115 protein-coding genes, 1 tRNA gene and 1 pseudogene (2 of these 117 running past the window's edge) are annotated in these 114,161 nt (G+C 45.9%); 64 read left to right on the forward strand and 53 right to left on the reverse strand.

Features of this window, described 5'->3' with window-relative positions; all coding sequences use genetic code 11:
* Both DOM22_RS16505 and DOM22_RS16510 read left to right on the forward strand, forming a co-directional pair.
* A protein-coding gene (locus DOM22_RS16505) for a glycosyltransferase family 4 protein (protein ID WP_246845711.1) crosses the window boundary here: on the forward strand, positions 1-1,152 show its 3' portion. It extends 15 nt beyond the left edge of the window; only the last 1,152 of its 1,167 coding nucleotides appear in the window; its start codon lies beyond the left edge, outside the window; it ends in the stop codon at positions 1,150-1,152.
* Positions 1,153-1,242: 90 nt separating this feature from the next.
* The gene (locus tag DOM22_RS16510; RefSeq protein ID WP_088616367.1) at positions 1,243-1,527 is read left to right on the forward strand and encodes an HU family DNA-binding protein; all 285 of its coding nucleotides are present in this window, start codon (positions 1,243-1,245) and stop codon (positions 1,525-1,527) included.
* A gap of 96 nt (positions 1,528-1,623) precedes the next feature.
* On the opposite strand, the gene epmA is transcribed toward DOM22_RS16510, so the two are convergent.
* Entirely contained in the window at positions 1,624-2,835 is a 1,212-nt protein-coding gene (gene epmA / locus DOM22_RS16515; protein WP_246845712.1) for an EF-P lysine aminoacylase EpmA, read from the reverse strand.
* Between the two features lie 49 nt (positions 2,836-2,884).
* Positions 2,885-3,685: a TIGR02147 family protein gene (locus DOM22_RS16520; RefSeq protein ID WP_142701424.1), complete on the reverse strand. Its 801-nt coding sequence runs from the start codon at positions 3,683-3,685 to the stop codon at positions 2,885-2,887.
* 144 nt (positions 3,686-3,829) lie between these two features.
* On the opposite strand from DOM22_RS16520, the gene DOM22_RS16525 reads away from it, so the two are divergent.
* Both DOM22_RS16525 and DOM22_RS16530 read left to right on the forward strand, forming a co-directional pair.
* On the forward strand, positions 3,830-4,498 hold the full coding sequence (locus tag DOM22_RS16525) for a hypothetical protein (protein ID WP_142701425.1): 669 nt from the start codon (positions 3,830-3,832) through the stop codon (positions 4,496-4,498).
* An 81-nt stretch (positions 4,499-4,579) separates the two neighbouring features.
* On the forward strand, positions 4,580-5,713 hold the full coding sequence (locus DOM22_RS16530; RefSeq protein ID WP_142701426.1) for a hypothetical protein: 1,134 nt from the start codon (positions 4,580-4,582) through the stop codon (positions 5,711-5,713).
* 42 nt (positions 5,714-5,755) lie between these two features.
* Here DOM22_RS16530 and DOM22_RS16535 read toward each other — a convergent pair whose 3' ends face one another.
* Positions 5,756-5,992, reverse strand: coding sequence for a hypothetical protein (locus tag DOM22_RS16535; protein ID WP_142701427.1), 237 nt, complete (start codon positions 5,990-5,992; stop codon positions 5,756-5,758).
* Between the two features lie 714 nt (positions 5,993-6,706).
* On the opposite strand from DOM22_RS16535, the gene DOM22_RS16540 reads away from it, so the two are divergent.
* The 11 genes from DOM22_RS16540 to DOM22_RS16590 all read left to right on the forward strand — a co-directional run bounded on the left by DOM22_RS16540 (position 6,707) and on the right by DOM22_RS16590 (position 23,146).
* Positions 6,707-6,997 carry a HigA family addiction module antitoxin gene (locus DOM22_RS16540; protein ID WP_142701428.1) on the forward strand — a complete coding sequence of 97 codons (291 nt, stop codon included), beginning with the start codon at positions 6,707-6,709 and terminating at the stop codon, positions 6,995-6,997.
* Between the two features lie 93 nt (positions 6,998-7,090).
* On the forward strand, positions 7,091-8,515 hold the full coding sequence (locus DOM22_RS16545; protein ID WP_142701429.1) for a TldD/PmbA family protein: 1,425 nt from the start codon (positions 7,091-7,093) through the stop codon (positions 8,513-8,515).
* A gap of 1 nt (position 8,516) precedes the next feature.
* A complete protein-coding gene (locus DOM22_RS16550) occupies positions 8,517-9,854 on the forward strand; it encodes a TldD/PmbA family protein (protein ID WP_142701430.1) in 1,338 nt (445 codons plus the stop codon).
* Between the two features lie 12 nt (positions 9,855-9,866).
* Positions 9,867-10,190, forward strand: a complete 324-nt coding sequence (locus tag DOM22_RS16555; RefSeq protein WP_142701431.1) for a DUF4286 family protein — start codon at positions 9,867-9,869, stop codon at positions 10,188-10,190.
* Between the two features lie 69 nt (positions 10,191-10,259).
* Positions 10,260-10,724, forward strand: a complete 465-nt coding sequence (locus DOM22_RS16560) for an actin-binding protein (RefSeq protein ID WP_142701432.1) — start codon at positions 10,260-10,262, stop codon at positions 10,722-10,724.
* Positions 10,725-10,980: 256 nt separating this feature from the next.
* Positions 10,981-16,524, forward strand: a complete 5,544-nt coding sequence (locus tag DOM22_RS16565; RefSeq protein WP_142701433.1) for a hypothetical protein — start codon at positions 10,981-10,983, stop codon at positions 16,522-16,524.
* A gap of 2 nt (positions 16,525-16,526) precedes the next feature.
* Entirely contained in the window at positions 16,527-17,453 is a 927-nt protein-coding gene (locus tag DOM22_RS16570; protein ID WP_142701434.1) for a LamG domain-containing protein, read from the forward strand.
* A 66-nt stretch (positions 17,454-17,519) separates the two neighbouring features.
* Entirely contained in the window at positions 17,520-18,179 is a 660-nt protein-coding gene (locus tag DOM22_RS16575; RefSeq protein WP_142701435.1) for a hypothetical protein, read from the forward strand.
* Positions 18,180-18,272: 93 nt separating this feature from the next.
* Positions 18,273-21,143 (forward strand): aminomethyl-transferring glycine dehydrogenase, encoded by a 2,871-nt coding sequence (gcvP, locus tag DOM22_RS16580; protein WP_142701436.1) that lies wholly within the window; start codon positions 18,273-18,275, stop codon positions 21,141-21,143.
* Positions 21,144-22,115 carry a glycosyltransferase family 9 protein gene (locus tag DOM22_RS16585; protein ID WP_142701437.1) on the forward strand — a complete coding sequence of 324 codons (972 nt, stop codon included), beginning with the start codon at positions 21,144-21,146 and terminating at the stop codon, positions 22,113-22,115.
* Positions 22,116-22,129: 14 nt separating this feature from the next.
* A complete protein-coding gene (locus DOM22_RS16590; RefSeq protein ID WP_142701438.1) occupies positions 22,130-23,146 on the forward strand; it encodes a small ribosomal subunit Rsm22 family protein in 1,017 nt (338 codons plus the stop codon).
* 42 nt (positions 23,147-23,188) lie between these two features.
* On the opposite strand, the gene DOM22_RS16595 is transcribed toward DOM22_RS16590, so the two are convergent.
* Positions 23,189-23,716, reverse strand: a complete 528-nt coding sequence (locus DOM22_RS16595; protein WP_142701439.1) for a hypothetical protein — start codon at positions 23,714-23,716, stop codon at positions 23,189-23,191.
* Positions 23,717-23,890: 174 nt separating this feature from the next.
* Here DOM22_RS16595 and DOM22_RS16600 point away from each other — a divergent pair, with 174 nt between their 5' ends.
* On the forward strand, positions 23,891-24,757 hold the full coding sequence (locus DOM22_RS16600) for a 50S ribosomal protein L11 methyltransferase (RefSeq protein ID WP_142701440.1): 867 nt from the start codon (positions 23,891-23,893) through the stop codon (positions 24,755-24,757).
* A 317-nt stretch (positions 24,758-25,074) separates the two neighbouring features.
* Here DOM22_RS16600 and DOM22_RS16605 read toward each other — a convergent pair.
* The 3 genes from DOM22_RS16605 to gcvT all read right to left on the reverse strand — a co-directional run bounded on the left by DOM22_RS16605 (position 25,075) and on the right by gcvT (position 26,699).
* Positions 25,075-25,157: transfer RNA gene (locus tag DOM22_RS16605), tRNA-Leu, on the reverse strand.
* 58 nt (positions 25,158-25,215) lie between these two features.
* Positions 25,216-25,605, reverse strand: a complete 390-nt coding sequence (gene gcvH, locus DOM22_RS16610) for a glycine cleavage system protein GcvH (RefSeq protein ID WP_142701441.1) — start codon at positions 25,603-25,605, stop codon at positions 25,216-25,218.
* An 11-nt stretch (positions 25,606-25,616) separates the two neighbouring features.
* Positions 25,617-26,699: a glycine cleavage system aminomethyltransferase GcvT gene (gcvT, locus tag DOM22_RS16615; RefSeq protein ID WP_142701442.1), complete on the reverse strand. Its 1,083-nt coding sequence runs from the start codon at positions 26,697-26,699 to the stop codon at positions 25,617-25,619.
* A gap of 36 nt (positions 26,700-26,735) precedes the next feature.
* Between gcvT and DOM22_RS16620 the strand changes: the two genes are divergently transcribed.
* Positions 26,736-27,269: an SAM-dependent methyltransferase gene (locus DOM22_RS16620; protein ID WP_246845714.1), complete on the forward strand. Its 534-nt coding sequence runs from the start codon at positions 26,736-26,738 to the stop codon at positions 27,267-27,269.
* A gap of 86 nt (positions 27,270-27,355) precedes the next feature.
* Entirely contained in the window at positions 27,356-27,838 is a 483-nt protein-coding gene (locus DOM22_RS16625) for a DUF4423 domain-containing protein (protein ID WP_142701443.1), read from the forward strand.
* A gap of 65 nt (positions 27,839-27,903) precedes the next feature.
* Here the strand turns inward: DOM22_RS16625 and DOM22_RS16630 are convergent, their stop codons facing one another.
* The 5 genes from DOM22_RS16630 to DOM22_RS16650 all read right to left on the reverse strand — a co-directional run bounded on the left by DOM22_RS16630 (position 27,904) and on the right by DOM22_RS16650 (position 32,296).
* The gene (locus DOM22_RS16630; protein ID WP_142701444.1) at positions 27,904-28,680 is read right to left on the reverse strand and encodes an ABC transporter substrate-binding protein; all 777 of its coding nucleotides are present in this window, start codon (positions 28,678-28,680) and stop codon (positions 27,904-27,906) included.
* A gap of 60 nt (positions 28,681-28,740) precedes the next feature.
* Positions 28,741-29,154: a hypothetical protein gene (locus DOM22_RS16635; RefSeq protein WP_142701445.1), complete on the reverse strand. Its 414-nt coding sequence runs from the start codon at positions 29,152-29,154 to the stop codon at positions 28,741-28,743.
* Positions 29,155-29,225: 71 nt separating this feature from the next.
* On the reverse strand, positions 29,226-29,870 hold the full coding sequence (locus DOM22_RS16640; protein WP_142701446.1) for an iron-containing redox enzyme family protein: 645 nt from the start codon (positions 29,868-29,870) through the stop codon (positions 29,226-29,228).
* A gap of 42 nt (positions 29,871-29,912) precedes the next feature.
* Positions 29,913-30,593: a hypothetical protein gene (locus tag DOM22_RS16645; RefSeq protein ID WP_246845715.1), complete on the reverse strand. Its 681-nt coding sequence runs from the start codon at positions 30,591-30,593 to the stop codon at positions 29,913-29,915.
* A 230-nt stretch (positions 30,594-30,823) separates the two neighbouring features.
* A complete protein-coding gene (locus DOM22_RS16650; RefSeq protein ID WP_142701447.1) occupies positions 30,824-32,296 on the reverse strand; it encodes a DUF1254 domain-containing protein in 1,473 nt (490 codons plus the stop codon).
* A 217-nt stretch (positions 32,297-32,513) separates the two neighbouring features.
* On the opposite strand from DOM22_RS16650, the gene DOM22_RS16655 reads away from it, so the two are divergent.
* Positions 32,514-34,019 carry a sensor histidine kinase KdpD gene (locus DOM22_RS16655; protein WP_168196685.1) on the forward strand — a complete coding sequence of 502 codons (1,506 nt, stop codon included), beginning with the start codon at positions 32,514-32,516 and terminating at the stop codon, positions 34,017-34,019.
* 109 nt (positions 34,020-34,128) lie between these two features.
* On the opposite strand, the pseudogene DOM22_RS20250 reads toward DOM22_RS16655, so the two are convergent.
* A pseudogene (locus tag DOM22_RS20250) lies at positions 34,129-34,302 on the reverse strand (helix-turn-helix domain-containing protein); the annotation flags it as partial.
* Between the two features lie 211 nt (positions 34,303-34,513).
* Between DOM22_RS20250 and DOM22_RS16665 the strand changes: the two are divergent.
* From DOM22_RS16665 to DOM22_RS16675, 3 genes are all read left to right on the forward strand, one after another.
* On the forward strand, positions 34,514-35,620 hold the full coding sequence (locus DOM22_RS16665; protein ID WP_142701450.1) for a PAS domain S-box protein: 1,107 nt from the start codon (positions 34,514-34,516) through the stop codon (positions 35,618-35,620).
* 90 nt (positions 35,621-35,710) lie between these two features.
* A complete protein-coding gene (locus DOM22_RS16670) occupies positions 35,711-36,241 on the forward strand; it encodes a hemerythrin domain-containing protein (RefSeq protein ID WP_142701451.1) in 531 nt (176 codons plus the stop codon).
* A 112-nt stretch (positions 36,242-36,353) separates the two neighbouring features.
* Entirely contained in the window at positions 36,354-37,094 is a 741-nt protein-coding gene (locus tag DOM22_RS16675; RefSeq protein ID WP_142701452.1) for a response regulator transcription factor, read from the forward strand.
* 1 nt (position 37,095) lies between these two features.
* Here DOM22_RS16675 and DOM22_RS16680 read toward each other — a convergent pair whose 3' ends face one another.
* A complete protein-coding gene (locus DOM22_RS16680) occupies positions 37,096-37,485 on the reverse strand; it encodes a hypothetical protein (protein WP_142701453.1) in 390 nt (129 codons plus the stop codon).
* A gap of 214 nt (positions 37,486-37,699) precedes the next feature.
* On the opposite strand from DOM22_RS16680, the gene DOM22_RS16685 reads away from it, so the two are divergent.
* Entirely contained in the window at positions 37,700-39,400 is a 1,701-nt protein-coding gene (locus tag DOM22_RS16685) for an ATP-binding protein (RefSeq protein ID WP_142701454.1), read from the forward strand.
* Between the two features lie 58 nt (positions 39,401-39,458).
* Positions 39,459-39,896: a D-aminoacyl-tRNA deacylase gene (gene dtd / locus DOM22_RS16690; protein ID WP_142701455.1), complete on the forward strand. Its 438-nt coding sequence runs from the start codon at positions 39,459-39,461 to the stop codon at positions 39,894-39,896.
* 1 nt (position 39,897) lies between these two features.
* Here the strand turns inward: dtd and DOM22_RS16695 are convergent, their stop codons facing one another.
* From DOM22_RS16695 to DOM22_RS16705, 3 genes are read right to left on the reverse strand one after another with little or no spacing between them, the layout of a single operon-like run.
* Positions 39,898-40,281: a VOC family protein gene (locus DOM22_RS16695; RefSeq protein ID WP_142701456.1), complete on the reverse strand. Its 384-nt coding sequence runs from the start codon at positions 40,279-40,281 to the stop codon at positions 39,898-39,900.
* 12 nt (positions 40,282-40,293) lie between these two features.
* A complete protein-coding gene (locus tag DOM22_RS16700) occupies positions 40,294-41,760 on the reverse strand; it encodes a hypothetical protein (RefSeq protein WP_142701457.1) in 1,467 nt (488 codons plus the stop codon).
* On the reverse strand, positions 41,760-42,125 hold the full coding sequence (locus DOM22_RS16705; RefSeq protein WP_142701458.1) for a hypothetical protein: 366 nt from the start codon (positions 42,123-42,125) through the stop codon (positions 41,760-41,762). The genes DOM22_RS16700 and DOM22_RS16705 overlap by 1 nt, the downstream gene beginning before the upstream one ends.
* A 179-nt stretch (positions 42,126-42,304) precedes the next feature.
* On the opposite strand from DOM22_RS16705, the gene DOM22_RS16710 reads away from it, so the two are divergent.
* The 4 genes from DOM22_RS16710 (at position 42,305) to DOM22_RS16720 (ending at position 44,974) form a co-directional block, all read left to right on the forward strand.
* Positions 42,305-42,664: a hypothetical protein gene (locus DOM22_RS16710; RefSeq protein WP_142701459.1), complete on the forward strand. Its 360-nt coding sequence runs from the start codon at positions 42,305-42,307 to the stop codon at positions 42,662-42,664.
* A gap of 19 nt (positions 42,665-42,683) precedes the next feature.
* Positions 42,684-42,812 carry a hypothetical protein gene (locus DOM22_RS20170; RefSeq protein ID WP_256373255.1) on the forward strand — a complete coding sequence of 43 codons (129 nt, stop codon included), beginning with the start codon at positions 42,684-42,686 and terminating at the stop codon, positions 42,810-42,812.
* A gap of 140 nt (positions 42,813-42,952) precedes the next feature.
* The gene (locus tag DOM22_RS16715) at positions 42,953-44,089 is read left to right on the forward strand and encodes a patatin-like phospholipase family protein (RefSeq protein ID WP_142701460.1); all 1,137 of its coding nucleotides are present in this window, start codon (positions 42,953-42,955) and stop codon (positions 44,087-44,089) included.
* Between the two features lie 12 nt (positions 44,090-44,101).
* The gene (locus DOM22_RS16720) at positions 44,102-44,974 is read left to right on the forward strand and encodes an AraC family transcriptional regulator (protein ID WP_142701461.1); all 873 of its coding nucleotides are present in this window, start codon (positions 44,102-44,104) and stop codon (positions 44,972-44,974) included.
* Here the strand turns inward: DOM22_RS16720 and DOM22_RS16725 are convergent.
* Positions 44,971-45,159, reverse strand: coding sequence for a hypothetical protein (locus DOM22_RS16725; RefSeq protein ID WP_142701462.1), 189 nt, complete (start codon positions 45,157-45,159; stop codon positions 44,971-44,973). The two genes, DOM22_RS16720 and DOM22_RS16725, sit on opposite strands and share 4 nt — an antisense overlap.
* 335 nt (positions 45,160-45,494) lie before the next feature.
* Here DOM22_RS16725 and DOM22_RS16730 point away from each other — a divergent pair, with 335 nt between their 5' ends.
* Positions 45,495-46,691, forward strand: a complete 1,197-nt coding sequence (locus tag DOM22_RS16730) for an exo-beta-N-acetylmuramidase NamZ domain-containing protein (RefSeq protein WP_142701463.1) — start codon at positions 45,495-45,497, stop codon at positions 46,689-46,691.
* Positions 46,692-46,879: 188 nt separating this feature from the next.
* On the opposite strand, the gene DOM22_RS19960 is transcribed toward DOM22_RS16730, so the two are convergent.
* Positions 46,880-47,047 (reverse strand): hypothetical protein, encoded by a 168-nt coding sequence (locus tag DOM22_RS19960; protein ID WP_168196686.1) that lies wholly within the window; start codon positions 47,045-47,047, stop codon positions 46,880-46,882.
* A gap of 202 nt (positions 47,048-47,249) precedes the next feature.
* On the opposite strand from DOM22_RS19960, the gene DOM22_RS16735 reads away from it, so the two are divergent.
* Positions 47,250-48,005 carry a hypothetical protein gene (locus tag DOM22_RS16735; protein WP_142701464.1) on the forward strand — a complete coding sequence of 252 codons (756 nt, stop codon included), beginning with the start codon at positions 47,250-47,252 and terminating at the stop codon, positions 48,003-48,005.
* 55 nt (positions 48,006-48,060) lie between these two features.
* Here DOM22_RS16735 and DOM22_RS16740 read toward each other — a convergent pair whose 3' ends face one another.
* From DOM22_RS16740 to DOM22_RS16760, 5 genes are all read right to left on the reverse strand, one after another.
* Positions 48,061-48,432 carry a hypothetical protein gene (locus tag DOM22_RS16740; protein WP_142701465.1) on the reverse strand — a complete coding sequence of 124 codons (372 nt, stop codon included), beginning with the start codon at positions 48,430-48,432 and terminating at the stop codon, positions 48,061-48,063.
* 1 nt (position 48,433) lies between these two features.
* Complete coding sequence (locus DOM22_RS16745) at positions 48,434-49,789, reverse strand: M4 family metallopeptidase (RefSeq protein WP_142701466.1); 1,356 nt, start codon at positions 49,787-49,789, stop codon at positions 48,434-48,436.
* 31 nt (positions 49,790-49,820) lie between these two features.
* Entirely contained in the window at positions 49,821-50,213 is a 393-nt protein-coding gene (locus DOM22_RS16750) for a hypothetical protein (RefSeq protein ID WP_142701467.1), read from the reverse strand.
* Between the two features lie 220 nt (positions 50,214-50,433).
* Positions 50,434-50,643, reverse strand: coding sequence for a hypothetical protein (locus DOM22_RS16755; RefSeq protein WP_142701468.1), 210 nt, complete (start codon positions 50,641-50,643; stop codon positions 50,434-50,436).
* A gap of 116 nt (positions 50,644-50,759) precedes the next feature.
* Positions 50,760-51,761: an LLM class flavin-dependent oxidoreductase gene (locus tag DOM22_RS16760; protein WP_142701469.1), complete on the reverse strand. Its 1,002-nt coding sequence runs from the start codon at positions 51,759-51,761 to the stop codon at positions 50,760-50,762.
* 85 nt (positions 51,762-51,846) lie between these two features.
* Here DOM22_RS16760 and DOM22_RS16765 point away from each other — a divergent pair, with 85 nt between their 5' ends.
* Complete coding sequence (locus DOM22_RS16765; protein WP_142701470.1) at positions 51,847-52,218, forward strand: hypothetical protein; 372 nt, start codon at positions 51,847-51,849, stop codon at positions 52,216-52,218.
* Here the strand turns inward: DOM22_RS16765 and DOM22_RS16770 are convergent.
* From DOM22_RS16770 to DOM22_RS16795, 6 genes are all read right to left on the reverse strand, one after another.
* Positions 52,171-52,917, reverse strand: coding sequence for a rhomboid family intramembrane serine protease (locus tag DOM22_RS16770; RefSeq protein WP_142701471.1), 747 nt, complete (start codon positions 52,915-52,917; stop codon positions 52,171-52,173). The genes DOM22_RS16765 and DOM22_RS16770 overlap by 48 nt on opposite strands.
* A 114-nt stretch (positions 52,918-53,031) precedes the next feature.
* A complete protein-coding gene (locus DOM22_RS16775; RefSeq protein WP_142701472.1) occupies positions 53,032-53,442 on the reverse strand; it encodes a hypothetical protein in 411 nt (136 codons plus the stop codon).
* A 17-nt stretch (positions 53,443-53,459) separates the two neighbouring features.
* Positions 53,460-53,954, reverse strand: coding sequence for a hypothetical protein (locus DOM22_RS16780; RefSeq protein WP_142701473.1), 495 nt, complete (start codon positions 53,952-53,954; stop codon positions 53,460-53,462).
* Positions 53,955-54,139: 185 nt separating this feature from the next.
* On the reverse strand, positions 54,140-54,796 hold the full coding sequence (locus tag DOM22_RS16785; protein ID WP_142701474.1) for an RsmD family RNA methyltransferase: 657 nt from the start codon (positions 54,794-54,796) through the stop codon (positions 54,140-54,142).
* A gap of 26 nt (positions 54,797-54,822) precedes the next feature.
* Positions 54,823-55,971: a CapA family protein gene (locus DOM22_RS16790; RefSeq protein WP_142701475.1), complete on the reverse strand. Its 1,149-nt coding sequence runs from the start codon at positions 55,969-55,971 to the stop codon at positions 54,823-54,825.
* A 6-nt stretch (positions 55,972-55,977) separates the two neighbouring features.
* Positions 55,978-56,517 (reverse strand): hypothetical protein, encoded by a 540-nt coding sequence (locus DOM22_RS16795; RefSeq protein ID WP_142701476.1) that lies wholly within the window; start codon positions 56,515-56,517, stop codon positions 55,978-55,980.
* Positions 56,518-56,631: 114 nt separating this feature from the next.
* Here DOM22_RS16795 and DOM22_RS16800 point away from each other — a divergent pair, with 114 nt between their 5' ends.
* The 5 genes from DOM22_RS16800 (at position 56,632) to DOM22_RS16820 (ending at position 61,894) form a co-directional block, all read left to right on the forward strand.
* Positions 56,632-57,174 (forward strand): TIGR00730 family Rossman fold protein, encoded by a 543-nt coding sequence (locus tag DOM22_RS16800; protein ID WP_142701477.1) that lies wholly within the window; start codon positions 56,632-56,634, stop codon positions 57,172-57,174.
* A gap of 122 nt (positions 57,175-57,296) precedes the next feature.
* Positions 57,297-57,941 (forward strand): hypothetical protein, encoded by a 645-nt coding sequence (locus DOM22_RS16805; protein ID WP_142701478.1) that lies wholly within the window; start codon positions 57,297-57,299, stop codon positions 57,939-57,941.
* 75 nt (positions 57,942-58,016) lie between these two features.
* Positions 58,017-59,411 carry a DEAD/DEAH box helicase gene (locus DOM22_RS16810; protein ID WP_142701479.1) on the forward strand — a complete coding sequence of 465 codons (1,395 nt, stop codon included), beginning with the start codon at positions 58,017-58,019 and terminating at the stop codon, positions 59,409-59,411.
* The gene (gene hflX, locus DOM22_RS16815) at positions 59,408-60,838 is read left to right on the forward strand and encodes a GTPase HflX (RefSeq protein WP_142701480.1); all 1,431 of its coding nucleotides are present in this window, start codon (positions 59,408-59,410) and stop codon (positions 60,836-60,838) included. The genes DOM22_RS16810 and hflX overlap by 4 nt, the downstream gene beginning before the upstream one ends.
* Before the next feature lie 63 nt (positions 60,839-60,901).
* Complete coding sequence (locus tag DOM22_RS16820; protein ID WP_142701481.1) at positions 60,902-61,894, forward strand: alpha/beta fold hydrolase; 993 nt, start codon at positions 60,902-60,904, stop codon at positions 61,892-61,894.
* On the opposite strand, the gene DOM22_RS16825 is transcribed toward DOM22_RS16820, so the two are convergent.
* A complete protein-coding gene (locus DOM22_RS16825) occupies positions 61,891-63,144 on the reverse strand; it encodes a TCR/Tet family MFS transporter (RefSeq protein ID WP_142701482.1) in 1,254 nt (417 codons plus the stop codon). The two genes, DOM22_RS16820 and DOM22_RS16825, sit on opposite strands and share 4 nt — an antisense overlap.
* 102 nt (positions 63,145-63,246) lie before the next feature.
* Between DOM22_RS16825 and DOM22_RS16830 the strand changes: the two genes are divergently transcribed.
* The 3 genes from DOM22_RS16830 to DOM22_RS16840 all read left to right on the forward strand — a co-directional run bounded on the left by DOM22_RS16830 (position 63,247) and on the right by DOM22_RS16840 (position 65,039).
* On the forward strand, positions 63,247-63,864 hold the full coding sequence (locus DOM22_RS16830) for a hemolysin III family protein (protein WP_142701483.1): 618 nt from the start codon (positions 63,247-63,249) through the stop codon (positions 63,862-63,864).
* Positions 63,865-63,960: 96 nt separating this feature from the next.
* A complete protein-coding gene (locus DOM22_RS16835; RefSeq protein ID WP_246845717.1) occupies positions 63,961-64,383 on the forward strand; it encodes a hypothetical protein in 423 nt (140 codons plus the stop codon).
* A 68-nt stretch (positions 64,384-64,451) separates the two neighbouring features.
* Positions 64,452-65,039 (forward strand): CoA pyrophosphatase, encoded by a 588-nt coding sequence (locus tag DOM22_RS16840; RefSeq protein WP_246845718.1) that lies wholly within the window; start codon positions 64,452-64,454, stop codon positions 65,037-65,039.
* 335 nt (positions 65,040-65,374) lie between these two features.
* On the opposite strand, the gene DOM22_RS16845 is transcribed toward DOM22_RS16840, so the two are convergent.
* A complete protein-coding gene (locus DOM22_RS16845) occupies positions 65,375-66,331 on the reverse strand; it encodes a hypothetical protein (RefSeq protein WP_142701485.1) in 957 nt (318 codons plus the stop codon).
* A gap of 393 nt (positions 66,332-66,724) precedes the next feature.
* Here DOM22_RS16845 and DOM22_RS16850 point away from each other — a divergent pair, with 393 nt between their 5' ends.
* On the forward strand, positions 66,725-67,813 hold the full coding sequence (locus DOM22_RS16850; RefSeq protein WP_210415646.1) for a phosphodiesterase: 1,089 nt from the start codon (positions 66,725-66,727) through the stop codon (positions 67,811-67,813).
* On the opposite strand, the gene DOM22_RS16855 is transcribed toward DOM22_RS16850, so the two are convergent.
* Positions 67,794-68,654, reverse strand: a complete 861-nt coding sequence (locus tag DOM22_RS16855) for an NAD(P)H-hydrate dehydratase (protein ID WP_142701487.1) — start codon at positions 68,652-68,654, stop codon at positions 67,794-67,796. The two genes, DOM22_RS16850 and DOM22_RS16855, sit on opposite strands and share 20 nt — an antisense overlap.
* 26 nt (positions 68,655-68,680) lie before the next feature.
* On the opposite strand from DOM22_RS16855, the gene map reads away from it, so the two are divergent.
* The 3 genes from map to DOM22_RS16870 all read left to right on the forward strand — a co-directional run bounded on the left by map (position 68,681) and on the right by DOM22_RS16870 (position 70,197).
* Positions 68,681-69,445, forward strand: a complete 765-nt coding sequence (map, locus tag DOM22_RS16860) for a type I methionyl aminopeptidase (RefSeq protein WP_142701488.1) — start codon at positions 68,681-68,683, stop codon at positions 69,443-69,445.
* 77 nt (positions 69,446-69,522) lie between these two features.
* Positions 69,523-69,750, forward strand: a complete 228-nt coding sequence (locus DOM22_RS16865) for a hypothetical protein (protein ID WP_142701489.1) — start codon at positions 69,523-69,525, stop codon at positions 69,748-69,750.
* A gap of 48 nt (positions 69,751-69,798) precedes the next feature.
* Positions 69,799-70,197 carry a hypothetical protein gene (locus DOM22_RS16870; protein WP_142701490.1) on the forward strand — a complete coding sequence of 133 codons (399 nt, stop codon included), beginning with the start codon at positions 69,799-69,801 and terminating at the stop codon, positions 70,195-70,197.
* Positions 70,198-70,253: 56 nt separating this feature from the next.
* On the opposite strand, the gene DOM22_RS16875 is transcribed toward DOM22_RS16870, so the two are convergent.
* From DOM22_RS16875 to DOM22_RS16890, 4 genes are all read right to left on the reverse strand, one after another.
* A complete protein-coding gene (locus DOM22_RS16875; RefSeq protein ID WP_142701491.1) occupies positions 70,254-72,494 on the reverse strand; it encodes an OmpL47-type beta-barrel domain-containing protein in 2,241 nt (746 codons plus the stop codon).
* Positions 72,495-72,639: 145 nt separating this feature from the next.
* A complete protein-coding gene (locus tag DOM22_RS16880; protein WP_142701492.1) occupies positions 72,640-74,190 on the reverse strand; it encodes a DHA2 family efflux MFS transporter permease subunit in 1,551 nt (516 codons plus the stop codon).
* 51 nt (positions 74,191-74,241) lie between these two features.
* A complete protein-coding gene (locus tag DOM22_RS16885) occupies positions 74,242-75,102 on the reverse strand; it encodes an HlyD family secretion protein (protein ID WP_142701493.1) in 861 nt (286 codons plus the stop codon).
* 4 nt (positions 75,103-75,106) lie between these two features.
* Positions 75,107-76,405 (reverse strand): TolC family protein, encoded by a 1,299-nt coding sequence (locus DOM22_RS16890; RefSeq protein WP_142701494.1) that lies wholly within the window; start codon positions 76,403-76,405, stop codon positions 75,107-75,109.
* A 123-nt stretch (positions 76,406-76,528) separates the two neighbouring features.
* On the opposite strand from DOM22_RS16890, the gene DOM22_RS16895 reads away from it, so the two are divergent.
* Complete coding sequence (locus DOM22_RS16895; RefSeq protein ID WP_142701495.1) at positions 76,529-77,044, forward strand: MarR family winged helix-turn-helix transcriptional regulator; 516 nt, start codon at positions 76,529-76,531, stop codon at positions 77,042-77,044.
* Between the two features lie 98 nt (positions 77,045-77,142).
* Here DOM22_RS16895 and DOM22_RS16900 read toward each other — a convergent pair whose 3' ends face one another.
* The gene (locus DOM22_RS16900; RefSeq protein ID WP_142701496.1) at positions 77,143-78,345 is read right to left on the reverse strand and encodes a hypothetical protein; all 1,203 of its coding nucleotides are present in this window, start codon (positions 78,343-78,345) and stop codon (positions 77,143-77,145) included.
* Between the two features lie 153 nt (positions 78,346-78,498).
* Here DOM22_RS16900 and DOM22_RS16905 point away from each other — a divergent pair, with 153 nt between their 5' ends.
* The 3 genes from DOM22_RS16905 to DOM22_RS16915 are packed head-to-tail and all read left to right on the forward strand — an operon-like array spanning position 78,499 to position 80,341.
* Positions 78,499-78,798 carry a hypothetical protein gene (locus DOM22_RS16905; RefSeq protein WP_142701497.1) on the forward strand — a complete coding sequence of 100 codons (300 nt, stop codon included), beginning with the start codon at positions 78,499-78,501 and terminating at the stop codon, positions 78,796-78,798.
* Entirely contained in the window at positions 78,795-79,697 is a 903-nt protein-coding gene (locus DOM22_RS16910) for an SAM-dependent methyltransferase (RefSeq protein WP_142701498.1), read from the forward strand. Before DOM22_RS16905 ends, DOM22_RS16910 begins: the two co-directional genes overlap by 4 nt.
* Positions 79,670-80,341: a flagellar brake protein gene (locus DOM22_RS16915; RefSeq protein ID WP_142701499.1), complete on the forward strand. Its 672-nt coding sequence runs from the start codon at positions 79,670-79,672 to the stop codon at positions 80,339-80,341. Before DOM22_RS16910 ends, DOM22_RS16915 begins: the two co-directional genes overlap by 28 nt.
* A 2-nt stretch (positions 80,342-80,343) precedes the next feature.
* On the opposite strand, the gene DOM22_RS16920 is transcribed toward DOM22_RS16915, so the two are convergent.
* On the reverse strand, positions 80,344-81,093 hold the full coding sequence (locus DOM22_RS16920; RefSeq protein ID WP_246845720.1) for a hypothetical protein: 750 nt from the start codon (positions 81,091-81,093) through the stop codon (positions 80,344-80,346).
* Positions 81,094-81,174: 81 nt separating this feature from the next.
* Between DOM22_RS16920 and DOM22_RS16925 the strand changes: the two genes are divergently transcribed.
* The 3 genes from DOM22_RS16925 (at position 81,175) to DOM22_RS16935 (ending at position 88,439) form a co-directional block, all read left to right on the forward strand.
* On the forward strand, positions 81,175-81,834 hold the full coding sequence (locus tag DOM22_RS16925) for a hypothetical protein (protein ID WP_142701500.1): 660 nt from the start codon (positions 81,175-81,177) through the stop codon (positions 81,832-81,834).
* A 222-nt stretch (positions 81,835-82,056) separates the two neighbouring features.
* Positions 82,057-83,235, forward strand: a complete 1,179-nt coding sequence (locus DOM22_RS16930) for a LysM domain-containing protein (protein WP_168196687.1) — start codon at positions 82,057-82,059, stop codon at positions 83,233-83,235.
* The gene (locus DOM22_RS16935) at positions 83,235-88,439 is read left to right on the forward strand and encodes an S-layer family protein (RefSeq protein WP_142701502.1); all 5,205 of its coding nucleotides are present in this window, start codon (positions 83,235-83,237) and stop codon (positions 88,437-88,439) included. The genes DOM22_RS16930 and DOM22_RS16935 overlap by 1 nt, the downstream gene beginning before the upstream one ends.
* Positions 88,440-88,635: 196 nt before the next feature.
* On the opposite strand, the gene smpB is transcribed toward DOM22_RS16935, so the two are convergent.
* Genes smpB through pal form a run of 6 tightly spaced genes read right to left on the reverse strand, consistent with a single transcriptional unit; the run spans position 88,636 to position 92,492 of the window.
* The gene (gene smpB / locus DOM22_RS16940; protein WP_142701503.1) at positions 88,636-89,094 is read right to left on the reverse strand and encodes an SsrA-binding protein SmpB; all 459 of its coding nucleotides are present in this window, start codon (positions 89,092-89,094) and stop codon (positions 88,636-88,638) included.
* 2 nt (positions 89,095-89,096) lie between these two features.
* On the reverse strand, positions 89,097-89,921 hold the full coding sequence (gene rsmA, locus DOM22_RS16945; RefSeq protein WP_142701504.1) for a 16S rRNA (adenine(1518)-N(6)/adenine(1519)-N(6))-dimethyltransferase RsmA: 825 nt from the start codon (positions 89,919-89,921) through the stop codon (positions 89,097-89,099).
* Complete coding sequence (gene tsaD / locus DOM22_RS16950) at positions 89,918-90,955, reverse strand: tRNA (adenosine(37)-N6)-threonylcarbamoyltransferase complex transferase subunit TsaD (RefSeq protein WP_142701505.1); 1,038 nt, start codon at positions 90,953-90,955, stop codon at positions 89,918-89,920. The genes rsmA and tsaD overlap by 4 nt, the downstream gene beginning before the upstream one ends.
* A 7-nt stretch (positions 90,956-90,962) precedes the next feature.
* Entirely contained in the window at positions 90,963-91,667 is a 705-nt protein-coding gene (locus tag DOM22_RS16955) for a tol-pal system YbgF family protein (RefSeq protein WP_142701506.1), read from the reverse strand.
* Complete coding sequence (locus DOM22_RS16960; protein WP_142701507.1) at positions 91,664-91,975, reverse strand: DUF4398 domain-containing protein; 312 nt, start codon at positions 91,973-91,975, stop codon at positions 91,664-91,666. The genes DOM22_RS16955 and DOM22_RS16960 overlap by 4 nt, the downstream gene beginning before the upstream one ends.
* A 16-nt stretch (positions 91,976-91,991) precedes the next feature.
* A complete protein-coding gene (gene pal, locus DOM22_RS16965) occupies positions 91,992-92,492 on the reverse strand; it encodes a peptidoglycan-associated lipoprotein Pal (RefSeq protein ID WP_142701508.1) in 501 nt (166 codons plus the stop codon).
* A gap of 133 nt (positions 92,493-92,625) precedes the next feature.
* On the opposite strand from pal, the gene DOM22_RS16970 reads away from it, so the two are divergent.
* The 8 genes from DOM22_RS16970 (at position 92,626) to DOM22_RS17005 (ending at position 100,359) form a co-directional block, all read left to right on the forward strand.
* Complete coding sequence (locus DOM22_RS16970) at positions 92,626-95,583, forward strand: PD40 domain-containing protein (protein WP_142701509.1); 2,958 nt, start codon at positions 92,626-92,628, stop codon at positions 95,581-95,583.
* A 51-nt stretch (positions 95,584-95,634) separates the two neighbouring features.
* Positions 95,635-96,477, forward strand: coding sequence for a hypothetical protein (locus DOM22_RS16975; protein ID WP_142701510.1), 843 nt, complete (start codon positions 95,635-95,637; stop codon positions 96,475-96,477).
* 394 nt (positions 96,478-96,871) lie between these two features.
* A complete protein-coding gene (locus tag DOM22_RS16980) occupies positions 96,872-97,378 on the forward strand; it encodes a hypothetical protein (RefSeq protein WP_142701511.1) in 507 nt (168 codons plus the stop codon).
* Positions 97,379-97,516: 138 nt separating this feature from the next.
* Positions 97,517-97,789 (forward strand): Flp family type IVb pilin, encoded by a 273-nt coding sequence (locus tag DOM22_RS16985; RefSeq protein WP_142701512.1) that lies wholly within the window; start codon positions 97,517-97,519, stop codon positions 97,787-97,789.
* Positions 97,755-98,123: a TadE family protein gene (locus DOM22_RS16990; RefSeq protein WP_142701513.1), complete on the forward strand. Its 369-nt coding sequence runs from the start codon at positions 97,755-97,757 to the stop codon at positions 98,121-98,123. Before DOM22_RS16985 ends, DOM22_RS16990 begins: the two co-directional genes overlap by 35 nt.
* Positions 98,120-98,833, forward strand: a complete 714-nt coding sequence (locus tag DOM22_RS16995) for a hypothetical protein (protein WP_142701514.1) — start codon at positions 98,120-98,122, stop codon at positions 98,831-98,833. Before DOM22_RS16990 ends, DOM22_RS16995 begins: the two co-directional genes overlap by 4 nt.
* 114 nt (positions 98,834-98,947) lie before the next feature.
* A complete protein-coding gene (locus DOM22_RS17000; RefSeq protein WP_246845721.1) occupies positions 98,948-99,478 on the forward strand; it encodes a hypothetical protein in 531 nt (176 codons plus the stop codon).
* Positions 99,479-99,486: 8 nt separating this feature from the next.
* Positions 99,487-100,359, forward strand: coding sequence for a hypothetical protein (locus DOM22_RS17005; protein WP_142701515.1), 873 nt, complete (start codon positions 99,487-99,489; stop codon positions 100,357-100,359).
* On the opposite strand, the gene DOM22_RS17010 is transcribed toward DOM22_RS17005, so the two are convergent.
* Both DOM22_RS17010 and DOM22_RS17015 read right to left on the reverse strand, forming a co-directional pair.
* Positions 100,356-101,624: an amidohydrolase gene (locus tag DOM22_RS17010; RefSeq protein WP_142701516.1), complete on the reverse strand. Its 1,269-nt coding sequence runs from the start codon at positions 101,622-101,624 to the stop codon at positions 100,356-100,358. The two genes, DOM22_RS17005 and DOM22_RS17010, sit on opposite strands and share 4 nt — an antisense overlap.
* 54 nt (positions 101,625-101,678) lie before the next feature.
* Complete coding sequence (locus tag DOM22_RS17015; RefSeq protein WP_142701517.1) at positions 101,679-103,730, reverse strand: hypothetical protein; 2,052 nt, start codon at positions 103,728-103,730, stop codon at positions 101,679-101,681.
* A gap of 195 nt (positions 103,731-103,925) precedes the next feature.
* Between DOM22_RS17015 and DOM22_RS17020 the strand changes: the two genes are divergently transcribed.
* The 3 genes from DOM22_RS17020 (at position 103,926) to DOM22_RS17030 (ending at position 107,560) form a co-directional block, all read left to right on the forward strand.
* The gene (locus DOM22_RS17020) at positions 103,926-105,035 is read left to right on the forward strand and encodes a hybrid sensor histidine kinase/response regulator (protein WP_142701518.1); all 1,110 of its coding nucleotides are present in this window, start codon (positions 103,926-103,928) and stop codon (positions 105,033-105,035) included.
* 75 nt (positions 105,036-105,110) lie between these two features.
* Positions 105,111-106,421, forward strand: coding sequence for a type II and III secretion system protein (locus tag DOM22_RS17025; RefSeq protein ID WP_142701519.1), 1,311 nt, complete (start codon positions 105,111-105,113; stop codon positions 106,419-106,421).
* Positions 106,418-107,560 (forward strand): CpaF family protein, encoded by a 1,143-nt coding sequence (locus DOM22_RS17030; protein ID WP_142701520.1) that lies wholly within the window; start codon positions 106,418-106,420, stop codon positions 107,558-107,560. Before DOM22_RS17025 ends, DOM22_RS17030 begins: the two co-directional genes overlap by 4 nt.
* On the opposite strand, the gene DOM22_RS17035 is transcribed toward DOM22_RS17030, so the two are convergent.
* Complete coding sequence (locus DOM22_RS17035) at positions 107,463-107,891, reverse strand: hypothetical protein (protein WP_246845722.1); 429 nt, start codon at positions 107,889-107,891, stop codon at positions 107,463-107,465. The genes DOM22_RS17030 and DOM22_RS17035 overlap by 98 nt on opposite strands.
* 118 nt (positions 107,892-108,009) lie before the next feature.
* On the reverse strand, positions 108,010-108,780 hold the full coding sequence (locus DOM22_RS17040) for a DUF1266 domain-containing protein (RefSeq protein ID WP_142701521.1): 771 nt from the start codon (positions 108,778-108,780) through the stop codon (positions 108,010-108,012).
* Between the two features lie 77 nt (positions 108,781-108,857).
* Here DOM22_RS17040 and DOM22_RS17045 point away from each other — a divergent pair, with 77 nt between their 5' ends.
* Entirely contained in the window at positions 108,858-109,511 is a 654-nt protein-coding gene (locus DOM22_RS17045) for a DUF4097 family beta strand repeat-containing protein (RefSeq protein ID WP_142701522.1), read from the forward strand.
* Positions 109,512-109,520: 9 nt separating this feature from the next.
* Here the strand turns inward: DOM22_RS17045 and aspS are convergent, their stop codons facing one another.
* Positions 109,521-111,359, reverse strand: coding sequence for an aspartate--tRNA ligase (aspS, locus tag DOM22_RS17050; protein WP_142701523.1), 1,839 nt, complete (start codon positions 111,357-111,359; stop codon positions 109,521-109,523).
* Positions 111,360-111,715: 356 nt separating this feature from the next.
* Here aspS and DOM22_RS17055 point away from each other — a divergent pair, with 356 nt between their 5' ends.
* Entirely contained in the window at positions 111,716-112,021 is a 306-nt protein-coding gene (locus DOM22_RS17055) for a polyhydroxyalkanoic acid system family protein (RefSeq protein ID WP_142701524.1), read from the forward strand.
* 49 nt (positions 112,022-112,070) lie between these two features.
* Positions 112,071-113,198, forward strand: a complete 1,128-nt coding sequence (locus DOM22_RS17060; RefSeq protein ID WP_142701525.1) for an RNA polymerase sigma factor RpoD/SigA — start codon at positions 112,071-112,073, stop codon at positions 113,196-113,198.
* Positions 113,199-113,201: 3 nt separating this feature from the next.
* On the opposite strand, the gene DOM22_RS17065 is transcribed toward DOM22_RS17060, so the two are convergent.
* The 3 genes from DOM22_RS17065 to DOM22_RS17075 all read right to left on the reverse strand — a co-directional run.
* Positions 113,202-113,468 carry a hypothetical protein gene (locus DOM22_RS17065; RefSeq protein ID WP_142701526.1) on the reverse strand — a complete coding sequence of 89 codons (267 nt, stop codon included), beginning with the start codon at positions 113,466-113,468 and terminating at the stop codon, positions 113,202-113,204.
* Positions 113,469-113,584: 116 nt separating this feature from the next.
* Complete coding sequence (locus DOM22_RS17070) at positions 113,585-113,920, reverse strand: hypothetical protein (RefSeq protein ID WP_142701527.1); 336 nt, start codon at positions 113,918-113,920, stop codon at positions 113,585-113,587.
* Positions 113,921-114,061: 141 nt separating this feature from the next.
* A protein-coding gene (locus tag DOM22_RS17075; protein ID WP_142701528.1) for a FliA/WhiG family RNA polymerase sigma factor crosses the window boundary here: on the reverse strand, positions 114,062-114,161 show its 3' portion. It continues 686 nt past the right edge of the window; 100 of the gene's 786 nt are visible here — the last part of the coding sequence; its start codon lies off the right edge, out of view; it ends in the stop codon at positions 114,062-114,064.

Here is a 114,161-nt window from a genome sequence, read left to right on the forward strand (position 1 = left end):
CGCGGCCTGGCTCGCGAAGGTCACAAGGTCACGGTTATTTCCGCGAACTCCCCTTTAAAAAAACCTGAAGTGACTCGCGATGGTGTTCGCGTGTTTTATCTGAATGAGGGCGAAAAAAATCTTGCTCACTTGCGCTTTCAAATGGCGGTTCGTCAGAAGTTCATGCAGCTTCACCGCGAAACTCCGTTTCACATTGTGCACTCGATTGATAAATCAGGTTATCGCATCGGCAATCGCAAAAAAGATCTGAATGTGGCTGTCGCTTACGACGTTGAAGCCACTCAGATGTCTCAGTTGTTTGCGATCCTGGCGATGAAGCAGGAAACTCTGCCCAGCATTCTGACGACGGGCCTTGCAACCGCTTATAAATTTTTGACGACTTATTATGGTGGAGACCGCCAGCTTCTTTCCACGGCGGATGGTATCTTTGTGACCAATCCTCAACAGAAAATCATCCTAGAAAGATATTATCTGTATCCGGATTTTCACACCTATACAGTGCCGTACGGAATTGATCTGGGGGATTTAACTCCCAAAGAACAATCTCTGGAGCTGCGAAATAAATTAAACCTGCCAGAAAATTCCCATATCGCAGTCACTATCAATGACATGACCGATGCCCATGAAATGCTGCCGTTATTGCAGGCTTTTGAAAAAGTCGCGATAAAAAAACCGAACAGCTATTTGATCGTGGTCGGTAACGGACCTAAATTTAAAGACGTGGAATACCAGGTTTTGAACTTGGCTTTGGGTAACCGTGTGATTTTGGCTGGCGCAGTACCAGCTTCCGAACTGGAAGACTATATTGTTTTGGGCGATGTTTTCATTAATATGGGTTCGCGCAGTACGGGTTTTGAGCCGTCAACTTTGGAAGCCATGGCACAAAAGAAAGTCGTCATGGGTTCTGAAGTTTCCCCGATCGCCAACATCATCGAAGATGGCCGCGACGGGTTCTTACTGCGCCCTGCTGACGTAGATTCGATCTCAAACCTTTTGGTGGAGATCTTTTCAGGAACAATGCCCGCAGATGAGATCGGCGAAAGAGCGCGTCAGCGCGTCATGGACCTGTTCGATACGGGTAAAATGGTCCAGGCCGTCATTGATGCCTACCGTAAAATCCTTCTCAATACCGGAATGTATAAGAAGCAATGAGTTAAATCATTGAAAAGTGGTAGTCAGCCCCCACACACCCTGTATAATCGGGAGTGTTATCAATACTTTATGTTCTAGAGGATCTGGACGATGACTAAAGCGGATTTGATTAATTTGATCTCTGAAAAAGCTGGTATCACTCGCGTGAAAGCAGAGACCGTTGTGAATACAATCTTCGATTCTATGGTTGAAGCGTTGATGCGTGATGACCGTATTGAGATCCGTGGTTTTGGTTCATTCGTGAATCGTCAATACGGTGCTTATAAAGGCCGCAATCCTCGCACAGGCGAAATCATCAACGTCGAAGAAAAGAAACTTCCATTCTTCAAAGTCGGTAAAGAACTTAAAGAAGACATCAACGGCGGCAAAGAGTAACTCACTCTGCCTACTGAATGAAAAAGGGACCACACGGTCCCTTTTTTTATGGTCTTTTTTAGATCCCTACAACGATGAAGTCGGAGTGCAGACCAGCTACTTTGGAAAAACGGAAATATCTGAGATATTTCTGATTCCGTGCAGGGCCATGAACAGACGTTCAACTCCCAAAGCAACCCCCCCACTGGGCGGCAAACCTGCATCCAGGCATTGGAAAAATTCTGGATCCAAAGCGATCATTTCCTTATGAGATTGCTGTTTCTTTTCCAGGTCTTCTTCAGAACGCTGTCTTTGAATTTGCGGATCGTTCAGTTCGTGGAACGCGTTGCAAAGTTCAAGGCCCTGCCAGTAGGCTTCGAATCTATCGCCCCAACCATCAGGCGTCAGTCGAGCAAGAGCCGCTTGGTAAGGTGGATACTTTTCGACAAAAATCAGGTCTTCGCCGTGCAATTGGGATTCGATTTTTTCCATAAAAATGAGGAAGAAAAAGTCGTCGATGCTTTCGGCACTGTGGACATCCACGTTTAGTTTTTGGGCGAGTGCTTTTAATTCTTCTTTTGTAGTTTCCGGTGTGAAATCAAATCCGCAATGGATTTTAAAAAGCTCCGCGACCGAATAGCTCAGAATCTTGCGAGGAGCTGGGAACTTTAAGACCTTCACCAGGTGCTGAACCAAATCAATCACGTCTTGCTTGATCGTTCCTAAGTTGTCGTAGGCGCGATACCACTCCAACATATTGAATTCCGGTTGATGACGTTCCGTCACTTCACCGTTACGAAAACAGGGGGCGATTTCAAAAATCTTTTCAGCGCCCAATGCGAGAGCTTTTTTCAGATGCAGTTCCGGGCTGGTCGGCAAATAAAGTTTTTCTTTGCGGGAACCAACTTTAAGTTCTGTCAAGAACACGTCCAAGGACGGCTCCGTTCCAGGACATACCACCAACGACGGTGTTTTTACTTCGACGAAATCTTTGCGACGGAAGAAATGGCGAACCTCTTCGACATAACGATTCCATTTTTCTAAAATGTCTTTGTTATAAGTGCGATTTGGCAGAGCGGCTTTATTGGGAGCAAGCAGAATTAATTCCGTCGCGGAAACTGCAGCAACAATGTCACCTTCGATCAGAAATTCCGACTGCGGCGGAGCTTTTTCAAAAGAGACGATCTGTTCTTTTCCATCGCGAATCAAAGTGATTTCCAGCTCACCCGCTTCGCGCACGATCTGATAAATACGACCTGCCGCCTTGGCATCAGCGGGCATCGCGGGATAAGACGTCCAATGTTGATTTAAAAAAGTATTTCTATCCAAAGTCCTTGCAGATTAGCGGTACGGCCTTACTTTGGGTAGCAAGAGTGCGTTAGACCTTAAAGAAATCCAAGCTAAAACAGAAAGCTTCTTCAGGATCAGAAGGGTCCGAGACCTTGTTAAATTCCTTAATGAAATTAGCAATCTTCTTTTTCAAAAGCTCAAAGTCATTTTCTGATATGGATTGGATCGCCGTATAGTGAATCGCCATTCTGTCATTCTTTTGCGTATTTTCAATAGACCGCAGACGCCAGTTTAAATGGTGATTCGAAACCCAAGAGCTATCATCAGAGAGATGAATATTCCCTGAACCCCACTTGTATCGACCGCCCTCTTTTGTGACGAACTCAAGACCTTCCAACTGATTCAAAAAATGCTGAACAACCGCCACCGACAATCCCAAACGCTTACCAATTTGTTCTGCGGTTTGAAACTTTGTGATGGAACTTAAGGTGTGGATGGCCGTCAGCATCCAATTCGAATAATAAGTTCCAACTCCCGAATCGACATCAGAAATGACATGACCTTCACGCTGTTGATTTTTCAACCTGTAAGCTTCCCTGGAAAGATCACGAATTTTATCTTCCAGTTTTTTACGAAGCTTTGGCGTATTGGCTTTTTCTTTTTCAACAAGCAGAAATAAATACTCCTGCTCGGTATCGGTCATCCCCAAATATTCTGACATCCCAAACACCTGATCCAGCGTCAGATGATTCTTTCCATTCAAACACGCCGACAGGTAAGACTTCTGGCACTCTCCAGCTTCGGCAAGCCTTGTGAGCAAGCCACGCTCAGAGCTGCAGATCTCCACCAGGAAAGTTTTATAGGATTTATAGTCGAATATGGTCTTCATGCTTATAAAGCTATCCATCACTTAGACATATGTAAAGTAAAACTGAACAAACAGGTAATTAAATAATAACATCTATATTTTTTCGAGGACTAAGGTCAGGTACTTTCTGCTGCAACGGAAACTAACTTTAACCAAGGAAACCATATGAAAACGATGATTCTGATTTTTACTTTATTTACTTCCATGAACGCTTTCGCAGGGGGCTCGATCGGTTTGGATCAGGCGATCCAAGAACTTACCTACGGCACTACAGGCAATGAGTGCGTTGGAGCAATCAAAGCAAATGCCGCCTTAGCTCACGCTTTACAAAAACTGAGCCTTGAGGAAGTTGGCACAGCTATTCGCATTGGACACATTCAAGAAAACTGCACTGGAACTCGCGTTATGCCTTATACATTCATGACCAAAGATAGAAAGCTGACAGTCGAAGTTACTGATGATGGCATTTTAGTACAGACAGCTGGCGCTGCTGAGTACGAAGTGGATCGTTCTATTGGTAAATCATTGGCATCTTTGACTATCGGTACAGTTCGCAAAGCTGATGCCTTGAAACAGGTTGCTTATGGTCACGCAGAACAATACTGCGGAAAAACAACTAAAGGCGATATCGCGTTAGCTCGTGCCCTAGCGACTTTGAATCTTTCAGATGTCGGAACAGGAGTTCGTATCACTCGCAAAAGCATCGTTGGCGTCTTGGCCCCGGCCTGCGCTGATCACAACTTCATGCCATATGCGTTTAAAACTAAAGACGGCAAGCTGTCTGTTGAAATTGACGAAAACACTTTCTATATAACTCCTACGACTCCCCAATAGGAATTCCACAGCTAAAAACCTGTGCCTGAGAAGCACAGGTTTTGCTCCTTATAGGAACCATAACGAAAGAACAGGCTCAGAATGAATTTATTGAATTTGACTGTTAAAAAGTTTTACACCGCACTAACAATCTTAGGCTGTATTGCGCAGACCTCAACCGCCTGCGCGACGTCGGTTCGCAATCCCGCGTCTCCAAATGAAAATCAAAATAAAATTACGATTAAGATCAAGCCTAATGCTGAGAAGGACAAGCAACCGAAGGCGCCGGCTTTGATTCTTGATACCAAAGAAGTCTTCGATAAATTAAGCCGCCCATCGGTCGAGGGCCCAAGAACTAGTGGCGGAGGTAACTCCTGTGCCCTTGCGATCACTCAAAACACGACGACTCTTGTTGAGCTTCTTAATGGTGAAGATTATGTCTATTTATTTAAATCAAAACAATTGGACCGCGTTCTATCAACCATAAAAAAGGCGCGCTTTTATTTGCAGGATAATTTGGTTGTAAATGGTCAATCCAAAGACGCCATGAACTTTCCGGCTCAAGGTGTGATCTACGTTTCGCCCAAACTTTGCGCGACAGAATTAATTGAGGTCTCAGGCCGCGCAATGAGTTTGTTACTTCACGAATATTTGGGGTTAGCGCAAATTGAAGATCGCAATTATCAGATTTCTGGAAAGTTTCTGTCAATTTATGCTGACGGAAAATCCGAAGATGCACAGGCAAAAGCTTGGCTGACGAATGAATTAAAAAGAGCTCTTCAAGGCAAGAAAAACTGCTTCGGCGATGCCGTCTCCAAAAAGGTTGCAGAAAAAGAAGAAGATAGAATTGTATTCACACCAGAGACCTTACGGATTGAAATACAGCCCATTGAATCCTATGGCCCCCTACTTAATGATAGGGAGTGTCGCGCCGTACTTGATAAAAATATGCGCGAAACAGAAGATGACGCAAAAGTGGTTTACCAAATCTGCCACGCTCCGCGCACCCGCACGTATTTTACAGCGATTCCGTTTGAGGGGCACAAGCACGGATGGTACGGGCGAGATGCACTTTACTATAAAGTAGAAAGACGTGAAGATACTACTACGATCAAGAAAGCTTCTGACGAATATGGTTACGGCGATCCGATTAAAGAGTCGACCAAGACCGAATACAAGTGCACACCTTTTGAGTTCGATTGGGAAAAAGTCGGAATTAAACCAAAAGACCAATAAAGACATAAAAAAAGCCTGATCAGAAACGACAGGCTTTTTTATTTAGCGGCAAAGACCTTGAGTACGTAGAGTTCCAAGTTCAGTGGAGATAGCTTCAAGGTCATCAGCTCCATAGACGACTTGCTCGCCGACCGTGATCCGATGTTTAACCCAAGCTCCATCAAAAATTCCTTCGCTGCTCAACGAACAAGATGGTTTTGCTTCCATTGTTGCAGCTGATGACCAGCTCGCAAGAAATGACAAAATAAGTGTAGTTCCGATTGCTAAAAGAATTCTCATGGTTTCCCCTTTCCCCTTGTGTCCTAATTGACTCCAGGTGATCTCTGCCTTCCTTCTAAAGCAATGTCCTTGCCAACTCTTTCTGGTCACTTTGACACCGAAGTCTTGGGAACGCATGGGAAGGAGTGGGGATTGCAGAGGGCCGCTACGCTCGGACAGTCCTCGCTCTTTTTTGTCAGCGTTTTTGAAGGCAGTTCAGGGGTTCGTCGATGTTTCACGGCTACGTTCGTTGCCACAAAGGCCTGCGGAACTCGCACGCGTCCCTCTGCAATCCCCACTCCTCCCCACGCGACACAATTTAGGTTTTCAAAATGACAGTGCAGATCTGCCTTCCTTCTTCAGAACTCGGGGTCAAGATGCACCAGAGACGAAAGTTGTCGGGGTTTTGGAAAAATTATGCTTCGGGAGGCGGTTGCTGACTTTGCTGATTGTCGCCGTAGCTCGTTTAAGGGTGAGAATGGGGGATGCATTTGTTGAATGTTATTGTGTAATTAATACCGTTGAAAGGTATACCGTTACTTGGTATATTAATTATGGCCATTCAGTCGTTTTCTTGCGATTTAACTTATCAGTTTTTTGTTAGTGGGAAGGTTTCTAAGAAGACTGGCTGGGTTTCGGTTCGGGATATTGCTCGGCGAAAATTGGATATGCTGCGCTTCGCCAAAAAACTTTTGGACCTTAGGTCGCCACCGGGCAATCGACTAGGAATTTTTTATGATTGAGATGAAACGACAACCGACGACTCCCGGGGAAATTTTGAATGAGGAGTTTTTGAAGCCTTTGAATCTGACTCAAAGGGCTTTCGCAGAGCACATTGGTGTAGAAGTTAAAACTATCAATCGCATTGTGAATGGTCGCCAGGGGTTGACTCCGGAAATTGCTCTCAGATTTGCTGCGGCCCTCGAGGTTTCTGTGGAATTTTGGTTGGATTTGCAGAAGGCTCAGGATCTGTGGCGCCTAAAAAATAGTAAAATTAAGCTGCCAAAACCATTAAAAGCCAGCTGAGTCCGTTTCCCCTCATTCTCCTCCCATAAGGGTTGAGTTTCTTGCCCTCTTCCGCTATCAGAACTATCGAATTCTACTGCGAAAAGAGGAAACATGCTCGACTTACATAAGACGCTGAATAGCCTGAAGGGGTCCGTTGAATGGGCTCAATTGAGATTGGTTAGTGAGAAGACTACTTGGCGTGTAATTCGTAATGAGCAATTCGAAACCAGTGACATTAGCTTTGATAATGGGTTGATGGTTGAGGTTCTTGTTAATGGTCATTTTGGTTATGCCGGAACCAGCGATCTAACGGCTGAGGGTGTGAAACGTGCTTTTGACAAAGCGACGTTGATGGCTCGTCAGGCATCTTCTTTTAAGGTTCATGACTTTTCTGTTTTGCAAAGACCGGTGGCTCAGGGCAAATATTCTTCTCCGGTTGTTCGTCCGATGGATTCTTACTCCGCGAAAGAGATCACAGATCTTTTCATCGATGCGACTCGTGCAATGAAAGTTTCTGATAAAATTATAAACCGTATAGCGATGGCGATGATTGTTGAATCAGAATTCTCTGTCGTCAGTACTCACGGTTCTGATGTTCATCAAAAGTTTTCTATCGTTAGTACAGACTTCAATGCGACGGCGGCTGATGCTGGTGAAGTCCAACAGCGCTCTCAAAGTGGTGGCTTGGCTCGATGCAATCAGATTGGTGCGGAAGTTTTTGATCGTGCAGCGATCTTAGACAGCGCCAAAATCATAGCAACTGAAGCTTTGGAATTGTTGACCGCCGAAAACTGTCCTTCAGAAACTTTGGATTTGCTAATTGCACCAGATCAAATGACTTTGCAAGTGCATGAGTCTATCGGGCACCCGCTGGAATACGATCGTATCTTGGGTGATGAAAGAAACTATGCGGGTTGGAGTTTTGTGAAGCCTGAAGATTTCGGGAAACTTCAATACGGTTCAAAGTTAATGAACGTGACTTTCGATCCGACGGTTCCAGATGCGATGGCTTCTTATGCTTTCGATGATGCTGGCGTTAAGGCGACAAAAGAATATTTGATCAAAGATGGCGTTTTGCTTCGTGGCCTAGGCAGCCTTGAATCTCAAGCACGCTTAAGCCTTCCAGGTGTTGCGAACTCTCGTTCATCCAGCTGGAATCGCGCTCCCATTGACCGTATGGCCAATATCAACCTAGAGCCCGGCACATCTAAGCTTTCAGATATGATCGCTTCTGTTGAGCGCGGTGTTTTCATGCATGCCAATAAATCCTGGTCGATCGATGACTACCGTAACAAGTTCCAATTCGGTTGCGAATACGCGCAAATGATTGAAAACGGCAAGATTACTAAAACTTTGAAAAATCCAAACTATCGCGGAACGACTGTGAAGTACTGGAACTCTTTGAAAGCCGTCAGCGAGAACCGTGAAACCTACGGCTCCCCATTCTGTGGCAAAGGTGAACCTAACCAAGTGATCCGCGTCGGTCACACAACTCCTTACTGCTTGTTCAGTGGTATCGAAGTGTTCGGAGCGTAATATGAACTTTATCGAAACAACGCAAAAAACATTTAATGCCATTGCTGACCAAATCTTTGCCAGACTTCAATCTGGCGAAGAAGCGAATATTAATTTGAATGCCGAAGACTCGGTCTTTGTTCGTATCAATAACAACAAAGTTCGTCAGAACACGCATGTTGAACAACGCACGATCAGCCTGCAATTTCAAAAAAATCAGCGCACAGCCCGCATCACTTTTGAAATTACGGGGGTTGCAGACCTCGACAAGGCTCGCGCTTTGGAAATTCTTGAGATGGCTCGCAAAGAGTGTGATTTGTTACCGGAAGATCCCAAGCAAGTTCCGATGCGCAACAACGGCACCAGCAGCAACTATATCAAAGGCAGTCTGCTGTCTCACGAAGAGATGTTTGAAAAACTGATTGCACCAGCAACAGGTTCTGACTTGGCAGGTATTTACTGCGCAGGTCCTCGCGTTTCTGCCAGCCGCAACTCTGCAGGACAAAACCATTTCTTTGCGACGGATTCATTCTTTATCGATTACTCTTTGTACATGGGCGAAAAGGCTGTGAAAGGCACTTACGCTGGGACTCAGTGGAATCAAAATGAATACGCAGCGAACCTGGCACAAAATAAAAATCAGCTGAAGCTGATGGATCGTCCTAAAAAAGTTTTGCCTCCAGGGCCTTACAAAGTTTATTTAGCTCCCGCTGCAGTCGCAGAAATGGCGTCCATGTTCTCATGGAGCGCGATGAGCTATAGCGCTTACAAGCAAGGCAGCAGCCCATTGCAAAAACTGGCGGATAAAGAAAAATCATTCTCGCCGCTTTTCTCGATGCGCGAAAATTTCTCGACGGGACTTACTCCCCCATTCAATTCCTTGGGTGAAGTTTCCCCAGAGAAAGTGGAATTGATCAATCAAGGTCAGCTTAAGACTTTCTTGATTTCTTCAGGCACAGCCAAAGAGTACGGCGTTGAAGGAAACTTGGCCAGCCCAAGTGAAGGGCCTCGCGCTCTGGAAATTATGCCAGGAACTTTGCCTAAGGAAAATATTTTGAAGGAATTGGGAACTGGCGTTTACCTTTCCAATCTTCACTACTTGAATTGGTCGGACCGTCCCAGCGCGCGCATCACGGGCATGACTCGTTATGCTTGTTTCTGGGTTGAGAACGGCGAAATCGTCGCGCCGATCGCAGATATGCGTTGGGATGAGAGCTTGTTTGATTGTCTGGGTGAAAACCTTTTGGCAGTGACGAACTTCCAGGAGATTGATCCTTCGGTCGACACTTACAACTCTCGCGCCTGGGGTGGAAAAAAACTGCCGGGACTTTTGATCAAAGATTTTAAATTTACTCTTTAGGAGAATTCACAAATGGTTACCTATATCGTGCAAACAACAGTTCAATACGAAGTCTACAATGAGTACGTAGAATGGTTGAAAAATGACTACATTCCTCAAGCCCTGAAAATCCCTGGATTTATCAGCGCTGATCTTTGCCTTCGCAAAGGCGGAGCGATGGAGTCTTCTGCCAAAGAACTTCGTATCGTGTTCAAAGTCGAGAGTGAAGACTCTATTAAATCCTATATTTCGGATCACGCAATGCCACTACGTGAAAAAGCGACTGAAAAATTCCCAGGCAGATTCTCTAACAATCGCGAAATTTGGCTAGATACCATTAATTTTGTGTCAAAATAACAGTTCGAGTCTTTTAAATCGGAAACCACGGGTGTAAAGTGGTTTCCGAGCTCTTGAAAGGAGAAGATCATGTCATCTGCATCATTTCAGAAACTTTTGAATAACCTCTCAAAGAACAAGAACGTACAAAGCCTTCTTGAGAACTTCCAAACTTTGAGCGACGAAATCAAAAAACGCGAAGGCGACCTTAAAGGTAAATTCGATAAATCCAAAGAACAGAAGATCGAGCAAGCTTGGCAAAAATACCAAGAGATCGTAAAAGTTTTGAGCGCCTCTGAAGAGAAGCTTGAAAAAGAAGTTACGACGACAATTGCGAAAATCAAAAAATCTGCGGACGCTCTAGAAAAGAACATCCAAGTCGCTAAGAAAAAAGCGATCGTTCAAAAAACGAAATTGGAAAAAGCATTGTTCAAAAAAACAATGACTGCGAAAAAAGGCGCTGCAAAAACTGCTAAGAAAGCTGCTGCAAAACGCCCCGTAAAAGCTGCTAAAAAGGCAGTTCGCAAGGCTACAAAAAAGGCTACTCGCAAGTAAAACTGTCTCAATAAGGCATAGACATAGGTCTGTTTTTGATACTTATGCTATGCCTTCCTCGCTTTTTCAAAAAACGAATCTTCGTATTATTCCTTCACCAAATCTTATTAATTGAATTTGGTATTACCTGAAGGTGTTCCGCAATAAAGTGATCTTTTTTTTGATTTCATTTTGGCAACAATGCTTAACTATTTGATTTGTCTTACCGAAGAGTCCTAAGGAACGTTTTTTAACGAATTCTTAACAGGGACGTCTCATGCGAATCGGTAAAAAAATCATAACTGTGTTTGCGCTGATACTGCTCGGGTTTATAGCATCTGTAGCAACAGCGTCTCCACAAAAACTCACATATCAGGGTCGTATCGTTGATTCCACCGGACATGCATTAAACTACAACGACGTCGCATTTAGATTCCAAATTACGTCCACCGATGGATTGTGTGTTCTTTATTATGAAGAGCGCCAACACATCAACATGCAAAACTCTGATGGTATCTTTGATATTGCGATCGGCGATGGCAATGTGATTTATGCTGCTGGCGGAGCGAATAAACTTTCTGATTCTTTCACAAATGGAATTACTCATAACTGTTACGGCGGTGGTACTTGGGCTGCCTCTTCGACTTCTGAACGTCTTTTGAAAGTAAGTTTCCATGACGGCACCGGTTGGCAGGCAGTGGATCCGGCTAACACGATTCGCTCCGTTCCGTTCGCAATGTCATCTTACTCCGCACAAACTTTGGCGGACAAAACTATTAATGACCTAGTATTGAAAGCTAGCTTAACTTCTTGTGCTGCCGGCCAAGCCTTAAGCTGGAATGGCACGACGTTCTCTTGCGTCGCAACTTCCACAGGTACACTGACAGGTGTGACAGCGGGCACAGGTCTTTCTGGTGGCGGCACATCTGGCACAGTGACTGTTTCTCTTGCGAACTCTGGTGTGACTGCTGGTACTTACGGTTCAGCAACTCAAGTTCCAGTGGTTGCCGTAGATGCCACAGGTCGCATTACTTCAGTAACTCCGACAACAATCACTGGTATCGCTCCGGGCGGTTCTGCTAGTGGTGATTTGAGCGGTTCATACCCTTCGCCAACAATTGCGAACAACGCTGTGACCAGTGCAAAAATTGCTGACGGCACTGTTGTCGCAGCCGACATGGATTTCACGGGTACGAACGTTGCTACATCAAGCATCGTGATCAAAGACTCCACAGGTAAATTTGCAGAGTTTGCATGTTCAACTGTTGGTCACGTTGCAACTTGGACTGCTGTGGGTTGGGGTTGCCAAGCTCCTTCAACAACAGATGCGACGAAGTTGCCTTTGGCTGGCGGTACAATGGCTGGCGCGATTGACATGAACAGTAACAACTTCACAAACATTGGTTTCATGACAATGTCTGCGAACAAGAGCCTTCATGTTTCAAACAATGCTGCAGACCCAAGCTTGGTTGCTGCTGATAAAGGTAAAATCTGGTTTAACTCGACAACGAATGAATTGAAATACTGGAACGGTACGACTGCCGTTGCTGTAGGTTCCACAGGTGCTGCAATCACAGACTTAACAGGTGATGTAACTGCAACAGGCCCGGGCTCAACGGCAGCAACTATTGCTAATAGCGCTGTAACTAATGCCAAAATGGCCAACATGGCTTCTTATACTTTGAAAGGAAATAACACGGGCTCTGCGGCAGCGCCGACAGATGTTACGATTACTTCTCTTCAAGGTACGACGGCCACAACATTTGCAGCAGGTAATGACTCCCGTATCACGGGCGCACTTCAATCGGGCGCATCTGCAGGTGGCGACCTGACGGGTACTTATCCAAACCCTACAGTCGCGTCTGGTGCAGTTACTTCTGCGAAAATCGCTTCTGGAACTATTCTTGGAACGAACATGGATTTCACGGGAGCAAACAGCGGAACAACTGGAATGGTTTTAAAAGATTCCACTGGGAAGTTCGCGAACTTTACATGCTCCACAGCGGGTGACGTACCGACTTGGACAGCTTCAGGTTTTTCTTGTCAGACGCCTTCACCACTTCTGCCTTCACTTGCTGACGGCAAAATGTGGGTGGGTGTAACAGGCACAGCAACAGCAGTGACGATGTCGGGTGATGCGACTTTGTCAAATGCAGGTGCTTTGACTCTGGCAAACGTTGTTTCCGCAGGAACTTATACAAAAGTAACTGTAGATACAAAAGGTCGTGTTACTACCGGCGCTAACTTAGCGGCTGGTGATATCACAACTGCTTTGACGTACACTCCTGTGAATAAAGCCGGTGACGTGATGACAGGATCTTTGGGTCTTGGCAACTTCACAAATGCAACGGAAGCAACTCTTATTACTGGTTGGACTGCTGCTGATAAAGGTAAAACTTGGTTCAATACTTCAACGAACCAAGTAAAATACTGGGATGGTTCTGCCGCTCAAGCTTTGGGAGTTTCTGGGGCGGGCTTAACGTCACTGAATGGTGAATCTGGTTCGGCGCAAACTTTTGCAACTCCAGGTACTTCTGGAACAGCTCCTGCTTGGTCTTCAGCTTCCAATGCTCATACATTGAATATCCCAATGGCTTCGGCCGCTGGTGTGACTGCGGGTCTTATCAGCAAAACTGATTACGATGCTTTCACGGCAAAACAAGCTGCAGGTAACTATGTTACTGCTTTGACTGGTGACGTAACAGCTTCAGGCCCAGGCTCTGCCGCTGCGACTATCGCTGCCAATGCCGTGACAAGTTCTAAAATTGCTGACGGCACTATCGTTGGCGCGGATATGGATTTCACTGGCGTAAATGCTGGTACTGCGAATCTTGTTATTAAAGATACATCCGGTAAATTCGCAAACTTTGGTTGTTCAACTGCAGGGCACGTTGCCACTTGGTCTGTGACCGGTTGGTCTTGTGCTGCCCCTACTCCACTTATGCCTTCACTAGCTAACGGAAAAATCTGGGTTGGGGATGGTTCGAATGCCGCAACGGCGGTGAGCGTAAGTGGCGATGCGACACTTGCTAATACAGGTGCTTTGACTCTGAAAAACACGGGTACTGCAGGTACATATTATAGTGTGACAACGGATGCTCAAGGCCGTGTGACAGCAGGTGCTGCTTCGTTGGTGGCTGCTGACATTCCAAATCTTGATTGGGCAAAAATCACTTCTGGCAAACCAACATCCCTTTCAGGTTATGGAATTACTGATGGCGTTCAAAATGCTGGTGGCACTCCAAGTGTTGCTACAGGTTTGGATGCAAGTAAACCAGCTGCTGGTACTGCCGGTCGCATTTACGTAGCGACAGATACGCAAAAAATCTATTCTGACTCTGGTGCTGTATGGACAGTTGTTGGTGCTTACACTTCACTGACTGGTGCAACTGGCGCCTTCGTTAACGGCGGTAACTCTTTCGGTACGGCCGCTTCCCTTGGAACAAACGACAGTAATCAATTAACTCTTAAAACAAACAACACAGATCGTATCACGATCGACACCGCTGGTAACGTAGGTATCGGTGGAGCGCCGGCTTATAAAGCTCATATCAGAAATGGTGTTCTTGCCGTTAAAGGTGACGCTGGTTCATCGAATGCTCCATCCACTGAATCCGTGGCTTCTTTCGATAGAGAAGCTGTTGGCGGTGTCGGTATGAACATGTACACAATGAACGCCCAACCTGCGACAATCTATTTCGGTAATACTTCGAGTGCGCAGCAAGGTTCTATCAAATACCAAGTTGATGCTTCCACTCCAGCGAATCAATATATGGCTTTCCGCGTGAACTCTGCTGAAAGAGCGCGAATCACTTCGACTGGAAACTTTGGTATCGGGACAACTACGCCAACTTCTCCTTTACATGTAGCTGGCACGATGACTAATACCAGTGGTGCACCAGCATTGAACTACTTCTACGGAACTGCAGATCCGACGGCGGCTTCCACGGCCGTATTCTATGGCAGCAATGGGTCTGTTGCTAAATTTGACAATGCCAACATGTCGGGCGCCCAAACTGTCGGTGCTGCCGGTATCGTTGAACAAGGTGGAACAGGCACTTTGGGTACGGCCGTTGGTGTAGAAGGTTATCTTACGAAGTACGGCACAGGAAATGTTACTAACTCCTATGGCGTATTCTCACACATGAAAAGCAGCGCCGCAGGAACGATTGGATCATTCTCTGGTTTACGAGTGGCTACGGACGTTACCGCGGGTACTCTAACCAATGCCTACGGTGTCTATATTGAAACTCTTCAAGGGACCAATCGTTACGGTATCTATCAGCAAGGTGCTTCCGATCAAAACTATTTTGCTGGTGCAGTGGGCGTCGGAGTCTCCTCTCCGGCCTATAAACTTGATGTCGCTGGTGACATTAACATCACTGGTAATTTCAAAATCAATGGCACTAATATCGCAACTGGTGGCGGTACCATCACCGCTTTAACTGGCGATGTGACTGCAAGTGGTACTGGCTCCGTGGCGGCAACCATCGCTAACAGTGCCGTGACGAATGCCAAAATGGCAAACATGGCTGCAAATACTCTTAAAGGTAATGCCACAGGTTCGGCGGCGGCGCCAACAGACATTACAATCGCGAGCTTACAGGGTACAACTTCAACTACCTTTGCAGCTGGAGATGACTCTCGTATTACAGGAGCATTGCAAAGCGGTGCAACTGCGGGTGGAGACCTTACGGGTACTTATCCAAACCCTACGATCAACACGGGCGCGGTGACGACATCTAAAATCGCAAGTGCTACGATCCTTGGTACTAACATGAACTTCACGGGTGTAAATGCCGGAACTTCCAACATGGTCATCAAAGACTCCACTGGAAAGTTCTATGACTTCGGTTGTTCGACTGCAGGCTACGTTGCGACTTGGACTGTTTCCGGTTGGGCTTGTCAGGCCATCACTGTTTCTGGGTCAAGCTTCGGTTCGCAAACTCAAAAAACATTCTTGGCTGCTCCTACGGGCGCTGATGGCAATCCAACTTTCAGAACAATTGCTTCGACGGACTTGCCAACTTCTGTTTACGTAAATGGCGGCAACTCATTCGGCGCGGCTGCAACAATTGGTACAGCGGATGCAAATACCTTAACAATCAATACGAATAACACAGCACGAATGACATTCCTTTCTACAGGTAAAGTTGGTATTGGTCCAACCTCCCCAGCTTACCCACTTGAAGTATCTGGCGGCAGCACTGGTGACTATTCGAAATCAACTATCTCAACGGACAGCAGTATTGCCTTAGGCGGCTTTGATTTTTCTTCTGTAACAGGTAAAGGACTTTTACTTGCCAAAGTATACGATGGTACAGGCACTCACAAAGGTTATGTGTATTTCTCAACTCCATCAGGAAATGGTGCCGCGGTAACTTTACGCACGGCCGACCAGACAAAATCTGGAAGCATGCAGATGATTAACTCCGATGGTCACATCAGCTTCCAAACTAACGGCACTGAAAGATTGGGTGTGGGTTATTCAAATACCATCACCGCGTCCACGGCGGTGGTCGGTACGCCTTCAACAGTTGCAGCTGCTGCAGTTGACTTATCAACAAGCAATACGCATACATTGAACTCAGTGGGTGGTTCAACTATCACTCTTTCGAATATGGCGAATGGTGGTCACTATACTCTGGTGATTACGGATACAACTTCTCGTACGTACACTTTCTCTGGTTGTAACTCGTCGAAGTTCTCTCCGTCGAACCAAGCAACAGTTGCGGGCACACCTTCGATTTATTCCATCATCACGATTTACAATGGATCGACTTACGATTGTTACATCACTTGGTCGACAGGGTATAACTAATCATGAATAAAACTATCGGCTCAATCATGATGATTTTGCTTTCTGTGTCTGTTTCTCAGGCACAGATTCCCGGCACGCAAACCGGTTTGCCGTCGGCGCACAATTCACAAGAATGCAAAAGTCCGGATCGCGCGGCTTGGATGCCTCAGGCAAACTCCATTCAGGCAATCTGGCACATGGATGGAACAGTTGGAAATGTCGCGAATGCTTCAGTCCTCCCTTCAGGATTTACCGGAGGCCCCACATTAACAGCAACGATGGCAGGCACAAATCTTAGCTATGGCAACTCCACGATTGCAAATTTTCGTCAAACGATCACTGGAAACGGAAACGCCAATGACATTATTAAACTAACAACAACGTCTGACCTTGCTGATTTACCTGCAGCAACATTCAGTATGTGGGTTAAGATGGCTTATCCTTCTGGATCCAATCAACGATTGTTTTATAGAAGCGACAACAACACTTCCAAAGGATACTTTTTCGTCTTTCGCACGGATGGCTCGCTGGACTTCCGTAAAGTTCATGCCTCCACAAATATGGAGCGCCAATCCTGTCCGATCTCCTCGGCCTACTGGGGAACTGGCTGGCATCATCTGGTGGTAACATGGGATGGTACTTCGAACTACACGGGTCTGAAATACTACTTGGACGGGACTGAGTTAACTTTCAACGTCGCAGATTCTCGCTTCACGGGAACTTGCACCAACCAAGCTTCTTATGGGGGCTATGCAACCGGTACGAATGGCACTGGGGGTTTTACCACTGATGCCGCGTATCCTTTTATTTTATTTGGCGTTCCAGCGAGCTCGGCTTCGAACCCCACTTCAGCTTCTCTGACAGGTTCCATGGACGAAGTTATGATCTGGAATAAAGCACTGACTGCTGCGGAAGTAGCCGTCGTTTACAAACATCAAAAGTGCAATTAGACCTTCGTTGGTCCTGACGCTCGATTCATTGAAAACCCTTCTATAAATTGCGATGATTAGACCTGAATGAAGGTTTTTAAAATCATCGCGAAGCATCTTCTGCTTTTCGCAGTTATCAGCATCACAACTCTTTTTCTTGCGATAGGTGGAGTCACCTATTACGTGCTGAACCATATCCATGACGAAAGCGACAACAACCACAACCTTCATGAGGTGATGAAGATTGGCGAAAGCTATGTGGCGGAACTGGATTCTTTCGCGGGTCTGGAAAAAATGCTGCAAAATAAGACAATGCCTCCATTCTGCAAAACCCTGTGCAATCCGAGTTCGATCAGTCAGGAAACGCTTTTAAACGAGCGCACCCCCTATCTGACCGAGTTTTATAACGCTACCGGGTCCAAGGCCTTTCAGGACCCTATGTTCCGCTTTAAAATATGGCAGATGAACTCGGTTTCCCGAGCAGTTCCTGCGTCTGTTCGCGAAATTCTGAAGGATGTTCTAAATAAAGAATCCCTGGCCCCGAAAAACAAGATTTTGCTAGCCTTGCAGATCGAAACCGTTCTGTTAACAAATCTTCCCACACTCCAAAGCCGTATGGATGCGTTTATGGCCGATTCTGAGCGCCAAAACCAAGCCCGTGCTTGGATCAAAGCCTGCCAAATGGGCGGGAATTCAAAAAAAATCATGGCCGAGTGCGAGGCTGAATTCAGACCTGTGATAAAGTAGTCATATTGCCTTGCATTAGCTGAGTCGCTTCCTCTACAAAGCTTTAATCGTTTTCTCCGATATGCTAGGCTCCTTGTGCGCATTGAGGTGCTTATGAAAATCGAAGATTTGTCTCCAAGAAATGAATTTATTCCCCGCCACATTGGACCAAGCGACTCCGACATCCAAGCGATGTTGAAAGAGTTGGGTTTTGCGTCTTTAGATGAATTGGCTAACAAAATTATTCCTTCTCAAATCCGCACGGATCATAAATTCGACGGTGTAGGCCCCGGTATTTCCGAATTCGGTTTGTTGAATCATTTGAAAGCGATGGTTTCTAAAAACAAAGTCATGAAGTCCTACATCGGTTTGGGCTTCCACGACTCCATCACGCCAACGATCATTCAAAGAAACATCTTTGAAAATCCAGTGTGGTACACAGCCTATACTCCTTACCAGGCAGAGATCGCACAAGGTCGCTTGGAAGCACTTTTGAACTTCCAAACGATGGTCGCTGATTTAACGGGAATGGAAATTTCCAACTCGTCCCTTCTTGATGAAGGAACAGCGGCTGCGGAAGCGATGTTCATGGCTCACGCTCTTTGCAAAACAAAAGCAACGGCCTTTGTCGTTTCAGATAAAATGCATCCGCATGTAATCGAAGTTCTTGGCACTCGCGCAGAGCCCTTGGGACTTGAGATGATCGTGACGAATCCAGCGACTTACGATTTCGCAAAACCAGCGTTCGGCGTATTCTTCCAATACCCAGACACCGAAGGTGCGGTTGAAAACTACGCAGATCTTGCAAAAAAATATCAGGCGCAAGGCGCACACGTTGTCGCTTCCGTTGATTTGTTGGCAATGACTTTACTCACTCCTCCGGGCGAGTGGGGGGCTGATATCGTTGTGGGTAACTCGCAACGTTTCGGTGTACCATTGGGTTACGGCGGTCCTCACGCGGCTTTCCTGGCGACTAAAGATTCCTATAAACGTATGATGCCAGGTCGCCTGGTTGGTGTGTCTGTGGATTCTCAAGGCAAACAAGCTTTGCGCTTGGCTTTGCAAACTCGTGAGCAACATATCCGTCGTGAAAAAGCGACGTCCAACATTTGTACAGCTCAAGTTCTTTTGGCGAACATGGCTTCGATGTACGCGGTTTACCACGGACCACAAGGTCTTAAAAAAATCGCTCAACGCGTGAATCGCCTGACAGCAATCATGGCGGATGGTCTTTCTAAACTTGGCTACAATGTTTCGAAAGGTGCGTTCTTTGATACGATCACTGTGATCTCTGACAACGCTGCAGGAATTTTGGCTGAGGCAGAAAAACTTGGCATGAACTTCCGCAAAATCAACGACAAGACTTTGGGCATCTCTTTGAATGAGACGGTGACTTTGACTGACGTTGAAACGGTCTGGATGGCCTTCAACGGTGGCAACAAAGCGGCCTTCGATTGTCATTCTATCGACGATACTTTGAAACTGGAAATCCCAGCTGCATTGGCTCGTAAATCTGCGTTCATGACAAACCCAGTGTTCAACTCTCACCACAGCGAGACGGAACTTCTTCGTTACATCCACCACTTGCAAAACAAAGACATCACTTTGACTCACTCAATGATTCCATTGGGTTCTTGCACGATGAAATTGAATGCAACGACGGAATTGGTTCCAGTTTCATGGCCAGAGATCAGCAAACTTCACCCGTTTGCTCCGGTTTCTCAAACTTCTGGTTTGATTGAAATGATCAAAGATCTTGAGGCGAAACTTTGCGATATTACGGGCTTTGCAGCTGTAAGCTTGCAACCGAATGCAGGTTCTCAAGGTGAATATGCGGGTCTATTGGTTATTCGTAAATATCACCAGTCCCGTGGTCAAGGTCACAGAAACATCTGCTTGATCCCTTCTTCAGCGCACGGAACAAACCCGGCCTCTGCAGCTTTGGCTGGAATGCAAGTGGTTGTTGTGAACTGCGATGACTTGGGTAACGTTGAAATTTCTGATCTAAAAGCGAAAGCCGAACAACACAAAGACAACTTGTCTGCGTTGATGATTACCTATCCATCCACTCACGGTGTTTACGAAGAAGGTATCAAAGAAATCTGCGATATCGTTCACGCAAACGGCGGCCAAGTGTACATGGACGGCGCGAACATGAATGCCTTGGTTGGTATGTGCCGCCCGGGTACTTTCGGTGCTGACGTTTCTCACATGAACTTGCACAAAACATTCGCGATCCCTCACGGTGGTGGCGGTCCTGGTGTCGGTCCGATCGGTGTCGGCGCCCACTTGAAAGAATTCTTGCCGAAGCATTCACTTATTCCTGAAGCGGGCCCTGCAAATGGCATCACTTCAACGACGTCTGCTCCTTGGGGTTCAGCTTCGATCCTTCCGATCTCTTGGGCTTACATCACTATGATGGGCGCCGAAGGTCTGCGTAAGGCTACTTTGGTGTCGATCTTGTCAGCGAATTATATCGCTAAGAAATTGGAAAAAGCGTACCCAGTTCTTTACAAAGGTAAATCTGGATATGTGGCCCATGAATGTATTATCGACGTTCGCGATATCAAGAAAACTTCTGGTATCGATGTTACTGACGTTGCAAAACGCCTGATCGATTATGGCTTCCATGCTCCAACAATGTCATTCCCAGTTGCGGGCACATTGATGATCGAGCCAACTGAATCTGAACCAAAACAAGAAGTGGATCGTTTCATCGATGCGATGCTTGCGATCCGTGGCGAAATTGCTGCGGTTGAGTCTGGCAAAATGGACAAAGAAAACAATGCACTTAAAAACTCTCCGCACACAGCGCAGATGATGATGAAACCTGAATGGAATCATCCGTACTCTCGCGAAGAAGCGGTTTACCCAGTTGAGTGGTTGCGTACGAACAAGTTCTGGCCCGTTGTAGGACGCGTAGACAACGCCTACGGCGACCGTAACTTGATCTGTTCTTGCCCTTCGATCGAAGAATATCGCTAGATGCAAAAAGTCCTTCTTATCCGCCTTGATAAAATCGGCGACCTGATCTCCACAATGTGTGTGGATCAGGCGCAGTTCATGTCGGATAAAGAAGTGAAATGGGTTATTGCCAAAGGCTTAGGTTTTGTACCAGACAACGCCGATCCAAAACGCTCTTACATCGAGCTTTCCAAAGACGACTGGAAAACATCCCTTAAATCTTTACGTGCTTTTATTCGCGAATATAAACCCGATGTGGCGGTAAGTTTTCAAGCCCCGTGGTGGGTCGCTTTTGCATTATGGGCAGAAGGTGTAAAGGTGCGTGCCGGAGTTCAATCTCAGTGGCACAGCTTTTTGTTTTTGAATAAAGGTTTACGTCAACGCCGAAGCAAAGCAGTTCAACATGAAGCTGACTACAACATGGACCTGTTGCGCTTTGCTTTGGATGAAAAATCCAAAGAGCCCGCTCCAGTATTGAAATTGGTGGCGGCGAAGAATCCAGAGCTATTGGCTAAGCATTCGCTCACCGAGAAAAATTATGTTGTGGTTCATCCTGGAATGGCGGGATCCGCTCTGAACTGGCCGACAGCTCGCTATATCTCTTTGATTGAACAGATCACTCCCTTTGCAAAAGTTGCTCTGACGGGAACCCCCGCAGATGAACCATTCTTAACTGAAATCAAAGCTCGTTTTAAAAACGACTCCCAAGTGATCAATTTGCAGAATCAGCTAAAGCCGGCGGGACTATTTGCGATTCTAAAAAATGCAAAAGCCGTCGTGGTTCCAAGCACGGGGGTCGCTCACATGGCAGCATCCCTGGGAGCACCAGTTTTAGGCCTTTACTCCCCGATCCGCGTGCAACATCCCCGTCGCTGGGCCGCCCGCGGTGAAAATGTAAAAATTTTCGTGTCTAAGAACGAAAATCCCCCTTACGACCACGCTATGGAAGAAATCCAGGTCGAAGATTTGCTAAAAGCCCTGAATACTCTGTAGAATCCCGAGCATCCATGCAAAGACATTTCACCGTTCCCGCAAATTTTGAAGAGGCTATTGCGAAAGCACTGGTCGACTACAAACTCTCCTTGAGTGATTCCAAGGAACTGGCGAAATGCGTTTTAGCCTTGTCTGACTTCTTTATCACCCAACCCGAGGGCCAAACTCCGTGGCATGAATCCTGGGCGCAGGTGGCCTATCTTTGCTATTACTTGCCTTTGAATGCGGTCCGATTGCGTGCGGTGATTGGTGAGGGCGAAAAACGTGGCTTCTTTCAAGACCTGGAAGATGTCTATGACTTTGGAGCGGGTTTAGCCACAGCGTCCTTAAGTCTTTCTGAGACCCAGAATTTGAAATACACATTGATCGAGCGCGCGACAGAACCCCAACGCCTGATTGAAAAATATTTCCCATTCTTTAAATCTCAAGAGTGGATTCGCACTATTGGTTCATCGCAGATCAAGAATCCAAAGAAGTCTCTGGCATTATTCTCGTACTCTTTAACGGAACTCAGCGATTTGCCGGCATGGGCTTATGAATGCGAAGCCTTGATGATTGCCGAGCCATCCACTCAGCAAGATGGCCGCAAATTGATGGAGCTGCGTGCGAAGCTATTAGAAAAAGGCTTTCACGTGTGGGCCCCGTGCACACACGAAGGACCTTGTCCTTTGCTGACTCAATCAAAAACAGACTGGTGCCACGACCGTATTCATTTCGATGCGCCGAAATGGTTCTTGAACATGGAAGAACAACTTCCGATGAAGAACCGCACTTTGACAACAAGCTATCTCCTGATGAGAAAAACCAAGCCTGAAGCTATCGCTGCAGCCCGCGTGGTGGGCGACACCTTAAAAGAAAAAGGCAAAGACCGCCAGATGATCTGCCGCGGTTCAGATCGCGAGTTCCTGGCATGGATGCACAAGTTTAAAATCCAACAAGAAATCCCCCGCGGTGCTTTAATCGAAATCCCTGAAGGCCTTCAAAAAGTGTCGAATGAACTCCGTGTTCAACAGGAAATTATAGTTCTTTAAATAAGAGAGAGGCTCCCGGAAGGAGCCTTTCTTACTAGCCAGCTATTCAGCGCTGTAAATGTCGATTTTAACTTCCTTCATGAAAGTCGCTTCGATTGTCGTTTTGCCTTTAGATTCATCCCAGCCGTCTTCAGTTTTCGGGAATGCGTTTGTTAATTCAACTCGAACCAAGAATTTAACCGTATCGAATGAGACTGCTTTATGAACGCCCATTTGAGATGCTATTGCGACCAAGAAAACTCCATGCTTGCCATTGCTGCACTCCCGTTCGTCGCAATAAAAACCGAATTGATCTTCTCCGTCGATCAAGGTGATTTGAATATCTTTTGGCGAAAGAGGAAGATTAATATTCCCATTGTGATTACGACCGTCTTCAATATCGTTCTTAACAATCAATTTACCGATTGGAGAGCTGTAGTCCTTCGAGTCTTTCAAAACTTTTTGGATTGCAGCAGGCCCCAGAACTTTCGTTAATTCATCGCGAAGAGCCGGTCCGTTAAGCTCACCAGCTTGCGCAACAGATCCAACGAACAAATAAACGGCTAAAAGACTTTTAAATACGTTTTTCATAATAACTCCTAAAAAGAAAGTACGCTTAAGCACATTCGTTTTATAAAAAACCCACAGCGCTGTATATTACAACAATTAGAAGGCAATCTTCTAAAACTTGGATACGTCGTCAGCATATCTCTAATGCCATATGACTTACTTGCCTCAGAGCCACCTCAGGTTTAAGGTAAACCAATGAGCGAAAAAGAGAATTCTCCAAAAGCCCAGCCTCCATTAAGCCCGGTCCACGCCTGGCACTACGACATGTTGATTGATCATGAAAGAAATCATTTTTATGAAACGATCATCAAGAATAACTGCAAAGATAAAGTAGTGTTGGAGATCGGAGCCGGCAGCGGCCTGATGTCGGTGCTGGCAATCCGTCACGGAGCCAAGAAAGTCTACTGCTGCGAAGCCAACCCATTGTTGGCCAAAGCCGCAGAACTTCTGATCAATCGCATGGGCATGCAAGACAGAATCACACTCATCCAAGGATTCTCTACAAACATTCCTACGGATGCGATTCCCAAAGTAGACATGGTCCTCCACGAACTATTCGCCTCAGACCCGTTTGCGGAAGACGTAATCCACTCACTTAGAGACGCCAAACGCTTCATGAAACCCGAAGCCATCTACGTCCCCGAAGGCATCCAACTGACGTACCAAACAGTCCAAGGCCACGCCCTAAGACAAGAACTAAAATTCGCCGGAATTGAACTAACAGAAATGACTCAGTTGTTAGGACAAGTGCACCCCGCCCTAAGAAACAACAACAATCCAGGCTTCCCCAACAAAACCTATTTCCTACCAAAAACCTCAATGGAATCCCTGGTAAAAAACTCCTTCGACCACCAAGAAAAAAACGAAGCTCTGATCGGCATAGACGCCATCGAAGTAACCTACAAAATCTACGACGGCCAAACCGAAATGCAAGCAGCTCCCTTCGGCCTACTAGCCGAAAACCGCCACTGGTCCACCCAATTTTTCTACAAAACAAATCCAAAAACAGATCACCTACACTTCTGCCTAAACGAACAAGAAATGAAGTTGCTAGTAATTTAAAGTGTGATGCTCCGAAGGAGCCAGCCAAGCGAACCCGCCAAAGGCGGAAGCCAAGCAGCGAGTTGCCAAAGGCAACAAGCAAGTCGAGCTCTGCAAGAGCGAGGTCCCCAAAGAACGAAGACGGAAAAGCCCCAAGAGGTTGTGCCCGCGCTAAAACAGTCCGGGGGACTGTTTTAGTGTGGAGCATGGAGGAAGAAGGACCGCGAAGGCGGTCCGCCGACCGACAGTCCCGAAGCGGCGGTACCAATCGACCCAGAAATAAAAAAAGCCGACCTATTAAGTCAGCTTTGATTATTCTCCTTCGGAGAAGAAGAGATTGGTGCCCCGCGAGGGACTTGAACCCCCACGCTTGCGCACTAGATCCTAAGTCTAGCGTGTCTGCCAATTTCACCAGCGGGGCAACACCGTTTTAGCGGAAACAAAGATTTAGCGAACTGTTGTCGCTAAATCAATAAAAATTATTTCTCTGCGATCAATTTTTTGTAATCAGGGGCGCGCATCAAGTTTGCGAGCTCCTTTTCAGTATCCATTTCGATACGAACCAACCAGCCTTCGTTCACTGGATCGTCGTTCAAAACAGATGGATCGTCGCCCAAAGACGCGTTTACTTCGATTACAGTGCCAGAAACTGGCGCGTAAAGGTCAGAAACGGCTTTTACGGACTCAACAACGCCGAAAGTTTGGCCTTGAGTGATTTTTTGACCTTCTTCTGGAAGCTCCACGTAAACGATCTCGCCCAAGGAATCTTGTGCGAACTCAGTGATACCAACAGTTACGATGTTCTCGTCAACTTGAGCCCATTCGTGTTCTTTAGTGTAGTAATAGTCTTCAGGAATATGAAATGGCATCTGAGTGCTCCTTATTTCGAAATAAATGGTGTTTTAACAACAACCGCTTTCACTTTACGACCACGGATATCTAGAAGGAACTCAGTCCCCTCTTTGGCATAAGCTACATCGATAAATGCGATGCCAATTGGTTCATCCAGGCTTGGTGAGTGAGTACCACTAGTTACCTTTCCGATCTCTTTATTGTCAAAAGAAAACAGGGAGTAACCTTGGCGAGGGATGCCCTTCTCAAGCATCTTAAATCCCACAAGATTCCTCTTCAATCCGGCCTCTTTGACCCCAACGATTTGCGCCTTGTTCATAAAGTCTTTTTTTGCTGGTTTAATTACCCAACCAAGCCCCGCCTCGTAAGGATTCGTCGTGTCATCGATCTCGTGACCGTACAAAGAATATTTCATTTCAGTGCGAAGAGTGTCGCGCGCGCCCAAACCAATTGGAGCCACTCCTAAATCTTTCCCCTGAGCCAAAAGCTCATTCCAAAGAGCTGGAGTTCCGGCTGCGTCTACGAATACCTCGCAACCCTTCTCGCCCGTATAACCAGTTGTTGCCACCATGATGTTATGGTTTTGGAACTTGCCGGATTTAACTGTGAAAGGTTTCATTTCGCTGACTTTGAATCCAAAAACGCGATCACAAAGCTCCAAAGCTTTTGGTCCTTGGATTGCGATCTGACCCCATTTATCAGACTCATCCGTCATGTCAGAGCCCTTGTTATGCTTCGTCATCCAAGCAAAGTCTTTGTCTTTGTTAGAAGCGTTCACGCACACCAGGTAATCAGAATTTTTAGTCAGGCAGTACACGATGATATCGTCAACCAAACCACCTTGGTCATTTGGCAGAAGAGAGTATTGAGCTTCACCATCGTTCAAGCGAGCCACGTCATTCGTCGTCAACCACTCCAAAGTCTCTAGAGCTTTAGGCCCTTTCACACGGATTTCTCCCATATGAGAAACATCGAACAAGCCCACGTTCTTACGAACATTATCATGCTCTTCACGAAGACCTACATATTGAACAGGCATGTACCAGCCGGCGAAATCCACCATGCGGGCACCCAAAGAAACGTGTGTATCAGCTAACGGAGTTTTTTTCATGCGGGCAGTCTACGCCGTAGCCCTCAAAGAGGCAATATGCTACGACATGGAACGATGTTTAAACTTTCCGATCGCATGCAAGCGGCCTATGACCATTTGATTCCTGACGAGCCTGTCTGGGACTTTTGTTGTGACCACGGTTATCTGGGACTGAGTGCCTATCGCAGTGGACGCTTTCCCGAAGTTCATTTCGTCGATCAGGTCCCTCATATTATTGAAAAATTGAAAACGCGCTTCGAACAAAAGCACCAAAAGTACGAACAACATCAACGCGCGTTCTTTTGGTCGCAAAGTGGAGAAAGTTTGACGCACCAAGTTTCAGGGACTGTTGTGATCATCGGCGTGGGGACACATACGATCACTGACATCATGCGCGGAATTCACGAGAAAAATTCGGGGTTTATCAGTCGCTACATCATCAGCACACACAACTACGAAGACAAATTGAACGTCTTTTTGGATGAGTTTTTACCTTTCAAAACTGCATATAAATTCACCAAATTCTGTAATGTTCCGGAAAACGGACGACTTCGTAAGCTATTGATATTCGATAAAATTTGCAAAATTTGACGCGATCACTTTGGCTCTATTAAATGTCTGTAAGACTGTGAACAAAGAATTGATTATTCGGTCCCCTGCAAATACTAACTGTCGCCATGCAAGAACAAATTAAAAACTCAGATTTTCGCCAATTCCTTGAGGACGAGTTAGCTCGTCGCAGTCAAAATTATCCACGTTACTCTTTGCGGGCTTTCGCAAGACACTTGGAAGTTGATTCATCATTCTTGTCAAAAATTCTTAACGGCAAACGCACGGTAACGATGAGAACGATCCGTATGTTTGGTGAGCGTTTGAATTTGCCCGGCGAGCAGCTTCAGCAATTCGCAGAAGTAAGCCGCGAGAAAAAGATGAAACGCAAACTCGAGCGTCTTTTAGAAAAGATGCCAAGTGAAGATCGCGAACAATCAACTATCACAATCACAGTTGATGAAGCTCGTCTTGAAGAAGCGAAAGAAAAAATCAAATCATTCCGCAAAGACCTTGCGCAATGGTTGGATGCGGGCGCTAGCCAACAGGGTAAGACTTATCAGATCTCTGTTTCAATGTTCCCAGTTTCTGGCTTCGGTCTAAACGACTAATCTTGCATATTGATTTTAGAATCATAAAAACCGAATGCTTCATAAGCATTCGGTTTTTTATTTTCCTAATCAGGTCTTTCAACAGCGGGCCATTCGATTGATTGAAGGCCATACTTCTGCGCGATCTTCTCGACGACTTTCTCTTCGATCATTTTTTTAAGTTGCGCATCAATCGCCGTGAACTGTGCATCGGTCAGGGATTTACGCGAGAAAACGATATAATAATCCAATTCTTTTTTTAACTCCGGAACTTCTTGGAGTTTACTGCGATAACGTTTGATCCAATATTTCCCGTAGTCTTCATTCAAATACGCCAAATGATAAGTTCCCAGCTCCGCCATCTTAACGGTCACCAGGGGATCCTTCTGTGGCAGAATGTTCACTTTCCTTTTTAGATCCTCATTCAGTTCCGTGAGGCTTTCAAAGGTGATGGAGTTTTTAGTCACGCCGATTTTTTTCCCTTTTAGATCACTGAGCGACTTTATCTTTTTCACATTTTTTTCAAGTCCAAAAAAAGCCAGCTTGGTGTGAAAAAGAGGTGCGGAAAAATAGTAATGCTTTTCCCGCTCCGCAGTTTTTGCAACAGGACCACCCATCTCCATTTTTCCGTCCGAAATATTCTGCATAGCTTCCGCAAAAGTAAGAATTGTAAAGCGGCAGGAAAGTTTTTCTCTTTCACAAAGTGCTTGGATGATTTCATGAACGGCACCAGAAATCCCCGTGGCATCGGGTCGCATGTAAAAGGGTGGCATGTTGTAACCTACAAAGGTCAGACGATCATCATCGCGACCAGCAGAGGCTCCCATTAGCAGTAATGAAAATAAAGCGACCAACAACTTCATGTTGCCATCATAGCGATGTTTGGATTTCTCGGGAACATTGCCATCAAAATACAGAAGTTGTTATTTGACGGCCTGGCGTTCAGCCTTACAAACAGGCATGCCGAAGTTAGTACTCAAACGATAGTTGGGAGGACACTCCCCGTCGATAGGTTCAGCTGTGGCCACAGCGCCTTTTTTAATCTTGTCCATATTGTTGTATGGTTCGCAGGTGCTGAATTCAGTCGCCGAAGGATCAATGGTTCGCATGATCATCACACAGGCCATATAGGTTTTACGTTCGTCAGAAGAACTTGCGAAATCTTGATGAAACGTGGAACCACTATCCATCACTAAAGAACCGAAATTAAACAATGAGTACATCGAAAACGCAATCGCGCCCCAGAATATGGAATTCAGGATATAGGCACGAAAGACCTTCAACTGAGCGAGTTCTCGCTCAAGGTTAAACTTGTACTGCGACGGATCTTTACTCATGACATTTGCTTATCGGCTAAAAAAAAGCGGCCCTCAACGGACCGCTTTGAGACTGTCTCTAAGTGATACAACTATGCAGCTTTATTCACTCGAACTTTTGCCATGCCTTTACATTCGTTCAGCATTTGCTCGTAATAGCTCAGAGTCTGCTTAAGGTTTTGGATCACCGTTGTCTGATGATGCGGCGGCAGGCTTGCGATCTTGGTCAAAGCCTCATCTGTGTGGCCTACGTCTTCTTCCGCATGCACGCGCACAAAGTGAGCCGCTTTGGGCCCCCACGCTTTTTCCACGCGAGCGTTGATATGATCACCGAAATATGCAGCCAGGGCTTCAAGCCCCAGAATGTATCCAAAGAATGCCATTGGAGATTCATGCTCGATATAATAGTACTGCGTTTGATAAAGTGCGCAGGTGCCTGGCATCTCTGGCCACTCTTCCATCTTGCTACCCAAAGTTTTCAGGTCATTTACCAATAATTTATCATGACCTTTCTCCTCACCACTGTGAGCCAGGAAGCGATTGTGGAAATCTGGCGCAGAAAATTCTGTGCGTGCCCCCGCCAGGGCCAACAAGCGCGTGGTGTGACGAGCAAAATAATAAGTCTGAGAAACCCAAGCTGAATACGCTTGCTTGTCTTCCCACGGAAAGCTTTCGATTTGTTGTTTAGAGTATTTCAAAAGCTCTTTTAATTCTTCGTTTACGTTCTTGTTTTGCATCTTGTTCTCTTTTCTTAGTGTGACTTTGATAAAAAATAAAAATTAAGCGACTTTTCTAAGTGGAATGACTCGATTTTCATCCAACAGATTCGTGTGATTCATCTTTTCAGCCCACAACGTATCCACCAGGGATGCTAACTTAGGCTCTGCCAAAGGCTGAACCTCTCCATGCTTGGTCATTAAAATCTCACACTCATAGTTCATTTTCATAACGCTACCGAAGTAGTTCGTTCCACTTTTCGCAGCTTTGCGGCGTACATTCAGGTCACGGCGAGCGGTGCCTACCAGGCAATCCCATGGACCTGCTTCCATCACACGACTTCCGAGGGCGATGATAATTTCTGCCCAGTTCACTTCGGAACTGCGCGAGCGATATTCCGGAGACACAGTCAAATATTCCATGCTCATCATACTATTGATGCCCAGTGCTTTGAATTTCGCGATGATGATATCGTCAAAGGCTTTCATATAGTGATGGTCCAAAAGCGCGTTTGAGCGCAGATCAAATGAACTATACAAGTGAAACCCAAACACTTTGCCGTCATCGGTCAACGCGACGATCACATCACAGCGATGGAAATCATCTGGATTCAATGGCTCGCCGACCTTACCAAGCACGTCTTTATAAACTGTCTTCCACAGTTCGTAGACGTCGTTACTTAATTTGATGGTGTCGGCGGAAAGTGATCTTGGATTAAATAAATGATACTGAATACGCCCCATAAAGTCCTCCGCGAGAATTTTTCGGATGTTGTAGAGGCGAACTTGAAGACTGATTTTTTAGTACAATTTTCGAACGTGCTATTTCAAGATTAACAGAGTATTCACTCCAACTTTCTGGGTCCGATACGGCAAAGAATTATTGACAACATTTCAGAGCGAGACGAATTGAAAATAAAAAAAGCGGGCCCAACACCCGCTTTTATTAACACCTCGACATAAACAAGACTTAGTTATTGATTTAAGCCGATTCTTTCTGACGACGAGGAAAACGTTGTCGACTCAAAGTCTCCGGGCCTCCAGGTTCCATCAAATGCAGGAGCAGTTGGTCCGTAAATTCTAAAATAGGCAAACCAACCTTTACCTGGAGTGGTTTGAATCCAATATCTTTCTTTGCCTGCAGGTGCTTTAGGACCGAAATACAAATTCACTTCTTTTGTTCCCTCAGAGATATCACTTAATTCAACCAAGGAACGCAAAGCCGCTTTGTTTTGTGAAGTTTGAACCTGACTGCGAGTTTTTGCGTCGTAGACTGTCACCGACCAAAAAAGTCTGTTGGGCACAGGATAAGGGACTGTTAGCTTATATGACTTTCCACCGTCCAAAAAGGCACCTTTGGAATCACGCAGCCCCATCCAATAAAGCGAACCCGCCCCTGCCACTCGCGCAAACATCGCTGGCGAAGTCACGATGGCTTGTGCAAACCAACGATCTCTTGCCTGTATGTCGACACCATCAGGTGTCGCAAAATTTCCGTTCGTCGAAACATATCCCACCCACTCCCATTTTCTATCTTTCCAGGCGATGCGCTCAGCGCGACGATCGGCAAATGCCGCGACGATCATTTGTGCCTTACCGTCACGGGCGGCGCGTTCCAAAATACCTTTCATGCGACTGTCGGGATTAAAGGTCTTGCCGCGCTCCAAGCCCAAACTTTCCAACAATCCGTACATGCCGGTGTACTCAGGATTGGTCGGTTCTTCAGAAATAACTTTATGCAAAGTCTGCCAATATTGAATGTTGTCTTCTACACGCAACGGAGTTGAATCCATTTTTTTAGCCGTGGTATTCACCATCTTCACCAGCTGCTTGGGATTGCTCAGAGGATAAATTTTAATATTGGATAAAGCCTGAATCGCCTTATTCATATCGCCGTCCGTTGGCAATGCTCGAATCGCTACCAAATTTTTATATGTCGCTGAACGCCCGATCTGGTAGCCTTTGGGAATATCTCCACTATAATTCGGCGGCAGGATCAAATGCTTACCACCCTTACCCGCATTGGGGCCTGGTAAACCAAAATCCAGAATCCATTTTTGATTGTGATCATTCACCAAGCCAATGTACATGCCCGGGGGAACATCGATAACCATCGGGCCATTTTTCAAATCCAGAACTCCACCACCATAAGGAGTATCCGAATTTAAAGTGAAACCTATGTGATAAGGCTGGGCCGCCACCACTGAAATATTTTGATCGCCGACGCCTATTTCGCGATTGCCGTTAAAAATGCTTTCAGCAGAAACCGTGGGGTACCAAAAGCGATAGGCCGTTAGTGCGCGCTGATAATCCTGATCGTCCTGGGCTGACTTCACCAACTTGTCGCTGGGAAACCCAGTTCTTAATATTTCCGATTTTTCCAATTTTGCAAAACACGTAAGGGAGCAGAAAACAAGGCTACCGAAAAACAGCAGGTTCTTTTTCATAACGACTCCATTTTCATTTGTTTGTATATTTTAGAGTGAAAATGAGTCTTCACGAGCAAATTGCGAATCACCTGCACAAATGCAGTGGGAGCGCGTTTGAAGGAATCTTCAAACGAAATTCACACACGTTAGTGGAGCACGGATTTTCGACTAGACTTGTTACCTTTTTCTAATGTTCAGGGTTGTTAAACCAGCCTTGAGTTGCTATTCAATTTGTATGAGTACAAATACAAACAACACTGAAGTCTTATTGGAAGAGAACGAAAAACAGGAAATGTCGCCCGTTAAAAACAAGTCGACATTCGAGAAAAAGGCATTGCTAGTCCTGTCAGCGGTTTTTGTTGCGGTCTTGGTTGGAGCATGGGGATATGCCATGCGAGTTCGCCAGGGCGTGGCCTCAAACAGCGGCACGACACATGCTGACCCCTCAGCTTTGATTGAGGTCGAACGTCTACGCAATCTCGCGTCATCACAATTGGATAATGGCCGTGCCTATTTCCTTTTGGGATCCCAATCCCTTTACGAAAAACAAAAGAAAGAAAAAGAATCTCTATTAGACTCTTTGGCAGTTTTTGAAAAAGAGCACAATCTGCCTGGTGTTCCCGAAATCGTTAAACGCATTAAGGATATTGAAACAAAAGGTCAGGAGTTTTTTGACCAAGCCGTTGAGCATCGTGATAAGAAAACGGAATCAAAAATCGTTGGGCAATTTTATCAGGCTCGTACGAATCCTTTGCGCTCACAACTGAATGACGCTTTTGATGATATCGTGCATTTGCATCAAATCGAAATCGACAAAGCTCAAGCGGAAATCAAAGAAGCGGCAACTCAGGCTGAAACTCAAATTCCTTTCGGGATGACTTGGTTGACGGGATCTTTGGCAGCTATTTTCCTGGGAATGGCGTATCTGGTGATCCGTCTTTCCAGAAAACAGGCGTTCCAATTGGCGCAGCAAAAACGTCTCTACGAACAAGCCAAGAAAGCCGTTCAAGACCGTGACGAGACTTTGTTCGCAATTTCTCATGATCTTCAAGATTCCCTGAACATGATTGCCTCAACAGCAGATCGCATGGCGACCACTCCTCAAGGATTGAATATTGTTGAAAGTGGCGAACTAGTAAAAAGCACTGTGACGACGATCGAAGGATTGATCAAAGACATCCGCGACCAAAAAAATATGGAGATGGATGGCCTGACTCTTAGAATGGATCAACTCTCTATCGATAACGTCCTGGACAACGCTCGCATGCTGATGCAACCGATGGCGAAACAACACGACGTTCGCTTGCAGATCGATAGTGTCAACCCTCCCGTTTTGGCTTTCTATGATAACGAACGTGTCTTGCGTGTTCTTTCTAACTTGATTGGCAATGCAGTTAAGTTCAGCCCTAAAGGTGAGAAAGTGGTTGTGAAAGTTCGTAGCGACCAAAAGTTTGTAAATGTGTCTGTGATCGACAATGGCCCAGGAATTCCTTCCAGCCAATTGCCGACAATTTTTGAAAACTTCTGGCAAGCCAAGAAGACTGCTGAAAAAGGCGCTGGCATTGGCCTGGCGATCGTAAAAACTATCGTTGAAGCACACGGTGGCACCGTTCAAATTCAAAGCCAGCCTGGCCGTGGAACAACTGTGACATTCTCTCTCCCTCGTCGTCGCCCTGTAGGCGCTTCGATGAAAAAGACCAATGTCATGATCAAGGGCAATCATGCCCCTGAGTGGCAATAATTTATTTAGCTTTTTTGGGATGGGAGTCTTTCTCATCCCATTTTTGATTTACGCTCTCTTTAGCGTCTTCAGTAATCTGCTTAATATATTCCGACTTCATCTCTTCTTCCGGAATACTATAAATCTCACACATACGTTTTAAAACTTCCAATGGGGGCTTGCGGTTACCGCGTTCCAGATTGGACAAGAATTGGGAACGACTATACCCCAAGAGTCTCGCGGCCTCTCGTTGGGTTAGAAATGCTCCCATTCTTTTTTTGCGAATAAAATCAGATAGTGACATGCTTAGAAGGATAAACGTTCTCGTTCGCCCCCTCAAATATCTAAGGCGTGTTACCTAACACTTGTCATGAAACTAATCCAAAGAAGATGGACTATTTAAACCAACAATGATGGAAAGCACTTTTAGTAGAGAGAAGTTTTTTGCAATTTTAAAACGTGTTTACTCTTATAGCCGGGTGTTTAATGAAGTTAACTTCTAACAGAGAAAAGATATGTCAAAAACTGACAGTTATCTCATCAACCGTGTCTATGAAGACCATGAGGTCGCCGCTTATTTGAGCGATCATGCGGGCAATATTCACGTGTGGAATAAGCCCGCTGAAAAAATGTTAGGATATTCCGAAAGCGAAATGGGTAAACGCTCGGAACGAGATTTATTCTGGGATAAAACCGAAACCATCAGCGACGGCGGCATACGCTATAGCTGGCGCAAGAGTAAAAGCGGACGCGTATTATTCGTCAAAGAATCCGTGGTGGAAATTTCCGATCCCAGCGGAGAAGGCGATCAATTTTTAAAACTTATTGAAGACTGGTCAGATGCCGTCGCACCTTGGGAACAATGCTCGCTTTGGATTTCACAATATTCTGCGAGCAAACATGGTGTCTTTGTTGCCAACGCCAGAAATGGAAAGTTCCTTTTATTAAATCAATTTTTTGTGAGCATGGTCAAAGGCGACCCTCAAAAAATTCTGCGCTCCTCCGCCAAAGACTATCTGGTAAAAGGAAAACGCTTGAAAGCCTGTCCGTCCTTTCTTGATGGAAAATTGTTTCCTGTAGAAATCGATGTTCTGACTATTGATGATGAACGCGGCAAGCCTTTGTATTATCTCGTTCATGTTCATCCGGTTGATGCCACCGTTAGAAAATTTTCGCCAGCAGAACTGGAACTCCTTCACACGAATGGTGATGACTCAGAACTTTTAGCAAAATGCACCGACTGGTTTAAACAATATGAAAACGCACAAATAAGTGCGCATGTGACTGACGCCTCAAAAAATTCTTTTCTGATGGTGAATAAGTATTTTGCCAGTCAAATTGGCTACACCGTAGAGGAGTTAGTGCATGCCCCGACATCGACCCTGATGCCGCGCAGTCTGGAGTTCAATCCCGCTCAGTTTGCTAGTCGACTTGAAGCTCACGGGTGGGGCGAGGTGGTGACGGAAATTCGCACTCGCGAGGGCAAACCTTTATTCATTCGTTCTACAGCGATCGCCATTTACGACGCCCAAGATAAAATGCGTTACCGATGTGTTGTTAACCAATTCGTGGATCCCAAAGACATCCCATTGGCAAAAACTGTTTTACAACCCATGCCGTGACTAAAGCAGATTTAGTATAAATAGGTTTTATCTCTGCAAGCCACACGCTTGACCGAGACTTCGATAAACATTCCCTCTAGTCTGTTGCACATGGAAATACTTTCAGCGCTCGTCACCGAACACAAACTTATTCGAAACTGGCTTCACAAGCTCTGCGAGGTTCCGCATTATGATTTCATCACCCGCGAAATCTTTATCGATTTCATCAAGCATCTTTTAGCAGTTCATCATCAATTGGAAGAAGTGACTTTCTATACTCCCCTTAGAGTGGCTAATCCCATGTGTCCTGTGACTTCAACCCGCCACCTGGATCATGGTGTATTTCTTATTCAGTTGGAGAATTTAAAAAAAATCGACGAAGAGACCGCCTGGGAAACAGCAACCCGAGAACTTCAAGCGGTCATTGAAAATCATTTTGGAGAAGAAGAGTCCTATGTTTTTCTAGCCGGCAAAAGTCACTTCACTCCTGAAGAAGGCAAACAACTGGCACTCCTCTTTAAGAAAATGCAAAAAAAGTTACACGAACAGAAATCCGTCAAAACCGACTTTTGGCCTTTTCTGGTCGACGTCCCACCGCGATTTTACCGCGATGTTAGATCGATGTTTGAAGCTCTCACTTAAAGATTTCTATTATACCAAATTTGATCGAAATTATTGAAGTAAGTTTAAAGAGACATCGGAAACTAAAATGATAAGCTCCACAAACAAATAAACAAACATTGAAAGCAGTCATATGAAGTTTCTTATACTCGAAGACGACCTGGAGATCTCAAGAATTATTTCTCATGCAATGAGGGATCTTGGTGCGGAATGCGATGTAGAATCCAGCGCTTCTCAGGCAATTTGTAAGCTCAAAGCGAACTGTTACGATCTTATTATTCTGGACGTCTCCCTGCAGGAGGGTGATGGAATAAGCTTTTTAAAGACCGTCCGCCTGCAAGAAAGCCAAATTCCAATTATTATCGTAAGTGGTCAAAATTCTATCGAGGACAGAATTAATGGCCTCGGTATGGGAGCCGATGATTATCTCAGCAAGCCTTTCTCGATCCTTGAATTGCAAATGCGTATCCGCGGTCTTCTGCGCCATACAATTCCGCCCCAGCATATATTGGAATTTAAAAATTTAAAACTATGCCGAATTAAACGCGATGTCTATGTCAACGGCGTTCGAGCTCACTTGCAATTCCTGGAATATAAGCTTTTGGATTTATTTATGTCTCACCCTCATAAGATTATAAATAAAAATACGATCATGCGCGCCGTCTGGGCGATGGATATCACTCCGAAAACAAATGTTATTGATGTCTTAGTTTGCAGGCTTCGAAGTAAGATTGAAAATTCAGAAGGCGATCGCAAGCTTTTTACGGTCAGAGGCGTGGGTTATGTGTTTAGACCCGATTCGGATGGATCTAATGATGTTAGCAACCTGCGCCCGCAGGAGTCTCAACATGCGCTGAGCTCCTTGTGGCCTTGAACTAGTGACCGCGAGAAATCTCGATGAACTTATTAAGAATAGATGTTGGCTTTTGGTCAGCACCAACCCAAGCAGCATATTCCATATAGGTTTCACCCATTGGAACACCGTTAACCGTGCCTATGATAAACAGTTTGCATTCGTAAATGCCGTCATAGGAAACCTTGATACAAGTATTCTCGATTACTGTCGACGGATACTTGTCGCGTTGGCTAGCAGGACGTAAAATATCACTTAAAAGCTCGCCCTCATGAGTATCACCTATTGCTTGAATGTGATGGGATTCTTTGATCAAAAGATCCAGACAAAGCTGATCGATCTCTGTGGAAGAGATTTTCGCAAACGATGCTGAAGTCATTAAAGTCACCAAGGTTAACGCTAGAAATTTCATATCCTACTCCCGTTAAAACCAACCTTTAACACAGGACCCAGACTAACTCCACGTACCAAGTCAAACCTGTATGTATTACTCGAATGTTAAATAATTAAACAGTTCTGCGGTGAGACCAGGAACTGCTATAATATGTCGTGTCACTTATCTCTTTGTAAGAGGAACATTCAAACATTTGTTTAGTAAACTACGTTTGATTTTCATCGGAGGAGTTATGACAGAAACTGTGCGCGGCAACATTAGCACCAGCGGTACAAATGGCTTTAATAGCTATGCTAAAAGAGTTGATCGTTTGGTCAGCGTCATTCAATTACTGTCTGCGACTCGAGACCTCCAAACGATCATGACTCTCGTCAGATCCGCTGCCCGAGAAATTGCACAATCTGACGGTGCCACTTTCGTGTTAAAAGAAAATGATTTCTGCTTTTATGCGGACGAGGATGCCATCAGTGCCCTTTGGAAAGGTCAACGTTTTCCAATGCAATCCTGTATCAGCGGCTGGGCTATGATGAATAAAAAAGCTGTCATCATCGAAGACATTTATCAAGATGCCCGCATTCCTTTAGAAGTTTACAAGCCAACTTTCGTTAAGAGTCTCGCAATGATTCCAATTCGTCGCGAGGATCCTATTGGTGCCATCGGAATTTATTGGGCCGAACACCATAAATGCACCGATCAAGAGCTGGATCTCATCCAGGCTCTTGCCGACTCAGTTTCGGTTGCGATGGAAAATGTGAATTTATTTAATTCTCTTTCGGCAAAAGTCGCAGAACTACAAAAAGTAAACGAAGCCAAAGATCTATTCTTGATGACGGTGTCTCATGAACTAAGAACACCGCTTAATTCAATCCTGGGTTGGACTGAAATTATGAAAGATCCTTCTGCCACACCGGAAGATATACGCCGAGGACTTGAAGTCATCGACCGTAACGCCAGAACACAAGCCCATATTGTCGAAGATCTTTTGGACTCTTCACGAATTATAACGGGTCGTTTAAGCATGGATAAAGGTGAAGTCGATCTGGTTGAAGTCGCCAAACAAACTATGGCTTTGGTTGCCACCGAAGCCCGTAAGAAAAAAATTGAGCTTCATTTCGCTGCAAAGGTTCAAAAGGCTCTCGTGCTTGGCGATTCCTTCCGCTTGCAGCAAGTGCTAACTAATCTATTAATCAATGCCATTAAATTCTCTAATGACGGTGGCGAAATTCTAGTCTCTGTAGATAAACGTGGTCCCGGCGCCGTCATCCAAGTCATAGATCACGGCGTGGGTCTTTCGCAAGAAAGCCAATCACACCTTTTCACAAGATTTTTCCAGGCAGATAGCACAACAACCCGCAAACATGGAGGTTTAGGTTTAGGACTATCCATCAGTAAATATCTGGTCGAAAAACACAACGGACAAATCAATATTATCAGCGAAGGTGAAGGAAAGGGCACTACTGCCGAAGTAGTTATTCCTTTAATCGAACAAAACGAGCATTCTGATGAAGATTCGCGCGAGCACGCTAAAGCAAATCCTCAAAAACCTCTTCAAGGGATTCATGTCCTCGCAGTGGATGATGACCCGGACTGTCTCCAGCTGGTCGAAGCAGTTTTACGTAAATCAGGTGCTGAAGTCGAAACAGCGAGCTCCGTGGATGAAGCCATCCGCATCTCTCGCCTATTTCACTTTGATGCCTTGGTGAGTGATTTAAGCATGCCACTCGAAGATGGTTTTTCTCTGGTTCAAAAAGTTCGTGCCGGAGAAACCCCCATGGGAAAAGAAATTCCTGCGATCGCTGTGACTGCTTTCAACGACAAGGACAACCACGATAAAGCCCTTTCCGCGGGATTCGATGAATTCTTTGGAAAACCTTTTTCATCGGTGCGTTTAATCAATACACTAGAAGCAGGATCCCACCGCGTAGCCCACTAGTCATTTTGACATCGGCTTTCGTTTTGATTACTTTCGATAACACGAAAAGGTATTTAACATGAAAGCCGTTGTTCAAAGAGTTCTTTCCGCCTCCGTCACGGTCGACGGAAATAAAATTTCATCTATCGGTCCCGGTTTTCTGACTTTGCTGGGTGTTGCTAAGGGCGACACCGAAGCTCAATTGCAAAAGCTAATCACTAAAATTGCCGCTCTTCGCGTATTTCCAGATGCCGAGGGCAAGATGAATCTTTCCTTAAAGGATATCGGTGGCGAACACCTACTGGTTTCGCAATTCACATTATTAGGGGATGCATCCAAAGGAAATCGTCCGAGTTTTATTGGGGCTGAAGCTCCAGCACTTGCGGAGCCCCTCTATAACAAAGCCTTGGAGCTAAGTCGTTCTGCCGGGCTTCCCACTCAAGGTGGAGTTTTCGGGGCCGATATGAAGATCGATCTGATCAATGATGGCCCCGTCACTTTGATTTTAGAATTCTAATCTATTCGTGATGGCACACGGCTTCGATATTGTGGCCGTCGGGATCCAATACGAAAGCGCCATAGTAATTTGCGTGATAATGCGGACGTGGCCCTGGTTTGCCATTGTCTTTTCCACCGGCAGCTAAAGCAGCGGCATAAAACTCATCCACTTGTTTTTTAGTTTGTGCACGAAACGCGACATGCACGTGGGGCTTTTGCGGAGTGCCGCTGTTAATCCAAAAGTCAGCCTTGGGCGGCTCGCCAAATCCCGCGACATCGGCACTTTGGGTAACGGCGGCAGAAAGTTCCATTAGCATTTTGTAGCCCAATGGAGCTAGTGCCTTGCTGTAAAACTCTTTGCTCTTGGTGAAATCACTAACGGCAACACCTGTATGATCGATCATGAAACCTCCGGATTACTTACATTCTGTTCCGGTTTCGCCACCTTTGCAAGAAAGCGCCTTTTTGATTTCCGGTTTTGCAAAGTAAATGCGGTTCACACGTAGCGCGGTATCTGGATGAGGTAACTCCAAAGAGCTCTCCACATGTTGGGTGTTCGCCACAAATTTTTCTAACGCGGAACACTTAGGAGCCAGCGCCTTTGCGGTGTCAGATGTCTGAGTAGCAATTTCAGGGCAAGCGGTGCTAACGAAAATTCCTGTTGAAGCAAACGCGAACTCTTCGGCTTTCTCAGTTGGCAGTGTCGACATCTTTTCAGCCAGCACTTGCGATGAAACCCAGTCTGCGAATGATTCATCAATCAGAATGCTTTGGCTGACTGCCGCGCACCCTTTGTAACCGTCATAGTATTTGTTCAAGTTATCAATGCCGTCTTGAACTCTGGCTTGGCTGGCATCACGAGAGGCACTGCCTTCGTCCTCCTGGCCATCATCGCTCTGCTCCTCGTCCCGCGCCTCTTGTGTTTCATCATTCAAGAATGCGCCTCGCTGCCTCATCGCACTGATTAGCTTTTCTTTGCTAGGTATTTGAACGTTGATGGACTCGGGCTTTTGCAAACAAGAGATGGCACTGGCAAAGGGATTGTCTGCAGACTTGATTCCCGGAATTATAACAGGCCCGCTTTTTGGTTTAACCATGACCTCCATCCAATCAGGGAACTTCGCTCCGTCTTTGGTATAATCCAAAACACTCGAGCAAGGATCAAAGGAGTGGCCAAATTCATGGGCAACCACCGCAAATAAACTACCTTCGGGCATGTTCGTGATTTGCGGGCACAGAACCATTTGATGCATATCGGGATCATAAGCCGCGTTCGGAGACTCACAGCCCGAACTCGCCATCTCAGCTGCATTTCCAGGATCTGCCATTTTGATGCGAACTGTTTTCACCCGCTCGATAATATTATCAATCTGCGCATTGTTTTTTCCATTCTTACGTTTTGAAAGCATGGATAAAACTTTTTCGCGCGTTTCTTCGACGACTTTTGTTGCTCGAGTCGTTGCGACCGCCAATCTTTCTTTGTTTTTTCCAAGATTTTCCGGGCCACCCGCTTTTTGTACGTCGACGAACAGTGATGGCTCGATAAAAGGATCAAGCGATGGAGGCACGGATACTTTACTTCCGCAGAGACGAGCCGCTTCGGCAAAACGCATGTACTGGAAGTTGGGAATACTATAGCCCTGAGAATCTTGGTACAGATAAGCACTCTGCCCGCGCGAAGCCAGCTTTCCACAGTAACCTTCAAAACTACAATTTTCTGGCGAAGGAATGGAACATTCCGGAGCTTGGGACACAACCTTTAAGGAATTGCCGGCACGTTCAAACTTTTTAAGCAACTCATCGCTTTGATTTGAAGACAAAGAAACCGCATGAGCATTAAAACACAAACTAAAAAGTACGGATAAAGTAAATGCGCCTCTCATTACTTCACTCCCTGGGCATATTCACGAACGGCCTCGATGTGCCCAATCAAATTTCCGTATCGAGATCCTTCACTGCAACCCGTGCGTTTGCTCACCTTTTTTCCATTCGCGACAGTGTATACAAAAGTCCCTGACCAGCAACTGGATGCGGGTTTGCGAGCTGGGGGATTTTTGATCGCATTCCATGAGGTTTTCACTTTGGCCGGAAGCTTTGTACCCAGGTCTTTGCCATCAAAAATGTAATGCCCCCGTGACTCCTCGATCGTGGTGACTTTTCGAATGCCCATTTTATTGGTGCGGTCTAAAGTGTATTGAGACGCATATGACAAGGATGAAAAGAGGGTAACTAGCAGAAATAGCTTCATTTCTTCATTCTAAGGTAAGCCTTAAAGGCCTCCAAGCAGACCTTATGAACCCAGCCCTTTGTCTTTGGGTGACTCCGCCATTATTCAGGGCGCCGTAATAATTGCGTTAACACAATCCTCACTTTCAATTTGGCCTTCCATGGTTTACAAGTCTGGCATCAAATTTAAAGGAGATCCCTATGAAACTTATCGCTGTTATCGCGCTTATCGTTACTGGTTCTTTGAGTGCATTTGCTGATGTGAACCCTAAAAACATCGTTTGCTCAGGCACTTTGGATTCTGGAACTTATGTTGAGTTTGAAGCAACTCCGACTGCAATCCCAACTTTCATGAAAGGTGAATTGGCATTTGATTACCGTGAGTGGACTGCTGACATGAACTGCACACTTTCTAATAACTTGAGCCAAATGAGCTGCATTGAAAACATTCCTGGCGGCGAAAAATTGAAAGTTCTAGTGACAGCTGGTAAAGCTATCGTTGCTAAAGAAACTTCAAACGCACAAGTAGACCGCGGTCTTGGCGTTTTGAACTGCAAATAGTTTAAAAAAAGGAATCACAATGGAATTGGATCCAACGACAGAACCTCGCTCAAAACAACTCTATGTTCTTCTTGGATCTATCGCCGCTATCCTTATCGGTGTCGGCGCCATTGTGATGCTTATGTACGTCTATCTGGTGATGCCTTAAGAGCGAAAGCGTCGCCCATCTCGACCTTAGCCGAGTCATCCTAACGCTCAGCTCCTTACTTCTGCGTCCGTTCTTTACAGCTCCCGTTTGAAAATGCCGATAAGTATCGAGTATTTTGCATTGATCGAGGAGTGAACCACATGGCTAAAAAATCGGGATTAGTTCTTTCTGGCGGCGGCGCACGTGGTGCTTATCAAGCAGGTGTTCTGGTGGCGGCTTACGAGATCGCTCAGTCCTCTGGGATTCCTCTGAAATTTGATTTTCTTTCTGGCGTCAGTGCCGGCGCGATCAACGCAAGTTCACTTGCAAGCAACGCTAACGACTATAAATATGCGACCGAATCCCTGGCTCGCCTCTGGAGTGAGGTGCATTTTGATCAGGTGTTTTCAACGGACTCGATGACGATGGGTAAAATCGGTATTCAGTGGTTGAAAGAACTTTCCCTGGGAGGTATCGCCGGAACGACTCCGGGTCGGGGACTTTTGGATACGACTCCCCTGCGCGGTTTGATCAGTCGTAATATGGATTACGAACGTGTGCAGGAGAATATCGAACAAGGTCACATCGATGCTCTTTGCATCACTTCTATCGATTACGCAAAATCTGCGACAACATCATTCGTGCAAAGTAAGGGTGACCTTGGTTCCTGGGATAAAGGCCGCAAGCGCAGCGAATACAGTCCAATCACCACCGAACACATTATGGCTTCGGCTGCGATTCCACTGATCTTTCCACCTATCAAAGTGAATGAAAGATTCTTTGGCGATGGAGCTGTTCGTAATCATGCCCCCTGCAGCCCGGTGATTTATCTGGGAGCGGAAAAATTGATGGTCATCGGTGTGCGCCTGCAAGGCTCCACTGCTTATGACTTGCATGCGGGCAGCACTGATACCGCGCCAAGTTTGGCTCGCGTGATTAATACCATCCTGAATGGTGTGTTGCTAGATGCTGTTGAACAAGACATTGAAAAGCTACGCCGTTTGAATGAATACGCATCAGCGATCACACCGGAGCAACAAAAGAAAGTCGCACTTCGTCCCTTGGATTTTCTATTCATCTCTCCGTCTGAAGACATCGGCGAAATGGCTGTGCAAAAAGCCGCAAAGCTTCCGCGCATCATTCGTTATTTGATGAAGGGACTTGGCAGCATGCAGGACGCAAGTGAAATCATCAGCTATTTGATGTTTGATCCAACATTCTGCTCGGATCTTATAGAAATCGGTCGCAAAGATGGCTATGCTCATAAGGAAGAATTGATTAAATTCCTTTTGAAATAGGTCGCGGGTTTCATGAGCGCACGACAAGAACTTAAAAAACGTCATCCACTGGAATCACTCGGAGTGAAAATGGCTCGCCGTGGGGATATTCGTGTCGAGCGCCTGCAAGAGCGTTTAACCCCCAAAGTTCCATTTCCACACAAGCATGACTTTTATCAAATCGTGATCGTGCATGCATCTGAAGGCCATCATGAAATTGATTTCACCACATATTCAGTAAAGGGCTCTCAGGTCTTTTTGATCAAGCCGGGGCAAATGCATGGTTGGAAACTTTCAGCACGCAGCAAAGGTTTTGTGATCGAATACACTGAGGAGTCTTTCAACAAAGACTTCATGGGTATGTCCAAGCTTGCACAACACAGTCGTCAGGTCCCGGATCATTTCAAAATTCCCAAGAGCAATCATATTTTCTCTGAAGCCTTTCTGGAAATGATGGAAGTGGAATTTCAACGTCAAGGCGATAACTTTGAGATGTGTCTGCAAAGCTATCTTAGTCTGATTCTGCTGGAAGCGCTTCGCATCAGCAAAGCAGCGGACCGTCAGTTGGCGGAAAACGACGACGTGATTTCACAATTCACGGATCTGGTGGAAGAAAATTTCCATGAACAGCATCAGGTCGAATTCTATGCGGGAAAATTGGGACTGACGGCGAAAGCCCTATCAGCAAAGATCCAACGGGTATTAGGACCCTCGGCCAAAGAGTATATTCTGAATCGCTGCATGCTCGAAGCAAAACGATTGTTATCCTATTCAGAGCTGAGTATTTCAGAAATTGGGTACAGCCTGGGATTCGAAGATCCGAACTATTTCAGCCGTTTTTTGAAAAAGAATATGAAGATCAGTGCAGGGAAGTTTCGTAAAACTCCCCCTAAAAAGAAGAACTAAAACTTATCCATCATGTGCTCAGGAGCTTCTTTACCTTCGCCATGACTTTGCTCTGCACTCAAAGCCACTTTACCAGTGATTCCCACCCATTCCGGGAAAAAGAACGCCAGTACTGCATAGACCATAAAGCTAATGATCGAGATCACAACTGCGCCACCGATTACAAACATTGTGCCGTTGTCCATATAAGACTCCTTCAGCTAATAATCCTACGCTATCCGACTCTTTTTAGCCATGGAGGAATTCCCTATGGACTAGCACAAATTTCCTTCCTTCGCCCGCAAACCACTACAATCCCTCTCGAGCGCCCCAGCACTTTTCCTTCCACAGACACCTTCTGCCCCCCTCTCTGACCTCCGAATTGTGAAGCCAATGGTCGGGCTTATTCGAAAACTCCTCTGTGGGGATTAAGTCAGGAAGAACTGAGGGACCTTTGGGTCTAGGTATCGGCCCCGGGCAAATCCATTTGAATCACCCTCGGGATCGGTTTACAATTTTGCTTTAACAAGGAAGTTAATTAATGAAACTTGGTATTGAAGTTTTGCTTTCCGATGCAAAAATGTTGAAGTCCCTAAAAGGAAAGCGTGTTGGTTTGGTTTGCCACCCCGCCAGCGTAAATGAAAATCTTGAGCACAGCCTGGATCTTCTGGCAAAAAAAATTAAACTGTCTTGTGCATTTGGCCCTCAACATGGTGTGCGTGGAGACAAGCAAGACAATATGATCGAAAGCCCCGACTTTATCGATCCTGTTCATAAAATTCCTATCTTTAGCTTGTACGGCGAGGTACGCAGACCCACCGCTGAAATGATGAAGCACTTTGATGTTTTACTTTTCGATCTTCAGGATTTGGGTTGCCGTATTTATACCTTCATCACGACTTTACTGTATGTGATGGAAGAATGCGCGAAGCTTGATAAGACGGTCATCATTTTGGATCGTCCGAACCCGGCAGGTCGCCCGGTTGAGGGCTTCCGCATGCTACCAGGTTGGGAATCTTTCGTAGGGGCCGCTCCCATTCCAATGCGCCACGGTCTGACTGTGGGCGAGCTAGCGCTTTACTTCGCCGAATACTATGAAATGGATCTAGAACTTCAGGTTGTTAAAATGAAGGGCTATGCACCTAACAAAGCTCCCGGTTTTGGTTGGGACATGAAACGAGCTTGGGTGAATCCATCACCGAATGCGGCTTCACTGAACATGGCACGTGCCTATCCCGGAACAGTTTTGATCGAAGGTACGACATTATCTGAAGGGCGTGGAACAACACGCGCATTGGAAGTAATCGGGGCTTCGGATATCGATTTCTCTGAAGTTCTAACCAGAATGAAAAAGAAAGCTCCGCAATGGCACAAAGGTATCAATTTGCGTGAGTGCTATTTTGAACCGACATTCCACAAACATGTTGGTAAACTTTGTCACGGCTTCCAATTCCATACAGATACGACGACCTACAAGCACGAAGCATTCAAGCCATTCCGCCTAACCGCTTTGATGTTAAAAATAATTCGTGAAATGCATCCCAATTATCCAATCTATCGTGATTTCGCTTACGAGTATGTGAAAGACCGTTTGGCATTCGATGTGATCAACGGTGGACCGGCACTGAAAAATTGGATCGAGGATAAAAAGTCCACGCCACAGGATCTGGACAAAGCAATGTCTAAGGACGAAAAGAGCTGGGAAAAAGAAAGAAAGAAATATCTTCTCTACAAATAAGCAGACAAAAAGGCCCGGGTTCGAAAGAATCCGGGCCTTTGTTTTTAATAAGTAATAAAATATAAATCTTTAATATTAAAACAAGAATTGATCCTAACGATAGAAACCTCGATTCTTTAAGTGTTTCATTTGCAAGTTCAACAGCAATTTCCAAGAACTGCTGATTGTTTTTTTAGCAGCGAATCAGTTCATCCGACAATCACTCCAAGAGCCGACGTGTTCCCCTTTTCCGAAGCCGCTATCGAATACTCGATAATCTGCAGGCTTCGCAAAAGCTTACGACGCAAGATACGGTCTGCAACAGACGCCTCCGAAACTAAAGAAAACAACTGACTCCCTAATACGACTGTTAACATTAAGAACCTCATCTTGGCCCCCTTCCTGTCTATAAGACTCAGGTGCCTCAGGGAGCGGTTAAAACCAATTTAAAGAACTTCTAGCCTCTTGAAATGACGACACTTTGGACAGTTCTGGATTTAGTTCACCCCTTAAAGACAGCTTCCCCATGACCGACTCGAATATGGTAAAAGGCTCACTATTAAAATAAACGGGAGCCTTATGAAAAACATTATCTTGCCTCTGGTTGCACTGACTTTAACTATGTCCGCTTGCAGCTATAAATCACCAACAGAAGACCTTGATAAAGCAATCGCCAAGAGCCAACGCGACCTTGATGCGATCATTTATGGTGGCGGCCAACCTGGAAAAATTAACGTGAATGGAGTCATCGTTACAGATGAATCCGGATCCCTGCTTTTAGATAAGAAAATCAGCATCCTTCAAGAAGGTGGATTGGGTTCTCGCAATGTAGGAACTGCTGTTGTTGGAGAGAAGAACAAACCAACGCTATCTCCAACCGTAAAAGAAGAATCCCCGCAACTCGCCTCTGCGCATGCGCAATTGATCAGCGAAGGATATGTGAATTTGGGATGTGAAAATCTGACGGCTGAAGATGTCCAGGGACTTGAAGAAAGAAAGCTGGACTCAACAGAGACCGTTTACGTTTTCTTGGCTGCCAAAAAAGTTTTTATCTGCGGGGAACAACATAAAAATGGCGTTAGCTTAAATATTATGGCTGAGGAGCTCGTTCTGAAGGATGTTCGACTGACCGTGGTTGGCATTGTTGGTGGCATAGCGGTAAAAACTCAAAAGCTTGAACTACAAGGCAAAAATCTACTCGGAACGGCAGCACCAACCAGCAACGGCATCGGTATGGATGCACCAGGTATCGCACTGGTCGTTGAAAAAGAACTGTCTGGCCCAGGAGACTTAATGCTTATATCCACGGGCGGAGCGGTTGTCGAAAAGAAATAGTTTTTAACCATTCACGTTCAAAATAAAAAAGGGAACCCGAAAGGTTCCCTTTTCTTTATTTACGTTCCCAGATATAAGAAATGATCTCGTCCCCCATTTCAATATCAAGGAAAAGGCGTCCATTCTTGAACCAGATATGCGAGCGTGTTTTTCTTCCCAACTGCATGTCGGAATCTTGGGTGCACCAATCGGCATTTGATGGATTTATCCAAACAACTTCTTGCATTAGAGTTTCTTCTGAAAATTGATAAAGAGCACGTCTTTCGCAGAAACCCGGCTCGCCATCACGATGATAACGTAAAGAATTTGTACCATCGCTCGAAAATTCATACTCAATTTGTAAGGCAGGATTAGGTCGGGGCACTTCCTGACCTTGATAAATCAAACTCGAAAAAATCCAGAGGCCCAACAAGGATTCAGTAATCATCTCAAAAACCTCTTTTTTGTATAATCGTCTGACCCTCTTTCAGATCTCCCACATTCACAAGCTCAGATTGAAGAACAGCATGCAAATTAACACCGAAGTCCTTAAATTCGCTGTTGGGAACCAATCGCGCCAGGGTCAAGGCCGCTAAGCGAATACCTTTTTCCAAACCGAACTGTTCCTTCAGATCCCACAAAACACCACTGATAATACCGGAGTCGTGATATAACCCCCCGTTCTTATCCGCGACGGACAAGGTATTCACAACCGAACGGCGAAAAGGTCCTTTTAAGTACGAAGCCTCTCCCATATTGGGATTATTTAACTGCGCAGCTGTAAAAAAGTCGGCAAAACCTTCATTCAAAGAACCACCCTCTCCCTCAAAGGGAAGTCCCGCAATGGAGTCTACAACGGCGTGCACACTTTCATGGACGACAACTGATGGGTCTTGGGCAAGGCCAGAGTATACTTGGTCATCTCCCGCCCCCAAGCGTATTTTGCCCTGATAATAAAATGCAGAATTTGTTTTTTCTGGGAATCCCACCTGAACTTCAGCTTGCAGTAAAAATGGAATTTTAAATCCCAACATTCTTTCAAACCAGGCAAGCGAATCATCCAGAAAATAGAATGCCTGAACCTGATCAAAACGGGGATCTTTGCTATTGAACTTTAACGGCTCCATAACAGATGTAACTTTTGATGAGTTTTGTGAGCTCACCATCAGCCGTGTGTTTGCCAGAGTCGGACTTGCATACAGACCAGTTAATACGACCTCCTGAAGCTCCCTTTTTTTGGAGCCTTTCGGAAATACCCAAGCCAACGTATCCTGAAAATAGGAACCAACTCTTTGAATCTTTTGAATTTGCAGATAATTATTAAATCGCGCTTCCCACGTCACGCCTTTGTCATCAACGTAAACCACTTTCCACAAAGGTTGATAAAAGCCTTTGTGGTGGGCTATTACCAAAGACACGGACTGGGGTGAATTTCTCTTAAACATGGGCAAAGAGTTTTTTAGTCTTCTTTCGAAATTACTTTTGTTACCCAGAAATTCTTCTATCGGAAAATCTTTTAACTTAGGTTCCGCAGTTACAATGTGCCCACGAACGGCAACTAAATTTGATCCGTTAGAAATTTCTTTGACGTAAGTGCCCTCAACCGGAACTCCCCGAATAAGTTGCTGGCGTAATAAAATATTCTGGGAATAGAGAGATGCCTCGGAAATAAAAGCAGTATCAACTTGTTTTAGAACGACCAGGTTTTCTTTGGAAGAGCCCGATTTCCATTCGATTGTCTGGAAATCGGACTTAGGCGAACAAGAGGTTAGCGCGATGAAAAGTATAATTAACTTATTTTTCATGCGGGACTTCCTCCGGCTGGCTCAACTGTTCTTATTCGATAACAACAGATTTTTCCAAGTAAGTACCGTCGCCATTTTCAAATCTAAGGTTGTGTTTACCTGGAATGAATTTCCCTAGACGAATTTCTTTTTGAAATGGGATCAGAACCATGATGCACATGCCTTCTGATACAGTGGCAATTGATTTCACAGTGTGGTTGAAATCGTCCTTGTTATCCACTTCGGCACCTTTCCATTTATAGCAACCATTTTGGAAAATACCATTTACGACGACATACACGTCAGAATTGGAATCGAAACCACCGGGCACAAAAACACCGCTGATACCAATCTGCACGTCACGCTCTTTTGGTGCAGCTTGATTTGCGAAAGAAACTGAACTTAAAAGCATCATCAAAGCAAAAACTCTTGCGATCATTTTCATCTTATCCTCCTTGGATAGACATTTTTGTCTTACCTAAGGAATACGCCTGCTCTTTTTCGGGGGAGATGATGGCAATCATGTTTATGCAACACCCCAATAGAAATCAATCCACGGTGGAGATTGAGGACACTCCGGACAGGAATTGATCCCAGCATCAAAAAATAAAAAAGGGAACCCGAAAGGTTCCCTTTTTATTTTAAGAGCTAAGTCCTAAAACTAACTACTTAGTTTCAGATTTCACTTCTTCTTTTTTAACTTCTGTTTTTTCTTTTTTGCCGTGTTTTTTGTGTTTTACTTCTTTTTTAGCTTCAACTTTTTGCTCAACTTGAGCAGCTGGTTGTTGCTCAGCAGCTGGAGCTGCTGCAGGTTCGTTAGCTTGAGCCATAAGACCAGAGAAAAGGATCGCTGTAGTGATAAGTGCGAATTTCATAAAACCTCCATTTGGTTTTGTATTTGATTGCTCGCCACAAATACAAGTTACCAAAGAGTTCTTAAACCCCGATTAAAACCACATTAATTCTTTTTTATCTGGAACATTAGGCGACCTCAGGACTTACCCATCAGCTGCGATATAAGCTCAAACGAGCGCAGACGATCCGTATGTTCGTATTGATCTGAAACAATCATCAGTTCATCGGGTTCAAGAATGTTCACGAATTCTTGAAGTTTTCGCTGGACCGTTTCAGGGCCACCAATCACAGCGGTGGCTAAGCGTGATTTCACTAGTTGTTCTTCCTGCACAGTCCAATAGGGCGCCATCGAATCAACAGGAGGCTCAAGGTTCACACGCTGATTGCGAATGATACCAAGGAACCTGCGCATCACTGTCGTCGACAACCTCTGCGCTTTTTCATCGGTGTCTGCGGCGACAATTTGAATGCCCAACATCACATAGGGTTCTTTCAAATATTCAGACGCTTGAAAACCCGCACGGTACAAGCGAACGGCATCATACATTTCATCCGGCGCAAAGTGGCCCGCAAAGGCATAAGGAAGTCCCATCACTGCTGCCAGTTGCGCGCTGTAAAGACTGGAACCTAAAATCCAAAACGGAACCTTTACGCCTGCGCCGGGTATCGCACGAACGCGATCCGCAGCGGCTGATTCTTTGAAATAACCTTGCAGTTCTAAAACTTGTTCACCGAAATCGGGTTCGCGATTTACGTTGCGACGAAGGGCACGCATCGTTAAACCATCCGTGCCTGGTGCACGTCCCAATCCCAAATCAATTCTTCCCGGATACAACGTTCCCAATGTTCCGAACTGTTCAGCAATAACCAACGGTGCGTGATTGGGCAGCATGATGCCGCCAGAGCCCACACGAATAGTTTTCGTGCCGCCAGCGATGTAACCAATTAAAACAGACGTCGCACTGCTCGCAATGCCCTCCAGATTGTGGTGCTCTGCCAACCAATATCGATTGTATCCCCACTCTTCCGCATGCCGAGCGAGATCTAAAGAGTTGCGAAAAGAGTCCGCAACAGTTTTACCCTGCGCGATAGAAGCGAGATCAAGGATGGAGTACTTTACTTCAGAGAGAGTTTTCATATTTGTAATTCCTATATCAGCTCTTAGCGCTTTTTTCTTCTGCTAATTAAGTGTAGACCGACATCTTCTTAAAGAGAGAGGTCTTATGAAAAACTTAATCACAGCAGTACTAATCACTTTCGGTTTCTTGGGCGCAGCACACGCTTCTAATCAATGGACCGAAGTTCTAACGACAACCGTTATGACACAATCTCCGGACTACAAAGACTATTTGATCCACAACAGCGACAAGTATTCGCAAATTATGGTTCAAGTTCGTTCGAAAACTCGCATCGAGCGCATCGACACTATTTCACACATCCTTTGGGGCCGCCCAGTCAGTGGCATCGAAGGTGTTTATGAAGCAGACGAAACCAAAACTGCCTACTTCGGTCCTGCGAAAGTTCGCTTCTTGCGCATTTACGCAACATCAATTCCAGCTGGAATGCCCATGCCGATTCGTGTGTGGATGAGATAAGTCACCCGAGAATTCTTGTTCAGGGGTGGACACCTCGTCCTCCTCTGAAACAATGTACTCATACACCATCGCTTTTTTAAATTCTGTTCGACGAATGAAATAGTAAGCCAAACCAAATCCGACACCTAAGATAAAGCCCACCAAATGCGCGCCATAACTGACCTGTGGATCAAATGCCGAGGTTGGCATAAACACACCTAAGGCCACGCCACCCGCACGTAACGCTCTTTGCACGTAAGATCTTTTTTGATCCAGCATGAAATAGAGTGCGAGCCAGGCTCCCCCCATCCAATAGACAACACCGGAAGCTCCAATCAATCGCACTTCAGGCGCATAATTCAACAGAACAAAATAGTTCGTGATGCCACCAAAGAAAATCGCGGCAATGGGAAAGACCCAAGAGCCGAAATAGCCGACCAATAAATAGCCCAGCACAAAAAATAAAATGAGATTATTCAGTAAGTGACCTGTGTCACCATGTGCAACCAGAGTCGTCCACAGACGCCAGAATTGCTTTTGCTGAAAGACGGCCTCGCCCGAGGCGGCCATCCATTGATCTGCGTGTAAAATGCCCTGCCAGAAACAAACAGCACCTATCACCAGGATTAATACCGTCACGGCCGATATAAATCCTGCTAAAGGCGATGGCTTGCGACTGAGCCACGTTTCCCGAACGCGCTTCCAAACAACCTGCTCCACCGGTCCTCCTGCGTTGACCTTAAGTCTGAGGGCATTCCAGAGGATGTCAAGGCGCCCAAAAACAAAAGGGCCACCATTTGGCAGCCCTTAGCTTATTTTGATTTGAAATCAAAACTAGTGATTGTAGATCTGATGAGCGCCGTCTTTAGCAGCAAACAGTTGTTGAATCAAAGCCGCGCCTGTCGCGTTATCATTGCTTTGAAATGCCGTTTGCATTTGAACTGCAATGTTCATCGCGTAGTTGATGTGCTCTGTATAATTCTGCCATACAGCAGGTTGTTGATCTTGAGGCCATTGGCGAATGATATCAGGAACTTTTTGAAGATTTGCTTGCAGAAGCAAAGCAATTTGATTCGCGTTCACCGCGTTTTGTGAGTTCTGAGAAGCATCGCCCGCAGTCGCTTTAATTTGCTTCGCGTATTTTTCGATCATCATCATGTCTTGCTTGATGCTTGTCACTTCAGCGTAAGCCGCAACACCCAAAACAGTCAGTACTACAAGAATGGAAGCTAAAATTTTGCGCATGATAAAGTTCCTTTAAATTAAAGTTTTTTGTGAGCGTGGTTTACTTTGTCGTTCATTTCTTGGTTCTTCGTCACGATCGCAGCCAAGTCACGTTGTGACTCTGGAGTCGCCAAAGTTTTCGCCAACAAATCACGGTATTCGATCAAGAATGTTTTAAAGTCATCCATGAAATACAAATAGTACTCTTTCAACTCTGCTTTGGCTTTTTCATCCATCAAAGAACCTTTGGAAGGAAGAACCGCTTCAGAAGGATTCACCAGAACAGCGTCTGCACAGGCAATAGCGATATTCAAGTTTTCAATCGCTACCTGGATGTCTTTATCTGTCAATTTATCCCAAGGATCGCCGATTTTTCTGGCAACTGTTTCAGCATCCACAGTGTATTTACCAAAGTTGCGCATCACACGGTTAATAGTGAGTTCAGTTTCGCCGTTGCGCAAAGGACAAGTTACTTGTGCCAAAGACACTGCTGGCGCTAAAAGCGCGATAGCAAGCAAGATACGAGAAATCATAGGCTCTCCCCTTTATTGAACAGTGGGAAACCTAGTATCTGAGGTGTGATTTCTTGTCATGTTGAGGGTCTAAGCAGGGCCTAATTGAAAACCAATTGGCGAAAGAGCATGGAAAAATTGCCCGTTTTCCAGTCTTAACGGGTATTTACCGTACTTTGGTGGATTCTCAGTTGGCAGGATCTCTCTCAGTTAGCTTTACGAATTTCCAGCAAACTGGTGCCACGAATGTCTCCCAGGATTTCCAAACTCATCACCGAGGACAGGTGTTGGCCAGCTAAATGGAAAGCACTCCACCCATGCTGACGTTGTTCGCGCAAAAGCACGTAAGCTCGCCCGCCAGATCTTAGGGAGTTTTCAATCCCTCTCATAAGATTCGCAAAATCCGAATCTAGAAAAAAACGGCAGCGATTTTTAAAATCGGAAGGCGAAAGAGTTCCCTGGTCTTTGTGGAAATAAGGCGGATTACACAGAATCAAATCGTATTGATTTTTATAAGGCTCGGACTGAAGTACATCGTAATTTTCAGGTACAAATTTAATCGCCGTTTTTGCATCGGTAACGTGAGCGACATTTTTCTCGAAGTGCGGTTGATAAATTGCTGACTGTACTTCCAGGAAATCAAAAGATCTGGGAACCACACCACGCTCTTTTTGATTATGGAAAAGAAAATCCAAACCAATGATTCCGCACCCTGAACACAAATCCAAACAAACAGCCGGAGTCAGACCTTCATCACGATAAATTTCGTAAACCTGACGTGCCAGAAAAACTGAATCGTGGGAGAAGTGATAATCTTCCGGCTGAGAGTATTCAAAAGTGTAGTGCTCATTGATCGATGACATTTAACAAGCCTATCGAAGAGGACACGCTAATGCAACGATCTGCAGAGCTTTAATGGCAAAGATTCTTCGGGATTTAAAATTCCGCTGGTCCCATAGTGATGGCTTAAATATTTAAGCACAGCCTTATCCCCACTTGCTCCCACCGGATAAATCTTCGTCCCATTTCGCACTGTCGGAGTGTAAGCCACGCCCGTTATTACAGCTTTGCCCTGAGCGGGCTTTGTTAAACCCACGTACATCACCGCCGAAGCTTTTCTTTCGACATCTTTTTGAGCTGCGACGAAATTCCCCAATGAATAAACGATGAAAGTTTCACGACCATCCTTCGTCACATACTTATCCCACGGTTGCAAAACGTGCGGATGGGAGCCAACCACAACCGTGGCACCAGCATCAAGCCAGCTGCGAGCGGCAGAAACTTGTCGTGCATTTGGTGTCTGCTTATATTCGTCGCCCCAATGTGGATAGATAACCACGGCATCGACATCGGAGCGGGCTGATAGCTCCTTGATTGACGCAATCATATTAGAATTAAAGCAGTTCAACACCTGTGACTTACTGTCGGGACGGCCATTTGTCATTTCTGTGCAACCGACAAAAGCAATATTAATTCCTTGCACCGTGACCACCCGAGAATAGGGCGCATTTCGCTCTTGAGAATGGCGAATTCCCACTGTGTGAATACCTGCGGCCCGTGCTGCAATCACCGACTTATCGATTCCGATCGAACCCCGATCCAAAATGTGATTGTTGGCCATCGTCAAAAGATCAAGTCCACTTTTTTTAAGATCACTTAAAATACGTGGATGATAGTTGAATCTCATGTTGGTTCCCGAATAAATGCGATCGTCATAGATAAAACCTACATCGCCCCAGTCGCGACCTTCCGTATCGATTCCCATGGCCGCTGGGCCTTCAAGATTTGCGATGGAAAAGTTTGCCTTTGAAAAAAGTGGATTAATACCACGCCAGATTTGTGAGAAGTCTTTTGATTCCTGCACCACACTCACGTACAGCAACTTATGAATCAGCACATCTCCCACAAAAGACAACGAAGCAAAATACTGAGAAGAACCGCAACGCCCACTGAATTCAAGATCAGTGCCCATTGCCAAGCTTACAGATGGAAAAAACCCCAGCATTACTGCTAGGGATTTTTTAATGAGTTTTTTCATTTGAGATTACTCTTCAATCGCGTTGCGGCGATCGCGTGCCACTTGCCCTTTGCGCGAGCGCGCACTGGAATATCCCGCCACACGTTTGCCCACCATTTGCGGAGCATTTTCAAAGTGGGAGTCGGCCTGAACAGTGCGCTTATTGTACATTTTCTGTTTTGTTCTGCGAAGAAAGCTTTCACGTGGTTCATCTGCTCTCTTCAAATGCATTTTAGGCTGCTCAGTCAAACTTTTCTTGCCGCGCGCAGCCTTAGCCTTACGTTTCTCAAGACGTTGTTTTTTTAAAATACGATCAAAACGCTCCAACACTTTTTCCATGCTGCGCAGGCGGAAATTCACTTCGCGTGATGCCACCTTGTCATCCATTTTCGCTCGTGCATTTTTGCGATGCCTTTTCACCAGCTCTACCGTACGGGCCCGCGCCTTGCGAATTCTTTCGCGTGGAATACTCTTAAGATCCGAGGAGCTTTGGGTGTAAAGTTTGAACTCTGCCTTAGTTAATCTTTTTTGCGCAGCCTTTTGCGAAGCCGATTGTGTTGTTGCCATATGATCTCCTTGTGATTCGTTTTTAATGATAAGAGGAACGCTCTGGGAGTCTCTATTGACAAGTGCTCCCTTTGTTGGAAAGCATGGAGAAGTCGTGCGCGAAAGGAACCCGTTATGAAAATCAAAAGAATCTGTGTCTATTGCGGTGCTAATCCAGGCAATCATCCTGAGTACGCCAAAGTGGCGCGAGAGCTTGGGCATCTTTTGGCAGATCACAAGATTGAATTAGTTTATGGCGGTGGCAAAGTCGGCTTGATGGGCACGATCGCAGATGCTGTGCTAGAAAAAGGCGGCCAGGTGATCGGCATCATTCCTCAAAAATTAGTCGAGCAGGAACACGCCCACCCGGGTCTCACTGATTTGCGCATCGTGAATGACATGCACGAACGCAAAGCTGCAATGGCTGTTCTTTCAGATGCGTTTATCGCTTTGCCCGGTGGCTTCGGTACACTGGAAGAGTTGTTCGAAGTTTTGACGTGGGCCCAAATTGGTTATCATCAAAAACCCATTGCTCTGGTAAATGTCATGGATTTCTATGGGCATCTGCAAAGCTTCGTAAAGCATGCAACAACTACAGGGCTTTTACGTTCCGAGTATGCTCGCTTTTTCCAAGTGACGTCATCTGCGAAAGAAGCCCTCGACACGATTCTTCGCTAGGAAACCGCTTCTTCCCCCTTTGAAGATTGAATCCAAAAAAGCGCACTGAGGAGTGTTCCCTTGATCATTTCAAATTTGCAATTGGACATTCAGCGAGCTTGTTTAGTAGTTAAAAAGGCGTAATGGAATTCCTCTTAAGACCAGAAGCCTACATCGCCACCTACCAAAGAGACTTGGAAGAACTTTCTGAGCTATTGGCAACTCTTGGTCATTCGGTTGCTCCTTACAAGGACCCGGCGCTGCCATTATTTCACAATCTTCTTCCGGAAACACGTCAACAGGTCGCGACAGCTTTACATGCATATGTAGGAGCTCTGCGCGCAGAACTTGCCAACGAGTATTCAAGCCCTGAACGCTTCGTTTTACAGTTCCTTTTCCGTATTGGTCAGGCTCCAAGCTCTGAACTTTCAAATATTTTACGAAACGAGCGCTACATTCAAATTTACAACCGCGACAACCTGCAGATCTTCCGCAGCCTTGCCTGCTATGAACGCTGCTCGTTCACTCTGGAGCAATTGACCAGTCGTACGTGGTTTGAGCTGTGGGAGCGAGATAATTTGTTTTATATGGCGTTCGTGGGAATGGCTCACAAAATGCGGGATGTGGTTCGCTTTAGCAGCTTTAATTTCGACTTCCCCTTTCATAAGGTGACTGAAATCGACTCTTCCGAAGGGTATTCTTTCCACTATAAGCTTAAAACTGTGTGCGGTTTGACCCGTCAGAATCAAATACAATCAGCCCTGCTGGTCGAGGACTGGAAATTCTAGAAATCCCTGTATATTTGCTAGGATAAGCCTTTTGACCTTGCGGTTTGGACAAGGACCCTGTAGCTATTTGTCCCTATGACTTCTCAAACATTCTCTGCTCTTCCCCTGATCGAACCTATCCAACGTGCTGTCGCTGAATCTGGCTACACGGTGCCGACTCCGATTCAACAACAAGCCATTCCTTATTTATTGGAAGGTCGCGACCTTTTGGGTTGCGCTCAAACAGGTACTGGCAAAACTGCAGCATTCGCTCTTCCAATTTTAAATCATCTGGCAAGCCAATGGCATCGAGCCGAACCGAAGCAAGCCCGCGTTCTGGTTTTGGCACCGACTCGTGAGCTTGCAATCCAAATTCATGAAAGTTTCCAAACTTACGGTAAGCATCTGAAAATCCGCACGGCTGTGATCTTTGGTGGTGTGGGACAAACTCCTCAAGTAGCCGCTTTGAAAGCAGGCGTGGATGTTTTGATTGCGACCCCGGGTCGCTTGCTTGATTTGATTCAACAAAAACATTTGCAACTGGGTCGCCTGGAAGTCTTCGTTCTGGACGAAGCGGACCGTATGTTGGATATGGGCTTCTTGCCTGATATCCGTAAAGTTTTAAACTATCTGCCGGCAAAACGTCAGAACTTGTTTTTCTCTGCGACGATGCCTAAAGAAATCCAGAAGCTTGCGGATTCATTGTTGGTGAATCCTGCCAAAGTTGAAGTGGCTCCGGTTTCTTCAACCGCAGAGATGATCGAACAATCCGTTATGTTCGTCGATAAGAGCAAAAAGAAAGATCTTCTCCGTCACCTGCTACAAGATAAATCCTTTGATAAAGTGATTGTCTTTACCCGTACCAAACACGGTGCAAACCGCGTGGCAGAAGGCTTGACGAAAAATCATATCGCTTCTGAAGCTATCCACGGGAATAAATCTCAAAACGCCCGCCAAAGAGCTTTGGAAAACTTGCGAGAAGGTAAGATCCGCGTTTTAGTTGCCACAGACATCGCTGCGCGCGGAATTGATATCGACGAAATTTCCCACGTTATTAACTATGAACTTCCGAATGAATCTGAAAGCTACGTACACAGAATTGGTCGTACAGCTCGTGCTGGCAGCCAAGGTGTCGCGATCGCTTTCTGTGACGCTGAAGAAAGAGCTTACCTAAAAGACATCGAACGTCTGATTGGTAAATCTATCCCAGTCATCACTGAACAGCCTTACCATTCTGAAGAAGTCGCTGGCAGCAAAATCCTTTCTAAAGGAAAAGCTAAAGCGATGATCGAGGCGATGGAGAATCTGAAACCGACACGCAATGGTTTAAAAAAGCGTCGTCGTTTGAATCCACGTAAAAAACCACCTACGTTTGAAGCTAAAGGCGGCAGCGGCGGCCATAAGCCTGGTGGTCACAAGCCTCATGCGCACAAAGGTGGCTCTCATCCTGCTAAAGGTGGAGGACATCACGGCGGAGGACATAAAAAATGAGCCTTCACGAAACTGAACAGGCCATTCCTAAGGCTGTTCTGGTCGGTCTTCAAATCGGCAGGACAACTGAACAGGAAGTCCAAAACTCCTTAATCGAACTTTCTCGCCTGGTGAACACACTGGGTTTTGAAGTTATCGGCAAATTACACCAACGTCGTACCTCTACAAAAAGTGCCAACGTTTTGGGTGACGGTAAGCTGATGGAACTTGCAAAATGGACTGGCGGTTCTGGTAAAGTAGCGCCCACGTTCATTAAGAAAAAACACAAAGCGGCTTTGAAATTCGAAAAAGAAGACGATGCAGACGATATGTTTGATTTTCCGGAAGAGACTTTCGAAGAACAAGGTCCGGAAGACTTTGTCGAAGAAGAAAATCCTCAAGACCAAGCTCAATGGGTGATCTTTGACTGTGATCTATCCCCGCTTCAGTTGCGCAATCTTGAAAGCGCGACAGGCGCGAAAGTCATGGACCGTACCGGTGTCATCATCGAAATTTTCAGTCGCCATGCGCGCACACGCGCGGCCCGCTTGCAGGTGGAAATTGCTCGTCTGACTTACGTAGCTCCTCGTGTTCGTGGCGTTTCTGCTGGCGATGACGATCGCATGGGTGGTGGCGGTAAAGGTGTCGGGGAATCCGCGATCGAACTAGATCGTCGTAAGATTCGCGACCGCATCAAAGAGTTGAAACAAGAATTGAGCTCCATTGGTCAAGAGCATCTGACTCGTCGTTCACAACGTTCACAGGAAGCTTGTGTCGCCCTGGTGGGTTATACAAATGCAGGCAAGTCTTCCTTGATGCGCGCAATGACTGGCAGCGAAGTTTACGTCGCTGATAAATTGTTTGCGACTTTGGATACGACAGTTCGTGCCGTTCAGCCTGAAACTCGTCCTAAAATTTTACTTTCGGACACAGTTGGATTTATCAAAAAGCTTCCGCATGATCTGGTGGCTTCATTTAAATCGACTTTGGATGAAGCTTTGAATGCATCATTGCTCCTATATATGGTTGATGCTTCAGATCCTTCTTTCCGTTCTCAATTGGAAGTGACGCGCACAACCTTGGCTGAGGTGGGTGCGGGAGAAATCCCAAGCTTACTTATTCTTAATAAGCGCGATTGTTTGACAGAAGAACAGACGTCTAGTTTGGCGGCCGAATTTCCTGAAGCCATTTTCTTGTCTACTCGCAATACTGAGGACGTTGAAAACCTGCGTCTGCGTTTGGTTAAATTCTTTGAAAACAGCATGCGCGAAGAAGAGATCTTTATTCCATATAAAGTTCAAGGGGTTATTGGCGATATTAGAGCACGTCTAAAGGTTCTTGGAGAATCTTATGATGAAAAAGGTGTTCGTCTAAAAGTCCGTGCAAACGCAGAAGACTTTGAAAAAATCGCGAAGAAGATTCGCGACGCACTCATAGACATCGATTAAGCTTTAGTTTCATTAGAAATTTTTAACTCCTATCCTTCCCTTAAAAACCTTAAAGTAGCATCGATGAAAACACTATCGGTGCCACTTTCAGTTTTACTCTCTTCTCTGAGCCTGTTCCAGACTTCTCCGGGACATGCGCAAGAGATTGTCCCTTTCACTCCTAAAGATGAAAGAAAACTTTTAGGACCTCGTTATGAGGGCCGCCTTGTTCCTCTCGCGCCGATGAACCACAAATCTGAGGCGGGTTTAGAGGCTGAACCTTTGGTCTTCATCCATGGCAGCCAGGGTTCCATAAAAAATTTCACGCAATTGCTTTTAAACACGCCTAAATTCACAGATTATCAGCTGTACTATTTTGCGTACGATGATTTGCATCGTTCTTTAAAAAGATCTGCCGGGGATTTGGCTTTAAGTCTTTTGAAGTTAAAAGTTCAGCGCATCACTATCATTGCTCACAGCATGGGTGGCCTCATTGCACGGGAAACTTTAAATACTCTTTCTCGTGCAGGTCACACGGAACACTTGCCCGAGATTCGCGTGATCAGCGTGGATTCTCCATGGCAGGGGGGCTCCTCTATCAACTGCAAACACAAAGGTGCAAATCTGGATGACATGGTGGAGTATTTCATGCCTGCTGCTTTGACGGATATGCGCTCTTGTTCTGACTTTTTTCAAAATCTTTATAACGTCTCTTGGCCGGATCAGTTCAGCATGGAGCTGTACTTTGCCCAGCATGGAACACAGGCCCTGGATCACACCGAGGCCCCAATCAACCGCCTGCCAGCGAAAATTGCCAGTTTATTCAACGACAACACACCAATGAAGGGCTCTTTGTACGAGATGAATTTCTGGAATGCACTTTCCACCTCGTCGCAGTATCCGGGTTTCGTGAATGAGCTTTCAGCTTTGCACGAACATCAAAAAATTACTGCGGCTGATGTGTCTCGTCTTTTAGAAAAGCACTATCCCCGTTTCCCCGGGGATCATGCTTCAGTGTTGAAAACCCATCCTCAAGCGGAACTGGATTTGCCGAAATATCTTCAGACTATTCTTTAGTGCATCATCGGGCGTGGTGGCACCGAGCCCGGAGTATTCGTGACCTTGTGAAAGCGCGGATACAATCCAAATAAAATCCATGACACCAAACTAAAGATCGCAGCCAGGAAGTATGCCGAACCTGGAAAGTGGACTGCTGCTTGATCCCCAGTGAAACGTGCGAAAACATCGGTATAAATCAATGGTCCGATGATCGAAGTCAGGCTGGCAATGGAGATCAAAGTACCTTGAAGCTCCCCTTGTTCTTGCGGCGGAGTATCTTTAGAGATCAAAGACATTGAGGCCGGGCCCGTGATGCCATTCAAGCAAGTCAACGCCAGGACCGCATATAACATCCAGCCTTGTGTCGAAAAGGCATAACCTGCGTACGCCAAAACGCCGAAAACGATTCCAATATTGAGAGCTTTCATCTCTCCCCACTTCGGAACGATTAAGCGCGTAAGGTACCCTTGAACAAAAGCAACCGTGATTCCCACGAAAGAGAGGGAAAGGCCGACCTCGAACGTCGACCAATTAAATTTGTACTGTGTGTACAACGTCCAAATACTTGGATGCGATTGCCCCGCAAGATACAGCAGGAAATAGATCCACACTAAAATTCTCATGCCGGGTTTAAAAAGAACCCGGGCCAAAGATCGAAAGGGATTTAATCTACTCAAAGACATTTTGCGACGATGGGCTTCATCCAAAGATTCCGGAAGGATGAAATATCCAAACGCGAAATTTAAAAGATTGAAAACGGCGGCCGCGATGAAGGGTGCTTGGTGACCATAATGCCCCAATAAACCGCCCAGACCAGGACCCACGATGAAGCCTAAACCAAATGCGGCTCCAATCATTCCGAAGTTTGCCGAACGATTTGAGTCGTCAGAAATATCGGCCATATACGAGCTCGCCACCGTCATGCTCGCCCCGGTCAGCCCGGAGATGATCCGTCCAGCAAACAAAATTCCTAGGGTGGGTGCAAAGGCCATTAAGAGATAATCGAGTCCTGCGCCCAGGAGCGAGACCAACAGGACAGGTCTGCGACCAAAACGGTCAGAAAGTGAGCCCAATATCGGAGACGCCAGGAACTGCATCAGCGCATACACAGAAATAAAGTAACCATAGTAATGATTTACGAAAGAGGGATCGTGTCCAAATCTGCGAATCACATCTGGAAAAACTGGAATTAAAACTCCAATACCTAATGCATCCAGAAAGATTGTAGCAAAAATAAAACGTACACTGGCTGATGATGTCTTTTTCATAAATTCTCACTCTAGTATTTGAGTAATTATTCTTTTATTACTTGGCTTTCACAAGTGGGAAATGCATGGTGCTTGTGATAGAATATTTTTATCGGAGGTCCTATTTATCACGGAGAACGCTTTAACAGTATCAGCCACTTGATTGGCGCCGTGATGGCTGTCGCAGGAACTTCTGTGCTAGTGACGCTCGCAAGTGTTCAAGGGGATCTTTTAAAAATCGTCAGCACCAGCGTTTATGGTGGCATGTTGGTTTTGCTTTACACGATCTCCACTCTTTATCATTCCTTCCAGGGCCGAACGAAAAAGATTCTGCAAAAATTGGATCACATGGCGATCTATTTATTGATCGCCGGGACTTACACACCATTTACTTTGATCACTCTGCATGGTCCTTGGGGTTGGTGGCTGTTTGGAATCAATTGGTCGTTAGCGGTTATTGGAATAATTTTGGAACTGACTCTGGCACATCGCACGCGCATTCCTTCGATGATCATTTATGTCGTCATGGGATGGTTAATTGTTGTTGCGATGAAACCACTGACCCAGAATTTAGATCCGCGCGGAATGGTTTTGTTAACTACCGGTGGAATTTTGTATACCGGTGGAATCGCATTCTTTTTATTCGATGAAAAAGTGAAGCACTTCCATGGCATCTGGCATCTGTTCGTCATGGCGGGCAGCATCAGTCAGTACTTCTGCATTCTTTATTATCTGATTTAGTGTCTTTTTGACTCTGAAAATTATGGCATCACATTTGAAATAGCCTCTCTCCGGGGCCGAAATGCATCGGCCAACAAACCACTTCCGGAGGGGAAAATGAAATCACTATTAGGATTCTTCTTTGTTACTTTGATGGCGACAACTTCTCTTGCAGGTCACTTTGACGATATGTTTGGATCGGGTCGCGATCGTGGTGGCCGCGGCGGCTGGGGTGGTCCGAATGTTACCTGCAGCGCCACTGATAAAGGTTGGGAAGAACATTGGGGTGGACACTCCGACTGTCACTCCTGCTTGAAAAAACATGGCAGCTGTACAGAAACTTGCTCTGCAAATTACTATGCAACTAAAGCCGAAGGTGTCGACTATCGTGGTTATAAAATGATAATTGAATCCCGGGGGGACACTCGTTATGAAGCTGAACGCGAAGCTTTAAGATCCTGCAACCGTCGCTATAGCGAATGCAAGATTGTTTCAAGTACCTCTCAAAGTGAAACTGTTTCTCGTCGTTCTTGCCGCTAGCCAGAACGAAGGCCAGTCGTAATTGCAAAATCCTTGTGTTATCCTAATAAGGACACAAGGATTTTATTTTGCATAAAGAACTCTCGCAACTCTTCATCAATATCAATCCCCTGGATTTATCGCTAAGTTTGAAAAACTATGCGTGCGTTTCGCTTATTCTGCGCGGGCCCCCTGATGATCTGCAAATCGGCTATATTCAGCGAGCCATTCACCCTTTGGATCGTTGGTCAGGACAAATTGCTTTCCCTGGAGGCAAAAGGGAAGAATGGGACACTTCTGCTTTGGCAACGGCTCTTCGTGAGACACAAGAAGAAGTGGGAATTGTTTTAACTCCTGAAGAAATGATTGGACGCTTGGATGATATTCAGGCCCGTAAAGCCGGTGCCCTGCTGGAATTCTTTATTCGCCCCTTTGTGTTCTATACTGAGAGGGATTTTGAAGTGCGCCTGGATCATAACGAGGTGGCTGATTTTTTCTGGGTGCCCCTAAAAGATCTGGTAAATCCCGAGCGCAACATCTCGTATGAGCTGATGCGCGAACAGCTGCGAATGGAATTACCGGCAATTTCTTTGAACCGCGAAATTCCACTGTGGGGATTGTCTTATATGATCACACAGGATCTTCTGAATAGACTAAAAGCTCGCATCTCATTTTGAGAATCGTCGGAAAATTTTAAAAAACTGCGAAATTGCCCTCAACTCTCCAAAGGTCCAGCCGATAGGTATGATATCAGCCCACTACGAGTGGGGAGCGAAAGGAGCCTTGAATGGCTAGAACGCATGTAGTACGTCACGAACACATCTTATCAACGGAGATTCGTGAATTGACTGCACACCAGGAGACCGGGCCACCCTAGCTAGCATCCTCCCAGCCTAGTAAAAATTGGGAAGATAAATTAAAAAAACCAGAACGCGTTCGTTCTGGTTTTTTGTTTTTTTGAAATAGTCATTTGGGCTCGAAGTGACTCCGACCAAGTCGGAGAGCCGTCAACCTACAGGATCGAGAATGTCGTCGCGAAATTCAAAGTCGTATTATCGTCAGAGATGTCTTTAGGGAAGAAGCTTACGTAAGGCGCGAAATACACGTCACGAGTCACTGCATAACCAAAACCCAAACGAGATGTCAGAGTTCTGTTCCACAAAGTGGCATAGTCTTCAGTGCCACGTGGGTTATTAAAGTTCAATGCTACTGAACTGTTCATGCTGAATTTATCAGTGAAATTGTATTTAACCTGAGGATACAAACCCAAAGAATAACGGCCCGTTTTAAGTTCTTTTTTGTTAGAGAAATCTGGACCGCGATCGAATAGGTAGTAATTTACAGAACCGTCGATACCCGCAGCAAAACCAGTTGCACCAAAGTTGTAAATCACAGAGGCATCATAACCAATACCTGCGTACTCACCGATATCACGGTAAGCTTGGTTCGTTACGTATGTAGCGCTCACGCCGTTACGCATTTGAATATCGCCCACACGTGCGGTGCGATCGTAACTGACATAAGGATTCTTAGTTTCATAGCGACGAGTATCGCTGTGAAATGGAGTCAACATGTTCACGCCAGTTCCCAGAGACAAAGCACTCTTAGAATCGAAACGGTAACGAGTCCCGATAGAGCCACCAAAAGAAGTATCGCAAGCACAGATACCACCGTCAGGATTTGGTTGGTAACGGCTGCCCGGCTCGCCCACTGGAGGACCGGAGAAGCTTAAGCTGAATTTCAAAGAATATTTAGACAAGGAACCAGAATCTGCTTTCATGCGAGCATCTGTGATGTCTTTGTCTTCTTCGAATTTTTTATTGATGACGTTTCCTTGCTTCAAAACTGAAGTTTGACCTGCTGGCGCAGTTTCAGTTGTGGAAGAAGTCGGAAGAGACAATTTGGAAGTTTGTCCAAAGGCATTGATCGACAGTCCTAAAAGGGCCGAGGCCAAAAGTGCTTTGCGCATGAAATCTCCTGTGATTTTGAAGCTTTTAGCGGTTCCAGACACAAAAAGATAGTTGGGTTTTTGTTAGGAGAAAATTTATGGAAAAAGTACCTGCTTTTTAGCGGAAGCCATTGCCCTGAATCGGGCATTCCTGATCTCCTTATAGGACAAACAAAAGAGGCATCAATGAAAACCTCGCGACGAGGTTTCTTACAATTATCGGCCAGTTCGATTATAGGCTATTCTGCGCTCAATTCCCCCATTTTGGGAGGGGTCGCAGAGGCGGCCACCGGATTTTCCGGGCAAATCCCTATCTGTCAGCACATGACGAATGCCTATTCGACGCAAATCTCAGTGTTGACCGAGTATGGCAACCCTTATGGATACAAAGTATTCGATTCCCTGGGACGAAATGTGACCTTTCAAATACAGGCTCGGGAAGTGCGAGCGGGTTATCATCAAGGGATTGATCGAATTTCCATCACGGGACTGGAGCCTCAACTCACCTATTACCTGCAAGTGGTCGATCCAGATCGCGGCACGGTTTTGGATGAGCGTGTATTTAAAAGTTTAAAACTTTCCGCAAAAAACAAAGCGCGTTTCGCCTTGGTCAGTTGTGCTTGTGACTTTTATAAAACTCATGCACGCGTGATGTGGGATCATTTGTTTGCACAAAAACCGGATATGATTTTTTTAATTGGTGATGCCGTTTATGCAGATTTTGGCTGCCCCACTACTGAGGCTGATATCTGGAGAAGATATTGCGAAACGCGCTTTCGCCTGCGCCACTTTCGCCAACCCTGCTTAATTCCCACCCTCGCCGTGTGGGACGATCATGATTACGGTCGTGACAATGTCTGCAAATCTTTCGGCTTAAAAACAACCACCAAAAAAATGTTCCATCTTTTTTTCGGAAGTCGCGATACCGATGGTTTTAAAAATACCATGGGTGTGGGTTCGCAGTTGAATGCTTTTGGACAGCGGTTTTATTTCATGGATGATCGTTATTTCCGCGATGAAGCACAATGTGGCGGAATGATGTGGGGCAAAGAACAACAGGAACAATTGATCGACAGTATCTGCCAGAATTCCAAACCAGCCTGGATCTTTAATGGCAGTCAATTTTTTGGAAACTATTTTAAACAGGAATCTTTTTTGAAAGATTTCGGCAAAAACTTTACCGACGTTCTAACCAAACTTCGCAAATGCACAGCTCCGGTCGTTTTTGGCTCGGGCGATGTGCACTTTAGCGAAATCATGAGTGTGGACCCCAAATACCTGGGTTATCGCACCTATGAATACACATCGAGTGGCATTCACAGCATGAATTTTCCGGTGAAATGGCTTTATAAAAATCCACGCCGAGAGGTTTTCACCTGGCACCACAATTTTTTGATCATCGAAAGTGCTCCGGTTAAAAATGGAATGCACATCAAAGCCAAATCCATCAATGCACGAAATAAAATTGAATTTTCACACGAAGTTACAGTGAAGCGTTCTTAATTTTGCGTAAGTGAAAAAGTACGTCGGGAATAAGATCAATCACATCTGACGCCATCATGGAGAGAGGATCTTTACGACGAGCCACCCATAGGTTTGCGGTAGCACCGTGAATATAAGCGGCTAACAATGCCGCCTCGGGAGCATTCAGGTTTTGTGCTCTTAACGCCGTCATAATTCCCGCCAGCACATCGCCTGTCCCTGATTTTGCCAGAGCAGAATTACCTGTCGCGATGGTTGCAATTTCATTCGCCGTCGCCACTAAAGTTCGATGACCTTTCAGCAACACCACACAGCCCAATTTAGTTTGTGCTTCGCGAACAGCGCTCAGGCGGTCTTTGTTGATCTCTACAGAGGACTTGCCAATTAATCGCGAAAGCTCCCCCGTGTGAGGAGTTACGATCCAGGATGGCGGTAAAGGGAAAATCTTTTCTTCTGCACAAACAGTCAAAGCATCAGCATCCAAAATGACATGGGTTTCTTGCGCCTTAATCAGCTCACGGATCACTTTTGCAGTGAATGAATTCACGCCAAATCCGGGACCCACCAAAATGGCTTGATGTTCGATGTCCTGCCACGATTCCCGAGATAGATCTTTTAGTAAAAAATCTGGATGATCCCAGGCGGAAACAGCCAGATCGGGCTGCGCTAAAATAACGTAACCACTCCCCATTCTTAAAGCTGCCTTGGACGCCAAAACACCTGCGCCGGGATATTCGCGACTGCCTGCTAAGATCAGGCTTTTCCCTCGACTGCTTTTATTATCCTTTTCCGAAATCGTCGGTAAAAGATTCGCAGCCCCTGGTTTTCGCAAAATTCTGACGGAACTTGTGGAGATTTTCATGAAAACCAGTGTATAACCTCCCTACCATGATCGTAAAGACTGAAGCAGAATTAGAAGGACTTAAAAAAATTGGCAAGGTCGTTGCCAATTGTCTTCAATATATGTCCAGACAAGTTGAACCCGGTATGACCACAAAAGAGTTGGACGAACTGGGTGGAGCTTATTTGGCAAAGCACGGTGCTCGCTCGGGTCCTATTCTGGTTTACGATTTCCCGGGACATACTTGCATCAGTCTGAATCATGAAGCCGCTCACGGCGTGCCCTCCTACAAAAAAATCATCAGAGCCGGCGATTTGATCAACATCGACGTTTCCGCTGAACTGAATGGTTTTTTCGCGGATAATGGTGGTTCCTTCACTGTGCCTCCGGGCCGTCCTGAAGATTTACGTCTGTTGGAAGCCACTAAGAAGGCATTGGAAAACGCCATTGCTGGCGTTAAAGCGGGAATCAAATTAAATATCATCGGCCAACGTGTTGAACAGATCGCTGATGAATATGGTTATACCATCATTGAAAACCTGGGCAGCCATGGCGTGGGAAAATCCCTTCATGAAGCCCCGGAATTTATCCCGGGTTATTTCGACAGTAAAGATGACCGTCGCCTGAAAGAAGGCCACGTAATCACGATTGAGCCATTCCTTTCAACGGGGGCTCACTATGTTGATGAGGTTAAGGGCGATAAATGGACTTTAGTGACCTCCTCCCCTGAACATCGTACGGCTCAATTCGAGCACACGATGGTAGTTCTAAAGGATCGTGCGCTGATCCTGACGATTCCTGACCCTGTTTAATCACAAGCTTTAACCCATTGTCTTGCGGACATTGTCTTTACACCTTTAGCCTGAATTTTCTGACCAGGAGGGGAAAGATGAAACGCGGGGTATTGTTTGCTGTACTGATCACCTTTCAAGTTTTATGGATTTGGACTCTGTCTACGGTGGATGCTGCGGGCCCCATGCGGGTCAACCTGCCAAATGCGGTTCTGATCTCTTCCCTTTTGCTCTGCGCCTGGGTGGGCTACCAAGCCTACAGTTGGACTCGAGGAGCGATTCAGGAAAAATCTGATAGCACACCGCCAAAACGCTATAAACTTTAAATAAAAGGTGAAAGCCTGTGTGGCGAATTAATAGCCACGGGAGGCTTCATGAAATTATTTATCGCTCTTCTTGCAACATTGGTGGCGTTCTCTGCAAATGCAGCAGATCGCAAATTGGGTAACGTGATCTTGGTTGAACGCGAAATCCCAACTCCTTACGATCTTTGTGTCAAAAACATGATCGACAAAACAGACAAGCAACAATCTATGTTCTATTGCGTGATCAAGTACACTAAAGCGGCTGTAGAAATGCCTCTAGGTAAAAACGCCCCGATCAACTACAAAGACGACACTTGCATGGTTCGCGCTGAAGTAGGTAACGGCAATATGATGATCGGCTTCGGTACAAACAAAGAAGCTATCGATTTCGAAACAGCACGCGCTTGCCTGCAAAAAGGTCTTACAGCGCACGGTCGTTTGACTGTGAACGTAATGACGGTTGAATAGTTTTTGGTTTTATAAATCAGAAAATAAAAAAGGGAAGCTTTTCGCTTCCCTTTTTTTTAGTTACCGATGGTTTCGTCGAGCAAAAAATTATCCGTCGACATTGGTTTCCAGCCATCATCCAGGGCACTTTGATATTTAGACCCTGTGTAGTCACCGCTTGTATTATCAATCGATCCATAGAAGTTTGAATCAACCGCTCCACACGGTGCTGAAACCGCGGGAGAAGCACTCGAAACCTTACGGTACATCAAAGTCACCGCAATGTGATAGCGAGGCCCTTGGAAGTATTCAATCTTCGCAGGCATTCTGGATTTGGAATCCATATAAATCGCTGACGTCGAACACTTCATCGTTGCACTGTGAGCGTTGTCATTATCAATAATCGTCGCATAAGCTCCACCAGCTGCCGGAGCCACATACAATTTAGAACCGTCATCCGAAATCAACGCGAATTGATAATAACCCGCTGAATCCGAAGCACCCAGTTTCAAAATAGTACCCAGGCGCAACGCGAACCATTCCACCAGATTCGCACCACCATCTGCAGCTTTCTTTTTAACCAGCTCGCCATCAGTTGTCGGGAAACCGTTAGAGAATGTGCGAACAGGAACGAAAATTTTAGACATATATAGGATTACGCCAGCATCAACACCTTCGCTGAAGTATTTAGCCAATGACGTCCAACCCGAAGTCGTCCCCGGGAAATAGAAGATATTACCTTTCCAACCCTGACGACAAGAGATGCCACTTGCAGAGAACGGATCACACACGATTTTCTTAGCTGTGAAATTCACTACTTTCGAAGCCGAGTTACCCGCTTTGTCTTTTGCAGTGACGGTCATCACGTGATCGCCCGTAACCAGGTTACTGAAAGTGATCTTAGTCAAAGACTGACAGTTTGCCACGGATTCAGAAGTAGATCCGAAAGTACGAACGCAGCTGGCAGTATCAATTCCCGAAATGGAATCCACGATCGAGAACGGAGAGAACACAGCTGTTTTTTGATCTTCAGACATCGTCGGCGCGCCGATAGTAATTACTGGCGCTGAAACGTCGACCAGGAATTTATAAACTGGAGCGACCTTGATCGCGCCAGCAGCTGTATAGGCAGCTACTCGAGCGTAATAAGATTCGCCGTCTTTTAAAGTACAAGAGTTCAATGCCACGGAAGTCGCGGAAACTTGAACCTCAGGACATACCACCATAGATGCTGCAGCATCGGCCACAATAGAAACACGGTAATAAGAAGCACCCGCAGAAGGCGTCCAGTGAACCGTCGGCTGCAAGATGCTACCTAGATAAGTATCTTTGATCGTGTCGTTACCACCTGTGATACCGATGATCGAGAAATCATTAGTTGAGCTTCCTTGGCTTTTCCACGTGTAGCTAAGGGGAACTGATACGTTACCCACTTTATCAACGGCTTGAACCGAGAATGCGTGAGTCCCTTCCAACAGGTTTGAATAAACTGCCGGTGAAGTACAGGTCACAAAGCTGCCACCATCAATTGCACACTGAGTTTGTGCAAGACCTGCACCGCTATCAGACGCTGTAAAGTTAAAGACAGCCTGGCTGGAAGCGGAGACGGCATCTGGTTTATTAGTAATCGCCACCACTGGAGGAGTTGTATCTAACAACCAGCCATATTCCACTGTCGCAGAGCGATTGCCAGCACGGTCGATCGCGCGAACTTGGAAGCGATTTTGACCTTCAGTCGTTTTGCTATAGTTTTTGATATCACTGCAGCTTGAGAACTCTTTTTCGCCCACAAGTAAACATTCGAATCTGTCGAGTCCGCTTAAGTCATCGTTAATACGCATACCAAATGTTACGGCGGTCGTGTTCACCATGGACGCCGGCTTTTGAGTCAAAACAACAGACGGGGCCATATCGTCATGAACGATAGAAGCCGACACGCAATCAGAATAGAAATCTGTCAGCTTGGTCGCTTTTTTAAATTTCGCATAGACATGGTTTAAGGCATTCTGGCTTTGCAAAGCCCAGATTTTTGATGTCTTCATCGGCTCCCAAGAACCGCCTGAAGTACAAGACGAATCATTTGTAAGATAAACATCTGTGGCGTTCTCTGAGGCGATATTCACCGTCACAGCACTATCGGTTGTGAACTGAGCACCACCATTTAATAGAATGGAATTTGCGCCCATACCGGCGCCCTGGCTGGCCATCTCTTCTTGAGACAATCCGAAATTAACATTTTCAGCACAATTCTGGTAGCCCACGCTAAGAACGGCAAATAGAGCCGTGGTCGACAAGAGTCGTTTAGTTCGGTTGTTCATCAATCCCCCCGGATAGTGTTTCCTTTATTCGGATTTTCACCGGGGTTTCTTGATTTTATTGACGAATTAGTGACCTCGAAAAGTTCCATGTGGTTACATGAGATCACTATTGATACACATCTTTTGTTAACTCACGCATGATCGATTAGTGAGCGTCCACAACTTTGACAGTCTTGTTTTTGAACCTCAACAGGTATAGAGGGATAAATGCAAGCACTACCACCATCATCATAATGAACATGATTTCTTGGAAGGTCAGCATGAACACCTGAGATTGCACTCGCCCATACAAGGAGCGAATGGCAAGTTCCGCTTGAGTGGCCATACCCATCGAATGACTCATGTGTGTGCCAGACTTGGCAGCATTGTAAGCCGACCAGGTATTGTAATCTAATAGCGACACATGCGGAGCCATGTCAGCGTAATGCTGTTTTCCCACCTTGGTCATCATCGTACCGATGAAAGCGATACCCATACTGCCCCCGATTTGACGGAAGAGATTTAAGATCCCAGACACTTCTCCCATCGTGATCCCATTAAACTGAGACAAGATCGAAGAGTTAATCGGGACGAAGAGGAACGCCATCGCAAGACCACGAACATAGAGTCCCAACAACACGTCGCTTTTCGATGAAAGCGGTGAAAGTTTGGTAAACATAAAGATCGAAGTCATGACTCCCAAGAACCCGACGGCGATCAGATATTTCGGATTGATCCCTTTACCCAGCATTTTACCAATGAAGGGCATCATCAAGGCCGTCAGGATTGAACCCGGAATAAAGAGCATTCCCGTCTGAGTGGCATCATAGTGGAAAGTCTGTCCCACGAACACGGGCAGGATAAAGACCAATCCATAAAGGAAGAATCCTAAAATTCCCTGCAAGGCGGCACCATTGGCGACGATTCCGTTTAAAAACAGGCGCACATTCATAATTGGCGATTTCACTCGAGTTTCCCACCATACAAACAGTGGCAAAGACACCGCCGTCATAATGCCGCAGAAAATAATAAGCTTGGAATCAAACCAGTCGTTCGATTCTCCGCGCTCAAGCATGTACTGCAGACTGCCGATTCCCAGAACCAACAGCACCAAACCCCAAACGTCGAAAGGCTTTTTGCCTTCGTTGCCCGTGGCAAACGGTGGATTTTCAATCGCCATCAAACCAATTGCGATCGCAATCAGACCCAGTGGCAAATTCACGTTAAAGATCGATCTCCAACCAAAAGTATCTGTCAGCCATCCACCCAATGTCGGTCCTAAAGTAGGACCAATCATCACAGACATACCAAAGATCGCCCCAGCAGTTCCGGCTTTCTCTTTCGGGAATTGCTCATAAATCAAAGTTTGCGAAGTTGGTAGCAATGCCCCACCTGCCAAACCTTGTAAGATACGGAAGAAAATCAAAGTATATAAATTTGGAGCAAATCCACAGGCTACGGAGGCAGCCGTGAACAGTCCAATACAGCTTAAGAAATACTTACGACGGCCCACGCGATTCCCCAGCCAGGCGGACACAGGAAGGATGATCGCATTCGCGATCGCGTAACCTGTGATAACCATACTGATGTCTTCTAACGTTGCACCCAGATTCCCCATCATCGTGGGTAAGGCCACATTGACAATGGAGCTATCGATAATTTCAAGCAGCGAGGCCATCACAGCGACGAGGATGACCAGTCTTGATTTGGTATTCATACAAACCTCTTAGGTCTGCTTCAATCGCATCGAAGCAGGCCCCTTTCGGTATTAACGAACCTTTACGGATACGTTGGCAGATAATCCTGCTTGAAGCTTTTCGATATCTTTCGGAGTTAGATCTTTAAGCATGATCTTAACCGGCACACGCTGAACAACTTTCGTGAAGTTACCAGTCGCATTATCGGGTGGAAGCAAAGAGAACACGGCACCAGTGCTTGGGCTTAAGCTATCCACTTCGCCGTGGAACTCCTGCCCTGGCAATGCATCGACTTCGACCTTCACGTATTTGCCTTTTTCGATATTCGTAATTTCTGTCTCTTTAAAGTTCGCGATCACCCAGCGAGAGCTGTCGGCAACGAAACCAAACAAGGGTTGCCCTGGAGGAATCACCATGCCCGGCTCAACTGATTTGCGCGCAATGCGACCATCTGATGGAGCTTTGATTTCTGTGTAACTCGCATTCAACTGCGCTGTTGATACTTGAGCTTGAATCGCCTGAACTTTTTTGCTGATCTCACGGAATGTCGCTTCAGCATTATCATATTGAGCCCGAGACACCACGTTTTGACGAAGAAGATCGGCCATACGTTTATAGTTCGCTTCCGCGTCGTGAAGTTTTGCCTTCACTCCATCAAGGTCTGCCTCTGCTTGCTTTACGTTATTCTTATAGTCCTGTGAATCGATACGAGCCAGAACCTGGCCTTCTTTCACCGGATCGTTATCTTGAACCAGCACTTCCACGACGATTCCAGGAACTTTCGAAGAGAGCATCAAGGTGTGAGCCTGAATCTGAGCATTGTCAGTAGAAACGTGGGACCACTCATAGTATCCAAAAACCGCACCTGCAACTACAAGCGCAGCTCCGGCACCGATCATAATTTGTTTCTTATTATTCTTAATGTTCGTCATAAAATTACAGTTCCTTCCCGAGGGACAATTCTAAACTAATCATTGCTTCTGCTGCACTTACCTGTGCATTTACGAGACCTGCGCGCGCTCTGAACAAATCGAGTTCCGCATCCAAAACTTCAGAACTCGTACGAGTTCCCGCCTTGAAAGACTCTGTTGCCAGACGAACGCTTTCCTGCGCTTTTTGTACGTCGACGGTTTTTGCTTTATACAAAGCTGCCGAGTACAGATAGCGACGTTTCCAGAAATCAAAATCATACGTATCTTTCAGTTTCGCCTGACGAACACTTTCGCGGGCTTGCACTTGACGAGCATCTGCTTGGGCCGCTTGCGCTGACGAAGCGAAACCATCGAAAACATTCCAAGTCATGTTCACACCGACAGAATAAGCATTGTTAAAATCCTGATCGGTTAAACCTTTACTGATATTGTTATAATAGTCTGCCTGCCCGAAGACCGAGAATTTCGGCACCCAGTGTTTGTAAGCTGCAAGCCAGGCTTTGTGTGCCGAGATCTCACGATCCGTCATCGCCTGATAATCCAGGCGCTCAATTTTCGCAGGCTTATTCAAGCTGGCGATTTTTTGCGCATCAGGAACTGGCAATAGACCTGTCAGCGATTGACCAGTGTCATCGACGCCCAAACTCATCAAAAGATTTTGGCGAGCCAGGATCGTGTTGTCTTCAGAATTTAATTTCTCAGATTGAGCCTCATTCAATTGAACTTCTACACGAAGAACGTCAAAGTTTGTACCTGCTCCACTTTTACGGAAAGCTTTGGCGCGATCCAAGTGGTCTTCCAAAGTTTTTACGTTTTGGTTCGCCACCTTCTCTAGCTCAACGGCTGCCAATGCCTTATAGAATTTCGCTTTGGTTTCTTCGTTGATTTGAAACTTTGCCCAGTCGGCTTCTTTTTCTGCGGCCGTTGCGCCGTAACTCATGGAGCTGTAGCGATCGTAATTCGCTAGTCCGTCAAACACCAACCACTCGGCACGTGCCGACCAGATTGTATATGGTTGAATCAATTCGATGGATGTTGGTCCACCACCGAAGTTCATTTGCTCCACCATGAATTTGTTGTCGAGCAAATGAGTTCCACCGACGGTCACACGAGGAAGAAATTGAGAGTATGCTTCAACTTTTTTCCAACTTGCCTCATCTTTAGCCGCTTCCGCGCGTTTAACTTGCGGAGAGTTGCCAGATGCGAGATTAAGAGAATCTGCTAGTGAAAGAGTTTCAGCGAGCCCTGCTGTGGGAGCGCATAAGAGAGCTGTTAGAGCGGCTGCCATTTTAATCTTTGTCATGTATCACCATTTTTGTTGATTTTTATTAGGCACCTAATTATATTAGTTAGGTAACTAACAATTGTCAATGGGCACCCAAAGGATGTCTCATTGAATATGAAAATTGCTCGATTGGAGGCCTGCATGGCTAAGCTTTTCATCCAAACCATTCCCTCTCAAGAAGAACTGCAACAGAATGCCAAAGAGTTGTGCCCGAATGCGGATATCGCTTCACTTTACTCTCACTTGCTTTTCAGAAAAGTGGCGACAGACCTAGAATCTAAATACGATAACTTCTTTGCCCGCTGGAATTTATCCCCAGGCCGCTACACTTTATTAGTTATTCTTCGTAAAGCACCTGCAGGTCTGATGCCTTCTGAGATTGCGCAGAAAGTAGGAGTAACTCAAGCAACGATCTCCGGTCTAATCAATAGTCTTGAGAAAGCACAGTTAGTGCAAAGAACCACTCATGAAAAAGACGGTCGTTCTTTCGTGATCAAGCTAACTGATAAAGGCGAAAGTGTCTTAAAAGAAATCGCGCCAGAATGGTATGGCGGCATCGGTGCTTTCTTTGGTCAGTTCAATGACGAAGAAAAGAAAGTATTAAACAGTCTATTAACTCGAATGACTCAAAACCTAGGCCTGCTCAATATGAAATAAGGAAAAGGTCGCGCCAGAGGCGAAGACACACTTTCTCCAAATAAAAAACCCACGCTTTTGACGTGGGTTTTTTATTTGGAGAAAGTGTGTCCGTACCTTTAGTATTCACCGTTCAGAGTACAGCTCATCAACTCATTCAAGTTAGAACCTGTCGAGTTTTGCAATGGACCGAAGTGGTTGTACGATTTGCCGGCAGCAAAGTGCGGGCTTACGCAACGGTCTGTTGGAAGTTTCAAGCTGCCATTGGATTGTAGATTCGATGGATGAGTATTAGCTGATTTGGATGTGTTTACTTGCACCGCAAACATGCCTGTCAATTTCGCAGCTCCACAGAAAGCATTAAAGCTTTGCATCGCACTACCCAACACACGGATCATTTCTGCTTGTGAAGCGGAAGTACTGATCGTGTTTTTCGGGTAAAGCTTATTCCACTCACGGATACACGCTTGCACGTTACCACTTGCTGTCGGAGTGAATTGGAAAAGACCAATATTAAGTCTTGAAGCGGCGTCTTGAGCTGGGTCTTCATAAAAAAGAACGCCTGCTGGACGACGGTAGCCCGATGGCGCGTACTTTGTCGCAACTTTGCCAGACGTTGAAGTATCTGCTGTCGTCAAAGATTCCGTATACGACATACACATCATAAGCTTCGTCCAAAGCTTCGTAGCTTTCACGAAAGACGTACGGTCGCCATTCAAAGCACCTCGGCGGTACTCATTCATCTTATTAGTAAAAGTATTCACCTTATTGATAACTGTGGAAGACGGAACTTTTCCGCTGTTCAAAGTCTTCGTCAAAGTAGATGAAGAAACCGTGCAAAGAGGATGAGAGATCAAACTCGTTTCAAGGTAAGAGCTTTCAGTGCTGCTCATACCATATGAAGAACCTACATACCCCAAGCCCGCTTTGGAGGGACTCATTTTAAGTTCGATTGCATAAGCGATGCGATCTGCAAAACGATAACGAGTATCCAGATTCATATCTGCATTGTCTGTTTTATACGCCATGGATTGATCTCGCTCTGGAATCAACTCGCGATATGTCTGATAGATACTATCCACCAATTTACCCACCGGACCCGCGACTTCGGTATAGACATCGAAGTCCTGCGGAACAATTGAACCTGTCGTTGCCGGAGGTTCAGGTGTAGTCGGAGTAGATGGCGTCGGACTAGGAGACGTGGACGGAGAATCATTCGATCCAGAGTCCACTGGTTTTTTGGCCATCGCAAATGCTGCGTTGCTAATAGTTAGTGTGATCAAAGCTGCCAACAAGATTTTAGTCGTATTTGTGTTTGTCATGCCTCCTAGATCGGATCTAGGTCCTAGGACTTAAGGTCTCCCCGACGAGACTAGACCTTACCTAGACCTCTACTGGACCAAGGGTTAGCCAGGACTCAAGCTCGTCTTTCAAAATCCGATAATAGATAAGTAACCAAAAAAGGGAGTATCAGAATGAGTCAATACGATGTACCCGGTCTTTACAATTTCCTAGCTCACACACCAGAGGCGGGACTCAGAAAAATGTTCGTGGATGGCAAAGCCTTCACAGAAACTCACTTCAATCTAATGATGAAAATCGTTCGTGCTGGCGACGAAGCTAAATTCGTTGAGCATTTTGAAAAGCAGGATTTCCCTAAAATCAAAATGGGCCCTGCAGATGTGAAAATTAAAGAGAAATTCTGGTCTGAGGCGATGACTGTTTGGAACAGTCGTGGACTTCTTACTCCAGCTGTGGCAACTAAGGCGGCATGATCGCTTATCTTGCTCCGACAAAATTTTTGCCCGAACTGCAGGCTGAACTTAAAAACATCACCGCAGTTCACGGCAACCTGGTTCTAACTGATGGGCCCATCCAGACTTCTGTGTGGGCCCAAAACATTTGGACCAATGCGGAAATCATTCCCTTTGAATCTATCTCCCAAGCAGTCAAGGCTTTGAAAAGCCGTGGCTTGTTGTGGGCTCTTTATTCCTTTGATAATCACCGACGCGCTCAACTGATTCAGGATCAATTGCCTAAACTTCGTCCGCGTGTCTTGAACTTCCTGGATCCTTTACCTAAAGATCCATTGGGTGCCTGGACCCTGATTGATAAAAACACCCTGCTGGTTTCAAGCCAAACCAACTCCCTTTTCCCGTTGGGAGAAGTGGCTTTTAATGAAGACAAAGAAACTCCACCGTCACGGGCTTATTTAAAACTGTGGGAGCTTTTTACGGTTTATGGAGTTCGCCCCTCCAAGGGTCAACGAGTCGTTGACTTTGGTAGTTGCCCGGGTGGTTGGACATGGGTACTTCAACAAATGGGCTGCGATGTTATCAGCATTGACCGTGCACCGCTGGATGAAAAAATCGCACGTTTGCCACGAATAGAATTTAAAAAAACCAATGCCTTCACTGTGAAGCCCTCTGATATTGGGGCCATCGATTGGTTCTTTTCAGACATCATCTGCTACCCGGCTAAATTGTTAGAACTAGTTTTAGAGTGGCAGCGTTCAGGACTTTGCCAAAACTTCGTTTGCACTATAAAATTTCAGGGTGGGACCGACTTTGAAACTCTTAAAAAGTTTCAAGAGTTGGAAAATGCACATGTCCTGCATCTTCATCACAACAAGCACGAGGTTACCGTTTGGATCAGGAAATCTTCAAAAAACTAAGTCGCGAAGATGAGCTGGTAAAACTGCTCATCGATCTGGCCGCCGCTCAGGGCGAAGTTCTTTGCAAAGGTAAAACGGAAAATCTAGTTAAGGTAAAAGCCGTGCACTGGCATTCGCAATCCAAACATTTGGAATGCCTTCTTGAACCCCAAGAAAATCTAAAAACTGGTGAAGAGTTTTTGGGCTACTTTTTTTTAGGTGGCGAGAAATACTATTTCGAAGGCACAGCCACTGTTTATGGTAATCGCTGTCAGATTCCTTTACCAAAAGAGATGTTTCACCTGCAGCGCCGTCAGAATTATCGCGTCCGCATTCCTGCAGGCTTCCAAGCCTTCTTTGATATCGTTCAGATCAACAATACCGCTGCAAAAATTCATGCAAAGCTGGGTGACCTCAGTGCTCAAGGATGCCGACTGATAGAAAAAGAAACAGTTGCGACATTTAAAATGGGAGACTCTCTGAAAGGCAAACTGCTGATTGCTAAGAATTCAGCGATTGAATTAACTGCAGTCGTCCGTCATGTGAAACTTGAAGGTGGGAATCAGGTGGTGGGTGTTGAATTTCAAGGGCTCACCCCAATTCAGGAAAACAACCTCTTTGCGCTCACCATGGAAATTCACAAAGAGGTCTTTAAACGCCAGTAGGACTATTCTTCAGTTCCCAGTGGAGTGGCTGGTTTGGCTTTAATCGTCTCGTATTCTTTCTCGAGATCCTTATCAAAATTCTTCTTTTTCTCTTTAGCTTGTTTCTTTAACTCTTCCTGGGCTTTTTTATTATCCTGGTAGCGCTGGGTATAATCACGGTGCAATTGATTAAACTCATCATTCTTAGAGCGGATATAGTCGTCGAAATCTTTTCTTTTGGTTTTAACGTCTTCCTCGAAAGCATCGCGCTTTTCTTTTTGTGCGGAGTAAAAGTCTTTTCTTTCGCCCTCAAGCTTTGAATAGAATTCGGTGCGCTCCGCTGACGAAACTTTAGATTTGCTAAACTTCTCTCTGCGCTCTTGCTGAGATTTTGTGAAGGCCTCTCGCTCTGTGGTCTGAGTTTTCGTAAAAGTCTCGCGGGTTTTATTCATGTCTTTGCTAAAAGCATCGCGCTTTTTGCTAAGAATAGAGGTGAACTTACCACGCACTTCCGAAGGCGTTTTGGAAAAGTCTGTCATCATTTGTGCCATGAAAGCCTTTTCATCATTTTCGGCGCGTTTTTCAGCTGGGATGTTTTCACGAAGCTTTTCCATCGCAGCACGATCGGCCTTTAATGAGTACTTGTCATCAACCAAGGGAGCAGATTTTTCTTCTGCGAAAGCAGGACCCGCAAAGTGCAAAAGCACTCCAAACAAGACCAACGTCCTTATAAAACCGGACAGCCCAAGCTTCTGCATGCATGTTAATCTCATAAAAGTCCCCCTCAGTGCGTTTTGTCTTTTTTTGAGAATAATTGGACTCGAAAGAAAACTCAACCCACCGATAAGGTGACTATGCTATACGGTAGAAGAGTTATTGAACCTCAACGAGTGCCCCACGGTAACGGACGTAAAAGGTTCATTCTAAATAAAGCTTTCCAATACAAGTACTCGTGGTACATGATCACGGCCTTTGCTGGGGGCGCCCTTCTATTTTTCATCCCTGCGTACTATTTCATTTCCCAAAACTATGAATTATTTAAAACGCTGGCCTATGATACTCAACCTCGTCTAGTCGAGCATCTTGAACGCGAAATGGTTTGGTTGCGCGTGTTTTTGGGCGCAAGTATTATTGCCATCACGGCCGTGACTTTGTTTTTAAGTATTCGCATGACGAAAAACTTATTAGCTCCGCTGATCCGCATGGAAAAACATATGCATCAATTGATGTTGGGACAGTGGCATATCGACGACTATGTTATTCCGGAAGAGGATGACTTCCGTGATCTTTCAATGACTTACGACTATTTCTATCGTGCTTTGAAGGCAAATACCGAAACTGAATTGAAGCTTCTCGAAAAACTTTCTATCGATCCGCAAAATCGCGAAGCCTATGCAGCGTGGAAACACTTGCTTGCAGAAAAACGGGCCCGTCTGGGCTTCAAAGAAGAATTCATTTCGAACGAAGTTCCCACTTCACTTGTCGAACTGAATTCGCGCCGCAAAGTCTCTTAACTTAAATCAAAATATCCATTCAGAATTTTCAAAGCCGGTACGTTACCGGCTTTTTTCTATTTTTGAGACAGTTTTGTCGACTCCATCCTACCAATGTCTAATTTCATGAAAAACATGCAATGAATCGCATTTATTACTCCAAATTCCTTCATGGTTTCTCGTGGGTCACCGACGAGTACTTTAACAATACTTTTACAACGGATGAAACTGGGACGTACCGGAATGAAAAGAATCGAACGTTTGTTATTCACGATAATCTTCTTGGTGAGCAGTGTTACCACGGCTCAAGAGGGAACTACTTATCGTCAGTACATCGTTCAGCCAGGTGACACTCTTTCAAATATCGCAGATCGAATTCGTGGTGGCCATACTTACGGCCAAGACGAAAACCTGGCTCGCCTGTTGAAACTAAATCCGTCGTTGAAAGACTACCATTCTATTTTTGTCGGGCAAGTGATCTTGGTTCCAATTCGTGACTTGAGAAGTGTGGCGAGTGATGAAAGCTCGGCAGCTTCCGTTGCAGTGGCTTCGGCAACGGTGACACCTTCGTCAATTGCAACATCGGTTGCTCCAGCAGCAAAAGCGGAAGTAACACCAGCAACTCCGGTTGCTGCTCCTGCCGTTGCGGCACAGTCACCAGCACCTACTCCGACGATAACTCCTACATCTATACCTGCAAAATCACTGGCCCCTGCGGAACCTCCGATAAGCGGTGCGAAAGATGACGAAGACGAAGTGACCCATCGCTTTGAAATAAAAGCGGGATATCAGATTTCAACTCTTTCTGCCGAGGACAATGTCACTCATTCAAAAGCGGATCTTAATACGGATCACGATTTGACGGCTTCAATTGGCTGGTCACAACAATGGATGGACAAGTTTAAAACTTTGTTCTCGTTTTCTTTGCGAAATCTTGCGTTCCAACCTTCGACGAATTCTTCTAAAACCATTGTCAATGATTCTAAAACTCTTTATGGCTTAAACTTTGGTGGACATTATTTGCTAACCGATGGAATGGCTGTGGGTCTGTCAGCTGGATACGGTCAGGAACTTTATCTACACGGTCTCACGACAACTTCCGTGTCTATCGATACCGCGAATGTTTCTTCTTTCGGTGCCTCTTTGGATTATCAAATATTTAAAAAGAAATCCACGTCTGTGGGTTTTTTGGTATCTGGTAGCTATTTAAGTGGGACTTCCACAGATACTTATACTATCGACGGCGGCAGTCTTTACAAAGGTCTTTTGTACATCCGCAGAGATAAAAATGGACGCCTTCTTTCTTTTGAAGTCGGTGTTCAACAAAGAAATCAAAATACATCTGTATCGGATCTTTCTGAAACCAACGTTTTTGGCAATGTGATTTACGGTTTTGATCTCTTCAACGAGGAGAAGAAGTAATGATGAAGCTTCTTCTTAGCCTTATTGCTGTTATCTCTTTCACCGCCTGTAACAAAAAAGGCTCAAGCATTGAAAGTGGATTTCTTGCGGGAGTTTCCATATCCGCAGGCGCAAGTACGATCACGCTTTCGTCTTCTTCGATTCTTTCTGGTAATTCAACGACAGTGACTCTGACAACCAGAGATTCTGAGGGGAATATCTTCCACATTCCAGGAAGCAATCCCAATATTCAATTCAGCACTTCTGGTGGTACAAGTACGGGTATATTCAGTGCCGTTACGAACAATAATGACGGAACTTACGTTTCAACATTCAGTGGATCTCTATCGGGAACAGAAACTGTCATCACAGCTTCTGTTGATGGCGTTGAACTTGAAACAAAAACTGCAAAAGTGACCGTTCTTCCAGCAAACTACTCGCTTGCGAACTCTTATGTTACTTTGTCTGCGACAACCGTGGCTTCACGTTCAACAATCACAGCAACATTCCACGCGATGGATGCTTCCAACAATCCAATCACCAATGGCGGAATGAACGTTGTTTTCGGAATTGATAGCGGTACTAGCACAGGTACTTTTGCGACAACCACAGATAATGGTGATGGGACATATACTTCGATTTTCACAGGTAAACTTGTCGGTACGGCCGCTGCAATTAAAGCATCCGTGGCAGGTCTTGCAATAACCAGCACGCTTCCGACTGTCACGGTAACTCCAGGCACGGCTACGGTGATTGCCGTTAATGCCGGAAATTCTCAATCGGCGATCGTCAATAATGCTTTAGGTTCGTCCTTAAAAGTCAAAGTCACGGATGCCGAAGGCAATGCAGTTCCTTCAGTGCAAGTGGATTGGACCACGACAGGCAACTCTGCTTTGGGTGCAGCATCTGACAATACCGATTCAAGCGGTATCAGTACCAATACTCTGACACTGGGTACAGTCACTGGTAGCTATACAGTGACTGCAAAAATTCACGGTACGACGACGACCACAACCTTTAGTGCGACAGCGACACCGGGTGCAATTAATAATTTCTTGTTATCGGGTGTGCCTGCTAATGCAACGGCCGGAACTGCTTTTAATACAACGGTGACGGCTCGTGACTCTTATAACAATGTAAAAACTGATTACACTGGGACTGTTCAATTCACTTCATCTGATTCGAACTCCCCGACCCTGCCAGGGAACTACACTTTCGTAAGTGGAGACGCGGGAGTTAAGCAATTCTCTTTCAATTTAAAAACCACAGGAAATCAAACGATCACAGTCACACAAAGCGGTGGCTCACCGACAGTAACCTCATCTGCGATTTCCGTTTCCGCGGCAAGTATTTATCAGCTGATCTATATCGCAAATCCAACGAATACAGTTGCGGGCAATACTATTTCCACCGTGACTATTAGAGCAGTGGACGTTTATGCGAATACAATTTCATCCTTTAATGGAAATGTGACTGTCGCCATTGGGACGAACGCAGGCTCTGGCACATTAAGCGGAACCAAGGTTGTTGCCGCAAGCTCAGGGACAGCTACATTCTCTGATTTATCGATCGAAAAATCTGGAACTGGTTATACACTATCTGCAACAGCATCGGGAGTTTCCGCGGCGGTTTCAAGTAGTTTCAATATAACACCTGACTCCCCCGCAAGCATTGCGGTTTCCAGTGGGAATAATCAATCAGCAACTATCAGCACCGCACTGGGTGCAAACTTAGTTGCGGTTGTAAAAGACACCTATGGCAATATCGTTCCGAGTGTCACAGTTAACTGGAGTACAACAGCAGGAACGTTGGGTTCTGCAAGCAGTAACACGAATTCATCCGGCTTTGCTTCAAATTCTTTGACACTTTCTTCGACGACGGGCGCGCACACAGTTACCGTTTCGATTCCAAGTACAGCTTTCTCGGCTACATTCACTGCCACAGCGACGAATGGTCCTGCAAGTCAGCTAAGCTTCTCCACTCAGCCTGTCGGCGGCGTTACTCCAGGAACGGCGTTAGCAACTCAACCCGTTGTCAGAATTCTTGATGCCAGTGGAAATTTGGTCACCACGGGAGCAGATGCGACCGCCACGGTGTCTTTGGCGTTAACGACGGGAACTGGTTCATTGGGGGGTACGACGTCTTTGAGTGCTGTGGGTGGTGTCGCGACATTTACTAACGTAAATGTTAGTACTTACGGAACTGGCAAAATTGTCACGGCAACAAAATCCGGAACGATGATGTCTGGCGGTACGGGTTCCATTTCTTTGGCTTCAAACAGTTTCGATATCACTCAAAGTGCTCCCACGACATTTACAATTTCCAGTGTTGCCGTGGTGGAGGCAGACAAACTGCGTGTGACGTGGGGCTCCTCTACGAACGCGAACAGTTACACAGTAAAATATGGAACTTCTGCAGGAAATTATACAACCACTGCTTCCACTTCTGCGACTTCGCCATTTGATATCACGGGTCTTACTGGTGGTACGACTTACTATATCATGGTGACGGCGGTTAATACTGCTACATCAGTTGATGCTACGTCAGAGGCCATGGGTATCCCGATCAGTGCATTCACTTTGACTTCGTTAACTCCAGGTGTGGGCAGCTCTTCTTTAGTTTTCGCCAGTGCAGCAGGTGCTACGACTTATGATGTTCTCTATGATACCTCTTCACATACTGCGAGTCAGACATATGCCTCCACAAATGCAAGCGTCACCTCGCCAGCAACAACTTCCAGCTTATCAACTGGAACGACATACTATTACCGAGTGCGCGCAAACAACTCATTTGGCTCTTTGGTCTCTACTAATGAATTGTCAGGTGCAGTTTATCAAAACTTCACATTGAATATTCCATTCACCGCGGGTTCTGAAGCGAACTACAGCATCAGCAATTCAACAACGTCGTCATTGACTGGGGGATCCGCAATCCTGAAACAAACCCCGCTGACGGACAGTTCTTCCTCTGAATTTACGGCTTCTACGCTGACAGATTTACAATGGGATTCCACGTTGGGCGCTGTTCGCCTGAATGCGACAGGTAACAACGTGGCTGCTCTGGATAGCACCTGGACGCCGCAATGGAATAGCGTTGTCGCCTATTGGAAATTAGATAACAACTTTAATGATTCTGTTGGTTCGTATACCGCGACTAACAATGGCTCCGTTCCATTCGCGACACCTGGCCGTATTGGATCACATTCTGCTACCTTCAGCACAACGAGTACATACGGTAGCGTCGCAGCGGGACCGGATTTGAGTGGCTCCTTTACCATTTCTGCTTGGGTCTACCCAACTGGCGCTGGCAGCTCCTTTAGAACTATTGCTTCCTATGGAAATAGTTCCGGCAATAATACCGGATGGTACTTGCAGTATACAAATGCCGGCTATGTCCGCTTCCAGTTTAGCAACACGAATGATACTTTAAGTCCATACGCTTATCTCGGTGTCGACAGAAATAAATGGGTTCACATCGTTGCAACTTATGACAGTGCGACCAAATCAAGAACAATTTATAGAAATGGTCTTCGTATGAACGGCTCCACAGCCACTACGAATATTACGACGGTAAATGGCGCATTTAAAATCGGCGTTGACTATGACACCACCGGCCCATGGCTTGGCAACATAGATGATATAGCTGTTTGGAATACCGCTCTGACAACTGCGGAAGTTTCCGCACTTTATAATCACCAAGCAGGTACATATGCGGGTAAAATTACTTCTCGGGTCATGGATGCACAGGCATACAATTCTACAGACACTTCTTGGCTGACACTTTCGGCAAAAACGACTGTGCCATTCTATAAAGAAGTTCCAAGTTCCTCAGAGGCCGCAAACTACTCAGCTGGTGTAGGTACATTACATACTGGCTTAAAAGCAATCTGGCACTTTAATGAATCTTCGTGGCCTCATTCGGCGAATGACGTTGTTGATTCCTCTGGAAATGCCAATCACGGAACCAGTTATGGTAACGCTCGTATTTATACAACGGGCTTGGGAAAATTCGGCAACACTGGTTCCTGGAATGCCTCGGGCGACTATGTCGTAGCCACTGCCAGCAGCAATTTCATTGCCACTGACAACCAACCTTTTTCAATCAGTGCATGGATATATCCAAATGCCATTGGCAACACGGGCGCGACGACTATTGATAATCGCATTGTGACAATTCATCGTGGCAGCTCAGCGGGAGCATCGATCGCATTAGGATTAGGTTTAAGTAATAAGCTTATGCTTTATAGCTATAACAATGGTGGAACAGAATTAAATCTCGCTTCCACGGCAACTCTCAGTCTATGGCAATGGAGTTTAGTTACAGCCACATTCGATGGAACTTGTGTGCAACTTTATATCAATAGCGTAGCAACCGGATCTTGCACGAATACTTATGTCAATGCGGGCGGATCCTATGGTTTAAGAATCGGTAACCACGACACGACGACTTTATTCTTCCGTGGCTATATGGATGAAGTGGGAGTTTGGTCTAAGGCCTTATCTGCGAATGAAATAAAAGAAATGTATCGCCGCTTCAACAACCGCATTCGTTACCAAGTTCGCAGCTGCTCTACGAATGATTGTTCAGACCAGGCGGCAGCTACTAATTCTGGTTGGAAAGGCCCAGATAACTCTGGCAGTACTTTCTTCTCAGAACTTTTCAATACAAGCACAAACACTGTCGGCGGAGCGATCTTAGGTACGTCTCCGACGATGACATTTGCAAACTTTGCGGGCCTGTCGGTTGCTTCGACTCGTTACTTCCAATATCGCGCGTTCTTTGACAACGAAGACACTGCGAACAACTGTACTTACAACTCTGCAGCCGCTCCATGTTCTCCAGAATTAAAAAGTATTACGGTAGGAGCGAATCGTTATGATTCCACAGCTCCGACTTATACGGCGACCGGCGCATCCGTTACTTCTGCTTACCAAGTTTTAGATGGCAGTGGATTCACTGAGACTTTAGGTGCGAATGGTTGTTCTGCCGGAGCTAAGTATGCTTTGAGTGCAGATGGATCAACGTTCTATTATTATGATGGCTCTGCATGGTCTGCTTCGTCAGATTATTCAACCGCAAGTTCGGCTGCGCAGATCAATGCTGGTTTAAGTACTTTCGCTGCAACAGCAGGTACAGGAACTTTGCGCGTAAAAGCGTTCCTAAAGTCTTCGAACACGTCTCAATGTGAGATCGATAATCTCTCTATCACCGGAAAAAAATATTAATCTAAAAAATCCCGTCTCCCCTTCTCTAAGGGAACGAGGAGATCCGACTCGGGCTCGGCGAGCCGGGGATGGATAAGCAGCGACCTCCGTGGGCGCATGGATGCGCGCACCCGCCAAAGGCGGGCCACGGTGAGCCACGACGGCGTGTCGCGGATTAGCCAGCACAGGATCGACGAGACCGAGTCGGATCTCTTCGTTACCTTTCGCGGCGTACGGATTGGCGGAGTTGGCTTTCGACGTCGCGTTTTTTGATGGATTCACGCTTGTCGTGGGTTTTTTTACCCTTAACAAGAGCGATCTCTAGTTTCGCGCGGCCGTTTTTGAAATAGATTTTCAAAGGTACACAGGAATAACCTTTTTCGGCCAAAGCTCCTGCGATTTCATCAAGCTCTTTACGATTCATCAAAAGCTTACGCAGGCGTTCTGGAACGTGGTTATTGTAGCTGGAAGCTTTGTATTCAGCGATATGCGCATTCTGCAGGAAAGCTTCGTTGCCACGGAAAGTGATATAGGAATCCTTAAGCTGCACGTCTTTCGCGCGCAGGGATTTCACTTCGCTTCCCATAAGCATAAGACCCGCCTCGAACGTTTCTACGATCGTATAATCGAAGCGTGCTTTTTTGTTTTCCTGAATAATCAGAATTTTTTCGCTCATTCTTACTCAAATCCAAACTTGTGATAAAGCTTAACGAACTGCGCGGGACTTAATTCCTCGGCGCGCGCTGTTTCAGGGAACCCCAATTCCTTGATCCACTCTATCAGTTGTTCTTGAGTTACATTTCTTTGACCCAAAATACCAGCCAAATTTTTCTTCAAAAGCTTGCGTCGCTGGGCAAAGGCCATCTTAACGAAGGTCAGGAAAGATTTATGGTTTTTAACGTCACTTGTAATGCGGGTGAAACCCAGAACGCGGCTGGCCACTTTCGGAGGAGGAGCAAAATCTCCAGGGCCGGCTTCGGAAACAATATGTATGTTCCAAAAGGTCTGTGCAATCACACTTAACAGACCATAATGATCATCGCGTGCCGGTGCTTTGATTCTTTGGGCGACTTCTTTTTGGAACATCAACACCATGTGGGCCACACCGTGATCTTCCATGGAGCGTTCGATCACGATGCTGGAAGAAATCTGATATGGCAGGTTGCTGACGAAAACCAATTTCTTGTCACTGAAAAACTGTGACCAATCCATGCGTAAAGCATCTTGTTCATGAACCGTGAGACCTTTACTGCGCCAGTAAGCCGCGATCTCGCGATCGAGCTCAATCACCTGCATCGGAACATTCATTTCCAAAAGCAGATCCGTCAAGGCACCGGGACCAGGTCCCACCTCAACCATGACTTCCGGTTGAAAGGCTTTCACCTGATCGATGATGCGATTGATGACCGTATCACTGACAAGAAAATTTTGACCAAGAGATTTTTTGGCTTCGATACCCAGTTGTTCCTGGGCTTTTTTTAAACGTTCGCGAGCGTAACTCATTTGAAATCCGATTGAAGAGCTTGAGGAGATGGACCCAAATCAATTTGTGAAGTTTCACCGCGAGCCATACGAAGTGCACCGACATAACCAATCATGGCGGCATTATCCGTACAATATCTCAAAGGTGGAACAACCAAACGCAAACCTTTTTTCGCAGCCCATTCTTCAGCACGGGCACGAAGACGCGAGTTCGCACTCACACCGCCCGTCAGAATCACTCGTTTCGCTTTGTAAACTTTGGCTGCGCGATCCAATTTAGCAATAAGCACATCAACAATCGCTTCCTGGAAAGAAGCGCACAGATCCGGCAATTGTGCCTTCACTTGTTCAGGTCCTAATTGCTGAAGCATTCTTTGACCTGAAGATTTCAGACCCGAGAAACTCATATCGAAAGTGTCATCGTGAATCATACTGCGAGGAAATTCAAAGGCGTGCGGATTTCCCTGTTTCGCCGTTTGATCAACCTTCACTCCACCTGGGAATCCCAGGCCCGCCATTTTCGCAAACTTATCAAAGCACTCACCAGCTGCATCGTCTTTCGTAGCACCCAGCACGCGGTATTCACCCAAAGCTGTGATGTGATAAAGACTGGTGTGACCACCACTGATAGCAAGTCCCACATACGGATAATCAAAATCTTCAGGCGGAGCATACTGCGCATCTTTCAAAAAAGGCGCGAGCAAATGTCCTTCCAGGTGATTCACACCCAAGAACGGAAGATGTTTTGCTTGAGCCAAAGATTTTGCCGTTACCAAACCCACGATCAAAGCGCCGACCAATCCCGGGCGATTCGTTACCGAAATACCTTGGATATCAGACCAGTTCATGTTGGCTTTTTTAAAGGCTTCCTCGATCAGTGGAATCAGGGCGATGGAATGATTGCGAGCTGCGATTTCAGGAACCACGCCGCCGTAGGCTTCGTGTTCCAGATCTTGAGAAGCGGAAACCACAGAATGCACCCAGCCGCTACGATCGACGATCGCAACTGAGGTGTCATCACAACTGGTTTCTATCGCTAATACTCTTTCAATCACTTGGCTCTTATTTTAAACCCTTCAAACGAATCTTAGCACGACGAGCTTCATCTGACTTAGGAAATTTGCTTAAAACCTCATCAAAAAAGGTTTTAGCTTCCTCTTTCATGCCCAATTCCTGGAAGGAAACGCCGATTTTGTAGGTTGCATCGGCAAAGTGAGAACCTTTCGGAGACTCATCACGGTATTTTTGGAAACTCAAGATCGCCTGCTTCCACTCTTTTTTATTGAATTGTTCCTGGCCGATTTCGTAACCGCTCTTTTTGGAGCGCTCGGCTTTTTCGGCAGCTTTTTCCGCAGCGGCTTTCTCGGCAGCAGCCGTAGCTGCAGCTTCAGCAGCCTGGCGGCTGGCGTTCATTGCATTTACTTGAGCGTTTAATGCGTAAACTTGTTTTTCTAGGTTCGTGAAACCCTCTTGCAACAAATCGATCTTTTTATTCAAAGCTTCGTTTTGTTGTTGAGTGTTTTTAAGTTGTTTTTCAAGGTTGTTGTTTTGCAGGTTGTTTTCAACCACATCAATACGGCCATTCATTGCGCGCATCTGCTCTTCCATATCGGAGAAGCGATTGCCCGCATCAGCAGTCTGACGTTGCATTGTCGATACTTGTTGTTGATAGACTTGGCGTTGTTCATTGTCGCGAACATCATTACGAGTTTGCAGACAGCCGGTCATGAATACAGAAATAGCAGCCAAGGTCACAAGTAACTTCATAAAATATCTCCGGTCTTTTGACGAATCAAACGAGCCGAGTTCTCTGCTTTTTCAGCAGCGAATTTCGCTCTTACAAATTGTTCTTTAGCGCGGGCGTAATCACGGTCATCGTAAAAGATGCGACCTTTGCGATAGGCTTCTTCAGCCTGATGCCAATATCCTGGCGAGTGGCGGGCAGCTTGAACAGCTCGGGCCGCATCAATAGCGGCCCGGGCAAGTGAATAATCCTCGATAGGGGCTGGGACAGTCTGACAACCAACCATCACCGAAAAAACTAAAACTCCGATGAATAATCTGGCCAAAGTCACAGCAACCCTTTCTTAATTACTGAGCAGGTACGAAGTTAGCGCGGCGGTTTTTGCCCCAAGCTTCTTCAGAGTCACCGTTAGCAACTGGTTTTTCTTTACCGTAAGAGATAGTGCTCAAACGATCAGCTGGGATACCCAAAGAAACCATGTAAGCTTTAACTGCGTTAGCACGACGCTCACCCAAAGCTACGTTGTACTCGATAGTACCACGAGAGTCACAGTGACCTTCGATTTGTACTTTCACGTTACCGTTCTTTTTCATCCAGTCTACGTTTGTAGCGATATCTTTTTTAGAAGCCGCATCCAAGCTAGATTTGTCGTAACCGAAATGAACAGTTACTAGACCCGCGATTTTGCCAGAGTCAGAACCTGCTGGATCAAAGCTCATTGGCGTTGATTCAATTGCCGTGTTTCCAGTTGGTGAAGTTTGAATGTTTGCATCTGATTGAGCTTGTTTATTTTTACAACCAACTACCATTGCACATGCAACAAGACCTAGAGCCAATTTACGAACCATGATGTCCTCCTATGAAGTTCGAATAGGTACAATTAACACAGTAAAAACTTTAATTTATAGCAGCTTATTGTCAAACCTTTGCTTTCTTAAAGTGTGTTGCGTTGCTGTAACTGCCAAATAATGAGACGGAAATATGCAGGTTTTTTTATTTCGAGCGATTACTCTGCTGGGTTTACTCACCTCTGTGACTGTGAATGCACAATGGGAAGTACAACCTCACATCAAATGGAAGACTCTTTCGACTCCCCATTTTGAAGTCATCTATAATGCCGAGCAGCAGGACCTTGGTCTTCTGTATGCTGAAAAGTTAGAACGCGCGTATTACCAATTGCAAATTTACTTTAGTGAAGCCCCACCAAAAACAACTGTCGTTATTAACGACAAAACCGACATCACTAATGGTTACGCCACCCGCCTCCCTTACCCCCACATTATGGCGTACCCCGTTTTGCCCGGGCCCGAAGAGAGTTTAGCCGATACCGGCGACTGGGCCTTCGAACTTTTAGCTCACGAATACACCCATATTTTAAACTTCGAACCTGCCGGCGGAATCATGGTTCCCCTGCGCGCGGTCTTCGGGTCAGTCATCGCTCCTAACTTGGTTTTACCAAATTGGTGGAAAGAGGGCTTGGCCGTCGAAATGGAAACCCGCCTGGGCAACAAGGGACGCCTGCGATCTTCGTATCAGGATTCCTTAGTCCGAGCGATGGTGGAAGACCAAACACTGTTCAAATATACGATTGCCGAGATCAACGAAAGCATTCCGACATGGCCTGAGGGCTCTCGTCCCTATATTTTTGGTTCCCTGATGTGGAGTCAGATCCTGGCCGACCAGGGAAAAAAAGTGGTCGATGCCCTGAACCAACGCCACGGCCGCCGCATTCCTTATTTCCTTGAAACGCCGGCTGAGGAAAATCTGGGCATGGAGTATTCCGCGCAATATGCAAAAGCCCTGAATGAAACCCAAGTGCGCGCGCAAACTCAGCTAAAAACTTTGCGGGAAGTTCTGCCGACTCCATTTACTCCCTTGAGAAACTCCTATCTGTTTTTAACAGCGCCTGCGATTTCTCCTGATGGTAAACGCATGGCTGTCGTGACCGAGGACGATTCGAATAACCGTGCAGTTAAAATCATTGTTCGCGAAGACACCAGCACCAGCTTCATGGATGCCAAAGAAACCGATACGATTGAAAAATTCGATCAGAACTTTACTCCGACCCTAACCATGGATGAACCTCCTTCGGGAAGCATCCAAAGAGTCAGCTGGTATCCGGATTCCCAAAAAATCGTCTATGACAAAATCGATGTCACGAATAAGGTCGATCGCTTCTCCGATCTTTTTCAGTTTGATATCCAGAAGAAAAAAACTCAGCGCCTGACCCGTGGATTACGAGCCCGCGAACCGTCGGTTTCACCTGATGGAAATAAAATCGTATTCGTTAAACTTGAGGGCGGAAGAACCCACCTTGCGACATTGGGCTCGCCTGAAGACAGCAAAGAAGTTAAAACCCTGTTCTCGGCCCCGATGATGGACCGAATTTCTTATCCGGTGTTCTGGAATGAAGACACGATTGTATTTTCGCTACGCCATGATGGCAGCGAGTATCTTTATACTTATAAGTTCTCCAGCAAAACTGTGGAAAAAATCCTGGGCGAGTTCCCGGATGCACGCTTCCCACGTAAAACTGTTGCGGGCTTGATCTTTACCTCCAGCAAAAATGGCACGCAGAATATTTATGTTGCGGATGAAAGACTGTTTTCTGCAAAACCGCTGACTCACACTTTAACTTCGGTTTTTTCAGCGGACATCGATCCTTCACTGCAGGAACTTTTCGCAACTTCAATGACGTCGCAGGGTTTAAAAGTCGTCGCATACAAACCTCAAGACTGGAAATCGACTCCGGAAGAGTTGCCACAAATTACGCCGATGCTGGCGGACCGGTATACTCCCCCAACTGAACAAGAACTGGCCGTGGATCAAGCTCGCGCTGAAACAGCCGTTCGCCAGGGAGAGATCGAAGATTACTCTGCGGGTGGATACTTGTGGCCCCGTTTTTGGGTTCCCTTCATTGCGGGATCTTCGAGTGATACCGGCTTGATTTTAGAAGCGATCACGATGGGCTTTGACCCTTTGAAAAAACATTCCTACACCGTCATTGCTACCTGGGACACCGCGATTAACAGAGGCGGGATCGATGCTTCCTATACGAATCAACAAACGAATCTGCCTTTTTTACTAAGTGGCTACACACGAAGCAGTTATATCGGGACTGTTGAAAACAAACTCACTGACACGTCCTATGCCGGTGCGGTTTTGCCGGATATGTTTTGGTTGTCACGCTATACGAGTCTGCAATTAGGTTGGCAGTACCTGCAACGTGAGGTGGTGCTTTCTGCAAATCCGATGACTCAAAGAACGGGCCCTTACGCTTACTTTTCTTATACGAACTATAGCAAATCAGGGGCACAGATTTCTCCCGAATCAGGTGGAAGTTTTTATCTGGGTGCATACAACTATGTTCAGCACGAAGATTATCTGCATCACTCGCAGTTCATCGCGGGGATCACCGCCTATAATTCGCGCTTCCTTCCAAAGCATCACTCGTTGATGTTGCGCTTGAACGGAATGTACACGCCGGAAGTGATCTCCTCGCTGTATGGAGCTTCCTCACAAAATATCGTTCAGTCCCAAGACAGTCCCTTGCCACAATACATTTTGCGCGGGTATGCGCGCGGGCAAGTCTACGGTCGCAACATGGCAAGCTTCACGGGCGAGTATCGCTTTCCGGTTTCGAATATTTATAGTGGCTCGGGCACTCTGCCGGTTTTCTTCCGTCGCGTGACGGGAGCGTTGACCGTTGACGGTGTTGCTGCCGATGGGGTTTTGGTGAATGATTCCACCAATCAAATCGTCTATAACGCCATCAACATGAAGCGCAGTTTCTGGAGTGCCGGCGCCGAAGCTCACCTGGAAACCACCTTGGGCTTTATCGCCCCAGTGAATTTCATCGTGGGTGTTTATCAGGCTTTCAATGCCCCTAAGGGCTCAGAAACCGCCATCCAAACGTCGATCCAAATCACCGGCTTTTAGAGCAAAGTCGGTCTATTCCCTGGCCCATAATTTGTAATTACTAAGAGCAAGATGAAGACAAAATCCTGCTCTCAATTCAGACGCTTTCTGCCGGGCTTCGCAGTGCCCACTTTTGGTCACTGCCACCGCAGTTCGACAGTGCGTCTCATTTTGAGACAGCTGATTTTAGCAGCCGTTTTACTTTCCAGTTTCGCCTTCCAAGCCCAAGCCGCAGAGATTTGCGCCGCCGTCTTCACCCCTGAAAAAGCCCCCTACATTTCCGAAAGAGTCGCAAAAAACAAATTCGTAACCAACCGCCACTTTGAAGAATACGCACGCGACCTGCACCCCGATTTTAAAAACAACATCGCAAAGCTGAGTGCAAATCAACACTGGATCGACCTAGGCGCCGGCAAAGCCACAGCCCAAATTGATTTTCTAAAAACTTTTAGCAACAAAAACCAAGCCCCCCAAGCCACAGCCGTAGCCTTCAAACTAGATCGCTGGTTCAAACCCTCATCCTATGAAGGAAAATTAAAAATCGAAGAAGGCGCCTACGAGACAATGCCCACTCCATCGTGGAAAAAAGCCGACATCATCACCGACGTCTACGGCGTCCTTTCCTACACAGCCAACCTGAGCCAAGCCCTACAAAAAACTATCGACCTATTAAACCTAGAAGGCGAGCTGTACCTATTGATCAGCCCCTTCGCGACTCAAATAAAAACCAACAACGAACACATCACCCTAACCCAATACCTAAAATCCATCGAAGGCCTCAAAATCGAAGAAGGCACAACCACGTCTCAACTAAAAATCACAAAAACAAAAAACAACATCCAAATCCCCCCCATCGAAATCCTAAGATACACCGACCAAGCCCCACCCCTAAGAACCTACACCCCAAAAAACTAAAACCCCGTCCCCCATTCTGAAGCTCCCAGCAATTAACGAAATACCTTCGCCCCATCTCTCTTTGTCTAAAAAAACGGAAACGAGCGAAGCAAGGTTTCAAAGGTGGGGAGAGGCACGCAGCGGGACCGGGGGCGGCTTTGGATTTTTGCGACCTCCGCCGGCGCACGATGCGCGAACCCGCCAAAGGCGGGCGGCGGCTGAGGGCCGGAAGCCCGAGTCGCAAAAAACCAAAGCCGACCACGGGCCCGCGGAGGGACACTCCCCACCTTTGAAGCCTTGCGTCGCGGCGAGCCAAACCCGTCTACCTTGACAAAGATCGATCCCCCCGAAATTATTAAAGATAATGACAACGAGCGCCCAGGATTGGTGCTTATTGTATTTGGGGGGACAGTCGATGGAAAAAATCAGCTGGATTAAAGAACTTGTGAAAGCTGAACAACAAATGGAAGAGTCCGGACTTATTGATATGAGTTTTGGCTTTGACGCTGACAAAATTCTTGTTGGCGAAACTATCCAGTTCCTGTTGGCTCTAAAAACCGAATTCGTAGATTCATCATCAGCATTTAACGAACTAAAGCCGTCAGCTTTGGGGCGTATCAAAATCTACGGTATCGCAAAAACTCACGCTGACTTTATGTTGTTCCGTAATGGCTTCAAAATGATCTTTTCATTGAAGGGCCCAGGACAAATCAGCGTTCGCTTTAACTTTATCGGAACAAACTATATCCCAACTCCAGGTGCTGCGGAAACGCAAGCAACGAACGTGATGGATGAGCATGTTGTTGAAGCAAAATGGGGTGCATTTGGTGAGTTAATCTGGACTTACCAAAACCAACCGGTGAAGTTGGAATACATGGTTCGCCATTATCTGACTTTGTTCATTAAAGAGAGTTCTAAATAATTTTAAGAAAAAGGGAGCCATAAGCTCCCTTTTTTATTTCCGCCGACGGCTTTGTCCGCCTGACGAGATCACGATCTCGTTTTTTTCACAGCAGTCCTCGCTCTGTATTTGCAAACCTCACCCGCGGAGGTTTGATCTATGAATAAATTCATCACAAACAAAAAAGGCCAGGGCCTTATCGAATATCTTATTATTGTAGCCATCGTTGCCGTTGGCAGTATCGCTGTCATCAAAGTCGTGGGCGCCAACATCGATGTCCAATTCGCCAACGTCGCCAAGGCTTTAGGTGGAGATTCCGGCAAAGTAGCAGCTAAAGAAGTCACTGAAGGCATGTACAAAAAACGCGATTTCGGAAATTTCTTTGAAGACTCAGTCAATGACAAGTCATCAAACAAATCGAAAGGCAAATAAAGGACAAGGACTGATTGAGGCTGTCTTAATCCTTCCAGTTTTGATGGCTTTTATCACTCTTCTGTTTTTTACAGCATATCGTGCACTGGTATATTTTTACGCAGATGCAGCACTTCACGAAGCCATGATTTGCACGGACTCAGAAAGTATCGCCAGTTGCGAACATGAATTTAAAACTCATATTCAAAAAGTTCTGCTCAATGGCGAAGTTCCAGAGCTCCGCTTAAATCAGCGAGGATCTGGCAAAAGATACACTCTTCAAGGCGAAGTCAAAATCCAGAATCAAATCCAGATTCGTAAGGAGATGAAATTCCCACTTAAAGGTACGCTATGACATTGTCTGATCAAAAAGGCTTCGCGTTAGCCCTGATGGTGGCACTCCTTCCCATAGTCTTGGCTGCGGGACTAGCGAGCTATGCTGCCATGACATTTCTGCAGATTGAGCAACGCTTTCTATACACCTGTCGCAGCGGCGGAATCGACGGACAGGAAAACGCAGGTAAACAAATCGACGCGCTTTTAAAACTCAATCCCAAAGCCACAAGGTTAATTCAAAAAGAACAACGTGCCTTAGCAAAAATCGCCGCCACCGCGGGCACGCCAGCTCAAGCAGCGGCCATCATCGAGCATGAAGCGATACTCGCACAGCAAGGAATTTTAAAAATACGCCAACAGCAAATTATCATCCAGGGAAATTTTGCTTTGCAGATTTCACAACAAAATACCGCGCGAAAATTGGGACTGCTGACTGCTGATATCAACGGATACAAAAGTCTTTTTGAAACCAGCGCACGCATCGAACCTAAAGCGGCTCCCAAGCTCGCCGTTTCACCGGAGGGCGCGGACATTGCTCCGACTTACCGAACTGATTCCGACATCGAACGACGTCAAGCTCTGGTTCATAAATGGCAGTATCAGCTTCGGGTGCAGCAACATCTGCAAAGTTTTATCTCTGGGGATTATAAGTTTAATAAGTCCTGCGCCGTCACTGTCACAGAAAAAGGATCCTCGTGGACACCCAAAATTCTCAGGGACAAATTTTAATCGAAGCCTGCCTGTTTATGTTTTTTATTCTTCTGGTGTTTTGCATTGGCTTCAGCAGATTCAACGAAAACAAGAACGCAGTGAACTCGAAGGGTTATCAAGGATATAAAAGTTATGAAAATATTAAACAAAGAAATCAGCGCTTCCAATTTTCAAACGATAAACCTCGTAAATAAAATCAAAGAACTGAAATTTGAACACAAGCTTCTGCTCGGCGGCTTCATCGTTTCGGGCGCCATCACTTTTTTAAATAGCAAACCCACGACACCCGCCCCTGCCGCAACAGAAACCGCACCGGAATCCCTCGATACTTTTATCCCCCAAGGCTTAACACTGATCCCTCTGGAAATTGCCAATTCAGAAGCTCTAAGTTCCATTGTCGGTCATATGGGTGGCGTTGTAGATCTGTATCTTGCACCGACCGACGCACGCAAAGGGGGAATTCGCGTGGCTTCGCGCGTGAAGCTGGTTCGTGCGCCCAGAAATCCGGATCAGTTCGCCATTTTAGTTAAAGAAACTGAGGGACAAAGAATCCTGCAACAAAGCGGACCCTTTATCGCTGTTGTCCAAAACCCTGAAGTGCGTGGTGGAAAATTAACCACCGCAGAAAAACAAAAAACCGTCAGAATCGAATACTCAAACTAGGAAATATTATGAAACAAATCCTTCTTACCTTCATGATCTCTCTCTTGGCCGTAAAAGCCTTCGCCAGCGGCGTGCTGATTCAGGCTGCGGGCAGCAGTCAGACAGAATTTGATTCTTTCCTCAAAGAGCATCCGGAAAATGTTTCTTTTAGTCAGTACCTGGTTCAGCGCCTTCAAACGAATCCCCGTCAAGAGGAGGAGCTTTACAGAATTGGTGAAAATCTTGAAGCAAGTCCAAAGAATATTTCTGACTCTCTTCGCCTCATACAAAAAAGTGGGCCGTTGAGCTTGAACTCAGTTAATTTTCTTTACGATCTTTCATCCAAGCTTATGGAGAGATCTGATTTAAAAAACAATTTTGATATAAAAACTGTGAATTGCAAAGTGCGTGGACTTTTGGGAATGCACTTGGAAAAGTGTTCGAAAGTGCGAGTTGATTTTATAGCGATCAACAGACAGTGGCCCACGGCGCAGACGCTGGTGATTGAATCCACCGCCTACCCTATCTCGACCGCAAATTCCCTGGAAGTTTCAATCGAGGCCGTATATGAGTTTCAACTGCTGTCGGATACTCACCAGGCAGTCAATTTTCGCGGAACGTACAATCAACTGATGCAGCAACACTTTGTCTTCGTACCGATGGTTGAGGGAAACTGCAAGGGCTATGCAACCAGCATTGACGATTTCAATATTCAAAGTTCAGGAACTCTTTTTTTCTCGAAGGACTGCCTTAAACCTGCCAATGCTCCGCCTGCAGGAAATCGTTTTAGCGAATGGCTCAGCGAAAACAAGGCCTGGATCTATCCGGTGGGAATAATTTTAATTGGAAGCGCTGCCGCTTATGGACTGAAAGACAAAAAAATCGTCGTGGAAAAACCTTAAGTCAGATCTAAAGCTTTTCCGTCAAAAACAACTTCTTGGATGCGATCATCCTCGATCACAGTCCACGAATCAGTCCACGTCGCATCCGGATGGGCGTGATACACACTCAAATCACCAGTGAAGCGTTTGATTCTTTCTTTCGGACTTTCCTCAAGCGCCTGCTTGTTTGCAAAGAACGACGTGGGTTCAATCGGACTATCGCAACCAAAAGAAATCGGAATCTGTGCATTCTTCAAGGCTTCCCATGGAAATGCATAGGAATACAGGCCACGAAGTTTTTGTTGCAACCATTTGCGATCACTCAACCAGTGACAAGGCTGCATATGGCAGCGCACGTGAAGTGGCTTCATCATCTGGATGGTTTCAGATCTTAAAACTTGCGCATGTTCTAAATTCAAACGTCCCACAAATCCTTGCGCTGACACTTTACGTGCAAGCTTTACGATTTGGTGAGCCGCTTCGTCTCCAATAGTATGAACGGAAACTTCCAGTCCCGCGGCCCAAGTTAACTTCAGAACTTCTTCAGCGTCCTCTAATGACCACAAAGTCTTACCGAAGTTATTGCCCTCGCCATTATAGGGACGAGACAACAACGCGGTTTCTGAACCTAACGAACCGTCATAGAAAAATTTGATACCCTTCGCTCTTAACAAACGAGTCGGTTGCTGACGTGCCACCAAAATAGAGGCAATCGCTCGATCCAACTGATTCAGTTCATGAATGGTGTAATTTTCCTCGATCGCCAAGGTCAGCTCGCCCGCATTTTCCATCTCGACCAAAAGATTCCACAAAGAATCTGTGCAAGACATATCGCGGATGTGCGTGAACCCTGCACGATTAAACATTTTGCAGGCGGCAAGAATTTGCAGACGCTGTTGAGCTTTTTCGTACGGAGGGATTTTATCAAAACTTTGCAGATGATCTTTTTCGCTGAGCAGTCCCGATTCGGACTGCAGACCCAAAGCTTTCAATGCCTGTGAATTCACCCAAGCCGTGTGACCATCAGCACGGGCAAGATAAACGGGATAGTTCGGGAATATATCATCAAGCTGCTGCTTAGTCGGAAGTTTTTTATCCGCCCATTTGTTTTCATCCCAGCCAAATCCCACCAGCCAACCGCCGCGAAAAGCGGTTTTACCCTGCAAAGACACATAGCGAATCGCTTCAGCACTTGGCAGATCAAATAGCATCAACCCTGTCGCAAATTCGCCAGTAGCTAAAAAGTGAGTATGACTGTCATAAAGACGCGGGATCTTTAAATGCATAAGGCCCTCTGTTTTATCAGAGGGCCTTATACTTTTTAAGTTTTAATTTTTAAATTATCGACCTGTGCCGACGCCAGTCGAAGTTCCGTTGTTATTTAGAATTGGAACTTGGCCTGGAACCGTCACACCCGTACCAACCGGAGTTGTCGCTGTGCCGCTGCCACCCATGATCACGCCGCCTGGGTAAGTAACTGTACCACCCGTGTTGTAGTAACCAGAAGAACCCGAACCACCAATATAACTTGTGCCGCCTGAATAAGCGCCAGATTGGATGTAATAAAGTTTTTGCTGCAAGTTCATGATCTCAGAAACAACGCTCGCGGAAGCTTGTTGACGCTGCATTTGAGCTTGGAAGTAAGCTTGCTGTTGTTGCATCTGCATTTGCATCATTTGCTGTTGCATTTGCATCATACCCATATCACCCGCGTAACCGCTGGTCATAGCACCTGTGTAAGTGCCATAGCCGCCCATACCGCCTGGATATGCGCCGTAACCCATACCTCCCGGATAAGCACCATAACCCATTCCACCTGGGTATGCGCCACCGATTGCTCCACCAATGGCACCGCCATTAACGAAGCCCATACCGCCTGGATATGCGCCATAGCCCATTCCACCTGGATAAGATCCATAACCCATTCCACCCGGGAATGCAGAAGCGATTCCGCCACCATTAACAAATGAGCTCACGCCACCAGGGTAAGCGCCGTAGCCCATACCGCCTGGATATGCGCCGTAACCCATACCGCCTGGATATGCGCCGTAACCCATACCACCTGGATATGAACCATAACCCATTCCACCTGGGAATGCAGAACCAATTGCTCCACCGCTAACAACTGCACCCATACCACCCGGATAAGCCATACCTGGGTAACCACCCATCATGCCACCCATCGGACCAGACATACCCCAAGGACCCATGCCGCCAGCGTAAATACCGCCGCCCATTTGGCCGCCACCGTTCAAATATGGGTTACCCCACATTCCAGTTCCGTTTGCGCCACCCATAGGACCATACATTCCCATTGCGCCACCATTTTGGCCCGCACAACCGAAACCACCGGCACCGATACCTGTCGACATCGCACCGTATACTCCAGAACCGCCGCCCAACGCTTGCGTCAAACCTGTTGCAAGATATGGAAAGCCCATCAAGAAAGATGGAGCAGGATTCATCGGGTAACCAAGATTCGCTGCATTTTCGATAGCGTATTTATTTTGTTGGTAACCAAGGTAAGTACCAAACAAACCCATACCAACGTTTGCGATGACACTCGTCCAGTCAGTTTGAGGTTTAGTATATGTATAACCATTTCCTGAAGCCGCACAGTTTGGACAGATGCCTGCTTCAGTTTGCTCACGTTGAGCATCCTGACGAGCTTGAAGAGCGTCTTTACGAGCATCTCTTAGGCGATCTTGTGCATATTCAATAGAGCGATCGATATTTTCGATATCGCTACGTAGCTTGTTCGCTTTAGAAGTAGAAGCGCTGTAAGTTTTCAAAGCCGCTTTACATCTGTCAGTGCTACCGATTTTGCGATCTTGAACTTGGAACGGAGCAAAGCAGGCTGCAGGATTGATCGTTCCTCTTTGACTTCTGTTACAAACATAATTCGTTTTTGTATCTAAACCATTCCATTGAGCTGGAGAGAAATCACCAGCTTTGCTTTTCGGCGCCGCTTTAGGCTGACCTTCTTCGCCGACAACAACACCGTCTGCTGTGAAGTCTTCAGCATAACCTTCATACTCGTCACAAGATTTTGTTCCATCCATGTGTTCGAAAAGAGTTTGAGCATAGTTGTCTGCTACGACGTCTTCGATATCACGTCTCGCATACTTCATGTCTCTCTCTGCTTTTTTCAAATCAGATTTCTTTTCTGTTTTTTCTTTTTTCATTTCAGCGATTTGCTGTTGAAGATCAGCAACATCATCGTCTTCGCTGACCGCTGCTTGTCCACCGCCGTAATTATAGGGGCATTGTTGCATGCCTCCATATACACCCGTACCCGCCATACCGTAGTTGGCAGCGTATTGGGCTTTGGCATTCAGTGCGAAACTCAACACGATCATCAGTGGAGTTGCAACGCGAATCCATAATTTCATATTCGATCTCCTGAAAAGAAAAAAACGTATATTCGTTATACTAATCGTCAGGATAGAGGAGAGACTTGACTCAAAATTGATCAATCCCGACCAATATTGAGTATTCTGGACCATGCTCGCCGTCTTCCATGACAACATAAGTACTTCTTGAAAATACTTTGCACTCGTACTCTTCAAATCCTACACTACCTTCATATGAGCAAGCACACAATTCTTTGTGTTGACGATGAAATAGATAACGTAGAAGCCTTAGAGAGGTTGTTTCGAAAGAAATATACTGTACTTAAGGCTACGTCTGGAAAGCAGGCCCTAGAGGTTCTCGACCAACATCGAGGCTCCTTGGCGTTGATCATCACAGACCAACGTATGCCTGAAATGACGGGCGTGGAGTTTTTAGAAAAAACTCTGGAATCTCATCCTGAAACAGTTCGCATTCTTTTGACGGGTTACACAGATCTTGAATCTGTGATTTCAGCTGTGAATAAAGGTCAAATTTTTCGCTACATCACGAAACCCTGGGATCCCGTGGATCTTGCGAACACCGTGGATCACGCAGTTGATCGCTTCGCCTTAGGCCAAGAACTGAAAACGAAAAATTCAGAATTAGCAAAAGCGTTGGACGAGTTGAAAAGCCTGGATGTCGCGAAATCCAATTTCATGATTTTGATTAACCACGAATTGAAAACTCCACTGACTTCAATCCTAAGCTTCTCGGCTTTGCTGAGCGAGTCGGCTTTGGCAGATGAAGACAAACTGATGGTGAACCGCATTTCTCGCAGTGCCGATCGGTTGAAAAATCTGGTGGACGATGTTTTGTTGATTGTTCGTGCTGAAACAAATCAGCTCAAAATCGACGTACAAAATGTTTCATTCTCTGAATTCAGCGATCTTCCTAAAGAAGTCGTAAATCTTTTGAATCAGAAAAATATCACCATCGGAAATCACATCTCCCCTAACGGTGTGCTGGCAGACGTGCGTTTAGTGAAACAGATTATGCAAAGATTGATTCACAATGCGGCAAAGTTTTGTCAGGACGGAACGGAAATCGAAGTCAAAGTAGCTCCGGAAGCAAATGTGGCACGCTTCTCTGTCACAAACCGCGGTCCTCATCTTTCCAGTAAAGTTGTGGAAAAAATCATGAAGCCTTTTTACATTGATGAAGATGTCATGCACCATTCATCAGGAACTGGCTTGGGATTGACCATTTGTCAGGCTATTTTAAAAGCGCACGGCTCACACTTGCAATTTAAGAATACCGATCAAGGTGTAATGGTTTCCTTCGAACTTCCTCTCGCGAATCCGTAAACGTCCGAACCTCGCAGGCTCATACCATGTGAACTTGCGAGGCCCTGTGCGTAAAGGTTGCTCTAACAACCTTGCATGAAGGCCATTCTATTTTTACTTTGTCTGATTTATTCCCACGTTGCATTCGCCGTCCCTACTGAAATCGTTCTTTCATTAGGTGAATCCAGCAGCCTAAATATTCACACTCGTTCATCCGTATGGATTCAAGATCGCGCGATTCTAAAAGCCGAAGCGCTCGGATCACGCTTAAACATCAAGGGTGTTGGCGAGGGAATGACCAATGTAAGAGTTGACGGCAATCTTTATCGCATTCAAGTGGTTCACCCCGGAAAACGAGCGGCTCTTTCAGATTTGAAAAAACAGCTCACGAAATTTATCGGGCTGAATGTCGAAGTTGGTGAAGGCGATTTATTGGTCACGGGCCGCCTGTATCGCCTGCAGGATTGGGTTCGCTTGGCTGAATCGTTGAAAGTTTCAGGCATCACATATCAAATGCGTGCAACAATGTCCCCGTCCCTGCAAAATGAAAGTCAGCAACATCTCAGTGACCTGTTGAATAAAGCGAAAATCCCTCCGCAAACTATTATCTTTGTGCCAGCACCCGAAATTCGAGTGGCGGGAAATGATCTGGCTTTACGTAAATACCAAAAATTGCTGCAACCCTATGGGATTTCCATCGTCAAAGACCAAACCAGTCTCGATATCGCACCCACGGTGAAAGTGCAGATCACTGTTGCCGAAGTCATTCACTCCAACGCCATGAAGTATGGTATCAAATGGCCCCAGGAATATTCCGCAACCGTATTACCCAAAGACGGAAATGTTTGGGGCGAAGCCGTCTTTACCGCACAAGCATTTGAGGAAAAAGGCTTCGGGAAAATCTTGGCCAGTCCCAATATCATTTGTCGCAGTGGCAGCGAGGCTGAATTCCTGGCTGGCGGAGAGTTCCCAATCAAAATCATGAATTATGAAGTTCAAGATATCGTGTGGAAAAGGTATGGGATCTTGCTGCGAGTGAAGCCGCGGGCGGACTCTGCCGGCAGAATCAGCCTTTCCATTGAAACGGAAGTGTCTACCTTGGATCAAGCCCGTGCTGTTGATGGTGTCCCCGGAGTTTTAACCAATCGGGTTTCCAGTCACTTTGATTTGACCCGTCCACAGACCATTGCGCTTTCAGGTCTGTTAAAAAATGATGACGGAAACAGCTCAAGCGGTCTGCCAATACTTTCTAGAATTCCCATCCTAGGCCCGCTGTTTTCCAGTAAAGACTTTCGGGAAAACAAGTCAGAGCTTGTGATCTTTGTTCGCCCCTCCATCATGAACGAAAATGAAAACAACGGTGAAGGCCGCCCCCACCACCTGGGCGAGATTCGAAATAATATATGATCAATCTTCTTAAGCAGCATTATCTGGATCTTCAGAGTGCCATTCAAAGTCTGCCCTTAAATGAGTTGCTGCTCTCCCCGGATGAAGAAACCCAGCTGCGTTCGCAAAAAATTGACCAATTGATTCAGCAGGAAACCACCTTGCTGGATGCAGCAATCGGCGAAAGACTTCGCGCGGAGTTTTATTCCTGGGGACCTCTCTGCAGTTTGATGGAGGACGAAACAGTTACGGAAATTATAGTGAACGGTCCGGATAAAATCTGGTTCGAAAAAAATGGAACACTGACAGAACATCAGGACCGATTCTTATCTGAAATCAGTTTTCGCAATTGCATCGAACGGATGTCCCAGGCGGCGAAATGCTTTATCACCGTTGAACATCCCTCCGCGGATAGCAGTTTTGGTGACTTTCGTTTAAGTCTGATCGGAGCCGACCTCACGCAGTCGCACGCACATCTTTCCCTCCGTCGCCACCCGAAAAATCCTTGGACATTCGAGAAATTGAAATCCCATCAGTGGTGTGGAGATAGTGAAGTGTCGTTTTTTAAACAGCTGATTCAAGAACGAAAGAACTTCCTGGTTATTGGCTCCACAGGATCCGGAAAAACATCGGTCTTGAATTCACTATTAGATTTGTTGCCTAAAAATGAGCGCGTGGTGGTCATCGAAGACACTTCAGAAATTGCTCTTTCAAATGGCGCCAGTATGAAACTGCATACCAGAGAAGATCCTCAAGGCATTTTGCCTAACATAGATCAAACTCAACTGGTGAAGCGTTCGTTGCGACTAAGGCCAGATCGATTGGTGATGGGTGAAGTGCGTGGATCTGAAGCAAAAGATTTCTTAATGGCGTTGGCGACAGGGCATGCGGGAAGCTTTGGAACGCTTCATGCGCAAGATCCCCAACAGGCATTGATTCGCCTGGAAATGTTGATCCAAATGGGTGCACCCCAATGGAATCTGATAGCAATTCGTCGTCTGATTCAGCTCTCGCTCGACTACATTCTGGTTGCCGGTCGAGAGCCATCAGGTTTAAGAATTTTTAAAGGGGCTTATCGCCTGTGTTCTCTTGAGGACCACGGCTTCCTGGTTGAGCCATTGGACCTGACTTCGTCGGGAAGAACTCTTGAGCGTCTTTGACGTTGTTCAATGCTTCCTCTGAACGAGTTGTTTCCGCGTTTTCACGAGCGATGGACTTCGGATTTGTAAAGAAAGCTTTGTTCAAGTCTTCGATAACTTTCTTTTTGCTCATCTCAGGAGTTTTATAACTGATCGGAGCTTCGGGCTCCGGCAACGCTCCTGACTGGCGCATTTCTTCCAACTGTTTGCTCAATTGAATTCGGTCACCCAAGGAATTTTTTCCTTCGGGACGACCAAATGCGGGAGCACCTGGGCGCGCCGGTTGGGATGCTGACACATCCGTCGCTCGGGTTCTTGCGCTTGAAGGAAGGATTCCGCTGATCTTATCCATACCACACCTCCGTGTGTGTTAAAGAAAACCATCCATGGTTTCCCTTATACTTCGTATCGGATTAAGACGTCTCAGCTTGAGACCTGCAATGAATTTCTGGACCTAGGTCACAGTTTAACTAAGAAAGGGGGTAGAAGTTCCAAGGACTTGCCGGATGACCCAGCAATCTTTCGCAGATTTTCTTAACCAAGGGATCTTCACTGCCCGACCAAAATGTTCGGCCAATCAGGAAGCTTTGGGAAAACTCCATCCAGTCGTGAAATTTGTCATTGGCAATCGGCGCCATTTTAAGAATTTCAGCCCAGGCCTCGTTGTCATTTAAATATCCCGCAACAAAACTCAAGCGCGCCAGGTGAACGAAACGAGCCGCATCCCAGGCAAGGATGCCATGCTGACCTAAAAACCTATGTGTTCTTTGAAACCATTGAGCAAGTTTACGAATGTCCTCATCGGAAATCTGCGCCGGCTTATCTTCGCTGAAATCAAAGGTAAAGACCTGTTTGAATTTTTCCAGCGTGTGATGATCCAAGTTTCCATCCGCAGGTACGATACCACGCAAGACATTGAACTTTACGCGATGACCCTGTTGGCGAATGTCCTCCAGATTCTTAAGAGCATCTTCACGACTTTTAACTCCCCAATAATCCTGCAGAATTTCGATACAATCCGCTTTGATTTCATCGCCCCAGTTCATATCCAGGCGAAAGAAGTACTCGCCCACCTCTTCCAGAACCTGCTCTTTGACGTCCTCCGCCAATTCCTGACCTTCCACCAAATCGGAACCAATGATTTCGTACAAATCGTCCAAAAGAAAGTTTTCTTCAATAAAAACAGCACCCATGCACATCATGTTTTTTTCTAAGGTTGTTTCGGGCAAAACTCTTTGCATGAAGTAACTCCTGTGGAAGATCTGTCTCTTATTCAATTACGTTTCTTTGTCATTTTCAATGTGATAAATATGAGACCATGTTGAAGAAGCTGATCATGGGCGCGATTGCCCTCTTTTTTATATTTGTCGGCTCGATGATTATTCTCATCGGATATACGGTCTATAATCCGAATTCGATCTTCACTGCTTTCAATAAAGTCACCAGACACTTTGCCGCCGGCGAAGATCATAAGGAACAAGAAGAATACTTCCTGCAGGGAATCCGAACCATCCAGATGCGCAGCGACCGAATGCCAATTCATGTGCGAACATACAATGGTTCCACATTGAAAGTTTTGGTCGAGGGCAAAGCTCCCCGTTTTGAAAAAGGTCCATTTATCAGCCAGATCACAGAGCCAGGACAGTTGAATCTAGAACTGCATGATCCGATGTCGACACATTGGATTCATTTGAATATCAATGGCGAAGAGTACACCGAAGAATCCGACTCAAAGCTTGAGGCTTCCGTTTATCTTCCGGAAAAATACGCGGGCACACTGCAATTGCAATCGCAAAGCGGAGATATTGAATTTGTCGTCGATAAAAATCAAATTTTTGAATTTGAATTGAAATCAGAGATCGGCAAGATCGATAATCGCGCTCAGATGAATCCTGCAGCGGCCACATCTTTAGACCAAGTGGCTAAGATTCACATCCTAACCACTTCTGGAAACATCACAGTCACTAACTAGAGAAGGCTATTAAGCCTCGCTCTCTTTCGCTGTTACACCCTTAGCTTTATCAGCCAAAGTTTTCTCTGCCAAAGCACTCAAACGAACACCAACTTCTGCCAGCTGATCGTTTTTCACTTCACTTGGGCAGTCTGCCATCAAGTCAGTTGCTTTCGCCGTTTTCGGGAATGCAATCACTTCACGGATAGCGTCTGTTTCACAAAGTAGCATCACCAAACGGTCCAAGCCCCAAGCGATACCACCGTGTGGAGGTGTTCCGTATTTCAAAGCTTCCAAGAAGAATCCAAATTTGTGTTCAGTTTCTTCTTTGCTCATGCCCAACAAACGGAACATCGCCTGTTGAATTTCGTTACGATAGATACGGATAGATCCGCCACCCATTTCGTATCCGTTACAAACAAGGTCGTACGCTTTCGCCAGGATCTTGCCATAAGCCGCTTCGTTCGTACCCAACAAGTCGTCAAAAGACTCATCCTTAGGTGAAGTGAACGGATGGTGACGAGCCACCCAGCGTTTTTCATCTGGAGAGTACTCAAGAAGTGGGAAGTCCACCACCCACAAGAATTTATAAGTTTTAGTGTCGATCAAATTCAATTCTTTACCCAAGTGCAGACGCAATGTCGAAAGAGCCGCACATGCGATATCGAATTCATCGCCAACGATCAATGCACAGTCGCCTTTTTGTGCGCCTGTCGCCATAAAGATCTCAGAAAGTTTTTCTGGCGAAAAGAATTTAGAAACTGGAGAGCTCAATGTGCCATCTGCTTCAGATTTGATCCATACCAAACCTTTTGCACCCGCACGTTTCGCCATATCCGTAAGTTTATCAAATTGACCGCGAGAGTATGCGCCACCTTTAGGAACGGCGATGCCACGAACGATACCTTCACGAGCCAAAACATCGTCGAATACTTTAAAGCCAGAACCCGTCACTATGGATTTCAAATCTTTGATCTCCATACCGAAACGCGTGTCAGGTTTATCGATACCATAACGGTCCATCGCATCCTGGTAAGTCATGCGAGGGATTTCGCCCACATCGATACCTTTGATCTCTTTCCAGATCGTGCGAAGCATTCTTTCATTCATTGCCATGATGTCTTCTTGGTCAATGAATGACATCTCCATATCGATTTGTGAAAACTCAGGCTGGCGATCCGCACGCAAATCTTCGTCACGGAAGCAACGGGCGATTTGGAAGTAACGGTCATAACCACCGATCATCAAAAGCTGTTTCAAAGTTTGCGGAGACTGTGGCAACGCATAAAAAGTCCCTTGATTCACACGTGAGGGAACCAAATAGTCACGCGCACCTTCTGGAGTCGATTTGTAAAGAATCGGAGTTTCCACTTCCAGGAAGCCGTTATCAGATAAGAAGCGACGAACCACTTGAGCCACCTTATGACGAGTGATCAAGTGAGATTGCAAACGCTCTGTGCGCAAATCCAAATAACGATATTTCAAACGCAGCATTTCGTTCACGTTGTTATCGCCCGCTTGGAACGGAGGAACTGCAGACTCATTCAAGATTTCACAGCGAGTCGCTTCGATTTCCACTTCACCCGTTTTGATTTTAGTATTTTTCATACCATCTGGGCGCGCACGAACGATACCTTCAACCGCGATAACGAATTCGCCACGAAGATTTTTTGAAGCTGACGTTTCAGATTTGTTTGGATCAAGAACTACTTGCACGATACCTTCACGATCGCGCAAATCAATGAACACCAAGTTCCCGTGATCGCGTCGCACATCGACCCAACCCATCACAACAACTTTTTGCCCAACATTAGCTGCAGTCATTTTACCGCAATAATCAGTTCTCTTAAGATCCTTAACAAATTTCATGGATAACCCTTATCAAAAAGGAAAGAATGCCCAGAATCACCCCAAGCATTCAAAAATACTCTCATTTCCCCCAAAAAAGGTCAAAACCCAACGCACCCACTCTTCTCAAAATATCGAACGAAGACCATTGGGACCTGAAGACGATCGTATTTTGAATAAACACTCGACGAGGAGGGGAAGCGTTAAGGCTGAGGACCTTATCGCGAGTTCCACAGCGAGCCCAAAGCCTAGGTAAAATCACAAATCCACTCGAGCGAGGACTGTCCGAAGCGAGAAGGTCCTCAGCCTTAACGCTTCCCCTCCGCCGCCACGAAGCGATATACTCAAAAAACAGAACGTTTGAAAGGAACCTAAGAATGCCCAAGTTCACGATTAATCACGATTCCAGCCAACCTGCCCCTGAAGCCTATAAGAAAATTAAAGAATTTTTGGCAAATGACCTTGATATTCGTAAATTCGATCCCAAATTGAAGTGCGATTTCACGGATGGAACGATGAGTTGCAAGCTTAACGGCTCTCAATTCAAAGCGGACATGAGTGTTGCCGCTGCGGGCAATGGCAGTAAGGTATCAGTTGTGGTGGATCTACCATTGATGCTGACTCCGTTCAAGGGTAAGGTTCAGGAAACTTTGGAGCGTAAGCTTGCTAAGTATCTGGCTTAATTCCTGGGCTAATTTATCCCGCTAATTGTTCGATTTCGAAAAAGGGACTATGGCAAAAACCAAGGCAAAAACTTCTCCCGAGAAGGACAAAAAGGTAACGGCGGCTTCCAAAGAAGCCAGCCCGGCAAAACCTGCGCCTAAAAAAGCCCCTGCCAAAAAAACTTCAAAAGAAAAAGTCGAACCCAAAAAAGTTGTCGCGGAAATCGTTGAGGACGAATCGACGGATTCTATGGAACACGCAGAAGCTGATAAAGCTTACGCTGTTCCTTCTTCTCATGACGAGGACATTGAAGAGTTCGCAGAGCCTGAAGAATCTCCCAAACTTCCGAGTATCGATAGCTCCAAGGCTCTCGCATCCAGCGATCCTTTGGTGATGTATTTGAACGAGATCCGTAAATACAAAGTTTTGACCAAAGAAGAAGAGATCGCTCTAGCAAAAAAATATTTTGAAACCAAAGATCCCGAGGCAGCTCAAGCCCTGGTGAAATCGAATTTGCGCTTTGTCGTCAAAGTCGCAGCTGAGTATTCTAAATTTGGTGCGAAGATGATCGACTTGATTCAAGAAGGCAACGTGGGACTAATGCACGCCGTACGCGAGTTCAATCCCTACAAAGGTGCCCGCTTAATCACTTACGCCGTCTGGTGGATCAAAGGTTATATTCAAGAGTATTTGATGCGTCAGTATTCCATGGTGCGCATTGGGACGACTCAGAACCAAAGAAAACTTTTCTATCAGCTGCAAAAAGAAAAAAATGCGTTGGACGCCATGGGTGTTGAACCCACAACGGCTTTGATCAGCTCCCGCCTGGGAATTCCTGAAGACGAAGTTCGCGACATGGCGATGCGTATGTCAGGGCGTGATGTCAGTTTGGATAAACCTGTGGACGATGACTCCGGCACCAGCTTGGGTGATCTGCAAAAAGGTATCAGCGATCAACCGTTGGATGAGCAACTGGCGCGTGAAGAACAACTGGAAATTCTAAAACAGAAAATCGAAGAAATTCGCCCCGAACTTTCTGACCGAGAGAAGATCATTCTGGATGAGCGTATTCTGAATGACGAACCCCTGACTTTGCAGGAGATCGGTGAAAAATACGGCATCACGCGTGAGGCTGTTCGTCAGATGGAAGCGCGCTTGATGAAGAAGATCAAAGCCAAAATGGAAGACGAAGAGTAGCAACTAAAACTTCCATTCCAAGCTAGTCATGGCTTTCATTTTGTTAGCCGCCTGACCGGTGAAATCATCGACCGCCACATGGCTGATCAATTTACATTTCATTTTTTTGATTGGTTCTGCCCAACCCACCTGCATCTCGTGATCCTTCAAATTGCCGCTTAGCTTTTCATAGCCGTCTCCTTTTAACTCGACCGCGGCTTCTGCTGCCGTGGCTTGGAAAATTAAAAAGAAACCCAATAAGACCGTTATGATTTGTATTGCTGTTCTCATGGATTTAATACTACAGGAGGGTGACTGAAATCACTCACTCACATTCAAGCTGTTTCAAGACAAACTCCAAGTTCCTTGCACAAGAAAAATCTGTTAGCCCTTTTGCTCTCACAAATCTACTCGAATTGTGCAGGAACCTCTGATCCTTGAACCTCTCCATCTGGACGATCAGGTTGAACTCTTAGCGCTCCGTCAGTCGACGGTTGGCAATCTCGACTGTGGTTCTCCAGTCTCGCCAGATCATTCATTTTCGTCATCCGTGATTGATCGGGACAAGGCAGAATGCCAGGTTGTTTGAACAAGCTGGAAGGTCGGCGTGTGGTTGTTAACGATTGTTCGGCCGATCCATCATCACTCATCAACGTGTCTGAACGTGATGTCGATGGTGCTGCAAAAGCGATGGAAGATACAGATAAGATCAAAGTTGCCAGAAGTACCTTTAGAATTCTCATAATGGCCTCCCTGTTCATATACGAATGGTAGCACATCTCTAAAAAGAATTCCGGGACCTGTCGTTTGTCAGTCCAGAAACTAAAACGCCATGGGGTAGCCATGGCGTTTTCGGATTTAATTAGGAAAATAAAATCGGTAAACTAAGCGACTTCCAATTCGCCGGCACCGATCGTGGCAGCCAATTTCGCACGAAGGCGAGTAACTGCTTGAGCGTGCAATTGAGAAACGCGGGATTCAGTC

Source organism: Bdellovibrio sp. ZAP7, assembly GCF_006874645.1.
GTDB lineage: Bacteria > Bdellovibrionota > Bdellovibrionia > Bdellovibrionales > Bdellovibrionaceae > Bdellovibrio.

What these genes read in the sequence shown, in the direction of transcription:
- DOM22_RS16510 (WP_088616367.1), top strand. Translation starts at nt 1,243, where the DNA reads ATGACTAAAGCGGATTTGATTAATTTGATCTCTGAAAAAGCTGGTATC.
- DOM22_RS16520 (WP_142701424.1), bottom strand. Translation starts at nt 3,685, where the DNA reads ATGAAGACCATATTCGACTATAAATCCTATAAAACTTTCCTGGTGGAG.
- DOM22_RS16525 (WP_142701425.1), top strand. Translation starts at nt 3,830, where the DNA reads ATGAAAACGATGATTCTGATTTTTACTTTATTTACTTCCATGAACGCT.
- DOM22_RS16530 (WP_142701426.1), top strand. Translation starts at nt 4,580, where the DNA reads ATGAATTTATTGAATTTGACTGTTAAAAAGTTTTACACCGCACTAACA.
- DOM22_RS16535 (WP_142701427.1), bottom strand. Translation starts at nt 5,992, where the DNA reads ATGAGAATTCTTTTAGCAATCGGAACTACACTTATTTTGTCATTTCTT.
- DOM22_RS16540 (WP_142701428.1), top strand. Translation starts at nt 6,707, where the DNA reads ATGATTGAGATGAAACGACAACCGACGACTCCCGGGGAAATTTTGAAT.
- DOM22_RS16545 (WP_142701429.1), top strand. Translation starts at nt 7,091, where the DNA reads ATGCTCGACTTACATAAGACGCTGAATAGCCTGAAGGGGTCCGTTGAA.
- DOM22_RS16550 (WP_142701430.1), top strand. Translation starts at nt 8,517, where the DNA reads ATGAACTTTATCGAAACAACGCAAAAAACATTTAATGCCATTGCTGAC.
- DOM22_RS16555 (WP_142701431.1), top strand. Translation starts at nt 9,867, where the DNA reads ATGGTTACCTATATCGTGCAAACAACAGTTCAATACGAAGTCTACAAT.
- DOM22_RS16560 (WP_142701432.1), top strand. Translation starts at nt 10,260, where the DNA reads ATGTCATCTGCATCATTTCAGAAACTTTTGAATAACCTCTCAAAGAAC.
- DOM22_RS16565 (WP_142701433.1), top strand. Translation starts at nt 10,981, where the DNA reads ATGCGAATCGGTAAAAAAATCATAACTGTGTTTGCGCTGATACTGCTC.
- DOM22_RS16570 (WP_142701434.1), top strand. Translation starts at nt 16,527, where the DNA reads ATGAATAAAACTATCGGCTCAATCATGATGATTTTGCTTTCTGTGTCT.
- DOM22_RS16575 (WP_142701435.1), top strand. Translation starts at nt 17,520, where the DNA reads ATGAAGGTTTTTAAAATCATCGCGAAGCATCTTCTGCTTTTCGCAGTT.
- gcvP (WP_142701436.1), top strand. Translation starts at nt 18,273, where the DNA reads ATGAAAATCGAAGATTTGTCTCCAAGAAATGAATTTATTCCCCGCCAC.
- DOM22_RS16585 (WP_142701437.1), top strand. Translation starts at nt 21,144, where the DNA reads ATGCAAAAAGTCCTTCTTATCCGCCTTGATAAAATCGGCGACCTGATC.
- DOM22_RS16590 (WP_142701438.1), top strand. Translation starts at nt 22,130, where the DNA reads ATGCAAAGACATTTCACCGTTCCCGCAAATTTTGAAGAGGCTATTGCG.
- DOM22_RS16595 (WP_142701439.1), bottom strand. Translation starts at nt 23,716, where the DNA reads ATGAAAAACGTATTTAAAAGTCTTTTAGCCGTTTATTTGTTCGTTGGA.
- DOM22_RS16600 (WP_142701440.1), top strand. Translation starts at nt 23,891, where the DNA reads ATGAGCGAAAAAGAGAATTCTCCAAAAGCCCAGCCTCCATTAAGCCCG.
- gcvH (WP_142701441.1), bottom strand. Translation starts at nt 25,605, where the DNA reads ATGCCATTTCATATTCCTGAAGACTATTACTACACTAAAGAACACGAA.
- gcvT (WP_142701442.1), bottom strand. Translation starts at nt 26,699, where the DNA reads ATGAAAAAAACTCCGTTAGCTGATACACACGTTTCTTTGGGTGCCCGC.
- DOM22_RS16620 (WP_246845714.1), top strand. Translation starts at nt 26,736, where the DNA reads ATGCTACGACATGGAACGATGTTTAAACTTTCCGATCGCATGCAAGCG.
- DOM22_RS16625 (WP_142701443.1), top strand. Translation starts at nt 27,356, where the DNA reads ATGCAAGAACAAATTAAAAACTCAGATTTTCGCCAATTCCTTGAGGAC.
- DOM22_RS16630 (WP_142701444.1), bottom strand. Translation starts at nt 28,680, where the DNA reads ATGAAGTTGTTGGTCGCTTTATTTTCATTACTGCTAATGGGAGCCTCT.
- DOM22_RS16635 (WP_142701445.1), bottom strand. Translation starts at nt 29,154, where the DNA reads ATGAGTAAAGATCCGTCGCAGTACAAGTTTAACCTTGAGCGAGAACTC.
- DOM22_RS16640 (WP_142701446.1), bottom strand. Translation starts at nt 29,870, where the DNA reads ATGCAAAACAAGAACGTAAACGAAGAATTAAAAGAGCTTTTGAAATAC.
- DOM22_RS16645 (WP_246845715.1), bottom strand. Translation starts at nt 30,593, where the DNA reads ATGGGGCGTATTCAGTATCATTTATTTAATCCAAGATCACTTTCCGCC.
- DOM22_RS16650 (WP_142701447.1), bottom strand. Translation starts at nt 32,296, where the DNA reads ATGAAAAAGAACCTGCTGTTTTTCGGTAGCCTTGTTTTCTGCTCCCTT.
- DOM22_RS16655 (WP_168196685.1), top strand. Translation starts at nt 32,514, where the DNA reads ATGAGTACAAATACAAACAACACTGAAGTCTTATTGGAAGAGAACGAA.
- DOM22_RS16665 (WP_142701450.1), top strand. Translation starts at nt 34,514, where the DNA reads ATGTCAAAAACTGACAGTTATCTCATCAACCGTGTCTATGAAGACCAT.
- DOM22_RS16670 (WP_142701451.1), top strand. Translation starts at nt 35,711, where the DNA reads ATGGAAATACTTTCAGCGCTCGTCACCGAACACAAACTTATTCGAAAC.
- DOM22_RS16675 (WP_142701452.1), top strand. Translation starts at nt 36,354, where the DNA reads ATGAAGTTTCTTATACTCGAAGACGACCTGGAGATCTCAAGAATTATT.
- DOM22_RS16680 (WP_142701453.1), bottom strand. Translation starts at nt 37,485, where the DNA reads ATGAAATTTCTAGCGTTAACCTTGGTGACTTTAATGACTTCAGCATCG.
- DOM22_RS16685 (WP_142701454.1), top strand. Translation starts at nt 37,700, where the DNA reads ATGACAGAAACTGTGCGCGGCAACATTAGCACCAGCGGTACAAATGGC.
- dtd (WP_142701455.1), top strand. Translation starts at nt 39,459, where the DNA reads ATGAAAGCCGTTGTTCAAAGAGTTCTTTCCGCCTCCGTCACGGTCGAC.
- DOM22_RS16695 (WP_142701456.1), bottom strand. Translation starts at nt 40,281, where the DNA reads ATGATCGATCATACAGGTGTTGCCGTTAGTGATTTCACCAAGAGCAAA.
- DOM22_RS16700 (WP_142701457.1), bottom strand. Translation starts at nt 41,760, where the DNA reads ATGAGAGGCGCATTTACTTTATCCGTACTTTTTAGTTTGTGTTTTAAT.
- DOM22_RS16705 (WP_142701458.1), bottom strand. Translation starts at nt 42,125, where the DNA reads ATGAAGCTATTTCTGCTAGTTACCCTCTTTTCATCCTTGTCATATGCG.
- DOM22_RS16710 (WP_142701459.1), top strand. Translation starts at nt 42,305, where the DNA reads ATGAAACTTATCGCTGTTATCGCGCTTATCGTTACTGGTTCTTTGAGT.
- DOM22_RS20170 (WP_256373255.1), top strand. Translation starts at nt 42,684, where the DNA reads ATGGAATTGGATCCAACGACAGAACCTCGCTCAAAACAACTCTATGTT.
- DOM22_RS16715 (WP_142701460.1), top strand. Translation starts at nt 42,953, where the DNA reads ATGGCTAAAAAATCGGGATTAGTTCTTTCTGGCGGCGGCGCACGTGGT.
- DOM22_RS16720 (WP_142701461.1), top strand. Translation starts at nt 44,102, where the DNA reads ATGAGCGCACGACAAGAACTTAAAAAACGTCATCCACTGGAATCACTC.
- DOM22_RS16725 (WP_142701462.1), bottom strand. Translation starts at nt 45,159, where the DNA reads ATGGACAACGGCACAATGTTTGTAATCGGTGGCGCAGTTGTGATCTCG.
- DOM22_RS16730 (WP_142701463.1), top strand. Translation starts at nt 45,495, where the DNA reads ATGAAACTTGGTATTGAAGTTTTGCTTTCCGATGCAAAAATGTTGAAG.
- DOM22_RS19960 (WP_168196686.1), bottom strand. Translation starts at nt 47,047, where the DNA reads ATGTTAACAGTCGTATTAGGGAGTCAGTTGTTTTCTTTAGTTTCGGAG.
- DOM22_RS16735 (WP_142701464.1), top strand. Translation starts at nt 47,250, where the DNA reads ATGAAAAACATTATCTTGCCTCTGGTTGCACTGACTTTAACTATGTCC.
- DOM22_RS16740 (WP_142701465.1), bottom strand. Translation starts at nt 48,432, where the DNA reads ATGATTACTGAATCCTTGTTGGGCCTCTGGATTTTTTCGAGTTTGATT.
- DOM22_RS16745 (WP_142701466.1), bottom strand. Translation starts at nt 49,789, where the DNA reads ATGAAAAATAAGTTAATTATACTTTTCATCGCGCTAACCTCTTGTTCG.
- DOM22_RS16750 (WP_142701467.1), bottom strand. Translation starts at nt 50,213, where the DNA reads ATGAAAATGATCGCAAGAGTTTTTGCTTTGATGATGCTTTTAAGTTCA.
- DOM22_RS16755 (WP_142701468.1), bottom strand. Translation starts at nt 50,643, where the DNA reads ATGAAATTCGCACTTATCACTACAGCGATCCTTTTCTCTGGTCTTATG.
- DOM22_RS16760 (WP_142701469.1), bottom strand. Translation starts at nt 51,761, where the DNA reads ATGAAAACTCTCTCTGAAGTAAAGTACTCCATCCTTGATCTCGCTTCT.
- DOM22_RS16765 (WP_142701470.1), top strand. Translation starts at nt 51,847, where the DNA reads ATGAAAAACTTAATCACAGCAGTACTAATCACTTTCGGTTTCTTGGGC.
- DOM22_RS16775 (WP_142701472.1), bottom strand. Translation starts at nt 53,442, where the DNA reads ATGCGCAAAATTTTAGCTTCCATTCTTGTAGTACTGACTGTTTTGGGT.
- DOM22_RS16780 (WP_142701473.1), bottom strand. Translation starts at nt 53,954, where the DNA reads ATGATTTCTCGTATCTTGCTTGCTATCGCGCTTTTAGCGCCAGCAGTG.
- DOM22_RS16785 (WP_142701474.1), bottom strand. Translation starts at nt 54,796, where the DNA reads ATGTCATCGATCAATGAGCACTACACTTTTGAATACTCTCAGCCGGAA.
- DOM22_RS16790 (WP_142701475.1), bottom strand. Translation starts at nt 55,971, where the DNA reads ATGAAAAAACTCATTAAAAAATCCCTAGCAGTAATGCTGGGGTTTTTT.
- DOM22_RS16795 (WP_142701476.1), bottom strand. Translation starts at nt 56,517, where the DNA reads ATGGCAACAACACAATCGGCTTCGCAAAAGGCTGCGCAAAAAAGATTA.
- DOM22_RS16800 (WP_142701477.1), top strand. Translation starts at nt 56,632, where the DNA reads ATGAAAATCAAAAGAATCTGTGTCTATTGCGGTGCTAATCCAGGCAAT.
- DOM22_RS16805 (WP_142701478.1), top strand. Translation starts at nt 57,297, where the DNA reads ATGGAATTCCTCTTAAGACCAGAAGCCTACATCGCCACCTACCAAAGA.
- DOM22_RS16810 (WP_142701479.1), top strand. Translation starts at nt 58,017, where the DNA reads ATGACTTCTCAAACATTCTCTGCTCTTCCCCTGATCGAACCTATCCAA.
- hflX (WP_142701480.1), top strand. Translation starts at nt 59,408, where the DNA reads ATGAGCCTTCACGAAACTGAACAGGCCATTCCTAAGGCTGTTCTGGTC.
- DOM22_RS16820 (WP_142701481.1), top strand. Translation starts at nt 60,902, where the DNA reads ATGAAAACACTATCGGTGCCACTTTCAGTTTTACTCTCTTCTCTGAGC.
- DOM22_RS16825 (WP_142701482.1), bottom strand. Translation starts at nt 63,144, where the DNA reads ATGAAAAAGACATCATCAGCCAGTGTACGTTTTATTTTTGCTACAATC.
- DOM22_RS16835 (WP_246845717.1), top strand. Translation starts at nt 63,961, where the DNA reads ATGAAATCACTATTAGGATTCTTCTTTGTTACTTTGATGGCGACAACT.
- DOM22_RS16845 (WP_142701485.1), bottom strand. Translation starts at nt 66,331, where the DNA reads ATGCGCAAAGCACTTTTGGCCTCGGCCCTTTTAGGACTGTCGATCAAT.
- DOM22_RS16855 (WP_142701487.1), bottom strand. Translation starts at nt 68,654, where the DNA reads ATGAAAATCTCCACAAGTTCCGTCAGAATTTTGCGAAAACCAGGGGCT.
- map (WP_142701488.1), top strand. Translation starts at nt 68,681, where the DNA reads ATGATCGTAAAGACTGAAGCAGAATTAGAAGGACTTAAAAAAATTGGC.
- DOM22_RS16865 (WP_142701489.1), top strand. Translation starts at nt 69,523, where the DNA reads ATGAAACGCGGGGTATTGTTTGCTGTACTGATCACCTTTCAAGTTTTA.
- DOM22_RS16870 (WP_142701490.1), top strand. Translation starts at nt 69,799, where the DNA reads ATGAAATTATTTATCGCTCTTCTTGCAACATTGGTGGCGTTCTCTGCA.
- DOM22_RS16875 (WP_142701491.1), bottom strand. Translation starts at nt 72,494, where the DNA reads ATGAACAACCGAACTAAACGACTCTTGTCGACCACGGCTCTATTTGCC.
- DOM22_RS16880 (WP_142701492.1), bottom strand. Translation starts at nt 74,190, where the DNA reads ATGAATACCAAATCAAGACTGGTCATCCTCGTCGCTGTGATGGCCTCG.
- DOM22_RS16885 (WP_142701493.1), bottom strand. Translation starts at nt 75,102, where the DNA reads ATGACGAACATTAAGAATAATAAGAAACAAATTATGATCGGTGCCGGA.
- DOM22_RS16890 (WP_142701494.1), bottom strand. Translation starts at nt 76,405, where the DNA reads ATGACAAAGATTAAAATGGCAGCCGCTCTAACAGCTCTCTTATGCGCT.
- DOM22_RS16895 (WP_142701495.1), top strand. Translation starts at nt 76,529, where the DNA reads ATGGCTAAGCTTTTCATCCAAACCATTCCCTCTCAAGAAGAACTGCAA.
- DOM22_RS16900 (WP_142701496.1), bottom strand. Translation starts at nt 78,345, where the DNA reads ATGACAAACACAAATACGACTAAAATCTTGTTGGCAGCTTTGATCACA.
- DOM22_RS16905 (WP_142701497.1), top strand. Translation starts at nt 78,499, where the DNA reads ATGAGTCAATACGATGTACCCGGTCTTTACAATTTCCTAGCTCACACA.
- DOM22_RS16910 (WP_142701498.1), top strand. Translation starts at nt 78,795, where the DNA reads ATGATCGCTTATCTTGCTCCGACAAAATTTTTGCCCGAACTGCAGGCT.
- DOM22_RS16920 (WP_246845720.1), bottom strand. Translation starts at nt 81,093, where the DNA reads ATGAGATTAACATGCATGCAGAAGCTTGGGCTGTCCGGTTTTATAAGG.
- DOM22_RS16925 (WP_142701500.1), top strand. Translation starts at nt 81,175, where the DNA reads ATGCTATACGGTAGAAGAGTTATTGAACCTCAACGAGTGCCCCACGGT.
- DOM22_RS16930 (WP_168196687.1), top strand. Translation starts at nt 82,057, where the DNA reads ATGAAAAGAATCGAACGTTTGTTATTCACGATAATCTTCTTGGTGAGC.
- DOM22_RS16935 (WP_142701502.1), top strand. Translation starts at nt 83,235, where the DNA reads ATGATGAAGCTTCTTCTTAGCCTTATTGCTGTTATCTCTTTCACCGCC.
- smpB (WP_142701503.1), bottom strand. Translation starts at nt 89,094, where the DNA reads ATGAGCGAAAAAATTCTGATTATTCAGGAAAACAAAAAAGCACGCTTC.
- rsmA (WP_142701504.1), bottom strand. Translation starts at nt 89,921, where the DNA reads ATGAGTTACGCTCGCGAACGTTTAAAAAAAGCCCAGGAACAACTGGGT.
- DOM22_RS16955 (WP_142701506.1), bottom strand. Translation starts at nt 91,667, where the DNA reads ATGAAGTTACTTGTGACCTTGGCTGCTATTTCTGTATTCATGACCGGC.
- pal (WP_142701508.1), bottom strand. Translation starts at nt 92,492, where the DNA reads ATGGTTCGTAAATTGGCTCTAGGTCTTGTTGCATGTGCAATGGTAGTT.
- DOM22_RS16970 (WP_142701509.1), top strand. Translation starts at nt 92,626, where the DNA reads ATGCAGGTTTTTTTATTTCGAGCGATTACTCTGCTGGGTTTACTCACC.
- DOM22_RS16975 (WP_142701510.1), top strand. Translation starts at nt 95,635, where the DNA reads ATGAAGACAAAATCCTGCTCTCAATTCAGACGCTTTCTGCCGGGCTTC.
- DOM22_RS16980 (WP_142701511.1), top strand. Translation starts at nt 96,872, where the DNA reads ATGGAAAAAATCAGCTGGATTAAAGAACTTGTGAAAGCTGAACAACAA.
- DOM22_RS16985 (WP_142701512.1), top strand. Translation starts at nt 97,517, where the DNA reads ATGAATAAATTCATCACAAACAAAAAAGGCCAGGGCCTTATCGAATAT.
- DOM22_RS16990 (WP_142701513.1), top strand. Translation starts at nt 97,755, where the DNA reads ATGACAAGTCATCAAACAAATCGAAAGGCAAATAAAGGACAAGGACTG.
- DOM22_RS16995 (WP_142701514.1), top strand. Translation starts at nt 98,120, where the DNA reads ATGACATTGTCTGATCAAAAAGGCTTCGCGTTAGCCCTGATGGTGGCA.
- DOM22_RS17000 (WP_246845721.1), top strand. Translation starts at nt 98,948, where the DNA reads ATGAAAATATTAAACAAAGAAATCAGCGCTTCCAATTTTCAAACGATA.
- DOM22_RS17005 (WP_142701515.1), top strand. Translation starts at nt 99,487, where the DNA reads ATGAAACAAATCCTTCTTACCTTCATGATCTCTCTCTTGGCCGTAAAA.
- DOM22_RS17010 (WP_142701516.1), bottom strand. Translation starts at nt 101,624, where the DNA reads ATGCATTTAAAGATCCCGCGTCTTTATGACAGTCATACTCACTTTTTA.
- DOM22_RS17015 (WP_142701517.1), bottom strand. Translation starts at nt 103,730, where the DNA reads ATGAAATTATGGATTCGCGTTGCAACTCCACTGATGATCGTGTTGAGT.
- DOM22_RS17020 (WP_142701518.1), top strand. Translation starts at nt 103,926, where the DNA reads ATGAGCAAGCACACAATTCTTTGTGTTGACGATGAAATAGATAACGTA.
- DOM22_RS17025 (WP_142701519.1), top strand. Translation starts at nt 105,111, where the DNA reads ATGAAGGCCATTCTATTTTTACTTTGTCTGATTTATTCCCACGTTGCA.
- DOM22_RS17030 (WP_142701520.1), top strand. Translation starts at nt 106,418, where the DNA reads ATGATCAATCTTCTTAAGCAGCATTATCTGGATCTTCAGAGTGCCATT.
- DOM22_RS17035 (WP_246845722.1), bottom strand. Translation starts at nt 107,891, where the DNA reads ATGGATAAGATCAGCGGAATCCTTCCTTCAAGCGCAAGAACCCGAGCG.
- DOM22_RS17040 (WP_142701521.1), bottom strand. Translation starts at nt 108,780, where the DNA reads ATGCAAAGAGTTTTGCCCGAAACAACCTTAGAAAAAAACATGATGTGC.
- DOM22_RS17045 (WP_142701522.1), top strand. Translation starts at nt 108,858, where the DNA reads ATGTTGAAGAAGCTGATCATGGGCGCGATTGCCCTCTTTTTTATATTT.
- aspS (WP_142701523.1), bottom strand. Translation starts at nt 111,359, where the DNA reads ATGAAATTTGTTAAGGATCTTAAGAGAACTGATTATTGCGGTAAAATG.
- DOM22_RS17055 (WP_142701524.1), top strand. Translation starts at nt 111,716, where the DNA reads ATGCCCAAGTTCACGATTAATCACGATTCCAGCCAACCTGCCCCTGAA.
- DOM22_RS17060 (WP_142701525.1), top strand. Translation starts at nt 112,071, where the DNA reads ATGGCAAAAACCAAGGCAAAAACTTCTCCCGAGAAGGACAAAAAGGTA.
- DOM22_RS17065 (WP_142701526.1), bottom strand. Translation starts at nt 113,468, where the DNA reads ATGAGAACAGCAATACAAATCATAACGGTCTTATTGGGTTTCTTTTTA.
- DOM22_RS17070 (WP_142701527.1), bottom strand. Translation starts at nt 113,920, where the DNA reads ATGAGAATTCTAAAGGTACTTCTGGCAACTTTGATCTTATCTGTATCT.